This is a genomic window from Brevibacterium sp. Mu109 (genome assembly GCF_900169375.1).
GTDB lineage: Bacteria > Actinomycetota > Actinomycetes > Actinomycetales > Brevibacteriaceae > Brevibacterium > Brevibacterium yomogidense_A.
The window spans coordinates 115,344-214,699 of record NZ_FXZF01000003.1 but is presented as its reverse complement, the minus strand read 5'-3'; the positions used below and the strand labels follow the sequence as shown (position 1 = coordinate 214,699).

The 99,356-nt window shown below is 68.5% G+C and carries 86 protein-coding genes, 5 tRNA genes, 1 other RNA gene and 1 pseudogene (1 of these 93 only partly in view); 43 read left to right on the top strand and 50 right to left on the bottom strand.

All coding sequences use genetic code 11. The features are described 5' to 3' along the window. Positions 1-640: 640 nt before the first annotated feature. From BSP109_RS03280 to BSP109_RS03255, 6 genes are all read right to left on the bottom strand, one after another. Positions 641-1,042: a cytochrome c oxidase subunit 4 gene (locus BSP109_RS03280; protein ID WP_087006468.1), complete on the bottom strand. Its 402-nt coding sequence runs from the start codon at positions 1,040-1,042 to the stop codon at positions 641-643. Further along, a complete protein-coding gene (gene ctaD / locus BSP109_RS03275; RefSeq protein WP_180959597.1) occupies positions 1,039-2,745 on the bottom strand; it encodes a cytochrome c oxidase subunit I in 1,707 nt (568 codons plus the stop codon). Before ctaD ends, BSP109_RS03280 begins: the two co-directional genes overlap by 4 nt. After that, positions 2,745-3,638 carry a cytochrome c oxidase subunit II gene (coxB, locus tag BSP109_RS03270; protein WP_087006464.1) on the bottom strand — a complete coding sequence of 298 codons (894 nt, stop codon included), beginning with the start codon at positions 3,636-3,638 and terminating at the stop codon, positions 2,745-2,747. The genes ctaD and coxB overlap by 1 nt, the downstream gene beginning before the upstream one ends. A 177-nt stretch (positions 3,639-3,815) precedes the next feature. Next, positions 3,816-4,454 carry a leucyl/phenylalanyl-tRNA--protein transferase gene (gene aat / locus BSP109_RS03265; RefSeq protein ID WP_306298567.1) on the bottom strand — a complete coding sequence of 213 codons (639 nt, stop codon included), beginning with the start codon at positions 4,452-4,454 and terminating at the stop codon, positions 3,816-3,818. Positions 4,455-4,621: 167 nt separating this feature from the next. Continuing rightward, positions 4,622-4,975: an iron-sulfur cluster assembly accessory protein gene (locus tag BSP109_RS03260; RefSeq protein WP_087006461.1), complete on the bottom strand. Its 354-nt coding sequence runs from the start codon at positions 4,973-4,975 to the stop codon at positions 4,622-4,624. A gap of 161 nt (positions 4,976-5,136) precedes the next feature. Next, a complete protein-coding gene (locus BSP109_RS03255; protein WP_101599361.1) occupies positions 5,137-6,531 on the bottom strand; it encodes a dipeptidase in 1,395 nt (464 codons plus the stop codon). 20 nt (positions 6,532-6,551) lie between these two features. Here BSP109_RS03255 and BSP109_RS03250 point away from each other — a divergent pair, with 20 nt between their 5' ends. Beyond that, entirely contained in the window at positions 6,552-7,178 is a 627-nt protein-coding gene (locus BSP109_RS03250) for a DUF3043 domain-containing protein (protein ID WP_087006457.1), read from the top strand. Positions 7,179-7,250: 72 nt separating this feature from the next. Here BSP109_RS03250 and BSP109_RS03245 read toward each other — a convergent pair whose 3' ends face one another. Beyond that, complete coding sequence (locus BSP109_RS03245) at positions 7,251-8,363, bottom strand: quinone-dependent dihydroorotate dehydrogenase (protein ID WP_101599360.1); 1,113 nt, start codon at positions 8,361-8,363, stop codon at positions 7,251-7,253. 90 nt (positions 8,364-8,453) lie between these two features. Between BSP109_RS03245 and BSP109_RS03240 the strand changes: the two genes are divergently transcribed. The 3 genes from BSP109_RS03240 to sucB all read left to right on the top strand — a co-directional run bounded on the left by BSP109_RS03240 (position 8,454) and on the right by sucB (position 13,364). After that, the gene (locus BSP109_RS03240; RefSeq protein WP_101599359.1) at positions 8,454-9,965 is read left to right on the top strand and encodes a leucyl aminopeptidase; all 1,512 of its coding nucleotides are present in this window, start codon (positions 8,454-8,456) and stop codon (positions 9,963-9,965) included. Positions 9,966-10,115: 150 nt separating this feature from the next. Then, positions 10,116-11,507 (top strand): dihydrolipoyl dehydrogenase, encoded by a 1,392-nt coding sequence (gene lpdA / locus BSP109_RS03235; protein WP_087006451.1) that lies wholly within the window; start codon positions 10,116-10,118, stop codon positions 11,505-11,507. Between the two features lie 21 nt (positions 11,508-11,528). After that, positions 11,529-13,364, top strand: a complete 1,836-nt coding sequence (gene sucB, locus BSP109_RS03230; protein WP_101599358.1) for a 2-oxoglutarate dehydrogenase, E2 component, dihydrolipoamide succinyltransferase — start codon at positions 11,529-11,531, stop codon at positions 13,362-13,364. A 174-nt stretch (positions 13,365-13,538) separates the two neighbouring features. On the opposite strand, the gene BSP109_RS03225 is transcribed toward sucB, so the two are convergent. Then, positions 13,539-15,131 (bottom strand): hypothetical protein, encoded by a 1,593-nt coding sequence (locus tag BSP109_RS03225; protein ID WP_101599357.1) that lies wholly within the window; start codon positions 15,129-15,131, stop codon positions 13,539-13,541. Between the two features lie 179 nt (positions 15,132-15,310). On the opposite strand from BSP109_RS03225, the gene lipB reads away from it, so the two are divergent. Genes lipB through BSP109_RS03210 form a run of 3 tightly spaced genes read left to right on the top strand, consistent with a single transcriptional unit; the run spans position 15,311 to position 17,846 of the window. Further along, positions 15,311-15,949, top strand: a complete 639-nt coding sequence (gene lipB, locus BSP109_RS03220) for a lipoyl(octanoyl) transferase LipB (protein ID WP_101599356.1) — start codon at positions 15,311-15,313, stop codon at positions 15,947-15,949. A gap of 59 nt (positions 15,950-16,008) precedes the next feature. Further along, positions 16,009-17,049, top strand: coding sequence for a lipoyl synthase (gene lipA, locus BSP109_RS03215; RefSeq protein WP_087006444.1), 1,041 nt, complete (start codon positions 16,009-16,011; stop codon positions 17,047-17,049). Between the two features lie 38 nt (positions 17,050-17,087). Continuing rightward, complete coding sequence (locus tag BSP109_RS03210; protein ID WP_101599355.1) at positions 17,088-17,846, top strand: DUF4191 domain-containing protein; 759 nt, start codon at positions 17,088-17,090, stop codon at positions 17,844-17,846. A 127-nt stretch (positions 17,847-17,973) separates the two neighbouring features. Here the strand turns inward: BSP109_RS03210 and BSP109_RS03205 are convergent, their stop codons facing one another. Beyond that, positions 17,974-18,456, bottom strand: coding sequence for a hypothetical protein (locus BSP109_RS03205; protein ID WP_101599354.1), 483 nt, complete (start codon positions 18,454-18,456; stop codon positions 17,974-17,976). Between the two features lie 221 nt (positions 18,457-18,677). Between BSP109_RS03205 and glnA the strand changes: the two genes are divergently transcribed. Next, positions 18,678-20,102: a type I glutamate--ammonia ligase gene (gene glnA, locus BSP109_RS03200; protein ID WP_101599353.1), complete on the top strand. Its 1,425-nt coding sequence runs from the start codon at positions 18,678-18,680 to the stop codon at positions 20,100-20,102. Between the two features lie 63 nt (positions 20,103-20,165). After that, the gene (locus tag BSP109_RS03195; RefSeq protein WP_101599352.1) at positions 20,166-21,629 is read left to right on the top strand and encodes a mycothione reductase; all 1,464 of its coding nucleotides are present in this window, start codon (positions 20,166-20,168) and stop codon (positions 21,627-21,629) included. A gap of 65 nt (positions 21,630-21,694) precedes the next feature. On the opposite strand, the gene BSP109_RS03190 is transcribed toward BSP109_RS03195, so the two are convergent. The 3 genes from BSP109_RS03190 to BSP109_RS03180 all read right to left on the bottom strand — a co-directional run bounded on the left by BSP109_RS03190 (position 21,695) and on the right by BSP109_RS03180 (position 26,368). Continuing rightward, a complete protein-coding gene (locus tag BSP109_RS03190; RefSeq protein WP_257944533.1) occupies positions 21,695-24,757 on the bottom strand; it encodes a bifunctional [glutamine synthetase] adenylyltransferase/[glutamine synthetase]-adenylyl-L-tyrosine phosphorylase in 3,063 nt (1,020 codons plus the stop codon). A 65-nt stretch (positions 24,758-24,822) separates the two neighbouring features. Further along, positions 24,823-26,160: a glutamine synthetase family protein gene (locus BSP109_RS03185; protein WP_087005944.1), complete on the bottom strand. Its 1,338-nt coding sequence runs from the start codon at positions 26,158-26,160 to the stop codon at positions 24,823-24,825. 13 nt (positions 26,161-26,173) lie between these two features. After that, positions 26,174-26,368, bottom strand: coding sequence for a hypothetical protein (locus tag BSP109_RS03180; RefSeq protein WP_087005775.1), 195 nt, complete (start codon positions 26,366-26,368; stop codon positions 26,174-26,176). A 168-nt stretch (positions 26,369-26,536) separates the two neighbouring features. On the opposite strand from BSP109_RS03180, the gene ald reads away from it, so the two are divergent. Further along, positions 26,537-27,655, top strand: coding sequence for an alanine dehydrogenase (gene ald, locus BSP109_RS03175; protein WP_101599369.1), 1,119 nt, complete (start codon positions 26,537-26,539; stop codon positions 27,653-27,655). 94 nt (positions 27,656-27,749) lie between these two features. Here ald and BSP109_RS03170 read toward each other — a convergent pair whose 3' ends face one another. Then, positions 27,750-28,463: a FadR/GntR family transcriptional regulator gene (locus BSP109_RS03170; protein WP_101599350.1), complete on the bottom strand. Its 714-nt coding sequence runs from the start codon at positions 28,461-28,463 to the stop codon at positions 27,750-27,752. 153 nt (positions 28,464-28,616) lie between these two features. On the opposite strand from BSP109_RS03170, the gene map reads away from it, so the two are divergent. Further along, on the top strand, positions 28,617-29,531 hold the full coding sequence (gene map, locus BSP109_RS03165) for a type I methionyl aminopeptidase (RefSeq protein ID WP_101599349.1): 915 nt from the start codon (positions 28,617-28,619) through the stop codon (positions 29,529-29,531). 63 nt (positions 29,532-29,594) lie between these two features. Continuing rightward, positions 29,595-30,437 carry a polyphosphate--glucose phosphotransferase gene (gene ppgK, locus BSP109_RS03160; protein ID WP_101599348.1) on the top strand — a complete coding sequence of 281 codons (843 nt, stop codon included), beginning with the start codon at positions 29,595-29,597 and terminating at the stop codon, positions 30,435-30,437. 4 nt (positions 30,438-30,441) lie between these two features. Here ppgK and BSP109_RS03155 read toward each other — a convergent pair whose 3' ends face one another. After that, entirely contained in the window at positions 30,442-30,681 is a 240-nt protein-coding gene (locus BSP109_RS03155; protein WP_257944532.1) for an iron chaperone, read from the bottom strand. Between the two features lie 311 nt (positions 30,682-30,992). Here BSP109_RS03155 and BSP109_RS03150 point away from each other — a divergent pair, with 311 nt between their 5' ends. After that, positions 30,993-31,574, top strand: a complete 582-nt coding sequence (locus BSP109_RS03150) for an oxygenase MpaB family protein (protein ID WP_101599347.1) — start codon at positions 30,993-30,995, stop codon at positions 31,572-31,574. A 39-nt stretch (positions 31,575-31,613) separates the two neighbouring features. Beyond that, positions 31,614-31,919, top strand: coding sequence for a hypothetical protein (locus BSP109_RS03145; RefSeq protein WP_101599346.1), 306 nt, complete (start codon positions 31,614-31,616; stop codon positions 31,917-31,919). A 23-nt stretch (positions 31,920-31,942) separates the two neighbouring features. Here BSP109_RS03145 and rnpB read toward each other — a convergent pair. Further along, an RNA gene (gene rnpB / locus BSP109_RS03140) (RNase P RNA component class A) lies at positions 31,943-32,337 on the bottom strand. Positions 32,338-32,536: 199 nt separating this feature from the next. Between rnpB and BSP109_RS03135 the strand changes: the two genes are divergently transcribed. Together BSP109_RS03135 and BSP109_RS03130 are read left to right on the top strand one after the other, a co-directional pair. Then, complete coding sequence (locus tag BSP109_RS03135) at positions 32,537-33,592, top strand: SDR family oxidoreductase (protein ID WP_257944531.1); 1,056 nt, start codon at positions 32,537-32,539, stop codon at positions 33,590-33,592. After that, entirely contained in the window at positions 33,540-34,304 is a 765-nt protein-coding gene (locus tag BSP109_RS03130) for a YaaA family protein (RefSeq protein ID WP_101599344.1), read from the top strand. Before BSP109_RS03135 ends, BSP109_RS03130 begins: the two co-directional genes overlap by 53 nt. Before the next feature lie 55 nt (positions 34,305-34,359). Here the strand turns inward: BSP109_RS03130 and BSP109_RS03125 are convergent, their stop codons facing one another. Both BSP109_RS03125 and BSP109_RS03120 read right to left on the bottom strand, forming a co-directional pair. Beyond that, positions 34,360-35,091, bottom strand: a complete 732-nt coding sequence (locus tag BSP109_RS03125; RefSeq protein WP_101599343.1) for a zinc ribbon domain-containing protein — start codon at positions 35,089-35,091, stop codon at positions 34,360-34,362. A 1-nt stretch (position 35,092) separates the two neighbouring features. Then, positions 35,093-35,938, bottom strand: coding sequence for a Nif3-like dinuclear metal center hexameric protein (locus tag BSP109_RS03120; RefSeq protein WP_101599368.1), 846 nt, complete (start codon positions 35,936-35,938; stop codon positions 35,093-35,095). Between the two features lie 70 nt (positions 35,939-36,008). On the opposite strand from BSP109_RS03120, the gene BSP109_RS03115 reads away from it, so the two are divergent. From BSP109_RS03115 to BSP109_RS03105, 3 genes are all read left to right on the top strand, one after another. Further along, the gene (locus tag BSP109_RS03115) at positions 36,009-37,517 is read left to right on the top strand and encodes a fatty acyl-CoA synthetase (RefSeq protein ID WP_101599367.1); all 1,509 of its coding nucleotides are present in this window, start codon (positions 36,009-36,011) and stop codon (positions 37,515-37,517) included. A 58-nt stretch (positions 37,518-37,575) separates the two neighbouring features. Further along, complete coding sequence (locus BSP109_RS03110) at positions 37,576-38,031, top strand: Fur family transcriptional regulator (protein WP_101599342.1); 456 nt, start codon at positions 37,576-37,578, stop codon at positions 38,029-38,031. An 81-nt stretch (positions 38,032-38,112) separates the two neighbouring features. After that, the gene (locus BSP109_RS03105) at positions 38,113-39,588 is read left to right on the top strand and encodes a catalase (RefSeq protein ID WP_101599341.1); all 1,476 of its coding nucleotides are present in this window, start codon (positions 38,113-38,115) and stop codon (positions 39,586-39,588) included. 383 nt (positions 39,589-39,971) lie between these two features. Here BSP109_RS03105 and BSP109_RS17945 read toward each other — a convergent pair. Together BSP109_RS17945 and BSP109_RS03095 are read right to left on the bottom strand one after the other, a co-directional pair. Then, a pseudogene (locus tag BSP109_RS17945) lies at positions 39,972-41,811 on the bottom strand (heavy metal translocating P-type ATPase). A 126-nt stretch (positions 41,812-41,937) separates the two neighbouring features. After that, positions 41,938-42,014: transfer RNA gene (locus tag BSP109_RS03095), tRNA-Val, on the bottom strand. A gap of 334 nt (positions 42,015-42,348) precedes the next feature. Here BSP109_RS03095 and BSP109_RS03090 point away from each other — a divergent pair. Continuing rightward, entirely contained in the window at positions 42,349-43,995 is a 1,647-nt protein-coding gene (locus tag BSP109_RS03090) for a hypothetical protein (protein WP_101599340.1), read from the top strand. A 78-nt stretch (positions 43,996-44,073) separates the two neighbouring features. Here BSP109_RS03090 and BSP109_RS03085 read toward each other — a convergent pair. Further along, positions 44,074-44,158 (bottom strand) — tRNA-Ser (locus tag BSP109_RS03085). 128 nt (positions 44,159-44,286) lie between these two features. After that, positions 44,287-44,363: transfer RNA gene (locus tag BSP109_RS03080), tRNA-Pro, on the bottom strand. 175 nt (positions 44,364-44,538) lie between these two features. On the opposite strand from BSP109_RS03080, the gene BSP109_RS03075 reads away from it, so the two are divergent. Next, entirely contained in the window at positions 44,539-45,066 is a 528-nt protein-coding gene (locus BSP109_RS03075) for a TetR family transcriptional regulator (protein ID WP_087005824.1), read from the top strand. A 3-nt stretch (positions 45,067-45,069) separates the two neighbouring features. Here the strand turns inward: BSP109_RS03075 and BSP109_RS03070 are convergent, their stop codons facing one another. The 3 genes from BSP109_RS03070 to BSP109_RS03060 all read right to left on the bottom strand — a co-directional run bounded on the left by BSP109_RS03070 (position 45,070) and on the right by BSP109_RS03060 (position 46,406). Further along, positions 45,070-45,462 carry an HIT family protein gene (locus BSP109_RS03070; protein WP_087005827.1) on the bottom strand — a complete coding sequence of 131 codons (393 nt, stop codon included), beginning with the start codon at positions 45,460-45,462 and terminating at the stop codon, positions 45,070-45,072. 72 nt (positions 45,463-45,534) lie between these two features. Continuing rightward, entirely contained in the window at positions 45,535-45,981 is a 447-nt protein-coding gene (locus BSP109_RS03065; RefSeq protein ID WP_146001074.1) for a redoxin domain-containing protein, read from the bottom strand. After that, on the bottom strand, positions 45,978-46,406 hold the full coding sequence (locus BSP109_RS03060; RefSeq protein WP_087005833.1) for a DUF3052 domain-containing protein: 429 nt from the start codon (positions 46,404-46,406) through the stop codon (positions 45,978-45,980). The genes BSP109_RS03065 and BSP109_RS03060 overlap by 4 nt, the downstream gene beginning before the upstream one ends. Positions 46,407-46,632: 226 nt before the next feature. On the opposite strand from BSP109_RS03060, the gene aceE reads away from it, so the two are divergent. The 6 genes from aceE to BSP109_RS03030 all read left to right on the top strand — a co-directional run bounded on the left by aceE (position 46,633) and on the right by BSP109_RS03030 (position 54,442). Beyond that, positions 46,633-49,401, top strand: coding sequence for a pyruvate dehydrogenase (acetyl-transferring), homodimeric type (gene aceE, locus BSP109_RS03055; RefSeq protein WP_257944527.1), 2,769 nt, complete (start codon positions 46,633-46,635; stop codon positions 49,399-49,401). 143 nt (positions 49,402-49,544) lie between these two features. Then, complete coding sequence (locus BSP109_RS03050; RefSeq protein WP_257944526.1) at positions 49,545-50,762, top strand: CdaR family transcriptional regulator; 1,218 nt, start codon at positions 49,545-49,547, stop codon at positions 50,760-50,762. Between the two features lie 50 nt (positions 50,763-50,812). Beyond that, positions 50,813-51,733, top strand: a complete 921-nt coding sequence (locus BSP109_RS03045) for an ACP S-malonyltransferase (protein ID WP_101599336.1) — start codon at positions 50,813-50,815, stop codon at positions 51,731-51,733. Between the two features lie 26 nt (positions 51,734-51,759). Further along, the gene (locus tag BSP109_RS03040; protein ID WP_101599335.1) at positions 51,760-52,761 is read left to right on the top strand and encodes a beta-ketoacyl-ACP synthase III; all 1,002 of its coding nucleotides are present in this window, start codon (positions 51,760-51,762) and stop codon (positions 52,759-52,761) included. A gap of 111 nt (positions 52,762-52,872) precedes the next feature. Next, the gene (locus tag BSP109_RS03035; protein WP_019157302.1) at positions 52,873-53,124 is read left to right on the top strand and encodes an acyl carrier protein; all 252 of its coding nucleotides are present in this window, start codon (positions 52,873-52,875) and stop codon (positions 53,122-53,124) included. Between the two features lie 76 nt (positions 53,125-53,200). Next, the gene (locus tag BSP109_RS03030; protein WP_101599334.1) at positions 53,201-54,442 is read left to right on the top strand and encodes a beta-ketoacyl synthase; all 1,242 of its coding nucleotides are present in this window, start codon (positions 53,201-53,203) and stop codon (positions 54,440-54,442) included. 169 nt (positions 54,443-54,611) lie between these two features. On the opposite strand, the gene BSP109_RS03025 is transcribed toward BSP109_RS03030, so the two are convergent. Further along, positions 54,612-54,684: transfer RNA gene (locus BSP109_RS03025), tRNA-Asn, on the bottom strand. A gap of 160 nt (positions 54,685-54,844) precedes the next feature. Between BSP109_RS03025 and BSP109_RS03020 the strand changes: the two genes are divergently transcribed. Continuing rightward, on the top strand, positions 54,845-55,792 hold the full coding sequence (locus BSP109_RS03020) for a DMT family transporter (RefSeq protein WP_101599333.1): 948 nt from the start codon (positions 54,845-54,847) through the stop codon (positions 55,790-55,792). Then, positions 55,695-57,020, top strand: coding sequence for a glycosyltransferase (locus BSP109_RS03015; RefSeq protein ID WP_101599332.1), 1,326 nt, complete (start codon positions 55,695-55,697; stop codon positions 57,018-57,020). Before BSP109_RS03020 ends, BSP109_RS03015 begins: the two co-directional genes overlap by 98 nt. Here the strand turns inward: BSP109_RS03015 and gluQRS are convergent. Next, positions 56,980-57,915, bottom strand: a complete 936-nt coding sequence (gene gluQRS, locus BSP109_RS03010) for a tRNA glutamyl-Q(34) synthetase GluQRS (protein ID WP_101599331.1) — start codon at positions 57,913-57,915, stop codon at positions 56,980-56,982. The genes BSP109_RS03015 and gluQRS overlap by 41 nt on opposite strands. A 116-nt stretch (positions 57,916-58,031) precedes the next feature. On the opposite strand from gluQRS, the gene BSP109_RS03005 reads away from it, so the two are divergent. Together BSP109_RS03005 and BSP109_RS03000 are read left to right on the top strand one after the other, a co-directional pair. Then, entirely contained in the window at positions 58,032-59,561 is a 1,530-nt protein-coding gene (locus tag BSP109_RS03005) for an MFS transporter (RefSeq protein ID WP_101599330.1), read from the top strand. A 135-nt stretch (positions 59,562-59,696) separates the two neighbouring features. Continuing rightward, complete coding sequence (locus tag BSP109_RS03000) at positions 59,697-60,956, top strand: EAL domain-containing protein (protein WP_101599329.1); 1,260 nt, start codon at positions 59,697-59,699, stop codon at positions 60,954-60,956. Positions 60,957-61,022: 66 nt separating this feature from the next. Here BSP109_RS03000 and BSP109_RS02995 read toward each other — a convergent pair whose 3' ends face one another. Further along, on the bottom strand, positions 61,023-62,003 hold the full coding sequence (locus BSP109_RS02995) for an Fpg/Nei family DNA glycosylase (RefSeq protein WP_101599328.1): 981 nt from the start codon (positions 62,001-62,003) through the stop codon (positions 61,023-61,025). A 156-nt stretch (positions 62,004-62,159) separates the two neighbouring features. Here BSP109_RS02995 and BSP109_RS02990 point away from each other — a divergent pair, with 156 nt between their 5' ends. Next, positions 62,160-62,951, top strand: a complete 792-nt coding sequence (locus BSP109_RS02990; RefSeq protein WP_101599327.1) for a thioesterase family protein — start codon at positions 62,160-62,162, stop codon at positions 62,949-62,951. Positions 62,952-63,075: 124 nt separating this feature from the next. Here BSP109_RS02990 and BSP109_RS02985 read toward each other — a convergent pair whose 3' ends face one another. Continuing rightward, complete coding sequence (locus BSP109_RS02985) at positions 63,076-63,567, bottom strand: DUF3145 domain-containing protein (protein ID WP_101599366.1); 492 nt, start codon at positions 63,565-63,567, stop codon at positions 63,076-63,078. A 151-nt stretch (positions 63,568-63,718) separates the two neighbouring features. Between BSP109_RS02985 and BSP109_RS02980 the strand changes: the two genes are divergently transcribed. After that, positions 63,719-63,795 (top strand) — tRNA-Ile (locus BSP109_RS02980). Here the strand turns inward: BSP109_RS02980 and BSP109_RS16870 are convergent. From BSP109_RS16870 to BSP109_RS02945, 8 genes are all read right to left on the bottom strand, one after another. Beyond that, positions 63,774-64,031 (bottom strand): hypothetical protein, encoded by a 258-nt coding sequence (locus BSP109_RS16870; RefSeq protein WP_146001073.1) that lies wholly within the window; start codon positions 64,029-64,031, stop codon positions 63,774-63,776. The two genes, BSP109_RS02980 and BSP109_RS16870, sit on opposite strands and share 22 nt — an antisense overlap. A 167-nt stretch (positions 64,032-64,198) precedes the next feature. Then, positions 64,199-64,648, bottom strand: a complete 450-nt coding sequence (locus BSP109_RS02975; protein WP_101599326.1) for a prevent-host-death protein — start codon at positions 64,646-64,648, stop codon at positions 64,199-64,201. An 81-nt stretch (positions 64,649-64,729) separates the two neighbouring features. Continuing rightward, entirely contained in the window at positions 64,730-66,643 is a 1,914-nt protein-coding gene (locus tag BSP109_RS02970) for an N-acetylmuramoyl-L-alanine amidase (protein WP_101599325.1), read from the bottom strand. Between the two features lie 168 nt (positions 66,644-66,811). After that, the gene (locus tag BSP109_RS02965) at positions 66,812-69,007 is read right to left on the bottom strand and encodes an HtaA domain-containing protein (RefSeq protein WP_101599324.1); all 2,196 of its coding nucleotides are present in this window, start codon (positions 69,005-69,007) and stop codon (positions 66,812-66,814) included. Between the two features lie 154 nt (positions 69,008-69,161). Beyond that, positions 69,162-69,950 carry an isoprenyl transferase gene (locus tag BSP109_RS02960; RefSeq protein WP_101599323.1) on the bottom strand — a complete coding sequence of 263 codons (789 nt, stop codon included), beginning with the start codon at positions 69,948-69,950 and terminating at the stop codon, positions 69,162-69,164. Then, positions 69,947-70,675, bottom strand: coding sequence for a DNA repair protein RecO (gene recO, locus BSP109_RS02955; protein ID WP_101599322.1), 729 nt, complete (start codon positions 70,673-70,675; stop codon positions 69,947-69,949). Before recO ends, BSP109_RS02960 begins: the two co-directional genes overlap by 4 nt. A gap of 121 nt (positions 70,676-70,796) precedes the next feature. Next, entirely contained in the window at positions 70,797-72,557 is a 1,761-nt protein-coding gene (leuA, locus tag BSP109_RS02950; protein WP_101599321.1) for a 2-isopropylmalate synthase, read from the bottom strand. A 185-nt stretch (positions 72,558-72,742) separates the two neighbouring features. After that, positions 72,743-73,996 carry a hypothetical protein gene (locus BSP109_RS02945; protein ID WP_101599320.1) on the bottom strand — a complete coding sequence of 418 codons (1,254 nt, stop codon included), beginning with the start codon at positions 73,994-73,996 and terminating at the stop codon, positions 72,743-72,745. Positions 73,997-74,087: 91 nt separating this feature from the next. On the opposite strand from BSP109_RS02945, the gene BSP109_RS02940 reads away from it, so the two are divergent. Together BSP109_RS02940 and BSP109_RS02935 are read left to right on the top strand one after the other, a co-directional pair. Further along, a complete protein-coding gene (locus BSP109_RS02940) occupies positions 74,088-74,999 on the top strand; it encodes a L,D-transpeptidase family protein (RefSeq protein WP_101599319.1) in 912 nt (303 codons plus the stop codon). A gap of 8 nt (positions 75,000-75,007) precedes the next feature. Further along, a complete protein-coding gene (locus BSP109_RS02935; RefSeq protein WP_101599318.1) occupies positions 75,008-75,829 on the top strand; it encodes a dihydrofolate reductase family protein in 822 nt (273 codons plus the stop codon). A gap of 44 nt (positions 75,830-75,873) precedes the next feature. Here BSP109_RS02935 and BSP109_RS02930 read toward each other — a convergent pair whose 3' ends face one another. Next, positions 75,874-76,743, bottom strand: coding sequence for a hypothetical protein (locus tag BSP109_RS02930; protein WP_101599317.1), 870 nt, complete (start codon positions 76,741-76,743; stop codon positions 75,874-75,876). 68 nt (positions 76,744-76,811) lie between these two features. After that, complete coding sequence (locus tag BSP109_RS02925) at positions 76,812-78,026, bottom strand: S9 family peptidase (protein ID WP_101599316.1); 1,215 nt, start codon at positions 78,024-78,026, stop codon at positions 76,812-76,814. Between the two features lie 237 nt (positions 78,027-78,263). On the opposite strand from BSP109_RS02925, the gene msrB reads away from it, so the two are divergent. Beyond that, positions 78,264-78,689: a peptide-methionine (R)-S-oxide reductase MsrB gene (gene msrB, locus BSP109_RS02920; protein ID WP_087006843.1), complete on the top strand. Its 426-nt coding sequence runs from the start codon at positions 78,264-78,266 to the stop codon at positions 78,687-78,689. Next, positions 78,686-79,285, top strand: coding sequence for a GNAT family N-acetyltransferase (locus BSP109_RS02915; RefSeq protein ID WP_219618493.1), 600 nt, complete (start codon positions 78,686-78,688; stop codon positions 79,283-79,285). The genes msrB and BSP109_RS02915 overlap by 4 nt, the downstream gene beginning before the upstream one ends. A gap of 77 nt (positions 79,286-79,362) precedes the next feature. Here the strand turns inward: BSP109_RS02915 and hemQ are convergent, their stop codons facing one another. The 4 genes from hemQ to BSP109_RS02895 form a co-directional block, all read right to left on the bottom strand. Beyond that, on the bottom strand, positions 79,363-80,073 hold the full coding sequence (gene hemQ / locus BSP109_RS02910) for a hydrogen peroxide-dependent heme synthase (protein WP_087006845.1): 711 nt from the start codon (positions 80,071-80,073) through the stop codon (positions 79,363-79,365). Between the two features lie 58 nt (positions 80,074-80,131). Beyond that, positions 80,132-81,586: a protoporphyrinogen oxidase gene (hemG, locus tag BSP109_RS02905; RefSeq protein ID WP_101599315.1), complete on the bottom strand. Its 1,455-nt coding sequence runs from the start codon at positions 81,584-81,586 to the stop codon at positions 80,132-80,134. A gap of 5 nt (positions 81,587-81,591) precedes the next feature. After that, positions 81,592-82,641, bottom strand: a complete 1,050-nt coding sequence (hemE, locus tag BSP109_RS02900; RefSeq protein ID WP_087006849.1) for a uroporphyrinogen decarboxylase — start codon at positions 82,639-82,641, stop codon at positions 81,592-81,594. A gap of 64 nt (positions 82,642-82,705) precedes the next feature. Next, on the bottom strand, positions 82,706-83,293 hold the full coding sequence (locus BSP109_RS02895; RefSeq protein WP_087006851.1) for a flavin reductase family protein: 588 nt from the start codon (positions 83,291-83,293) through the stop codon (positions 82,706-82,708). Between the two features lie 92 nt (positions 83,294-83,385). On the opposite strand from BSP109_RS02895, the gene BSP109_RS02890 reads away from it, so the two are divergent. Both BSP109_RS02890 and BSP109_RS02885 read left to right on the top strand, forming a co-directional pair. Continuing rightward, on the top strand, positions 83,386-84,000 hold the full coding sequence (locus tag BSP109_RS02890; RefSeq protein ID WP_087007047.1) for a DUF3000 domain-containing protein: 615 nt from the start codon (positions 83,386-83,388) through the stop codon (positions 83,998-84,000). Then, positions 83,997-85,196, top strand: a complete 1,200-nt coding sequence (locus BSP109_RS02885) for an HRDC domain-containing protein (protein ID WP_257944525.1) — start codon at positions 83,997-83,999, stop codon at positions 85,194-85,196. Before BSP109_RS02890 ends, BSP109_RS02885 begins: the two co-directional genes overlap by 4 nt. Before the next feature lie 69 nt (positions 85,197-85,265). Here BSP109_RS02885 and dxs read toward each other — a convergent pair whose 3' ends face one another. After that, positions 85,266-87,170, bottom strand: coding sequence for a 1-deoxy-D-xylulose-5-phosphate synthase (gene dxs / locus BSP109_RS02880; RefSeq protein ID WP_101599313.1), 1,905 nt, complete (start codon positions 87,168-87,170; stop codon positions 85,266-85,268). 84 nt (positions 87,171-87,254) lie between these two features. Here dxs and BSP109_RS02875 point away from each other — a divergent pair, with 84 nt between their 5' ends. Then, positions 87,255-88,649, top strand: a complete 1,395-nt coding sequence (locus BSP109_RS02875) for a DUF5129 domain-containing protein (protein ID WP_180959595.1) — start codon at positions 87,255-87,257, stop codon at positions 88,647-88,649. A gap of 118 nt (positions 88,650-88,767) precedes the next feature. On the opposite strand, the gene acnA is transcribed toward BSP109_RS02875, so the two are convergent. From acnA to dut, 4 genes are all read right to left on the bottom strand, one after another. Next, positions 88,768-91,452: an aconitate hydratase AcnA gene (gene acnA, locus BSP109_RS02870; protein WP_101599311.1), complete on the bottom strand. Its 2,685-nt coding sequence runs from the start codon at positions 91,450-91,452 to the stop codon at positions 88,768-88,770. A 162-nt stretch (positions 91,453-91,614) separates the two neighbouring features. Then, entirely contained in the window at positions 91,615-92,994 is a 1,380-nt protein-coding gene (locus tag BSP109_RS02865) for a class I SAM-dependent RNA methyltransferase (protein WP_101599310.1), read from the bottom strand. A gap of 23 nt (positions 92,995-93,017) precedes the next feature. Further along, positions 93,018-93,845, bottom strand: a complete 828-nt coding sequence (locus tag BSP109_RS02860; RefSeq protein WP_087006863.1) for a DUF3710 domain-containing protein — start codon at positions 93,843-93,845, stop codon at positions 93,018-93,020. A gap of 88 nt (positions 93,846-93,933) precedes the next feature. Next, the gene (dut, locus tag BSP109_RS02855; RefSeq protein WP_087006865.1) at positions 93,934-94,374 is read right to left on the bottom strand and encodes a dUTP diphosphatase; all 441 of its coding nucleotides are present in this window, start codon (positions 94,372-94,374) and stop codon (positions 93,934-93,936) included. A 93-nt stretch (positions 94,375-94,467) separates the two neighbouring features. On the opposite strand from dut, the gene BSP109_RS02850 reads away from it, so the two are divergent. Beyond that, on the top strand, positions 94,468-94,929 hold the full coding sequence (locus BSP109_RS02850; RefSeq protein ID WP_087006866.1) for a DUF3093 domain-containing protein: 462 nt from the start codon (positions 94,468-94,470) through the stop codon (positions 94,927-94,929). Positions 94,930-95,094: 165 nt separating this feature from the next. On the opposite strand, the gene BSP109_RS02845 is transcribed toward BSP109_RS02850, so the two are convergent. Then, complete coding sequence (locus tag BSP109_RS02845) at positions 95,095-95,388, bottom strand: DUF4193 domain-containing protein (RefSeq protein ID WP_087006868.1); 294 nt, start codon at positions 95,386-95,388, stop codon at positions 95,095-95,097. 282 nt (positions 95,389-95,670) lie between these two features. Between BSP109_RS02845 and BSP109_RS02840 the strand changes: the two genes are divergently transcribed. Beyond that, complete coding sequence (locus BSP109_RS02840) at positions 95,671-95,904, top strand: hypothetical protein (protein WP_087006870.1); 234 nt, start codon at positions 95,671-95,673, stop codon at positions 95,902-95,904. 63 nt (positions 95,905-95,967) lie between these two features. On the opposite strand, the gene BSP109_RS02835 is transcribed toward BSP109_RS02840, so the two are convergent. Next, the gene (locus BSP109_RS02835) at positions 95,968-97,092 is read right to left on the bottom strand and encodes a ferrochelatase (RefSeq protein ID WP_101599309.1); all 1,125 of its coding nucleotides are present in this window, start codon (positions 97,090-97,092) and stop codon (positions 95,968-95,970) included. A gap of 159 nt (positions 97,093-97,251) precedes the next feature. Here BSP109_RS02835 and sepH point away from each other — a divergent pair, with 159 nt between their 5' ends. Continuing rightward, positions 97,252-98,667: a septation protein SepH gene (gene sepH / locus BSP109_RS02830; RefSeq protein WP_101599308.1), complete on the top strand. Its 1,416-nt coding sequence runs from the start codon at positions 97,252-97,254 to the stop codon at positions 98,665-98,667. Here the strand turns inward: sepH and cydC are convergent. Continuing rightward, positions 98,639-99,356, bottom strand: partial view of a thiol reductant ABC exporter subunit CydC gene (gene cydC, locus BSP109_RS02825; protein WP_101599307.1) — the 3' end only. Its footprint extends 2,786 nt past the window's final position; 718 of the gene's 3,504 nt are visible here — the last part of the coding sequence; its start codon lies off the right edge, out of view; its stop codon occupies positions 98,639-98,641. The two genes, sepH and cydC, sit on opposite strands and share 29 nt — an antisense overlap.

The following is a 99,356-nucleotide window of genomic DNA, read 5'->3' as shown; positions in this document are numbered from 1 at the left end:
TCTGGACCCCGCAGCTTCGGGGTGCAGCGGGGTGGCCGGATTCTTAGCGCTCTTTCGGTAGGAAACCTGCCACTGACATGGCGGGAAACCTCTGCTCCACCGGCCTACAGATAGTCGATCACACACACTCGCAGCCCATCGCTTGGCTCCTCCACCCATCGAGAGGCCGCAGAGCCGACGCGGAGATGAGCTTGGGCGATTCTGCTCACCCATCGATCGCTGTGGGGAAGTGTCCCCACCGGGACCGTGCACACCGTCACGGATGTCCTGATGCAGAAGTGCCACCGATGTCCCGGTGCAGAAGTGTCACCGATGTCCCGAGACACCGCCGGGTCGAGCGCATACCCGCGCGAGACACGCCCATTCATCAGACCGCACAACTTCCTTGCTATGCGGTCTGATGAAAGCTGGTGGCTCGGGTGGGCACTGGGTTGGGTAGGCACAGGCTCGGGTAGAAGGAAGACGCTCGAGTAGGAGCGCCTCCAACGACACGCGATGCGCCCGCTCTGCTCCACCAGTCCGACTACCCGCAGCACGCGCAGCAGAGACACAGGAGGGCGGGATGGAAGTCTCCTTCCATCCCGCCCTCCTGTGTGTCAGAGTGCGAGGCCCACGACGAGGTCAACCCGTCGCGCTCCGATCAGTGCGCGAACTTGCCGCGATCGTATTCGTAGATCAGACCGACCATTCCCACGATGGCGATGACGCCGCCGAACGGGAAGATCCACCAGCCGACTGCAACCGCTACAAAGCACAGCGCCGCGCCCGTGGCCACGGTGATCGGCCACCAGCTCCATGGGGAGTAGAAGCCGTACTCGTAGTACTCGTCCTCGATCTCACCATCGATGTCATCCATCGGCAGCTGTGGGTGCTTCTTCTCCCACGTCCACAGGTAGACGCCGATCATGAGGGCCATACCGCCCACCAGGATGAGTCCGGCGAGCCCGACCCACTCCGTGAAGTCGGTCAGGAAGCCGTAGACGATCGCGACGGGCGCGAAGAAGAAGATACCCAGACCGAAGATCCATGCGCCTGTCTTCACTTGGCGACCTCCTTGGCCTCAGCGGCACCGTGACCGGCGGCCGCGAGCTCCAGCAGTTCCGGATGGTTCGCTTCGAACGCAGGGCGCTCGGAGCGGATGCGCGGAAGCGATGTGAAGTTGTGACGCGGCGGCGGGCAGGACGTCGCCCACTCGAGCGATCCGCCGTAGCCCCACGGGTCGTTGACCGTGACCTTGGGGGCCTTGCGCGACGTGATCCACACGTTCCAGAAGAACGGAATCATCGACAGGCCGAGGATCAGGGATCCCACGGTGGACACCTGGTTGAGGAACGTCCAACCGTCCTGCGGCAGGTAGTCGGCGTAACGGCGCGGCATGCCGTCTGCGCCCAGCCAGTGCTGCACGAGGAACGTCATGTGGAAGCCGATGAACAGGACCCAGAAGTGGATCTTGCCCAGCGTCTCGTCCAGCATCTTGCCCGTCCACTTCGGCCACCAGAAGTAGAAGCCGGCGAACATCGCGAACACCACGGTGCCGAAGAGGACGTAGTGGAAGTGAGCGACGACGAAGTAGGAGTCGGACACCTGCTGATCAAGCGCCGGCGAACTGAGGATGACTCCCGTCAGACCGCCGAACACGAATGTCACGAGGAAGCCGAGCGACCACAGCATGGGCGTCTCGAACGTGAGCGAGCCCCTCCACAGTGTGCCGATCCAGTTGTAGATCTTCACACCGGTCGGAACCGCGATCAGCATCGTCATGAACGCGAAGAACGGCAGCATCACGGCACCGGTCACGTACATGTGGTGTGCCCACACCGTGACGGACAGCGCGGCGATCGCGATCGTGGCGTACACGAGACCGACGTAGCCGAAGATCGGCTTGCGGCTGAAGACCGGGAAGATCTCCGACACGATGCCGAAGAACGGCAGAGCGATGACGTAGACCTCCGGGTGCCCGAAGAACCAGAAGAGGTGCTGCCAGAGCAGCGGACCTCCGTTCTCCGGACTGAAGATGTGTCCACCGAGGATCCGGTCGGACGCGAGGCCCAGCAGCGCGGCGGCCAGCGGCGGGAACGCCATGAGCACGAGCACACCGGTGATGAGCGTGTTCCACGTGAAGATCGACATGCGGAACATCGTCATGCCCGGAGCGCGCAGCGTGAGGATCGTGGCGATGAAGTTCACCGAGCCGAGGATGGTGCCGAAGCCCTGGAAGGCGAGGCCCATCACCCAGAGGTGACCACCGATGCCCGGGGTGAACGTGGTGTTCGACAGCGGCGCGTACGCCGTCCAGCCGAACGAGGCCGCACCCTGAGGTGTGAGGAAGCCTGCCAGCGCGATGAGCGAGCCGAAGGAGAAGAGCCAGAACGCGAACGAGTTCAGTCGCGGGAAGGCGACGTCGGGTGCGCCGATCTGAAGAGGCATCAGCACATTCGCGAAGCCGGAGAACAGCGGTGTCGCGAACATCAGCAGCATCACCGTGCCGTGCATGGTGAACATCTGGTTGTACTGCTCTTTGGTCTCGAGGATCTGCATCCCCGGCTCCCACAGCTCCAGACGGATGAGCAGAGCCATCACGCCGCCGAGGCAGAAGAAGAGGAAGGAGCTGATCAGATACATGTATCCGATCGTCTTGTGGTCAGTGGAGGTGATCCAGCTGACGAAGATACGACCCTTGCTGGTCGGTACCGGATCGGCGGGCGCACCGACGATGCCGGCAGGACGCGAGTCAGTCGCAGTCATCAGTTCTCAGCCCCTTCCTGCTCGTAGGGGTTGTGGTACCACTCGGTGCGGTTGTATTCCTCACCCAGGACACCCTCATTGCCCTGATCGCGCAGGGACTGGATGTAGTCGTCGTATTCGGTCGGCGAGACGACCTTGACGTTGAAGATCATCTCCGCATGGAACTCGCCGCAGAGCTCTGCGCACTTGCCCATGTAGTCGCCCTCCTTGAGGGCCTGGAGATGGATGCTCGACGAGTGACCGGGGAACATGTCGCGCTTCTCGAGGAACGCGGGGATCCAGAAGGAGTGCACCACGTCGCGGGATTCGAGCTTGAGCTCGAGATCCGTGTTCGAGGGGAGGTAGAGCGTGGGCGCATCGATGCCCGGCTGCTCAGTGCCATCCAGGTTCGCCTGAACTCCGGCGTAGTGGACGTCCTCCGTCACGTAGTTGAAGTCCCAGGCCCACTGCTTGCCATAGACCTCGATGACCTGTTCCGGTTCCGTGTCGTCGTTGATGGTGTTGTCCAACGTCTTGACGTTCTCGAAGAAGAACGCGAGGACCAGGATGATCGGAACGACCGTGTAGAGGATCTCCACCGGCATGTTGTAGCGCATCTGGACGGGCAGGCCGCGATCGGACTTCTTGCGGCGATAGGCGACGATGCACCACAGCAGCAGGCCCCAGGTGATGGCACCCACGATGAGTGCGGCGATCCATCCGCCGTTCCACAGCGCGATGTAGTGATCGGTGTGGGAAGTGGCGCCCTTGGAGTCGGGATGGAGGAAGCCGACCTCCCACTGTTCCGTCGTGCATCCGGCGAGCAGTGTCGTTGCCGCCGCTGCGCCGATCACACCGAGCCGCTTGGCCCAGGACGCGCGCGCCCCCGGTGCTGGCTGATTCGGAGAATCCACGTGCAGCCTTTCGAACCTCTGTCGGTGCCCCAGGGTGGCCGACCCTGCCGGTTCCCACTCCGGATGCACCGTGAATGCGGAACGCGGACAAGGGTGTAGATGCCCTGGTCACCGAACTCTGACTTTGTCTCCCACACCTTACCGCTACACGGCGTAGAAATTCACGTTGGCGGGGCTTCAGCTGAAAAAGGCCTCAGAATCGGGAGCACCTTCCGCACGGTGGAGCCGATCGAGGTATTCGAGCCCCGTCAGCTCCGACACGCCGAGGCTCTCGAGGTGCTCAGTCGACCACTGCACGTCGACCATCCAGCGGTCCCCGCACCGCTCATCGAGGAGGTCCGAGAGGTGGACGAGCGCCGCCTTCGACGCGTCCGTAGCCGCATGGAACATCGATTCACCGACGAACACCGCTCCGAAGCTGATGCCGAAGAGTCCGCCGACCAGCGCGCCGTCCGCATCGCGCACCTCGACCGAATGCGCCCATCCGGCCGCGTGGAGGTCGTCGTACATCCGTGCGAAGCCCTCAGTGATCCACGAGCCCTCCCGTGAGGTGTCCGCGCACCCTGCGACGACGGCGGGGAACGACTGATCGACGGTGAAGGTGAAGTCGCGCATCGAGCGGCGCAGGCTCCTGCTCACCCGCAGTCCGCCGGGAAGCAGCACACCGCGGACGGTCGGGGCCCACCACCCCATCGGGGGGCCGCCGTCATCGCCCAGCCCCATCGGGAAGAGACCCGCTCGATAAGCGGACATGACCAGGTCCACCTCACCGGTGAAGCCGACCGACACCGCTTTGAGGTCCTCGTCGTGCATCATCGTTCCTCCGATCGAACACGTGACCACCGACTCGCGAGCCGCTGAGCCTCCAAGCCGCTGAGCCACCGAGCTGCTGAACCTCGCCGGCAGCGCACCTCCCCTGCAACGCACAGCGGGACCGGGCTTCCGTGAGGAACCCGATCCCGCCATCGCAGTGCGCCTGTGGGTCAGTGGAACGAATCACCGCACGCGCAGGAACCCGCGGCGTTGGGGTTGTCGATCGTGAAGCCCTGCTTCTCGATGGTGTCGGAGAAATCGATCTTCGACTCACCCAGGTATGGAACGCTCATCTTGTCGACGATCACTTCGACGCCGTCGAAGTCTCGCACCGCGTCTCCGTCGAGCGTGCGCTCGTCGAAGTACAGCTGGTAGATGAGACCGGAGCAGCCACCGGGCTGCACTGCGACGCGCAGTCGCAGGTCGTCACGGCCCTCCTGCTCGAGCAGGTTGCGCACCTTGTCGGCGGCTGTGTCTGTCAGTTCGACTCCGTGGGGCACGGTCGTCGTGTCGGTGACGGTCATCGGATCTCCTTCGCACGATTCGGGGAACGTCGCAGATCGCACTGTCGATCGTTGGTCCTCTCAGGCTACACCTCGGAACACCGCGACGGCCGCTCCTATTCCGCCGCGTAGGACGACCTGCATTCCGGCCCAGCCCCCTATCCCTCATCCCGGCCCAGCGGCTATCCCTCGGCGCGCCCCAGCGCCTCGAGGAGCAGCGCCTCAGACACGATCGCCGACCGGAAGTCCGGCACATGCAGCGACTCGTTGGCGCTGTGCGCCCGCGCATCGGGATCCTCCACTCCTGTCACCAGGATCGACGCGGAGGGGAACTCCTCGAGCAGGTCCGCGATGAAGGGGATCGACCCGCCCAGGCCCACCTGCACCGCTTCCGTTCCGAAGCCGTCGGACAGCGCGGCCATCGCGGTGTCGACGACCGGGTCCTCGGTGTCCGCCCGCCACGGGCTGCCGCCCTCATCCGCCCCGAACTCGACCTGCGCACCGAACGGAGCGTGGGAGCGCAGATGCTCCTTGACCGCTGCCAGTGCGTCGGCCGGGGTCCCGCCCGGGGCGACCCGGATGCTCAGCTTCGCGCGCACGGAGTGCTGCAGCGTGTTCGAGGAGACGTCGACATTCGGCAGGTCCAGGCCGATGACGGTGATCGATGGCTGGGACCACAGGCGGGAGGCCAGCGATCCGTCACCGATGAGCTCCACGCCGTCGAGCACTCCCGAATCCCGGCGGAGCTCCGCCTCGTCGTACTCCACATCGGCGCGCGTCTCGCCGCCGAGGCCGGACACCGCCACCGCCCCGCTCTCACCGTGGAGGGTCGCCAGCAGTCTCGTCATCGCGAGGGCGGCGTCGGGCACCACTCCCCCGTACATCCCGGAATGCACCGCGTGGTCCAGGGTGGACACGGTGAACTCGAGCGATGCCATGCCGCGCAGGCTGGTGGTCAGCGCCGGCGTGCCGACCTTCCAGTTGCCGGAGTCCGCGACCACGATGACGTCGCCCGCCAGCTTGTCCCGGTGCGTGCGGAGGAAGTTCTGGAAGCTCGGGGAGCCCGCCTCCTCCTCCCCCTCCACGAAGAGGACCACACCGACGCCGAGGTCGTCGCCCAGCAGGCGCAGAGCGGTGAGGTGGACGAGGATGCCGGCCTTGTCATCGGATGCGCCTCGTCCGTAGATCCGATCGCCGATCTCCGTCGCGACGAACGGCGGGGTGTTCCACAGGGTCTCGTCCCCCGTGGGCTGGACGTCGTGGTGTGCGTAGAGGACCACTGTCCGAGCGCCCGCCGGACCCTCTCGACGTGCCACGACAGCGGGTGCGCCGTCGACACCGGATGCCGTGGGCGCTGTGAGGACCTCCACCGACGGGAAGCCCGCCTCCCGGGCCAGGCCGGCGACGGCCTCGGCGGACGCGGCGACATGGGACTGGTCGAAGGACGGCCAGGCGATCGACGGGAGTGCGACGAGCGACGCGAGCGTCTCCTTCACCTGGTCGAAGACGGTGTCCAGTGCGGTGTGGAGCTCCGCTGCGCGAGCGGACGCGGGACGCGGATGCTGTGAGTCAGTCATGATCCGATACTATTCATTGCGTGTTCGGACGGAAGAGTAAGCCCCAGGAAGCTGACCCGGATCAGCGCGCGTCGTCGCACGACGACACAGCGGTCGGCGCTGACGCCGAGCCCGCCGCGCACTCCGCGGAGCAGAAGAAGAATCGCCCCACGCCCAAGCGCAGCGACCAGGAAGCGCGCAATCAGCGCCCTCTGGTCGGTGGCGACCGCAAGGCCGCTGACAAGCGTGCGCGCGAGGAGATGCGTCGTCGACGCGACGAATCCCGGATCGGTGTGATGAACGGGGACGAGAGGTTCCTCGGGCCCCGTGACGCCGGGCCGCAGCGCCGGTACATCCGCGACTACGTCGACGCACGGTTCTCGATCGGAGAGATGTTCATCCCGATCGCACTCGTCGTGCTGCTCGCCGGTATGTTCGGCGGACAGCAGTGGGCGATGATCGCGAACTTCATCGTCTACGGCCTGATCATCCTGATCCTGCTCGACAGCGTCCTGCTCTGCGTCCTGCTGCGCGGTCGCCTCAAGACGAAGTTCGGCGAGGATTCCATCCAGCGCGGCACCAACTTCTACGCGATCATGCGCTCCGTGCAGATCCGCCGCCTCCGCGTGCCCAAGGCTGTTGTGAAGCGCGGCCAGTACCCGTCCTGACCCGGACGGCACAGCGCGCATGAAATGAGGAGGGGCCGGGCGATCGCCCGGCCCCTCCTCATATCCACCCGCTCACCGCCGCCGTCCGCCACGGCTTCCGCGGACCACCTGACCGGGCCACGTCGGTCCGCCGTAGATGAGTCCGGAGTAGGCCTGCACGAGGTCTGCCCCCGCACCCAGGCGAGCTGCGACGTCCCGGGCATCGCCGACTCCCCCGGCGGATACCAGTGCCATCGGCGATCCCGGGTGGGCGCGGTCCAGGTGGGCGCGCACCAGGCGCAGCACCTCCATCGATCGTGCGGCGAGCGGCCGTCCGGAGATCCCCCCGGCCTCGCCCCGCGCGAAGTCCCGGTCTGCTCCCGTCAGAACCTCGCGATCGATCGTCGTGTTCGTGAGCACCAGGCCGTCGACCCGCTCCGCGATCGCAAGATCGACCAGTTCCCGCACGTCGCCGTCCGCCAGGTCCGGCGCGAGCTTCACGAGCAGCGGAACGTGGCCGAGTGTCGAGCGCGGGGCCGCGACGACCTTCGCGGCGGTGTCGCGCACCGCGGTGATGATGGGGCGCAGCGAGTCCGCCGCCTGCAGGTCGCGGAGGCCCGGAGTGTTCGGCGAGGACACGTTGATGACGAGGTAGTCGGCCAGCGGCGCCAGCTCCCGCGTCGACACGGCGTAGTCCGATGCCGCATCCGCCGCCTCGACGACCTTGGTCTTGCCGATGTTGACCCCGATGATCGGTCGCCGTGATGCCGGCAGCTCTTCGACGAGGTCCCGCTGCTGCTCGACCGCGGCTGCGGCGGCATGCGACCCTGCGTTGTTGAAGCCCATGCGGTTGAGGATCGCGTCGTGCGCGAGCAGGCGGAAGAGCCGCGGACGCTCGTTGCCCGGCTGCGCCTGTCCCGTCACCGTCCCGATCTCGATGTGTCCGAACCCCAGACGCGACAGGGCGCGGACCCCGCCGCCCTCCTTGTCGAACCCGGCGGCCAGCCCCACGCGGTTGCGGAAAGGCAGGCCCAGCACCTCGACCGGATCATCGGTCCCGGCCGACAGCACTGCGCCGAACGCGGCCCGCAGTCCCGGCAGCGAATCGAGTCCGCGCAGGGCCGTGAAGCTGAGGTGGTGAGCGCGCTCCGCATCCATCGGCGCGAACACGGCACGGAAGACGAGCGAATACAGGGAATTGTCCACGAGCCGGAGTCTATCCGCCCCGCCCTCACCTGCGACTCCCACCGGACTAGGGTAGGGACGGACACCATCCGACTCACGGAAGGACCCTCGATGGTCACCCCCAGCACTCCCCTCCCGACGCTCGCGCGCGCCACCGGCGATCCCGCCGCGCTCACCGTCGATGCACTCGTCGTCGCGTTCCAGCAGAACCAGACGGGAGGCGTCCCCGCAGCCCCGGGCCTGGCGAAGAAGCAGGCGCAGGCGCTCACGGCCGCAGCGGAGGCCGTCGGCCACACGGGGAAGGCCGGCTCGACCGTCCGGATACCGGCACCCACCGGCTTCAAGGCGACCTCGGTCGTGCTCGCAGGGATCGGCGACGAGGCCGAATCCGACAGCGCTCACCTCGAGACGCTGCGCCGTGCCGCGGGCACCGCCCTGCGCTCGCTGGAGAAGACGGACTCCGTCGGCCTCGCCTTCCCCGTCGCGGACTCGGCATCCGCCGAGGCCGTCGCCACCGGCGCACTGCTCGGCTCGTACCGCTACACCGCATACCTGACCGACGGCACGGACAAGAATCCGGTCTCGACCCTCACGCTCGTCGCCCCGACATCCGCGAAGGCCGGACTCGACCGCGCCGCGACGATCGCCGCCGCATCCGCGGGCGCCCGCGACCTCGTGAACCAGCCTCCGCTCGACCTGTTCCCCGCCTCGTTCGCGCAGGCCGTCGTCGACCAGGCGGGATCCGGCGACCTCAAGAAGGCCAAGGTCACCGTCGAGGTGCTCGACGAGGACACCCTGCGCTCCCGCGGGTTCGGCGGTCTGATCGGCGTGGGCGGCGGTTCGACCCGCGGCCCCCGCCTCGTGAAGATCTCGTACGCGCCCAAGAAGGCTGCGACGCACCTGTCGCTCGTGGGCAAGGGCATCACCTTCGACTCCGGCGGCATCTCGCTCAAGCCGCCGGCGAAGATGGAGGAGATGAAGTCGGACATGGCCGGGGCGGCCGCCGCAGCGCAGTCGATCTTCGCGATCGCACGCCTGGGGCTGCCCGTCCGGGTCACCGCGTGGCTCGCCCTCGCAGAGAACATGCCGTCCGGATCCGCGCAGCGGCCGGCCGACGTCCTGCGCATCTACGGCGGGAAGACCGTCGAGGTGACGAACACGGACGCCGAGGGACGCCTGGTGCTCGCCGATGCCCTGGTCGCCGCGCAGGAGGAGTCCCCGGACCTCATCGTCGACATCGCGACGCTCACGGGCGCGCAGGTCGTGGCGCTGGGGCTGCGCACCACGGGCGTCATGGGCACGGACGATGCCCGCAACAAGCTGGTCCTCGCGGCGGAGGCATCCGGCGAGCCGATGTGGCCGATGCCCATCCCAGAGGAGATGATCCGCTCCTTCGACTCGAACACCGCGGACCTCACGAACGCGGGCGGTCGCTCCGGCGGCATGCTCGCCGCCGCTGCGTTCCTCCAGGAGTTCGTGGAAGACGGCGTCGAATGGGCGCACCTGGACATCGCAGGACCCTCGTTCAACGGCGAAGGCCCCCACGGCTACACGGGCAAGGGCGGGACGGGAGTGCCGGTGCGCACCCTCGTCGAGCTCGCGGCCCGTCTGGCCGGAGCGTGAGCGGCGGGAATGCCGACGGTGGGGGCGCCGCGTGATCGCCCTCACCGTGAAACGACCGGGAATAGGGGTCCCAACCCCCTCGTTTAGTGGAATGATTGAGCTCGAGGCCCATGTGTGGCAAAGAGTCCGCCGGATATTGAGGAGTGCTCCGTGACCGAATCGTCAGAGAACTATGATCTTGTGATCCTGGGGGGCGGGACGGCCGGATACGCCGCCGCCTTCCGCGCCGCGACGCTCGGGATGAGCGTCGCACTCATCGAACGCGACAAGGTGGGCGGCACGTGCCTCCACCGCGGCTGCGTCCCGACCAAGGCCCTGCTCCACGCCGCAGAAGTCGCGGAGACGGCGAAGTCGGCCGAGCAGTTCGGCATCAAGGCCGAATTCCAGGGCATCGACATCGAGGGCGTGCTCGCCTACAAGGACGATGTCATCTCCAAGAACTACAAGGGCCTCCAGGGGCTCGTGAAGGTTCGCGGCATCGACTACATCTCCGGCGAGGGCAAGCTCACCGGCACGGACACGGTCCAGGTGTCCAACGATGAGGGCGGCGTGACCGTCACGGGCAAGAACATCATCCTCGCGACGGGCTCCGAGCCGAAGACGATCGGCATCGACATCTCCGGTCGCGTGCTCACCTCCACGGAGGCGCTCCACCTCAAGGACGTCCCGGAGTCGGCGATCGTCCTGGGCGGCGGCGTGATCGGCGTCGAGTTCGCCAGTGTGTGGACCTCCTTCGGTGCGAAGGTCACCATCGTCGAGGGACTCCCCCGACTCGTGGCGAACGAGGACGAGGCGATCTCCAAGAACCTCGAGCGGGCCTTCAAGAAGCGCAAGATCGGCGTGAAGACCGGCAAGATGTTCAAGGGCGTCACGCAGGACGACGACCAGGTGCACGTGGAGCTCGAGGACGGCACCGTCCTCGACGCGGACTACCTGCTCGTGGCCGTGGGCCGCGGCCCCGTCACCCAGGGCTTCGGCTACGAGGACCAGGGAATCACGACGGACCGCGGCTTCGTCATCGTCGATGAGCGCCAGCACACGGGCGTCGGGAACGTCTACGCGATCGGCGACATCACCCCCGGCCTGCAGCTCGCGCACCGCTCGTTCGCGCACGGCATCTTCGTCGCAGAGGAGATCGCGGGCCTGAACCCCGCGCCGCTCGTCGAGTCCGGCGTCCCCCGCGTCACCTACTCGGAGCCGGAGATCTTCTCCGTGGGCATCACGGAGAAGCAGGCCGCTGAGCAGTACGGCGAGGACAGCATCGAGACCCTCGACTACAACCTCGCGGGCAACGGCAAGACCGTCATCCTCAAGTCGACCGGCATCATCAAGGTCGTCCGTGAGAAGGACGGCCCGGTGCTCGGCATCCACGGGATCGGAGCCCGGTTGAGCGAGCAGGCCGGCGAGGCGCAGCTCATCATCAACTGGGAAGCGTTCCCGGAGGAGGTCGCGCAGCTCATCCACGCGCACCCCACCCAGAACGAAGCCATCGGAGAGGCGTTCCTCGCCCTCACCGGCAAGCCGCTCCACGCGCACAACTGAGTCCCGAAGGAGTCGAACACGATGTCCAACACAGTGAACATGCCCGCTCTGGGCGAATCGGTCACCGAGGGCACTGTCACCCGGTGGCTCAAGGAGGTCGGCGAGTCGATCGAGGTCGACGAGCCGTTGCTCGAGGTCTCCACCGACAAGGTCGACACTGAGATCCCCTCCCCGTACGCGGGAGTCGTCGAAGAGATCCTCGCGGAAGAGGACGACGACGTCGAGATCGGCGGTGCGCTCGCCGTGATCGGTGACGGATCCGGCGGCGGCTCGAGCGACGCCGAGGCATCCGCTGAGGAATCCGCACCCGCCGAGGACACGGCAGAGGAGTCAGCGGACGAGGCCGACGAGGCACCGTCCGAGGACGAGGCCGACGAGCCGGAGGACGCGCCCGCAGCAGAGCCCGAGGCGGCACCCGCACCGAAGGCGTCGTCGGGATCCGGCGACGCGACCGAGGTCACGATGCCCGCGCTCGGCGAGTCCGTGACGGAAGGCACCGTCACCCGGTGGCTCAAGGAGGTCGGCGAAACGATCGAGGTCGACGAGCCGCTGCTCGAGGTCTCCACCGACAAGGTCGACACCGAGGTCCCCTCCCCCGTCGCCGGCACGGTCCTCGAACTCTTCGCAGAAGAGGACGAGGAGGTCGAGGTCGGCGCGAAGCTCGCGCTGGTCGGGTCCGAGGATGCCGCCGGCGGTTCGGATGATTCCGGATCGGATGAGGCACCCGCTGCCGAGGCCGAAGAGGCCCCCGCGGAGGAGGCACCTGCAGAGGACGAGGCTCCGGCCGAGGAGTCCCAGCCCGAACCGGCTGAGGAGTCCGCACCGGAACCGTCCTCCGCGCCGGCCGAGGACACTCCTCAGGTCGTGAGCGGTGGAGACACCCCCGCATCAGGTGAGGACATCGCACGCAGCGTGTCGGGTGACAACGCCGCCTACGTGACACCGCTGGTCCGCAAGCTCGCCAAGAGCAAGGGCGTCGATCTCACGTCGATCAAGGGCACCGGCGTCGGTGGTCGCATCCGCAAGCAGGACGTGCTCAATGCGGCGGCCTCTCCCGCACCGGTCAGCGGAGCCACCGGCACGTCCGGCGGTTCCGGACCGCGCGTCGTGGAGCTGTCGGAGGAGGCGAAGAAGCTGCGCGGCACGACGCAGAAGTCTTCGCGGATCCGCCAGACGATCGCGAAGCGCATGCGCGAATCGCTGCAGAACACCTCGCAGCTCACGCAGGTGTCCGAGGTCGACGTCACCGGTGTCGCGAATCTGCGGAAGGCGACCAAGGACGCCTTCCAGGAGAAGCACGGAGTGAAACTGACGTACCTGCCGTTCTTCATCAAGGCGGTCGTCGAAGCGCTGCAGATCCATCCGGAGATGAACGCGCAGCTGGGTGCGGACGGCAAGGAGATCGAGTACTTCGGTCACGAGCACGTCGGCATCGCAGTCGACACGCCGCGCGGTCTGCTCGTCCCGGTCATCAAGGATGCGGGCGATCTGTCGATCGCCGGCATCTCGAAGGCCATCGACGATCTGGCCGACAGGACGCGCAACAACAAGATCAAGCCCGATGAGCTGTCCGGCGGCACGTTCTCCGTGACCAACATCGGCAGCTTCGGCGCGATCATGGACACACCGATCATCAACTACCCGCAGTCCGGCATCCTGGGCGTCGGGACGATCGTCCGTCGTCCCATGGTCGTCAAGACCGCCGACGGCGCGGAGTCGATCGCAGTCCGCGACATGGTGTACCTGCCGCTCACCTACAACCATGAGCTGGTGGATGGTGCGGATGCGGGTCGCTTCCTCAAGACGATCCGTGAGCGTCTGCAGGAGGCCGACTTCGAGGGCGACCTCGAGCTCTGATGAGCGGGAGCCCGCAGCGCTGACGCGCTGAGCGGCACCTGTCGACGTGTGGGGCGGGAGACCATCGGTCTCCCGCCCCACACGCATTCACCCACGGGTGCGATGTCCACGACGACCCAGACTCACGGCGACGGAGCGTCACGCCTGCACAGCCTCACGCCGGCACAGCCAGTCTTACGACGACCGCACGTCGTGGACGCGCCACTGGTCGTCGGACCACTCGAGGACGAGGACCACCGGGACCGGCGCCGTGCCCGTGGAGCGCATCGTCGCACGCACGTGCGCCCGCTGCCCGTCCGCGGGCGGCTGCCCCTCCTCAAAGTCCTGTTCCGCACCCAGGCCCCGGGACTCGTCACCGCGGGACTCGTGGTCGACTGCGAAGCCGACGTCGGACAGGGACAGCGCGTCTGCGCACTCGGCACACTCCCCCAGCGTGCGCTGTGCGTCCGCCTCAGCCGCAGGAGACCCGGGCACCGTCACCGCGGCCAGTGCGTCCGCGTCGCCGTTCGCGAAAGCCTCCGCGCGGGCACGCGTGAGTGCGACTGCGGCGTCGAGGGGGCCGGCTGCATGCGTGCCGATCTCCGAGGGCGCAGCGGAAGACGGGGACGGCATCGAAGGCTGCATGGGAGGCTGCGGCGGAGTGGGTGTCGGGTCAGCCGGGTTGGTCGGAGTGAGCGGAGTGGTCGGAGTGGGCTGCGACGACGCGTGCCTCGCCTCCGCGTCGCCAGCGTGCGATCCGGCACCTGTGCCCATGAGCACCGCGCCCACGGCGACCGCCGCCGCACACAGGACGAGGATGCCTGTCGCGAGGCGCCCATGCCTCCTGCCCCGCTCGGCCCGTCGCCGGTCGCGCCGTGGTCTGGCCTCGTCACCGTTCGCCGTCGGCACTCGGGACGACCGATGACCCTCAGACGACCGACGACGCCGGGACGACCGTCGCCCCTGAGGCGGCCGATCGGGCACGCGTGCACCGGGCAGTCGAGACCCGACCTGGTGCGACTCGCTCGTGCGCGCAGAGCGGGTCGGTGAGGTCCGCAGCGCCTCGACGAGTTCCGGGCTGAGAGTCCCTGTCGGTGCATCGTCCTCGAGCACCCCGGGCTCAGCGGGCAGGAAGCCGCGCTCACGCGACGGGCCCAGGCGCCCGATGCGCGCACGCAGATCCGCGATGTCCGCAGGCACTGTCGCCCCACCGGTGAGCACCGACCCCTCGAGCAGGTCGGTGACGAGTCCGGAGACGGCGGCCGAGGCCTCGGGCGCGGTCTCCGACACCGGCAGCCCCGTCTCCTCCCACGTCGCCCCGGTGAGAGCGAGGTGCAGCAGCTCTCCGAGCTCGGCCGCATCCGACCGCGTCGCGCCGTCCCGGAAACGGCCCGGCACCAGGACCACGCCTCCGCCCCGTTCCACCGCGAAGCTGCGGATCGCAGCGCGGGATCCGCCACAGGGCGCCGCCGGAGCCGTCTCGAGCACCTCGAGGACCTCATCGAGCACACCGAGCGCGAGCGCCGCCGACATGCCCCCGCGCAGTCGGAGGGCGTCCTCCAGGAGCCCGCCCTCGCAGCGCGGGACGAGGAGACCGGCACGACCGTCCACACTCGCACCGCGCACGGACGGCCACACCGTGGATTCGGCCTCCCCGACCTCGTCCGAATCCACCACGGCGAACCAGCGCGTCTCCTCGTCCCGGCGCACGCGGAGGAGTGCCGAATCGATCTGCTCGTCGATGGCCCAGTCCCCGCCGGTCGACCAGCGAGCTGCATCCGCATCCATGCTGTCTCCCACCCTCCGCGCGCTTCGTCGCGCACTCCTTCGGACGCCGTGAGATGCAGTATACGTCCATTTGATATTGTTTGACTATCCTGGATGCCTCCAGCGTGACCAGATGGACGTGATGAGGTTAACAGTGGGGCGTGCGCCGCAGCGCGACCCCGCCGGATACTGTGAGCCACATGGCTTTCACCATGGAGCGCCTCGGATACCACCCGCAGCTCGTCGACTACCGCGACGCATGGTCGCTGCAGACCCGCTATCACGACGACGTGGTGCGCGGGGAACGCCCCTCCACCCTCCTGCTCCTGGAGCACGACGCCGTCTATACGGCGGGGAAGAGGACGGAGGACCACGAGCGGCCGTCCGACGGCACACCGGTCATCGACGTCGACCGCGGCGGGAAGATCACCTGGCACGGACCGGGGCAGCTCGTCGCATACGCGATCTACCGGCTTCAGGACCCGAAGGACGTCCGCCTCTTCGTCGAGCAGATCGAGCAGGCGCTCATCGCGCTCATGGCGGAGCACGGCATCGCCGCACGCACCGTCGAGGGACGGGCAGGAGTATGGCTCGCCGCTGACGACCGCGGCCCCGAGCGCAAGATCGCAGCCATCGGCATCCGCATCCACGACGGCGTGACCATGCACGGCCTCGCGGTGAACTGCTCGAACGATTCGGCGGGATTCGACTCGATCATCCCCTGCGGCATCGCCGACGCCGGCGTCACCTCGATGTCACAGGAGCTGGGGCGCACCGTCACCCCCGAGCAGATCGCAGACCGGCTCGCAGAACTCCTCGACGACCACATCACCGCCTGACCACGACCACTCGCCCGGCGACACCGACACCACCGCCCACTCAGTGAAGGGACTCCACCGTGACACTCGCACCCGAGGGCCGCAGGCTGCTCCGCATCGAGGCGCGCAATGCGCAGACGCCCATCGAGCAGAAGCCGGCCTGGATCAAGGCGAAGGCCAACATCGGCCCGGAATTCACCCAGCTCAAGTCACTCGTGCGCGGCGCCGGACTGAACACCGTGTGCGAGGAGGCCGGCTGCCCCAACATCTTCGAGTGCTGGGAGGACCGCGAGGCCACGTTCCTCATCGGCGGTGAGCAGTGCACCCGACGCTGTGACTTCTGCCAGATCGACACCGGCAAGCCGGCGGACTTCGACGCGGATGAGCCCCGCCGCGTCGCGGACTCCGTCCGTCAGATGGGACTGCGCTACTCCACGATCACGGGCGTCGCCCGCGACGACCTCGACGATGGCGGCGCCTGGCTGTACGCGGAGACGGTCCGCCGGATCCACGCGCTGGAGTACGAGGACGGGGCGGGCACCGGCGTCGAACTCCTCATCCCCGATTTCGATTCCAAGGACGACCAGCTCGCAGAGGTCTTCTCCAGCCGCCCCGAGGTCCTCGCCCACAACGTGGAGACCGTTCCCCGCATCTTCAAGCGGATCCGCCCGGGATTCCGGTACGAGCGATCCCTCTCCGTCATCACCAAGGCCCGCGAGGCCGGCCTCGTGACGAAGTCGAACCTCATCCTGGGGATGGGAGAGACCGACGAGGAGGTCGTCGAGGCCATGCACGACCTCAAGGAGGCCGGCACGGACCTCCTCACGATCACGCAGTACATGCGGCCCTCTGAGCGTCACCACCCCATCACCCGCTGGGTCAAGCCGCAGACGTTCGTCGATCTGCGCGACGAGGGAGAGCGCATGGGCTTCCTGGGCGTCATGTCCGGTCCGCTGGTCCGCTCGTCCTACCGTGCAGGCAAGCTGTGGGCCCAGGCGATGCGCGCACGAGGCGAGGAGATCCCCGCCCACCTCGCCCACCTCGACCGCGACGTGGCGGCCCGCCAGGAGGCGCAGGCGGTCGTCGACGCCTTCGGTGAGGGCGACGAGGTACACTACTGAGTCGACCCCTCCCACCCCGTCCGCATCGAAGCGAGAGCATGTCAACGAACAGCGAAACCCCCCGCAAGGGCCTCTTCGGCCGCAAGAAGAAGGACCGGGCCCCCAAGAAGAACGGCCGGATCCAGCAGATGCGCGAGGTCTTCAACCTCGCCCGGAAGCACAACCCCGCTTCCGCCTGGCTCATGGCCGCCGCGCTCGTGGGTCTCACGCTGGTCGGCGTCGTCGTCGGCCTGCTCGTCAGCGGCGGTGTCTTCGGCACGATCCTCTGGGGCGTCTCCGGTCTCCTCGCCGGCGCCGTGCTCGCGATGTTCATGCTCGGTCGCTACGCGGAGACTGCAGCATTCGACCAGATGCGCGGCCAGCCCGGTGCGATCGGAGCGGTCCTCAACACCGCCCGGCGCGGCTGGCTGATGGATGAGCAGCCCATCGCTGTCGATCCTCGCACGCAGGAGATGATCTTCCGCACCACCGGGCGGGCCGGCGTGGTGCTCGTGGGTGAAGGACGGAGCAGGCACAAGGTGACGAAGCTGCTCGACAAGGAGAAGCGTCGCCACGAGAAGGTGGTGCGCGGCGTTCCGGTCCACACGTTCCAAGGCGGTGAGAACGACGGTCAGGTCCCCATGGAGAACCTCACGAAGACGCTATACAAGCTGCCGAAGCGCCTCAACAAGGCTGAGATCCTGGCAGTCCGCAACCGCCTGACGGGCATCGGCTCGATCGCGACCCGCCCACCGATCCCCAAGGGCGTCGACCCGAACAACATCCGTCCGGACCGTCGCTCACTGCGCGGTCGCTGACCCGCAGTCGCATTGCACGCGCGGGCTTCGTCTCCGCGCATGGCCGACACGGCTGAGGGCCGCACCGATCAGTTCGGTGCGGCCCTCAGCCGTTCTGCTCCGTGATGACCTGAGTGTGAGGACGCGATCAGCGCGTGCGCACGACGACGGTGCGCGTCGCCTGATCATGGAGTCCACGGCCGTCGGGATCGGTGATGACGACGGGGAGGACGATGCAGACGAGCAGGGTGCGCAGAAGACCGCGGAGCAGACCGACGGGGCCGGTCGAGGCGAGGGTCCCCCGCGACTGGATGTCGACCACTCCGATCCCCATCGCCAGGTGGCCCGGCGTGCGTCCCATGAGCCACACGCTCAGCAGGTACAGCACCGCGAAGATGGAGTGGATCGCGATGTTCATGACGAGGAGGTCCACGTCGAGCACCAGGTTCGCGATCATGATGGCGAGCACCCAGTCGATCACGATGCCGCCGACCCTGCGCAGCATCGACGCGACCGCGCCCGGGCCCTCTCGCGGGAGCCCCAGCCGCTGGCCCGGCCACGACCCCTCCGGCAGCGTCGGATACGTCAGCCAATGGGACCTGCCCGCGCCGTCCTCACCTTCAGAAACCATGCCTCCCAGGCTAGTCGATGCATCCTTGCCCTCTGCGCCGACCTCGAGCAGCCCCAGCGAGGGTCAAGAGCCTCCCCTTGAACACGCGCAGAACATTCGGGTGGCGATGGAGGTGCCTCAGGTCGATATAATGGGCGCGGAACGGACGTCGGGACCCCGTGGCGACACGGTGGTCCGTCGCCGGTCCTCACCGACACACAATCGAAAGCAGGAGAGTGCGCGTGTTCACGACAGCACAGGAGCTCATCGAATTCGTCAAGAAGGAGGAGGTCCAGTTCGTCGACATCCGCTTCTGCGATCTGCCGGGCGTCGTCCAGCACTTCAACCTTCCAGCGGAGTCGTACGGCGAGGACGAGATCACCGAGGGTCTGCTGTTCGACGGCTCGTCGATCCGCGGCTTCCAGGGGATCCACGAATCGGACATGAAGCTGCTCGCCGACGTGAGCTCGGCCTACCTCGATCCGTTCCGCGCGGCGAAGACCCTGGTCATCACCCACTCCATCGTCGACCCGTTCACGGACGAGCCGTACTCTCGGGACCCCCGCCAGGTCGCAGAGAAGGCGGAGGCGTACCTGCGGAGCACGGGCATCGCGGACACCGTCAACGTCGGCGCGGAGGCGGAGTTCTACCTCTTCGACGAGATCCGCTATCAGAACACCCCCGGCCACAGCTTCTACCAGATCGATTCGATCGAGGCCGCGTGGAACACGGGCGCGGACGAGCCGGGCGGGAACCTCGGGTACAAGACGCCTATGAAGGGCGGCTACTTCCCGGTGTCGCCCCAGGACCACTTCGCAGACATCCGCGATGAGATCTCCCTGACGCTCGGGAAGATCGGCTTCACCGTGGAGCGCGCGCACCACGAGGTCGGGACCGCCGGCCAGCAGGAGATCAACTACAGGTTCAACACGCTCAAGCACGCGGCGGACGAACTGCTGGACTTTAAGTACGTCGTGAAGAACGTCGCCGTGGAGAACGGCAAGTCCGCGACGTTCATGCCGAAGCCGCTGTTCGACGACAACGGCTCAGGCATGCACTGCCACCAGTCCCTCTGGAAGGACGGCAAGCCGCTGTTCTACGACGAGAACGGCTACGCCGGCCTGTCCGACCTCGCACGCTGGTACATCGGCGGGCTCATCGAGCACGCCGGAGCGGTCCTCGCGTTCACGAACCCGACGATCAACTCCTACCGCCGGCTCGTGAAGGGCTACGAGGCTCCGGTGAACCTCGTGTACTCGGCACGGAACCGCTCGGCTGCGATCAGGATCCCGGTCACAGGCTCCTCCCCCAAGGCCAAGCGCCTCGAGTTCCGGGTCCCCGACCCGTCGTCGAACCCGTATCTCGCGTTCTCGGCTCAGCTCATGGCTGGCCTCGACGGGATCAAGAACCGCATCGAGCCGCCGGAGCCGATCGACAAGGACCTCTACGAGCTGCCGCCGGAGGAGCTCGAGGGCATCGCCCTCGTCCCCCAGTCCCTCGAGGAGGCCCTGGTCGCGCTCGAGCAGGACACCGACTTCCTCACGGCCGGCGACGTCTTCACCGAGGACCTCATCGAGACCTGGATCCGCTACAAGCGCGAAGAGGAGATCGGGGTCGCCCGTCTCCGCCCGACCCCGACGGAGTTCGAGCTCTACTACTCGCTCTGACCCGATCCAGTCCACACTCTGAGGGGTCCCGCCGACGGCGGGGCCCCTCGTTAGACTTCCCGCATGACTCATTTCGACGTGCTCGTCATCGGCACCGGCTCAGGGAACTCCATCCTCGACGACCGCTTCGCGGATCTGCGGGTCGCGATCGCAGAGCCGTCCCTGTTCGGCGGCACCTGCCTCAACGCAGGGTGCATCCCCACGAAGATGTACGTCCATGTCGCCGACGTCGCACGCCAGGCGACTGACTCCCGGGACCTCGGGCTCCAGACGGACTTCGCATCGGCCGATTGGCCCGCCATCCGCGATCGCGTGTTCGCCCGCATCGACGAGATCGAGTCCGCGGGCCGCCGCTATCGCAGCGAAGAGCTCGACAACACCACCGTGCTGACGGAGCATCTGCGCTTCACGGGCACGCACTCGCTCGTGGGCGACGGCGGCTCCGAGGTGACGGCGGATCGCATCGTCATCGCAGCCGGTGCGCACCCCGTCGTGCCGGCCATCCCGGGGCTGGATCCCGCGCTGGTCGACGAACCGGGCCACCCGATCCACACCTCGCGCTCCATCATGCGGGTCGACGACCGTCCGGACTCCGTCCTCGTCCTGGGCTCCGGATACATCGCCGCGGAGTTCGCGCACATCTTCACCTCGATCGGCACGGACACCACGGTGGCCGTGCGCGGCGACAGCATGCTCGCCCACCAGGACGCAGAGGTGTCCGCCGCCTACACGGCGGCGTTCGCCGCGGAGAACGACGTCCGCTTCGGCATCGAGGCCTCGGAGGTCTCCCTCACCGACGACGGACGGGTGCGGGTCACCTTCGCGTCCACGGGCCGCGTCCCCGGCGCCGAGGTCCCCGAGCCGATCGTCGTGGAGCGCCTCCTGCTGGCCGTCGGCCGCGAGCCGAACTCCGCCGGTCTGGATCCCGTGGCCGCAGGGCTCGATGTGCACGCCGATGGCAGGCTGTCGGTCGACGCCCACCAGCGCGTGCTCAGCGGCGGCGATCCGCTGCCCGGCGTGTTCGCCCTGGGCGACGTCTGCTCGCCCTACCAGCTCAAGCACGTCGCGAACCACGAGGCCGACGTCGTCCAGCGCAACCTCCTCGTCGACCTCGCCTCCGGGACACCGGGCGGCGCGCAGGAGGCGGACCTCACGGCCACCCGGCACCATGCCGTGCCCGCCGCCGTCTTCACCCGTCCGCAGATCGCCACCGTCGGGATGACGGAGGAGGAGGCCCGGGCCTCGGGCGCCGCCGTCACCGTGGGACGCCGCGACTACGCGGGCGTCGCGTACGGGTGGGCCCTGGAGGATCGGACCGGATTCGCGAAGGTCATCGCGGACAAGGACACCCGGCGCATCCTCGGGGCCCACATCATGGGGCCGGAGGCGTCGATGATCATCCAGCCGCTCATCCAGGCGATGGCGTTCGGACAGCGGGCGGACGAGGTCGCCCGCGGCCAGTACTGGATCCACCCGGCCCTGCCCGAGGTCGTCGAGAACGCGCTGCTGGACCTCGACTTCGCGTAGCGGCCCGCGTGCCGCCCGCCTGCCGCTCGGTCAGGCCGCTCAGTCAGGCCGCTTCGTCTGGCCGCTCAGTCGTGCCGGTTCGCCCACGGGTCATCGGCGTCCGCGGTGCCGTCGAAGCCGAAGAAGAGCCGCTCGACCACGCGGCGGGCACGCCGCGTGGCGCTGCGGTAGTCCTCTGCGAGCTCCCTGCTCTGCCCGGCGGGGTATCCAAGTAGTCGGGCGCAGGCCTCGAGCTCGAAGAGATCCGCCGGGAGCGACGCGGCCGTGCGCCCGCGGAACAGCATCGCAGCGGATCGCAGGCCGGAGGCCAGCAGCCACGCCTCGCGCAGCACGTCCGCATCCGTCTCTGCGATCAGTGAAGCATCGACGGCCGCGCTCAGTGCCGGCAGGGTCGAGGTCGTCCGCAGTTCCTCCACCCTGCGGCCGTGGCTGAGCTGGAGCAGCTGCACCGTCCACTCCACGTCGCTCAGACTGCCCCTGCCCAGCTTGAGGTGCGTGCGACGGTCAGCGCCGCGCGGCAGCCTCTCCGCCTCCATCCGCGCCTTGAGCTTCCGCATCTGCCGCACGGAGCGCTCCGGGACGGATTCCGGGTAGCGCAGGTCGTCGATCAGGGCCACGAAGTCCTCGCAGAGCGCTGCGTCCCCCGCGATGGGGCGTGCTCGCAGCAGCGCCTGGGCCTCCCACGGCTCCGACCACTTCGCGTAGTACGAAGCGTACGATTCGAGGCTGCGCACCAGAGGCCCGGAGCGCCCTTCGGGCCGCAGATCGGAATCCACCAGGATGCCGGGCAGCGCATCAGGTCGGGACGCCTCCTTCGTCAGGGCCAGCGCCAGGCGCTTCACGTGCGCGGCGAGCGTCGATGCGTCCTCGGAGGTGGGGCCGGTGGACCCGGAAGCCTCCGGATCCCCGCTGGGCCGGTACGCGAACATCACGTCCGCGTCGGAGAAGTATCCGATCTCCGCCCCGCCCAGTCGGCCCATCGCGATGACCGCGAATTCGTAGGGCGGCACCCCCTCGCCGTCCATGGACAGGCGGAGCGCGGAGACCAGCGCGTCGAGGTAGACGTCCGCATTGCGCGACAGCGCCGCGGCGGTCTCGTCCACCCCCGGCTGCTCGAGCACGTCGGTGAGCGCGGTCCGCAGGACCTCCCTGCCGTGCAGCGCACGCAGCGGCTGCAGCGCCCGGGCGCCGTGGCGCGCCAGCAGCGTCCGTGCTTCACGGGCGATCGACTCCCGCGGACGGGGTGCCAGCGCGGAGTCGTCGTCGATCCACGCGACGGCGTTCGGCACATGCTGGAGGAGACTCGTGGCATAGGAGGATGCGGACAGCACGGCCGCCAGCGAATGCACCGCTGATCCCGAATCGCGCAGCAGCCTCAGGTACCAGCTCGAGTCCCTCAGACTCTCGCCCAGACGACGGAACGCCAGGAGTCCCGCGTCGGGGTTCACCCCCTCTGCGAGCCAGTCCAGCATCGCCGGCAGGACCTGCCGGTGGATCACGGCCGCACGGCTCACTCCCGACGTCGCCGCCTGGATGTGGGTGAGCGCTGCCTTCGGATCCCGGTAGCCGAATGCGGACAGCCGATCCCGCGCATCCGCGGCGGTGAGCGAGGTCAGCACGGTGTCGGAGCTCGCTGCGTCGAGGATGGGGCGGTAGAAGATCTGCTCGTGGTACGAGCGCACCCGGCGACGGACGTCCGCCAGCGCACGGTCCAGGCGCGCGGTGGTCCGATCCCCCGTGGAGTACACTGCGCGGGCGAGCCTCCTCCTGCGGTCCTCCAGCTGCGGGATCACCGCGGTGCGCAGCAGCCGCGGGATCTGAAGGCGGTGCTCCACCACCCGGAGGAACCGATAGCACTCGTCCAGGCCCCGCGCGTCGGACCGTGCGATGTAGCCGCGCTCACCCAGCCGCGACAGGGCCAGGAGGGTGGCGGGAGCGCGGATCGATTCGTCCACACCGCCGTGGACCAGCTGGAGGAGCTGTGCGGAGAACTCCACGTCGCGCAGGCCGCCGCGGCCCAGCTTGATCTGCGCGTCCGCCTGCTGGGTGGGCAGCAGGGAGACGACCCTGCGCCGCATCGCGCGGACGCCTTCGACGAACCCGTCGCGCTGGCTGGCCGACCAGACATGGGGCCGCATCCGATCCGCCCACTCCCTGCCCAGGAACACGTCGCCGGCCAGGTGACGGGACTTCAGCAGGGCCTGGAACTCCCACGACTCCGCGACGTCCGAGTAGTAGGCGTCGAACTCGTCGACGGTGCGCAGGAGTCGGCCCGACTTCCCCTCCGGGCGGAGTGCGGCATCGAGCTCCCAGAGCGCGGGCTCCTGACCCGCCGCACCGACGATCTCTGTGATCCGCGCGACCATGTCCTCTGCGGCCTTCACCCCGTCGTCGTCCGGAGCGGCCGCGTCAACGGGTGCGTCTTCGCCCGGCGCGTGGACGTAGACCACGTCCACGTCCGACACGTAGTTGAGTTCGCGTGCACCGCACTTGCCCATCGCGATGACCGCCATCCGCACCCGCACGTGGGGATCCAGCTCCGCGCGTGCGATCGCCAGCGCCGCTTCGACCGCCGCACCCGCCAGGTCGGACAGGATGCGGCACACCTCGTCGACGACGCGAGCGGGCTCGGCTGACCCCAGGTCGTCAGCGACCAGGTGCAGCACTTCGTCGCGGTACGCGCGGCGCAGCGCGTCCACTCCCTCCTGTCCCGTGCGCGTCGCGACGGGGGATGCGACGTCCCGATCGGAGTCTGCGCCCACGGCGTGGAGCAGCAGATCCCGCAGTGCTTCGGCACCCGCGCCGGGAGAATCGAGGAGCAGCGGCCCCTCTCCCCGCAGGCCGAGCGCCGACGCCGGGTGACGCACGAGGTGGTCCGTGAGCGCCTCGGACGCGCCGGCGACGGTCACGATCCGCTGCAGGAGGCCGGTCGACGGGGACGCGGATTCCTCGCGCAGTGCGTCGAGGAGCCCTGCGTCATCGCACGCATCCGCCGCTTCGACGATGCGCAGCAGCCCCAGCGCCGCCGCATCCGGATCGACGGCGGCCGCGAAAAGCGCTCGCACGGCGGAATCGTCTGCGAGCGTCGTCCCCAGCTGCTCATCGACCTCGCCGAGGAACCGCAGCACCCTGCTGGGCCGCCTGCGTGAGCTCGACCGGGACGGGTCGCTGCTCCTCCCCCGTCGAGTCATCGTCACAGCGAGCCGAAGAGCCGCTCGAGCTCGAAGGGCGTCACCTGGTCGCGGTAGCTCGCCCACTCCTGCCGCTTGTTGCGGAGGAAGAAGTCGAACACCTCCTCGCCCAGCGTCGTGGCGACCAGTTCGCTGTCCTCCATGAGGGAGATCGCGTGGTCGAGGCTCTGCGGCAGCGAGCGGATGCCCAGGGCGCGGCGCTCCGCGTCCGTGAGCCTCCAGACGTTGTCCTCCGCCTCCTCGGGGAGCGGGAGCTCGTCCTCGATCCCCTGGAGACCGGCGGCGAGCATGAGCGCGTACGCGAGGTACGGGTTCGCCGCGGAGTCGAGTCCGCGGTACTCGACCCGCGCCGACGATTCCTTCCCGGACTTGTACTGCGGCACCCGGATGAGCGCAGACCGGTTGCGGTGCCCCCAGCAGATGTAGCTGGGAGCCTCGTGCCCCGTCCACAGCCGCTTGTACGAGTTCACGTACTGGTTCGTCACCGCGGTGATCTCCGGTGCGTAGTGCAGCAGTCCGGCCACGAAATGCCGTCCGATCGAGGACAGCTGGTACTCCGCGCCCGGCGCGTAGAAGGCGTTCGTCTCCCCCTCGAAGAGGGAGACATGGGTGTGCATGCCGTTGCCGGGCTCACCGGCGAGCGGCTTCGGCATGAAGGAGGCGTACACGCCCTGCTCCACGGCGACCTCCTTGACCATCGCGCGGAAGGTCATGACGTTGTCCGCCATCGTGAGCGCGTCCGCGTAGCGCAGATCGATCTCATTCTGACCGGGCCCCGCCTCATGGTGGGAGAACTCGACGCTGATCCCCATCGTCTCGAGGGTCTGCACCGCCTCCCTGCGGAAGTCGTTCGCCGTTCCTCCGTTCACATGGTCGAAGTACCCCGCGGTGTCGACGGGGACGGGGGCGGAGCCGCCCAGCTCGCCGGACTGGAAGAGGTAGAACTCGATCTCCGGGTGGACGTAGAACGTGAAGCCCGCGTCCGCGGCGCGCGCCAGACTCCGCTTGAGCACGTTGCGCGGATCCGCCGGTGCGGGCCCGCCGTCGGGCGAATGGATGTCGCAGATCATCCGCGCCGTGGGCTCGGTCTCACCCCGCCACGGCAGCAGCGAGAACGTCGACGGATCCGGCCTCAGCACCATGTCCGCCTCGTAGACCCGCGAGAAGCCCTCGACCGACGAGCCGTCGAATCCGATCCCCTCGCCGAATGCCCCCTCGAGCTCCGCGGGCACGATCGCCACCGACTTCAGCCGGCCCAGCACGTCCGGGAACCAGAGTCGGATGAAGCGGACGTCGCGGTCCTCGACCGTCTTGAGGACGAAGTCCTGCTGCTTGCTCATCGTCGCCATCGGCTCAGCTGTCCTCCCACTTCGCGTCCTCGCGCTCCCACTGCGCAGACTTGGATGCCGCCGTGTCGAGCGCGCTGCGTGCCTCCGCCTCCGTGTCGTAGGGGCCCATCCGGTTCTCCCAGCTGCTCTGCGGGCCCTTCTCCACCTGCCCGGACTTCGTGTTGAACCAGTAGTGCTCGGGCGTCGGGGTGTCAGCCATGGGTGCCTCCTCGCGGGTGGTCATGCGAATCGTGCGTCCAGCCTACCGCCGCGATCGTCGCGGGTCGGGGCCAACGGAGCATGTCGTCCGAGCACAAAAGGTTTGGTGCGCACACCTTTGAGCGTCTACGCTCGGATCGTCACAGCCGACGATGGAGGACAGCACACCATGCGCATCAGCGTTCCCACGGAGATCAAGAGCGCCGAGCGCCGCGTCGCGCTCACGCCGGCCGGGGTCCACGACCTCACGGGTCGCGGCCACGAGGTCGCGGTGCAGTCCGGTGCCGGACTGGGCGCGCACTTCGACGACGAGGCGTATGCCGCCGCGGGCGCGCGCATCATCGAGGACGCCGCAGAGATCTGGGGCAGGGCCGACATGGTCGTGAAGGTGAAGGAGCCGCTCCCCGAAGAGCACGGCTTCCTCCGCGACGATCTGATCCTCTTCACGTACCTCCACCTCGCCGCGGACGAATCCCTCACCCAGGCGATCCTCTCCGCGGGCACGACCGCGATCGCGTATGAGACGGTGCAGCCCGACGGCGGAGGGCTGCCCCTGCTCGCCCCGATGAGCGAGATCGCCGGTCGTCTGTCCGTCCAGGAGGGTGCGCACCACCTGCTGAGCCCCGCCGGCGGTCGCGGCGTGCTGCTGCCGGGAGTCCCGGGAGTGGATCGCGCCCATGTGACCGTGATCGGCGCAGGCGCCGCAGGTGCCTCTGCCGCGCGCGCCGCGGTCGGCATGGGTGCGCACGTGGAGATCTTCGATGTGAATCTGCCCCGACTGCGCTACCTCGACGAGGTCTTCGACGGTCGGCTCCAGACGAAGATGTCGACGCCCCTGGACATCGCCGAATCCGTGAAGCGCTCGGACCTCGTCATCGGTTCCGTGCTCATCCCGGGCAGCCGTGCCCCCAAGCTGGTCACCGACGACATGGTCGCCGGCATGGGCCGCGGCAGCGTGCTCGTCGACATCGCGATCGACCAGGGCGGCTGCTTCGAGGGATCGCGGCCCACCACGCACGATGACCCGACCTTCGCGGTGCACGACACCCTCTACTACTGCGTCGCGAACATGCCCGGGGCCGCTCCGGTCACGGCGACGCGAGCACTGACGAACGCGACGCTGCCGTACATCGGGCGCATCGCGGACAAGGGCTGGAAGGAGGCCCTCGGAGCCGACGTCGCGCTGGGTCGCGGGCTCAATGCGGCCGCGTGCCGCCTCACGAACGCTCCCGTGGCCCAGGCCTTCGGCATGGACCACCAGGACGTCGCCGAGGCCCTGGCGGGCTGACGCGTCCGACTCCCGTTCCCGTCAGCGCGCGATCACCGTCGCGACGGCCGACGAGGAGGGCCGGCCCCTCCCCGGGGGCCGGCCCTCGTCGGCCTCAGGAGCCGGACATCGTCGTGCTGCGGAAGTGCGCCTCGCACAGCTGGCCGGCATCCTCCGCCCGGCCTGCGGCGATCGCATCGACGATCGCGGTGTGGTCCGCGCAGGCGCGGGCGAACAGCGAGTCCGAGAAGGGGTCGTGGCGGAAGCCCGCATTGATCTTCCGGTCCAGCTCCTGGGCGATCTCCACCAGGTGCGGATTGCCGGCGGCCAGGGCGATCGCGTGATGCAGTCGCGCGTCGGCCGTGCGGGCCTCGGCGGCCGTCGTGGCGTGTTCATAGTCGAGCGCACGGCTGCGCAGCTGTGCCACGGAGTCGTCCGGCCGCCGGTCTGCGGCGGCAGCGGCGACGCGGTTCTGGATGATCGCGCGGGCGTCGAGCAGATCACGGCGGGCCCGCCGGAACTCCGTGAGCCGATCCGCGTAGACATCGACCCGGCCGGCCTCGACACGGGAGATGAAGGTTCCGCCGCCGCGGCCTCGGCGACGGACGACGAAGCCCGCGCGCTCCAGCGTGGAGAGTGCGGCACGCACGCTCGAGCGGGAGACGGCGAGTGCGTCTGCGAGGTCGCGCTCGGCAGGCAGGCGCGTGCCCTCCGGAAGGGCGCCGGCGGCGATCGACGCCATGATGTGGTCCGCGATCTGGCCGGGGGTCGACGCGGCGGAGACGACGTCGGAGAGATCGGCGAAGGACGCGTCCGCCTGCAGTCCCATCCTCCACCTCCCGCTGCGCGCTCCGTGAGACGAGCCGCTCCGTGCATCCGATGCGCTCGCCGCGTCCAGGATATAGGTCTGCGCGTCGTCGCCGGCACACCCGCGCGGGCCCTCATCCGAAGTCTTCCGCGCGCTCGCTAGACTGGCCGCATCATGAATGGATCCACTGCGCCCCTGGGCACTCTCACCGCCGGCCGCCTGTCGCCGCACCGCGTCGTCCCCGCCTCCATCCCGCGACCTGAGTACGTCGGGCGAGACGTGCCGGACGAGGGCCGCGGCGGCGACCTCCACTCCCCCGAAGAAGTCGAGCGGATCCGGGCTGCGGGACGCATCGCCGCAGACGCGCTGGAGGCCATCGGCCGGATGATCCGTCCGGGAATCACCACGGACGACATCGACGCGGTGGCCCACGACTACCTCGTCGCCCACGATTCGTACCCGTCGACGCTGGGGTACCGGGCGTTCCCCAAGTCGACGTGCACGTCGGTCAACGAGTGCATCTGCCACGGCATCCCCGATTCCACGGTGCTGGCGGACGGAGACATCGTCAATGTCGACATCACGGCGTTCAAGGACGGCGTCCACGGCGACACGAACTTCACGTTCCTCGTGGGCGACGTCGACGAGGAGTCCCGGCTGCTCGTCCAGCGCACGTACGAGGCGACGATGCGCGGGATCCGCGCGGTGAAGCCGGGCCGTCAGATCAATGTGATCGGACGGGTCATCGAGAAGTACGCCCAGCGGTTCGGCTACGGAGTCGTGCGCGACTTCACCGGGCACGGCGTCGGACGCGAATTCCATTCCGGCCTCATCGTCCCGCACTACGATGCGGCGCCGAACCACAGTGAGGTCATCGAGCCCGGCATGGTCTTCACGATCGAGCCGATGCTCAATCTGGGGACGGAGAAGTGGGAGCAGTGGGACGATGACTGGACCATCGTGACTGCGGACCGCAAGCGCTCCGCGCAGTTCGAGCACACGCTCGTCGTCACGGACACGGGCGCCGACATCCTGACGCTCCCCTCCCCCGGCGCGGCGATCGCCGACGGGCCCGGATCCCCCGCCTGAACACCGCACATCCCGCTCGTCCCCGCGCGGCGCATGCCGCCCGGACTCGAAAGGCGTTCACCCATGTCACAGCGCGAGACCCTCACGACGTCACGACTGGCCATCGGCATCGACATCGGCGGCACCGGGACGAAGGCCGGACTGGTCGACGTGGCGACCGGGACGATGCTGGGGAGCCGTGTCCGCGAGGACACTCCGCAGCCGGCGACCCCGCAGGCGGTCATCGCGACGGTCGCGTCGGTCGTCAGCACACTGGGCGAGCAGTCGGAGGAAGCAGGGCTTCTCCCCACGGCCGGCCACGTCGAGAGGCTGCCGATCGGCTGCGCGTTCCCCGGAGTCATCAAGCAGGGCACTGTGCAGTTCACGGGCAACCTCGACGACGCGTTCGACGGGTTCCCGATCGTCGACGCGCTGAGTGACGCACTCGGGGCGAAGGTCCATATGGCGAATGACGCGGACGCCGCGGGGCTCGCGGAGATGACGTACGGAGCGGGCCGGGACCACCGCAAGGACACCGTCATGATGACGACGCTGGGAACCGGGATCGGCACAGCGCTCTTCGCGGGAGGCAGGCTGTTCCCGTACACGGAGCTCGGCCACCTCACGGTCGACGGGGTCGCGGCGGAGACGCGCACGTCGGTCGCGGCGATGCGCCGCGACGGGTACGACATGCAGGAGTGGTGCAGGCGACTGACCGTCTACTACCGCGAACTCGAGCGGCTGTTCTGGCCGGACCTCTTCATCGTGGGCGGCGGCATCTCGAAGCGCGCTGCGGACTTCCTGTCGGACATCGACGTGGAGACGCCGATTCGCGCAGCCGAGCTGCTGAACAATGCGGGCATCGTGGGCGCGGGCCTGCTGGGCCACAACAAGGGCAAGATGAAGGTGCGTCGGAAGGTCGGCTGACCTTTCAGGCCTCTGCATCCTTCCGCGACGCCAGCGCCAGCCGTTCGACGAGGTCGTCCGGGATCGGTCTGCGTGGCGAGAATGTGACTCCGGTCTTCGTCGCCTTGAGTCCGGCGACCGCGATGTCCTCGGCGTGTGCGCTGATTGCGCCCGCAGAGACGTACAGCCCGCACTGCTTGCTGAACGCCGCATAGCCCGCGACGATGGTGCCGCCGATCCTGAACCCCGGCATGTTGTAGGCCACGATCTACTCCGCGTCCGGCAGGGTGCGTCTCAGAACCGTGCGGAGCTGCCTGAGGGAAGGCTGGAAGGATTCGGGTGCCGCGGCTATATACGCGTCGTGGTCGTCGATCGTCGTCATGGAAGTCGCTCCCGATTCTTCGCGGTGGTCCGGCTCTTGGCTCGTTCCTTCCTCAGACTAGTCCCCACGGTCCGTGCGCTAGACTGGCGCCCACTGAACACGCGTATAACCTGGTTCCGAAGGAGTGACCATGGACAACCTGCAGTGGCCTCGCGGACGCAGCGACAGAGGCGCGTTCGCAGCACGTTTCGGCGATGCCCGCGCTGGTCGGCGTCGATTGGGAGCGGATGGACCGCAGTCGCAGGATCTACCTGGCCATCCCAGTGCTCGCCCATTCGGTCGCGCTCGGTCCGGGATCGCTGTCCAATACCTACGCGAGCCCGGCGATCTCCTCAGTGCTCGTCCGGACCGGTCGGCTGGTCGACGGTGCGCTGCGCAGACTCACTGACACCCGGAACTGGAGCTACCACCTGTACTTCCGCGATGCGCTCCAGCCCGGCCACGGCGGATTCGAGCACACCGGGATGGTGCGAGCGATGCACGCGTATTCCCGCGCACAGCACCTCAGCCACGGTGGCGGCACAGACGAGTACGGCACGCCGATCAATGCGATCGACATGCTCCGCACATGGTTCGACTTCACCTACGTCCCCTACCGCGGGCTCCAGAAGATGGGCTATGAGCTCAGTGTCGAAGAGGTCCGAGACGTCTACTACTTCTGGCAGACGATCGGCGGCCTGCTCGGGATCCCCGATGACGTGCGGTCCGGCCTCGACGACCATGAATCGTCCGAGCAGATGGGTGCAGGCCATCGCAGCAGTGGCCGGGAAGCCTGATGAGGGCTCGCGATCGCTGGTCAACGCCCTCACGTCGCGGTGGCACAGCAGCTGGCGGTCGTCCTGCAGCTGCCGGAGGAGCCGCTGCGCGAACGCACCGAGGCGCAGATCCGCATCATCCACGGCGATGAGATGGCCGACTGGCTCAACGTCCCGCGCCGATCCATCCAGGTGTCGGAGGCGCTGCAGGTGCCGCTCGTCGCACAGAGATTCGAGTTCCTGAAGCAGCTGCCGGTCGCCCTCGAGAAGGAGATCGCGACGAACGAGGCGATCCTCGGACAGCTGCTCGAAGCGACCGAGGACGGACGCCCCGCGTATGAGAGAGCCCCGTCACATGCCGCGTAGGCACGTCAGCCGAGGCTAGTGGGAAGGGCAGGCCGCCTGTACGCCGGGTTCTGTTCGTGCACCCGGTCACCCCGGTGCACGCGACGACCATCTATCTGGGACCGCTGTCACCAGCGGCCTCGAGCGATCCACCCGACGGCTTCGGGCGAGCAGCCCTCGAACGCCGTCTGTCCGATCTTGCTCCGGGTGGGGTTTGCATAGCTGCCGCAGTCACCTGCAGCACTGGTGGTCTCTTACACCACCGTTTCACCCTTACCCGTCCCAGGATCGCTCCCGGTCCGGGCGGTCTGCTCTCTGTTGCACTTTCCCGCGGGTCACCCCGGGTGGCTGTTGGCCACCACCCTGCTCTGCGGAGCCCGGACGTTCCTCAGCCCAGCGGCTTTCGCCACTGCTGAGCCGCGGCCGTCCAGCGACCTGCCCTCGACGGCACATCCTACCGCCTCGTCGCCGCCCTCCGTCGCGCTGGCCCGGGGCCGCCCCCGCGCTGCAATCCCGCGACCCCGCGCTGTCCCTTGTGGCTCACAGGAACGATGCACCACACTGCGAGGACAGAATCGTCGGCGCCGTGAGCGTGCGGTGAGTCGACGTCAGACGGGTCGGGCATGAGAGGAGTCGCCGTGACTGAGCTGGTCGTCGTGGCGGGGGCGACCGGGTTCGTCGGTCGGTACCTCGTGCGCGAACTGTCCGACCGCGGATACCGGGTCCGTGCGATCGTCAGATCGCGCACCCGCGCCGAACAGCCCGGAGCCTTCGGAGCTCCGTCGTTACAGGGGCGCGTCGCAGAATGGCGCGAAGGCGATGTCACGTCACCCCAGTTCGTCGCCGGCGTCTGCGAGGGAGCAGATCGAGTGTGCTCTGCCCTCGGCGTCACGCGCCAGCGAGCCAGCCCCTGGGACGTCGACTATGGTGCCAACCTGCGCCTCTTGGAAGAAGCAGAACGTGCGTCGGCCCGTTCCTTTCTCTTCGTCAACGTCATGCACGCAGAGGCCCGCCGATCCCTGATCATGCGATCGAAGGCGGCCTTCACCGAGGCACTGATCCGATCATCGATCGCACACCAGGTCGTGAACCCGTCCGCATACTTCTCCGACATGGGAGAGTTCCTGTCGATGGCTCGGTCCGGATTCGTGCTCCTGCCGCCCCGAAGGGAGACCCGAATCGCTCCCATCCACGGTGCGGACCTCGCAGCCTTCTGCGCCGACGAAATGGATGACACTAGCGGCAGCTGGGACGTGGGCGGTCCGGACGTCCTCACCTTCGACCAGGTCGGGAGGCTCGCGGCCGCTGCCGTCGGGAAGCCCTGCCGTATGATCCGGATCCCACAGGCCGCAGTCACAGCAGGAGTCTGGGCAGCCCGACGAATCGGCGGCCGCACCGCTGTCCTCGCCGAGTTCCTGTCGGAGGGGCTCTCCCATGATGCGATCGGCCAGCGGTGCGGTGAACACCACCTCGAGGAGTTCTTTCGAGGGCTGGCACAGGAGGAGCCTGCGTACGAGCACCCGCTTGGGCACCACATCGCACTCACCCGATTGCCCTTCTCGTCTCACCGACCGGTACAGTCCTCGTGGTCGGTCGCCCCGGCCACCATCCGCCCGCGGCGTCACCAGGAGGACATGCCCCGTGAAGATCCTGCTCCCCCCATCGGAGGGCAAGACGCCGCCCCGCTCGGGTGATCCCGTGGACGTCGCCGGGCTCGCGTTCCCGCAGCTCACGGACGCGCGCCGGCAGATGCTCGATGCACTGGTCGAGACCTCGACGCGGGAGGACGCGCCCACTCTGCTGGGCGTCGGGAAGTCGCTGCACGAGGAAATCGGTGCGAACACCCGTCTCGCGAGTGCTCCGACCGGACCGGCCCGCTCGGTCTACACCGGAGTCCTCTTCGCGGCGATGGGCGCGGAGGACCTCGCACAGGTCCCTGCGGCCAGGCGGTCCGCTGTCCACGTCATGTCGGGCCTGTTCGGCATCGTCGGCCTCGATGACCACATCCCCGCATACCGTCTGCCGATGGGGGCACAGCTGCCGGAGCTCGGTCGGGCGAAGACCTGGTGGAAGTCTCGGCTGGCGCCTGTGCTCGACGAGGCCTTCGCCGATGAGCTGCTGATCGACTGCCGTTCCGCTGACTATCGAGCAGCGTGGCCGGGACCGTCTGCCCAGACCGTCACGATCGATGTCGTGCAGGTGCGCGACGGGGCCCGGAAGGTCGTCTCGCATTTCGCGAAGCACACCCGCGGTGAGCTGGTCGGGCGCCTTCTGCGCTCGACTGCCGCCCTGCCGTCCACTGCGGAGGCCATCGCCGAGGCCGCAGCCGGCTGGTACGAGGTCGAGCTCACGCCCGCTGCGGGTCGGAAGCCCGCCTCCCTCACCGTGGTGCTGCCGGAGTCCTGATCACCGCACGGAGACGTTCCGACGCCTCACCGCACCAGTCGGAGAACGGAGGGCGTCACGCGATCTTGAGCAGGAGGGCTCCGCAGCCGTCGCAGTCGAGCATGCCTCCGGGACCGAGGTTCCGGTAGGTGTCTCCGAGCATGCCGGAGAGCTGCTCTCCGCAGGCCCCGCACGAGCCTGCGGTCACGACAGCGGCAGCCGGATACGAGCCCTCCGCCCGGAGACGACCGTGCAGATCAGCGGGAATCCGCTCGAGCAGTGACGCACGGATCTTCTCGACCTCCGCGATCTCACCGGTGAGGCGCTCGCCCTCGCTCGCGCGCTCTGCCTGCAGTTCGCGTCCGCGGGCCGCGACCTCCTCCGCTTTCGCAGTCGTGTCCGCCAGCTGCGAGGCTGTCTCCTCCGCCGCTTCGAGCGCTTCGACCTGCTCGCCCTCGATGAGGTCGATGCGTTCGCGCAGGCTCGCGATCTCATCCTGCAGTCCCATGAGGTCCCGCGAGGTGAGTCCTGTGCCGTCGTTGAGTCGCGTCTCCGTGCGCGTCACACGCTCACGCACGTCATCGGCGCTGTTCTCCGCGTCGCGGGCTGCCTTCTCCTGCTCGGCGTGCACCGCGGCGAGACGAGTGCGCTCGTTCTGCAGCTCACCGTGCTCACCGGCACGAGCGCGCAGCGCCTCGAGGCGTTCAGTCTGCTTCGCCTCGTGGTGCAGCGTGCGCAGGTGCGAGCCCTCCTCGATCCACTCGCGCAGCGCGGCTGTCTGCTCTTGGGTGAGGTGTCCGTCGGCCATGTCAGTCCTCCTGTCCGATCCGCAGCGTCCACGCGTCGGTGCGTCGGGTGGAGACCCTGACGCTCAGGTCCCAGCCGCGCTGGGCCGCCACCGTTCCCAGCAGTTCGGCCGCCCGGTCGAGCCACAGCGATTCCGCGGCCCAATGAGAGATGTCGATGAGGTGCGGGAGGCCTGCGCCGCGATGCGCGGTGTCCCGGGCCTCGGTCGCGGGGTGGTGACGGAGGTCGGAGGTGACGTAGACGTCCGCGCCCACCTCTCTGACGGAATCGAAGAGGCCGTCGCCCGCACCGCCGCAGACAGCGATGCGGCGGACCTCGGCGTCGGGGTCGCCTGCGATCCGCACACCGGTCACGGTGGCGGGCAGGACCTCGGCGAGCGTCTGAGCCAGTGCGCGCACCGTCGTGGGCGCACGATCGCCCCAGCGTCCGATGCCCACCCCGTCCGGTGCTCCGGCCGTCTGCACGAGCGGACCCTCAACGGGCACCTCGAGTGCGTCGATGAGCGCGTCGGAGACGCCTCCCAGCTGGGAGTCCGCATTCGTGTGAGCCGCGATGTGTGCGATCCCGGCACGGACGAGGCGTGTGAGCTGTCCGCCCTTGAGAGTGTCGGAGGCGACCGAGGTGATCCCCCTCAGCAGGAGGGGATGGTGGGTGAGGAGAACGTCTGCACCGGTCTCCTCGGCCTCCGCGATGACGTCGTCCACCGGGTCGACCGCCAGCAGGACGGACGTCACCCGCTCAGTCGGATCGCCTGCGGTCAGCCCGACGGAATCCCACGCCTCCGCGTACGCCTCCGGCCACAGTTCATCGATGAGTGCGCGCACCTGCGCGAGCGTGGGTTCGACCATGACTCCACCGTAGTCGACCACGACTCGGACGTGAGTGGCACGCGTCACCCGCGTCCGATACGTTCTGATCATGGGACAGACCACATCACCTCGTCAGAGCACCGTTGCCGACGTCGTGCGCCGCACGGCACAGCGCACCCCCGACGCGACCGCCGTCGCATTCGGCGATCGCACGTGGACCTACCGTCAGTGGGACGGCGCCGTGACCGCCCTGGCCCGCCACTTCGTGGGGCTGGGCCTCGAGCACGGGGACCGCGTCGCCGCATTCGGCGCGAACTCGGATCTCTACGTCCTCACGTACCTCGCCTGTGCGCGGGCGGGGCTCGTCCACGTCCCCATCAACTTCCAGATGCGCGGCGATGAGCTCGACTACTTCTTCACGGACTCCGGGGCCACCGTCGTCTTCGCAGATGCCGCGCTCGCGGAGCACGTGACGGCGACGGCCTCCGGCCCGACGCTGTCGGTCCGGACGTTCGAGGACCTCGTGCCGGTCGCCGCCGCTGACGGCGTGGAGCCCCAGCGTGATGACGAGTTCACCGTCGTCGACACCGACGTCGCCCAGCTGCTCTACACGTCCGGCACGACGTCATCGCCCAAGGGCGCGATCATGACCCACCGCGCGCTGATCCACCACTACCTCAGCTGCCTCGACGTCCTGGACTTCGAAGCATCCGACCGGATGGTCCACGCCCTGCCGCTGTACCATTCGGCGCAGATGCACGTGTTCATGCTCCCGTCGCTCATGAAGGGCGGATACAACCTCATCGTTCCGGGACCGGTTCCGGCCCAGCTGTTCGAGATCTTCGAGAAGGAGCGGATCACAGCCTTCTTCGCCGCGCCCACCGTGTGGGTCGCACTCGCCAATCACGACGAGTTCGGTGCACGTGACCTCTCCAGCCTCACGAAGGGCTACTACGGCGCGTCCATCATGCCCGGGCCCGTCCTGGCACGACTGTGCGAGGCGCTGCCGGGCATGGGCTTCTACAACGCGTTCGGCCAGTCGGAGATGGGCCCTCTCGCCACCGTGCTGCGACCCGAGGAGCACGATGCGCACCCCGGGTCCGCCGGCCGTCCCGTGCTCTTCGTCGAGACCCGCGTGGTCGACCCATCCGGCAACGACGTGGCACCCGGCGAGCAGGGGGAGATCCTCTACCGCTCGCCACAGCTCTGCGAAGGCTATTGGAACAAGCCCGAGGCCACGGAAGAGGCGTTCCGGGGCGGCTGGTTCCACTCCGGCGACCTCGTGATCCAGGACGAGGACGGCTTCATCGAGGTCGTCGACAGGGTGAAGGACGTCATCAACACGGGTGGCGTGCTCGTCGCATCCCGCCAGGTCGAGGACGCGATCTTCGAGCTCGAAGCCGTCGCAGAGGTCGCCGTCGTCGGCACTCCGGACGAGAAGTGGATCGAGGCGATCACCGCCTACGTCGTGAAGAAGGGCGAGATCGACGGCGATGCCGTCATCGCCCACGTCCGCGAACGCCTCGCACCGTTCAAGGTGCCGAAGGCGGTGCACTTCATCGATGAGCTGCCCAAGAACACCTCCGGGAAGATCCTCAAGCGCCAGCTGCGCTCCTGAGGGGCCGACACGCGGCGCCTTATTTGCCACCACACAAAAGAACGATTACGCTAAAACTATGCAGAAACTGCAGGAAGCCGACCTCACGGACCAGGTACGACGCGCTGGCATGCGCGCCACACCCGGCCGTGTCGCCGCGCTGGACTTCCTCACCGCAAACCCGCACTGCACTGCGGCGGAGGTCCATGCCGGCATTGCGGAACAGCTCCCGTCACTCTCGATGCAGTCCGTCCACAACGTCGTGAACGACCTGACGGAGAAGGGTCTTCTCCGTCGTGTCGACGCACCGGGCGCAGCTCGGTACGAGACGCGGACGGACGACAATCACCATCACATCCGGTGCGTGGTGTGCCACCGCATCGAGGACGTGGACTGCGTGACCGGAGAGGCTCCGTGCCTCTCCCCCGTCGGCACCACCGGGATGCCTGTGCTCCTGAGCGCAGACGTCACGTTCCAGGCGGTCTGCACAGAGTGCGTCGGCGCGTGGGAGGCCTCCCGCGCCTCGCCGGCATGACGTCGGCCCGCTCTGACCCGAATCGGCCTCAGATCCCCTCAACCTCTCCTGCAGAGACATGTTTCGATCGGAAGGAAGACAATGACACAGTTTGATCCGACCAAGCCTTCGACCACGGAGACGGGTGCGCCCCGCGAATCCGACTCCCATTCGCTGAGCGTCGGCGCCGATGGCCCCCTCATGCTCCACGACGTTGCGCTCGTCGAGAAGCTCGCACGCTTCGACCGCGAGCGCGTTCCGGAGCGCAGCCCCCACGCGAAGGGCTCCGGCGCCTTCGGTGAGTTCGAAGTGCTCGAGGACGTCAGCAAGTACACGAAGGCGGACTTCCTGCAGCCGGGCAAGAAGACCCGCATGCTCGCACGCTTCTCCACCGTCGCCGGTGAGCTGGGCTCCCCCGACTCGTGGCGCGACGTCCGCGGTTTCGCCCTGAAGTTCTACACCGAAGAGGGCAACTTCGACATGGTGGGCAACAACACGCCCATCTTCTTCGTCCGCGACCCCATGAAGTTCCCGGACTTCATCCACTCGCAGAAGCGCCTCCCGGACTCCGGACTCCGCTCCGCCAACATGCAGTGGGACTTCTGGACCCACTCCCCCGAGTCGGCCCACCAGGTCTCCTACCTCATGGGTGACCGCGGTCTGCCGAAGACGTGGCGACACATGAACGGATACTCCTCGCACACCTACATGTGGACGAACGCCGAGGGTGAGAAGTTCTGGGTCCAGTACCACTTCCACACGGAGCAGGGCGAGCAGAACATGACGAACGACGAGGCGGCGCAACTTGCCGCTGAGGACGCGGACGTCCACCGCCGGGATCTGTTCGACGCGATCAAGCGGGGGGATCACCCCAGCTGGACGCTGTCGGTGCAGATCATGCCCTACGAAGAGGCGAAGACGTACCGCTTCAACCCGTTCGACCTGACGAAGACCTGGTCGCACCAGGATTACCCGTTGCACAAGGTCGGCCGGTTCACGCTGAACGAGAACCCTGTCAACCACTACGCGCAGATCGAGCAGGCTGCATTCAGCCCCGCGAACACCGTGCCCGGCACGGGCGTCTCGCCGGACAAGATGCTGCTGGGCCGCGTGTTCTCCTACCCGGACGCACAGCGCCACCGCATCGGCACGAACTTCAACCAGCTGCCGGTGAACGCGCCGATCAACGCGACGAACTCCTATGACAAGGAGGGCGCGATGCAGTACCACCACTCGGGCGATGCCCCGGTGTACGCGCCCAACTCGTACGGTCGCTCGTACCAGGACACGCAGGGTCCGGTGGACAACGGATGGGAGGCCGACGGCACTCTCGTGCGTTCGGCGTACTCGCTGCACGCGGAGGACGACGACTTCGGCCAGGCACACACGCTGGTCCGGGACGTCTACACCGAAGAGCAGCGCGACCGCCTCGTCGAGACCGTCACCGGCAGCCTGATCCCCGACGTCCAGGAGCCGGTCCTGTCGAACGTCTTCCAGTACTGGAAGAACATCGACGCCGAGGTCGGCCAGCGCATCCAGGATCTCTACTTCGAGAAGACCGGGAAGGCACAGGCCTGAGCCTCGCCTGACGCGCGGTCGTCGGAGTCTCCGGACTTCTGACGCCGCATGACGGAAGCCCCGTCGCCACGGATATCCGTGGCGACGGGGCTTCCGTCGCATCGGCACCCGTCGATAGGCAGAGAAGGCCGCCGCCTCCGTGTCACTGTGTGGATCGCGAGCTTGCGATGAGTGGACGGACCTCCAGAGGTACTCCCCACAACGGATGCGTCCCAGATGGTGTCGAGGTATTCATACCAAGCGCTTCGACCCGTTCGATGGCCGCCGTGGGAACCCAGGAGCAGTTCCGTCGAGAACACACAGGGAGTGGTCCCACGATTGCCCGCCCCACGTCGCCGTCTCGACACCGATCAGCATCGTCCAGTGTTATCTGGCCGACTGATTCACCCAGCTGGCGGTTCATGTCCAGTGACGCGGTCTCGCCGCGCCCCCTTGTGCGCTCGGAGCGCTCGGAGTGCACACACGATGGCGACGAGATCGACGATCTCCTGCAGGAGGGCACCCACCACTGCGGGTAGGTACCCGAATGCGGCAACGAGCATCAAGCCCACTGAGATGACGATGCCCATCCAGATCGACTGCAACGCGATCTGCACGGTCCGCCGCGAGACATACGCGACATCTGCCACGCGCGCAATGTCATTCGAGGTGATCACCGCCGCTGCCGACTCACTCGCAGCAGTGGCCCCTCGGCCCGCCATTGCGATGCCTACGTCAGCGGCTGCCAGCACGGGGGCATCGTTGATCCCGTCACCGACCATGAGCACGGGCCGCGGCCGCATGGCTTGTACGATCTCGACTTTGGTTCGGGGCGTGGTCTCAGCGTGAGCCGTCTGGATGCCAACCGCGTGTGCGACGGACTCTGCAGTGGATGTGACGTCGCCGGTCACCATCGCGATCTCTGTCACGCCGGCTTCGCGAAGGCGGGTCACGGTGTCTGCTGCGTTCGGACGAATCGGGTCGGACAGGATGATGACGCCCGCCAGTTCGTCACCGACTGCCACGTACACGGCCGTCTCTCCAGCTTGGAGTGCGGGGCGGGCGATCGGCCCGGTCACCTCTTCGATGAACGCAGGTTTCCCGACTCGCACCACGGCCCCCCCCTACCAGGGAGGCGAGCACCCCATTCGTCGCCACTTCGTCAGCATGCGTCACTTCCGGCAATTCGAGCTGGTGGGTTCTTGCCGCTGCCACGATGGGGTCGGCGAACACATGCACGGAGTACTGCTCAGCGGCAGCCGCGAGCCGCAGCGTCTCGCTCGCCGTGCGGGAGGCCGGGTGAAGATCCACCACATCGGCTTTACCCTGCGTCAGGGTGCCGGTCTTATCGAACGCTGCCGAACGAACCCGGGCGAGCACCTCCAGGACGCCACCATCTTTGATGATGACGTTCAGCTTCGCGGCTGAACTCATACCCCCCATGAACGCGACAGGTGCAGCGATCAGCAACGGGCACGGTGTCGCAACCACGAGCACCTCAGCGAAACGCACCGGGTCACCGCTCAGGAACCAGGCGAGGCCTGCGATGAGCAGCGAAACAGCAGTGAACGGCAGCGCATACCTATCGGCGAGGCGCACCATGGGTGCGCGGGATTCCACGGCTTCTTCTACGAGCCGCACGATCGATGCGTAGTTAGAATCGGCCGCCACCTTCTGAGCGCGCATCGTGAAACTCGTGGTGCCGTTCACCGTCCCAGACAGCACAGGGTCGCCCGCGCGACAGCTCGCCGGGATCGGCTCACCGGTCACCGACGATTCATCGATCGTCGCGTGATCCGACAGCAGCAGTCCGTCAACCGGGAGAATCTCCGAGGATCGCACCAGCAGCGCATCGCCCACCGCGACCTCTTCGATCGCCACTCGTTCGACTTCCCCGGTCACCGGGTGGATCCGCCCTGCGAACGCTGGGGCTCGGGTCAGCAGCTGGTCGAGTTCCCGGCTTGCACGACGCGCGGCCAGATCCTCCAGCGCTTCGCCCCCTGTGAGCATCAACGCGATGATGAGCCCCGCGACATACTCATGCACAGCAAGAGTGGCGATCATGGCGATGACAGCAAGGACGTCGAGCCCCCAATGACCATGCATCAGATCCCGGACCATGCCTGAGGCAGTGATGACGATCACGACGCTGAGCACCAGGTAGGCGGTGACAGCGAGAGCTGTCGTCAGGCCGGTCAGCCAGAGCACCACCCCGGCCGTCAGCCCGAGCATCACGAAGATCATGAGCTTGCGGCTGCGGAGAAGCTCTACTGTCGGTGAGATCGCGCGCGGCGATTGTCCGGTGTCAGGTGTGACGGTCTGTGCTGGCACTGCCGCGTCCTCAGTCCTTCTTTTCGAACAAAGACCTTCTGGTGGGCCCAGAGGGACTCGAACCCCCGGCCCCCTCGGTGTAAACGAGGTGCTCTGACCAACTGAGCTATAGGCCCCACACCGCTCATGCGGCGGCTCAAGTATCGCACACGGGTGCCATCCGTTCATCATTCATCTGAAGCGCGTCACGTCGGAGCGCACCAGGCGAACTTGCGCCGAACTGCGCAAGAAGCGTCTTTCCTGCGACATACGGATTACGGAACGATCACGGTCGGTCACGTTTGATGACGAATCGGCAGAACGGTCCGAACACAATGATCAATAATTGTTCCGCATCCCCTGTGTTCCTACTGTGGGCCTCAAGAGATCGGTTCTCCCTCACCGTGGAGGGTCCGGTCGACGTCAGGATCCTCCGCCCGGACCGCGGAGAACCGGAATGGAGCATCGGTGATGAAGAAGCAGACCCTCGCCCCCGCCGTCCTCGCCTCACTCACAGCGGCGGGCCTCGTTCTCGCACCGGCCGCAGCGCACGCGCAGGATTCGGACGCGCAGAACGTCACTCTCTCCGATTCGGCCGCAGACCCGACGGCGACTCCCACACAGGAGCCCGAGGAGAAGCAGCAGACGCAGGCAGAGGCGCCCGCGGAGGAAGAACCGAGCCAGAACGAGGAGACTCCCGAGGAGCCCGAGGAGCCCTCATCGCCCCAGCCGTCAGACGACAGTACGTCTGACGAGCCGACGGACGGGGCCACAGAGACTGAAGCGCCCACGGAAGAACCGACCGAGGACCCGACTGAGGACGCCGACACAGCTGACGTGACGGTCACCCCGCAGGACGTCGGTCTCACCGACGTCGTCTATGTCTCCGGCGACGAGGCGCCCAGCGGCGCGACCATCACCGGAACCGAACTCGAGCCGGAGACGCAGTACACCGTCACCGTCACGGGCGGGCCCGAAACGTCAGGCGAACGCCAGGTGACCACCTCCGCGGACGGGTCGTTCACAGAGTCCTACACGATCGAGGTCGACTCCGACGCAGACCTGGAGTCCTTCGCCGGAGACCGCAGTGTGTCGGTCACCGATTCAGAAGGCGTGACGGTCGACGAAGGCTCGTTCGAGATCCTCAACGACATCGAAGACGACGAGACCGACGAGGACGAAGAGGTCCAGGCGGATCCCGCACTGGACCTGCCGAACTCGATCGAGGTCGATGACGTCATGGTCCCGCAGGGTGAGGAGCCCGGCGACCGCGGCCTGCAGATCGCCGCGACGGACCTGGCACCGGGCGAGTGGTACACGTTCCGCGTCATCGCACCGGACGACACCCCGGACCTGTCGACGGAGTTCGAGGTCGAAGCCGACGAGGACGGCAATGCGGTCGGCGCCTACTTCATCGAGTGGTATGGCGACTACAGCGCCGACGTCATCGCCGGCACCTTCACGATCGAGCTCGCAGGCGAAGACGTGGTGCTCGATTCCGCGGATGTCGAGTTCACCGTCGGGTCCGAGGACGACGACTCTGACGACGGAGACGACTCCGACGAGGGCGAGGACGGCGGCGACGGGTCGGACGACGGGGACGAGTCGGATGACAGCGACGATGGTCAGCCCGGCGAAGACGACGGGGACGACTCCGACGAGGCAGATCTGGACCCGGCGATCACGGTGTCGCCCGAGACACTGTCCGCGGCGAGCTTCATGGACTACGACACGGGCGTCCAAGTCACTGCTTCCAACTGCCTGCCGGGCGATATGGTCTCGCTCGAGGTCATGTGGCCGGGCACCGACGAGGTGGCGTACGCGGACGGGATCGAAGCGGACGATGACGGCGCGGCCTCGTTCTCCTTCTACGGGACGGGCTCGAATGCGGCGGACTACGTCGGAACCTGGAATGTCTCGATCAGCTGCGGCGGCGAGACGGCCACCGATTCCTTCACGGTCACGGGAGACGCGGGCGATGACGGCGACAGCGGATCCGAGCTGCCGCGCACCGGTTCCGATGCCGGCATCCTCGCGATCGCAGCGGCCGGTCTGCTGACAGTGGGCGCAGCGACGGTCATGCTCAGCTCGCGGCCGAAGCGCCGGGACACCTTCTGAGCGCGGTGAGCCGCTGACGCGCAAGAGGTGCGGGCCGGGAGGATGTCCTCCCGGCCCGCACCTCTTGCGTTCCACCTGCGGTGAGTGTGGGATTCGAACCCACGGACCCTTGCAGGTCAACGGTTTTCAAGACCGTCACATTCGGCCGCTCTGTCAACTCACCACTCGCCGACCGAAGCCGGCGCCCAGCTATTCTCGCACATGCCGTGGAGCACCTGGACATTAGCAGAACCGGCTCATCACCGGACATGAGAGCGCCGGGACATCGTGATGATGCCCCGGCGTTTCTGCTGGTCGGGATAGCGGGATTCGAACCCACGACCTCCTCGTCCCGAACGAGGCGCGCTACCAAGCTGCGCTATATCCCGATGCTGTGGACGGTTCCTGAGAACCTGACAGCGAGACACAGTTTAACCATAATGACCTGCGAACTCCTAATCGAGGAGCCGGTAAGGTGCGACACAGCAGAACAGCGGATCCGCTCGGTCTTCTCCCGTGCCGACGGACCTCATCGATCGCCCTGCACACCGCCTCAGGAGGGGTATGGCTCTCACTACGGAGAGTGTCGCCGACGCTGCGATGCGCATCCTCTCGGACTTCGGTCTGGGCGACCTCACGATGCGTCGACTCGCACGGGAGTTGAACGTCCAGCCGTCCGCCCTCTACTGGCATGTCGCAGACAAGCAGTCGCTGTTCGTCCTCCTGGCAGCACGGATGGGCGCAGAAGCCGACGACCTCGATCGGCCCGCACCGGGCCAGGGCCGGCTCGCCAGCACGGTCGACGCGATCACCACGTACCGGGGCGTGCTCCTGCGCTATCGCGAGAGCGCGGACATCGTGCTCCTGGCCTACTCGCACTCCGGTCCGACGGTGCTGCCCTCAGCCCTCTCAGATCTCGATGCGGACACCCGCGACTTCGTGATCCCGTACGTCCTGGGCTCGATCGCGATCCTGCAGAACCGACGTCTGTTCGCGGGCGAGCCACTCGCGCCGCGCACCACGGGAGGAGGCTCCGACGGTCACGCCGAAGCCTCCTTCCGCACCGGTCTCACCCGACTGCTGACCGGCTGAGGCTCAGAGTCGCCGCCTGATCTTCTCCGCCGCCTCCTCGAGCACTGCAGCGTCCGTGAAGTCCGCTCGACGGCTCGCGTCGAAGTCTGCGAGAGAGGTCGTGGGCCAGACGTGGATGTGCACGTGGGGCACCTCATAGCCTTGGACCATGAGTCCCACCTTCTCGCACTCGAACGCCTCGCTCTGCGCCTTGCCGATCGTCTTGGCGACCGCGAAGAGATGCGCAGAGAGGTCGTCGTCCAGGTCGACCCAGTGCACGATCTCCTCACGGGGGACGACGAGGACGTGTCCCTCGGTCATCGGCTGCACATCGAGGAACGCCACGCACAGCTCGTCCTCGTACACGAAGACGCCCGGGATCTCGTTCTCGATGATCTTGGTGAAGAGGGATGCCACGTGTTCTCCTCCGTGTTCCGGGGCCCGTGAGGCCCACACAGTCATGTCGGATTCAGCGTAGCCGCCAGCGGCTCACCGCACGAAGCGGCCGAGGTCCCGCGGAGTCCCGAAGTCCGCGGTCTCCTCGTCGACGACGGAACCGGACGAGTCGGCGAGGAGCGCTGTGCGGTGCGGCCCGCCTCGGCGATGGTCGAAGACGTCGCAGGCACGCGAGAGGGCCCCGTGGGGCCAGAAGTCCGACAGGAGCGGGACGCTGTCCCACGCATCGCCCAGTTCGGCGATCGCCCACGCGCGCAGGGTGTACTTCGTGTCGCACGAGACGACCAGCGGCGCGATCCCGCGCGCACGGAGCCGGCCGGCCAGCCCGACCAGTGTCACCAGCTCATCAGCGCAGACGGGTGTGAAGGCGTACGGGACGAAGACGAGCAGCACCCCTCCGGATTCCGCTCCCGTCAGGAGCGGAACGTCCTCTCCCATGTGTGCGGGGAGGGAGAGATCCGGAAGGGTGCGCCCACTCACCCGTAGTTCTTCTTGCCGACCAGCCGGTAGCCGGACCAGTCCGGCGCAGCACTCACCGTGGAGGTGACGTGCATGCCGGCTGTGGGCGCGGCGTCGGAGATGTCGGCCGGACGGATATGCCCGTCGCGGTTGGGCTTCGGTGTCAGCAGCCAGATGATGCCGCCGGTGGACAGGGTGGTCTGCGCGTCGACTATCGCATCCGTGAGATCCGGGTCATCTGCGCGCCACCACATGATGATCGCATCGAAGACGTCATCAACGTCGTCATCGGCCAGCTCCTCCTCAAGGACCTTCTCGATCGATTCGCGAAGATCGAAATCGACGTCCTCGTCGTAGCCGATCTCTTGTACGTACTGTCCCCGCTTGAAGTCGAGCGGAGTCGATGCGGAGTCCTGCGTGTCCCTCTCTGAGGCAGAAGTGCTCATGCGACCATTCTCCACATCCCTGACCGCCGGGCAAACGCCCGGGGTGCGATTCCCCTGGAATGAGAGGCGAGCAACACGTCTTCGCTCGTCCGCTGAGCCGTTCAACCCATATGCTGGAGGCAACCCCAGAGTGGGCAGTGCCACCGCAGACGGCTCCACCGGGCCACCGTGGCGCAGCCCGCAGGTGCTGTGCAGCAGCACCGCAACTTCAATGAGGAGGAATGTCGTGCCGACTAATCCTGGAGGACCGATCCTCAACGGTCTCCCCAGTCAGATCCCGGATATCGATCCGGAGGAGACCAGGGAATGGCTCGATTCGCTGGACGGTCTCATCGCTGAGGCGGGCCCTGTCCGCGCCCGGTACATCATGCTCAGCCTGCTCGACCGTGCACGCAAGAGCAATGTGGGCGTCCCCAGCCTCACGGCCACGGATTACATCAACTCGATCAGCCCCGAGGAAGAGCCGTGGTTCCCCGGCGACGAAGAGGTCGAGCGCACCTTCCGCCGCTGGAACCGCTGGAACGCCGCCATGCTGGTGCACCGCTCGCAGCGGCCCGGCATCGAGGTGGGCGGCCACATCTCGACCTACGCGTCCTCCGCGACGCTCTACGAAGTGGGGCTCAACCACTTCTTCCGCGGCAAGGACCACCCCGGCGGTGGCGACCACGTCTTCTACCAGGGCCACGCCTCCCCCGGCATGTACGCCCGGAGCTTCCTCGAGGGACGCATGAGCGCGGACCAGCTGGACGGATTCCGCCAGCAGGCCAGCCACATCGTCGACGGCAAGAACCTCGGCATGCCCTCCTACCCGCACCCGCGCCAGATGCAGGACTTCTGGGAGCACCCCACCGTCTCCATGGGCATCGGCCCCATGAACGCCATCACCCAGGCGCAGTTCGACAAGTACCTGCACAACCGCGGGATCAAGGACACCTCACAGCAGCAGACCTGGGCATTCCTGGGCGACGGCGAGCTGGACGAGCCGGAGAGCCGCGGCATGCTGCACGTCGCGGCCTACGAGGAGCTCGACAACCTCACCTTCGTCATCAACTGCAACCTGCAGCGCCTCGATGGCCCGGTCCGCGGCAACGGCAAGATCATGCAGGAGCTGGAGTCGTACTTCCGCGGCGCCGGCTGGAACGTCATCAAGGTCATCTGGGGCCGCGAATGGGACGCGCTCCTGGCGCAGGACCGCGACGGCGCACTGGTCAACCTCATGAACCAGACGCCGGACGGCGACTACCAGACCTACAAGGCGGAGGACGGCGGCTTCGTCCGCGACAACTTCTTCGGCCGCGACCCACGCACCAAGGCGATGGTCGAGAACCTGACCGACGAGCAGATCTGGAACCTCAAGCGCGGCGGCCACGACTACCGCAAGGTCTACGCCGCCTACCGTGCCGCGATGAACCACACCGGCCAGCCCACCGTCGTCCTCGTGAAGACGGTCAAGGGATACTCGCTCGGACCGTCGTTCGAGGCGCGCAACGCGACGCACCAGATGAAGAAGATGACGATCGACGACCTCAAGCTGGCCCGCGACCACTTCTCCGTCCCGATCACGGACGCGCAGCTGGAGGAGAACCCCAAGAAGCCTCCGTACTTCCACCCCGGCGAGGACTCCCCGGAGATCCAGTACCTCCAGGAGCGCCGCCGCAAGCTGGGCGGCTACGTGCCGGAGCGCCGGTCGAAGTACACGCAGATCGAGCTGCCCGGCGACAAGGCCTACGATGCCGCCCGCCGCGGGTCCACCAAGCAGCCCATCGCCACGACCATGAGCTTCGTGCGCGTGCTCAAGGACCTCATGCGGGACAAGTCGATCGGGCACCGCATCGTCCCGATCATTCCGGACGAGGCCCGCACCTTCGGCATGGACTCGTTCTTCCCCACCGCGAAGATCTACAACCCGCACGGGCAGAACTACATCTCCGTGGACCGCGACCTGTTCCTCGCGTACAAGGAGGCGACGGACGGGCAGCTGCTGCACGTGGGCATCAATGAGGCGGGCGCGACCTCCGCGCTCACCGCAGTGGGCACCTCGTACGCCACGCACGGCGAGCCGATGATCCCGTTCTACATCTTCTACTCGATGTTCGGGTTCCAGCGGACCGGCGACTTCTTCTGGGCCGCCGGCGACCAGATGGCGCGCGGCTTCGTGCTGGGCGCGACCGCGGGTCGGACGACGCTGACGGGCGAGGGACTGCAGCACGGCGACGGCCACTCGCACCTGCTGGCCTCGACTTACCCGTCGGTCATCTCCTACGACCCCGCATACGGCTACGAGGTGGGGCACATCGTGCGCGCAGGTCTCGAGCGGATGTACGGGCAGGATGAGGACGCTCCCCAGGTCGACCCGAACGTTCTGTACTACATCACGCTCTACAACGAGCCGATGCTGCAGCCCAAGGAGCCCAAGAAGCTCGACGTCGACGGTCTGCTCAAGGGCATGTACAAGCTGGCCGATGGGCCTGCGACGGACGGCCCCAAGGTGCAGCTCCTGGCATCCGGCGTCGCCGTCCCGTGGGCGTACGAGGCCCAGCAGCTGCTGGCCGATGACTGGGGCGTGAGTGCGGACATCTGGTCCGTCACCTCGTGGAGTGAGCTCCGCCGCGACGGTCTCGCCGCGGACGAGGAGCGACTCCTGAATCCGGAGGCCGAGCCGCGGGTCCCCCACGTGACCCAGGCTCTCACGGGCACGAAGGGCCCGGTCGTCGCAGCCAGCGACTACATGCGCGCGGTGCAGGACCAGATCCGCCAGTACGTGCCCAACCACTACACCTCCGTGGGTGCGGACGGCTATGCGATCTCGGACACCCGCCCGGCGGCGCGCCGCCACTTCCTCATCGACGGCCCGTCCATCGCCGTGCAGGCGCTCATCAGCCTCGCGGACACCGGTGAACTGGACATCGACGTGGCGGCGAAGGCCGCGAAGAAGTACAAGCTGGACGATCCGACCGCCGGCACATCCGGTTCGCTGGAGGGCGGCGCGGCCTGACGGTCGCTCCCTCACCGAACGGGGCCGGCGCGCTGCTGCAGCGCGCCGGCCCCGTTCGGCGCTTCCACCCCGCGACGGAAATCCTCGACTCTTGTGCGGTGTCTACAACGCGATAGGTCCTGACAGACGATAGTGTGACCCTCATGCTGGCTTCCACTTCATCCCGTCGCGGCACCTCCGGCCGCGCAGACACCGCCCACAGGCTGCAGGCGCGCGAGGCGCAGCTGGGGAAGGTCGTGACACAGCGGCTGGAAACGCAGCTCGCGTGGTTCCGCGGGATGGACCCCGCGGACAAGCAGTGGGTGTCCGTCGTCGCGAAGTCCGGCATCTCGTCCTTCATCACCTGGTACCAGGACCCCTCCACGCCCCTGCGCGGCGTGCTCGACGTGTTCCGCTCAGCGCCCCGCGAGCTGGTCCGGTCCGTCTCCCTCCAGCAGACACTCCAACTGCTGCGGGTCGTCGTCGAGGTGGTCGAGGAGCGCGTGCCGGAACTGGCGCAGCCCCAGGCACAGTCAGAGCTCAAGGAAGCGGTCCTCATCTACTCGCGCGAGATCGCGTTCGCCGCGGCGGACATCTACGCGCGGGCCGCGGAGGCGCGCGGCAGCTGGGACGCTCGTCTCGAGGCGATGGTCATCGACGCGCTGGTCCGCGGCGACTCCGTCGACGAACTCGCCAGCCGCTCCGCCGCCTTCGGCTGGCAGTCCCAGGGCAGCGTCGCCGTGCTGATCGGCCGCGCGCCCCGCCGCTCCGCGCACAAGAGCATCTCGGAGATCCGCCGTGCCGCACGACGGTGGGCGGAGGACGTGCTGGTGGGCGTCCATGACGACCGACTCCTCATCGTGCTGGGCGGTGCGGACGACCTCGAGGCCGCCGCTCTGGCGCTCTCCCACTACTACGGACCCTCAGATGTCGTCGTGGGTCCGGAGGTCTCGACGCTCGCCGAGGCCGGCACCTCGGCGGCCTCGGCGCTCTGGGCACTGCGCACGGCCTCCGCGTGGCAGTCGACCCCACGCCCCGTCCACGCGGACCAGCTGCTGCCGGAGCGTGCGATCGCCGGTGACGACAGTGCGGTCACCGCCCTCATCGAGGGCGTGCACGCACCGCTCGCGGCGGGCAGCGGCAGCCTGCTGGAGACCGTCACGGCCTATCTGGATCACGGCGGCTCACTCGAGGCCACCGGTCGGTCCCTGCACGTGCATCCCAACACGGTCCGCTACCGCCTCAAGAAGATCACGGGTCTCATCGGACACGATCCGACGGAGTCGCGCGCGGCCTTCGTCATTCGGATCGCGTTGGTGCTCGGTCGACTGTCCTCAGTGGGGCAGTTATCGCGTGCCCACAAACACACGCCAGGATCCTGACAGCTGTCGTAGTCTGCATCATTGAATCGAACGATGGGATATCACTGCTCGTGCTAGTCACCGCTTGCCCAGGACAGGGCGCCCAGAAGGCCGGATTCCTCAGCTCCTGGCTGGAGCTGCCCGGCTTCGCCCGCACATTCGACGGCCTCGCAGGGGCCTCGGGGATCGATCTCCGCACGCACGGGACGACCTCGGACGACGCGACGATCACGGACACCGCGGTCGCGCAGCCGCTGCTGGTCGCCTCGGCGATCGCCGCGCACGCGGAGATCTTCGGCGACTCGCTGACGACGGACATCGTCGCGGGACACAGCGTCGGCGAGATCGGCGCTGCCGCGGTCGCCGGCATCCTCACACACGAGGATGCGATGCAGCTGGTCAGCGCCCGCGGCACCGCGATGGCTGCCGCCGCCGCGGCGGCCCCGTCCGGCATGGCGGCCGTCGTGGGCGGCGATCCCGACGACGTCCTCTCCGCCATCTCCGCTGCAGGGCTGGAGCCCGCCAATGTGAACGGCGGCGGGCAGACCGTCGCCGCCGGTGCGCAGGATCGCATCGAGGCATTCGCGGCGAACCCGCCGGAACGCGCTCGCGTCATCCCGCTCAAGGTCGCAGGTGCCTTCCACACATCGTTCATGGCCCCGGCGTCGGACGCGGTGGAATCGGTCGCCTCCTCGCTGCAGCCCTCCGATCCGACGGTCACGATCCTCACGAATGCCGACGGCACCTCCGTGGCCTCCGGTGCCGACTACCTCCGGCTGCTCGTGTCGCAGGTGACGAACCCGGTCCGGTGGGACCTGTGCCAGCAGACCCTCGTCGCCGCCGGGGTCACCGGCGTCCTCGAACTGGTCCCCGGAGGCACGCTCACCGGACTGGCGAAGCGCGCCATGAAGGGCGTCGAGGTCTTCCCCGTCAAGTCCGCCGACGACGTCGACGGTGCCCGCGAATTCGTCCGCGCCCACTCCGGCGCCTGAGCCCTCACTCTGGGAAGGATTCCCCTGTGACCACACTGACCACCACCCCCGCCACCACGTACTCGCGGATCTCCGGGATCGGCGGCTACCGCTCCGAGCACGCCGTGCCCAACGAGGCTCTCGTGGGTCCTATCGACTCCTCCGATGAGTGGATCCGGCAGCGCACCGGCATCATCACCCGCCACCGCGCGGGCGCGGACGTGGGCGTTCTGGAGATGTCGGAGGAGGCGGCGTCCGAGGCGATCGCGAATGCCGGCATCAAGCCCTCGGACGTGGGCGGCATCATCATCGCGACCGTCACCTTCGGCACCCCCACCCCCTCCGCGGCATCCGCGCTGACGCAGCGCCTGGGCACCGGCCCCGTCCCCGCATGGGACATCTCGGCCGCCTGCGCCGGCTACTGCTACGCGATCGCGCAGGCCGATGGGCTGGTCCGCTCCGGAGTCATGGACAACGTCCTGGTCATCGGTGCGGAGAAGCTCTCCGATTTCGTCGACCCCACCGACCGCTCGATCTCGTTCCTCCTGGGCGACGGCGCGGGTGCCGTCATCGTGTCCTCCTCGGAGACGCCCGGGATCGGACAGAGCGTCTGGGGCTCGAAGGGCGAGAACTGGGAGACGATCCGCGTCACCAACTCGTTCCTGGACTTCAAGACCGACCCCGAGGCCACCTTCCCCACCCTGCGCCAGGACGGTCCCAGCGTGTTCCGCTGGGCCGTGTGGGAGATGGCCGACGTCGCGCAGCAGGCCCTCGACGCCGCGGGCGTCACCGCGGAGGACCTGAGCGCGTTCATCCCGCACCAGGCGAACATGCGGATCATCGACGAGCTGGCCAAGCAGCTGAAGCTGCCGGAGTCAGTCATCGTGGGTCGGGACATCGCGGACAACGGCAACACGTCCTCAGCATCCATCCCCCTGGCCACGGAGCGACTGCTCCGGGAGAACCCGGATCTGCACGGCAAGCTCGCCCTCCAGATCGGCTTCGGCGCCGGTCTGGTCTACGGCGCGCAGGTCGTCGTACTGCCCTGACCGTTCGAAGACCATGACGTAAGATCTCCTGGGATCGTCGTCGAATCACGTTTCCTGCAAGCCGCCGCGGTGCTCGCAGCACCCGGCGGGAAGAAGAGAGAAGGATAGAAAATGGCATACAGCGAAGCTGACGTCCTCGCCGGCCTGGCAGAGATCGTCAACGAGGAGACCGGCCTGGAGACCGACGCCGTCGAGGCGAACAAGTCGTTCACGGACGACCTGGACATCGATTCGATCTCCATGATGACCATCGTCGTGAACGCGGAGAAGAAGTTCGGCGTCAAGATCCCGGACGACGACGTCAAGGACCTCGTCACGGTCCAGGACGCGGTGGACTACATCGTCAAGGCCCAGCAGGCCTGATCTGCTTCCTCTCTGCGGGGCCGGCGAACCCGGCCCCGCAGAGACCCCACTCAACGATTCGACGAGGTTCCACACCATGACATCCACTGTCGTCGTCACCGGCATCGGTGCCGTCACCCCCCTGGGCAGCACTGCCCAGGAGACATGGCAGGCCGCCCTGGCTGGCACCAGCGGTGCGCACACACTCGACAACGACTGGGCGCAGAAGTACGAACTGCCCGTCGATTTCGCCGCCACCGTCGATCCAGGCGTCGTCGACGACCGTCTCAAGAAGGTCGAGGCCAAGCGCCTCGACCCGGCCAGCCGTCTGGCACTCATCTCCGCACGCGAAGCGTGGGAGGACGCGGGCACCCCTGAGGTGGAGTCCGAGCGCCTCGCGGTCTCGTGGGCCACCGGGATCGGCGGTGTCTGGACCCTCTTGGATGCGTGGAACACGCTGCAGGAGGAGGGCACCCGGCGGGTCATGCCGCTGACGGTCCCCATGCTCATGCCCAATGCGCCGGCCGCCGCGATCGGCATGGACTTCAAGGCGCGCGCCGTCGTCCAGACGGTCGTGTCCGCCTGTGCCTCCTCCACAGAGAGCGTCGGTCATGCACTCGAGATGATCCGCTCGGGCAAGGCGGACGTCGTCATCGCCGGCGGTGCGGAATCCGCGGTGCACCCGATCACGCTGTCGGCGTTCTCATCGATGCGAGCACTCTCGCGGCGCACGGACTCCCCGGAGACCGCCTCGCGCCCGTTCGACGTGGACCGCGACGGCTTCGTCATGGGCGAGGGCGGTGCGGCCCTCATCCTCGAGAGCGAGGAGCACGCACGTGCCCGCGGCGCGCGGGTCTACGCCCGTGTCGCTGGCTGGGGCACGTCGAATGACGCCTACCACATCACTGCGGGAGAGCCCGAGGGTGCGGGGTCCATCCGGGCGATGCGCGAGGCGCTCGAGTCCGCGGACATCAAGCCTGCGGACATCAAGCACATCAACGGCCATGCGACCTCGACGCCGGTGGGCGACATCCCCGAGTCGACCGCGGTCAACCGTCTCCTGGGCGATGCCGTGGACGAGGCGATGTTCTCCGCCACGAAGTCGATGACCGGTCACCTCCTGGGAGGTGCGGGTGCTCTCGAGGCGCTCTTCACCGTCAAGGCGCTCCAGGAGCGCCAGGCGCCTCCGACGATCAACATCCAGACGGTCGATCCGGAGGTCAACCTCAACATCGTGCGTGACACGCCGGGACAGCTGCCCAGCGGCGACATCGCGGCGATCACGAACTCGTTCGGGTTCGGCGGCCACAACGCCGTCGTCGCGTTCACGAGCAGCTGAGCGATCCACGGGCGACTGCGCCCGTGAGACAGTGACGGGGCCGGTGCATCGCACCGGCCCCGTCTCTGCAGCGCTGAACCTACTCGGCCGCGCGGAGCCTCACTGCCCGCCCACGGTCACCGGGAACGACGAAGGCCAGACGGGTGATCCCGTCTGGCCTTCGTGTCTGCTCCCCCGGCTGGGCTCGAACCAGCGACCCTTCGATTAACAGTCGAATGCTCTGCCAACTGAGCTACGGAGGAATGGTGTCCGCATGGGCGAACACGAGTAGAAACTCTATCAGCCCGTTCGCGCCGGCGCAAAAGCAGGAGGAGCGGTCCTGACGATGCGTGCGAGACCTCACACCCGGCACAGTGCCGGTCCATCAGCATCGTTTCAGGGGGACTCAGTATCGTAGAGCCGATGACTCTCCTCGCCATCGGCCTGGCACTGCTGTCGGCCGTCTCACTCGCCTACGGGGCGCTCCTCCAGCATCGGGGCGTCTCCGGGCTGGCGGTGGAGCCCGGCCCCCTGCGCCTGCGCACGATCGCGCGCCTGCTGGTCTCCCCGTACTGGGTCGCGGGCCTGCTGACGCTCGGAGCCGGCATGGTCGCGAACGTCATCGCCCTGGCCCTCGCTCCCGTCATGGTCGTGCAGCCCGTGGGCGCCTTCTCGCTCGTCATCTCGATCCTGCTGGGCGTCCTGCACCGCGGCCTCAGCATCGATCGGTCGATCATCGCGACCGTCGCCGTGTGCGTCGTGGGAGTGACCGGGTTCGTGACCGTCTCCGCGCTCGTCGCGACGTCCTCCCCCACCACCGGCCGTGAGGCGCACGTGCTCGCACTGCTGGCGATGGTCTGCACCGCGATCGCCCTCGTGGGGATCGTGCTGCTCAAGCATCCGCGCCAGCTGCTGCTCATCAGCGCCGCCGGGATCCTCTTCGCCTTCTGCGCGACGAACATGCACGTCGTGAGCTCCCACATCGTCGCGGCGGGCCTCAGTGGCGGGATCGGCACCCTGCCCTGGCTCAACGCGGTCGCCCTCGCGGCCTCGGGCCTGGTCGGCTCGTGGCTGGTGCAGTCCTCCTATTCTGCGGGCCCCCCGGAGATGGTCATCGCCGGGCTCACCGTCATCGACCCGATCGTCGCGGTGCTGCTGGGCGCGACGCTCCTGGGCGAGGCCTCGGACGCCGCACTCCTGCCGATCCTGGGCATGTCCGCCTTCGGGCTGGCCGCGGGCGCCTCCGTCGTCCTCCTCTCCAAGCACCACCCCGATGCGGTGGCCGCCGAGGTCCGCCGCTCCCACCGCAAGCACGGCCCCGCTCTGGGCGCCGGAGACCACGACGAGGTGCCCGATCCTGCTCGCCGATGACCCCACGCCCCCGTCCCCCGGCGCGCATCGGGAGGACCGTCCGCTGCGCATCGTCATCGCCGCGGAGACCTACCCGCCGGAGATCAACGGTGCCGGCGCCTTCGCCAACCGCCTCGCCACCGGACTGGCCGCGAACGGCCACGAGGTGCACGTCATCGCGCCGTCCGCCTCCGGGATCCCCAGCCACGACTGGGAGGAGGGCGTGCGCGTCCACCGCATCGTCTCCCACCACTGGCCGCTGCATCCCACGTGGATGATCTGCATGCCGTGGGAGACGGGACCGGCTGTCGCTCAGCTCCTGGATGACATTCGTCCCGATGTCCTCCACACGCAGGCCCATTTCGTCATCGGCCGCTTCGCGATCACGCACGCCCGGCGGCGCGGCATCCCCGTCGTCGCGACGAACCACTTCATGCCGGACAACGTTCGCCCCTATGTCCGCGCACCCCGGCGCGTGCTCGACACCGCTGCCCGCCTCGCCTGGTGGGATCTGCGCAGCCGTTTCCAGCGCGCTGACCACATCACGGTGCCCACCCAGCTGGCCAGCGACCTGCTGACGGAGAACGGCTTCGACCGCCCCATCGAGGCGGTCAGCTGCGGAATCGACCTGGCCCGGTTCGACGGTGCGGACCCCGCTCCCGAGGCCGCCTCCACCACCGCTCCCGCCGTCCTGTTCGTGGGGCGGCTGTCACAGGAGAAGCGCCCGCAGGACATCGTCGAGGCGCTCGCGGCAATGGACCCCGCCCTGGGCCTCGAGGCCCGCATCGTGGGTGCCGGTGATCAGGAGGAGGTGCTGCCGCAGCTGGCCCGCGATCTGGGTGTGGGCGACCGCGTGAAAGTGCTGGGGAAGATCAGCGACGCGCAGCTGGATGAGGAGTACCGGCGTGCGACGGTGTTCTGCATGCCCTCGACCGCGGAGCTCCAGTCGATCGCGACGCTCGAGGCACTCGCGTCGGGTCTGCCCGTCGTGCTGGCGGACGCGGTCGCACTCCCGCATCTGGTCCGTGACGGTGAGAACGGCGGGCTCTTCCGCCCGCGCGATGCCCAGGATCTGGCGCGCGTGCTCACGCGGGTGGTCTCGGCCTCGGATCAGGAGCGCCGTGCGATGGGCGCGGTGTCCCAGGAGATCGCTGCCCATCACGACATCCGGCGCACCCTAGCTCGCTATGAGGAGATCTACCGGAGCGTCAGCGCCGGTTCGCCGGAGGCTCCGTCTCTGCAGGGGTGAGCGGGGGCGGATCGAACACCGTCGCCTCCCGTCGGATCCCGGCGGGGTCGAAGGACGCCAGCGCGTCGTCCAGGTCCATCCAACGGCCGAAGCCCAGCGACTCGCCCATCCAGGCCCAGACGTCGAAGCGCTGCGCACGCAGCTGCTCCAGCGTGACGGCTCCGTCGCGCTTGGCCAGGCGGGCTCCTGCGGGGTTGAGGACGAGCGGCACGTGCGCGTAGGCGGGCACTGGCAGCCCCAGCAGGTCGCACAGGAGCGCCTGGCGGGGAGCCGAGGACGCCAGGTCGTCACCCCGGACCACCTGATCGATCCCCATGGCCGCGTCATCCACGACGACGGCCAGGTTGTACGCCCACACACCGTCACCGCGCCGCAGCACGACATCGTCGATATGGGCGGTCAGCGTGCCCAGCACCTCATCGACGACGGGACGCTGGGCGGTGGTCGTCCGCAGGCGCAGCGCGGGAGCCCGGCCCGCACGCTCGAGCCGCGCACGTGCCGCGATCCGCTCGTCCTCGGCGAGATCGCGACACGTGCCCGGGTAGGCACCCGGGGGCGCGTGCGGCGCGCTGGGGGCGGACTGGATGTCCTTCCGGGAGCAGTAGCACTCGTAGACCAGCCCCTGCTCGTCCAGGCGCGCGCACGCGGCGGCGTAGTGCTCGATCCGCTGGGTCTGCCGCACGATCGGGCCGTCGATCTCGAGCCCCAGCGCCCGGAACTCCTCCAGCTGCCGTTCGGCCGCTCCGGGGCTCACCCGGTCCAGGTCCTCGATGCGCCAGCGGAAGCCCCGGCCCGTGCCTCGCGCCCACAGGTACGCGAGGATGCCGGTCCGCACGTTCCCGATATGGAGGTCACCGCTGGGCGACGGGGCGAAGCGACCGGCCGAATCGAGCATGCGTCCCAGCCTAGTTGTTGCGGGTCATGACGTTGCAGTGGCCAACGGCGGGTGACGTCGCTCTCCTCGGGGCCTCATCGGTTGCCCCTGCGACCGCCCGGGCATATAAGGGAGGGGTGAGAGATTCCGCCGCGATCCCGTCAGCCACGGGACCGGACCGCTTCACCTCTGAGCAGAGGCGCATCCTGGGCGTCGCCCTCATCGTCGCATTCCTGTCGCTGCTGAGCGTGTCGATCGTCAACGTCGTCCTCCCCTCGATCGAGTCGTCACTCGCTGCGAGTTCCGCCGCCCTCCAGTGGGTGCTGACCGGGTATGCGCTGGCCTTCGGCGTCGTACTGGTGGCCGCGGGACGCGCCGGGGACATCTACGGCCGCGGCCGGATCTTCGTCGCCGGGCTCGTGCTGTTCGGGGCGGGCTCGCTGGTCGCGGGCCTGGCGGGCGATGCTCTCACCCTCAACCTGGCGCGCGTCGTCATGGGATTGGGGTCCGGCTTCATCAACCCCCAGGTGACGGGCCTCATCCAGCAGTACTTCGCCGGGGCCCAGCGCGGGCGCGCGTTCGGACTCTTCGGCGGCATCATCGGTGTGTCCGTCGCGATCGGGCCCGTCCTGGGTGGCGCCCTCGTGGCCCTCTTCGGCGCGGAATGGGGCTGGCGCTCCTCCTTCCTCGTGAACGTACCCTTCGTCGTCCTGGCGATCGTCGGCGCGTTCCTGTGGCTGCCGCCCTCCGCGTGGCAGGCTGCGACCGGACAGGCGGGTCCCGACCAGCCGCGCACAGATGCTGCACCGGAACCACCGCGACCGTCACGGTTCGGTGCCGGCCTGCACCGCCTCATCGATCTGGACCCGGTGGGCGTGGTGCTCCTGGGTGCCGGCACCCTCCTCGTGATGCTCCCGTTCGTCGAGCGCGCCCTCGGAGCCGCGGTCTGGCTGTGCCTGCCCGCTGGCCTCGGGCACATCGCCCTGTGGGTCGGCTGGGAGAGGCGCATGAAGACCGCCGGGCGCGCACCGATGGTCGACCTCGATCTGTTCCGCACGCGCTCCTACACGAACGGGACCGTGCTCGTGTCCGTCTACTTCCTGGGCATGACGAGCGTCTGGGTGGTCCTCGCGCTCTGGATGCAGTCCGGGCTGGGCCACACGGCGCTGGCCGCCGGACTCATCGGACTCCCCTCCGCGCTGGCGAATGCGGTCGTCGCCCCGATCGCGGGCCGTCACATCACCCGGATCGGCCGCCCCCTGGTGCTGTGGGGATTCGGTTTCGCCCTCACCGGCCTCAGCCTCTCGATCCTCGTCGTCGCACTCCACTACTCCGCGGGCCTCAGTGAATGGTGGCTGCTGGGCAGCCTGGCCCTCCAGGGAGTCGGACAGGCGCTCATCATCAGCCCCAATCAGACCCTCACCCTGGCCGAGGTGCCGCTGCGGTACGCGGGCTCCGCCGGCGGCGTCATGCAGACGGGCCAGCGCGTGGCGACCTCGATCGGCATCGCCATGATCACGGGCATCACCTTCACCGTGCTGCCGGCCCACGGGTGGATGCTCGCGTTCATCGTGAGCTTCGCGGTCATCCTCCTCATCGTCGTGCTCGCCGGTGCGGTGGGCCTCGTCGATCTGGCGCAGGGCCGCCGCGGCCGCAGAACCCACTGAGCCCGCGCAGCCCACGGACGCCGCTGAGCCGAGCGTCGCTCGCGCGTGCGGCAGTCTGTGACCCCACCCACACCCGCCCGGTACCGGCCATGAGATACTGGACGGCGACCGCGGACATGTGAAGGGAACGATTCTGTGCGAACGACCGATGCCGCCGTGCGCCTCGCTCCGGACCTCGACCTGGAGAGGCTCGTCCGCTCGGGCCTCATCACCACCAGCTTCGCTCCGGTCGTCGATCTGGACACGGATGCCGTCGTCGCGCATCGTGTGTTCCACACGAGCGCGGAGATCGACTCCTTCGAGATGGACGACTTCGTCGCGGTGCGCCGCGCGGTCCGGGAGTCCCCGCTGGCCGGTGACTTCGACTCCTCGCTGCGTGCCATCGCGCTGCGCGAGGCGCAGCGCCTGGAGCTGCCGGCGAACAACCGCCTCCTGCTCACGACGGAGCCGCAGTCGCTCGTGACGGTCGAGGACCGCACCGGCGAGCCGGATCGGTCCGCCATCCTCCACCTGCATCCGGAGCGGATCGCGATGGCGCCGGCGATGACGCTGCGCTCGGTCCGTCAGGCCCGCTCGCTGGGGTGGGGCATCGGGATGTCCTCGATCGGCATGGACCTCACGACGACGGCCTTCCTGCCGCTGGTCAACCCGTCCGTCGTCATGCTGCACCGCGAGGTGCTCCGCATCGAGGACGCCGCACACATCGCGGAACTCATCCGCCTGCTCCACGCCCACGTCGAGCGCACGGACGCGATCATCGTCGCGGACGGCATCACGACGGATGCGGACGTGCGTCTGGCGCGCGCGATGGGTGCCCGGTTCGGCACGGGCACCCACTTCGGAGCTCCCTCCCGCACCCCCACTCCCGTCGACGCGACCCGCGAGGACCCGATCGCGGCCCACTTCACCCGGAACCTCCCCGCGCAGGGCACCCCGTTCACGATCGCCCAGTCGCTGCGCCGGGATCCCATGGTCATGGACGCGGACATGCTCGACGCCCAGCTGCGCTCGCTCGAGGAGCGCACCCTCACCGCGGGCCGATCGGCGGTCGTCATCGGCGTCTTCGCCGGACTTGATGAGCTCCCTGCGACCACCCTCGACCGCTACACCCGGATCGCGGACACCGCCGGCTACACGGTCATGCTGTCGAACGGCTTCGACTCCCCACCCGTCCCCGCGGCGTGGGGCGGTGCCGTCGACACCTCGGATCCGCTGGGCGAGGAGTACGCCAGCATCATGGTGGGTCCGGACTGGTCGGGCATGACGGTCGCCAAGCGCCGGCCCGCACCGGGACCGGACGGCCGCACGGAGTTCGACGTCCACGTGACGACGGAACGGTACGCCTGCGTGGACGCGGCCCGCTCGGTCATGAGCAGGATCCGCGCTCTGCGCTGAGTGCCGGCCCCGGCCTCGGCCGCCTGTCGAGGACGCCGCAGCGTCACTCCGGGGACCGGCGTCCGCTCACCGCTGGCAGCCGGCGCACCAGTAGAGCTTGCGCCCCTGCATCTCCGCCAGGCTGATCGCGGTGCCGCAGACGCGGCAGTCCTCGCCCGCGCGGCCGTAGACGTGGTGCCGGTCCACGACGGACTCGAGCATCGCCTGCTTCGCCTTCCCGCGCAGCTGCGTCCGGGTCACGATGACCCCGGTCTCGATCCCGATCGGCAGCAGACGGCACCAGTCGTCCCACAGCTCCCTCAGCTGCTCCTCCCGCAGGTCGACGGTGGGCGTGTACGGGTCGATCCCGGCGCGGAAGAGCATCTCCGCCCGGTAGATATTGCCGATTCCGGCGATCATCGCCTGGTCCATGAGCAGCGTGCCGATGGGGGTGCGGCGGTGCGCGGCCTTCGCGTGGAACCGGGCCCAGCCGCGCCGCTTCCCGTCCACGACCGGGTCGGGGCCCAGCCGCTCGAGGTGGGCTGCGGCCTCGTGCGGGGTGATCGCCTCGCAGACGGTGGGCCCGCGCAGGTCCGCGCACACGCGGTCGGTGAGCAGGCGCACGCGGACGGCGCCCACCGGCTCTGGGGGCCACTGCTCCCCCGCGCCCGAGGCCGTCCCCGCCGTCTCCTGCTCGCCCGCCCGCACATGGGAGACACGGGCGGCGCGCGGTGCACCCATCGACCCGGCCGCAGCAGCGGCGTAGGTCCCGGTCTGGCCTTCCCGTGCCGGGCGGACGTCTCCATCCGAGGACGAACCTTCCTCCGCGTGGAGGGTCGAGAAGTCCCACGCTCCATAGATGCCCAGGTGCACGCGCAGGTGCAGGTCACCGGCGAACCGGACGAACATCTGCTTACCGACGGCGAAGCAGTCCTCCATGACGCGGCCGTCCAGCAATGCGCCGCCCTGAGCGAAGCGTCCCTGCGGGGACGTCACCGCGACCGGGTGCCCCACCAGATCCGAACGGAAGCGCGCGGCGATGCGGTGGACGGAATGGCCTTCGGGCACGACGGACGACCTCCTGCGCGGTGGGGAACGGGCGGCTCCATCCTACGGTGGCGTGGCAGCTCGGCAGCCGGGCGGCGGCCCGGGCGCTCGTCACCGGCCTGTGGCAGACTGCTGGTGATCGAACACACGTTCTGACCGCCTGGGAGGAATCGCCGCATGGAACCCTTCTACCGTCGCATCGACGAGGACCGCTTCGAGTCGACACCCGCCACTGCAGGACCGTGGCGTCCGGACGCGCAGCACGCCGGTCCCCCGTCCGCGCTGCTGGCGCGAGCGATGGAACTGCACGAGCCGCGCGATGGGATGCGCCTGGCGGATGTGCGCACCGACATCCTGGGACCGGTTCCCGTCGCTCCCCTCACCATCTCCGTGCAGACGCTGCGCGGAGGACGCTCGATGGAACTGCTGGAGGCCACTGCGGTCGCCGATGACGGGCGGCCCGCGCTCATCGCCCGCGCGTGGCGGATCCAGCGCGCCCCGGAGGACTTCCCGCCCCTGGCAGAGACGATCGACGAGGCGGTCGACGGACCGCCGGAGGCTTCCACGCGCATCGAGTCCCTCATCCCTGGAGCCTCGCGCGCCGGCTACTCGCAGTCCGTCGAGTGGCGCTTCGTCGAGGGAGGGGTGGGAACCGGCGGTGCGTCCCGCGTGTGGGGTCGGCAGCTGATCGGACTGGTCGACGAGGAGGAACCCTCGCCGTGGCAGCGCGTCCTGGTTCTGGCCGATTCAGGCGGCGGTGTCACGTTCTCGCTCGATCCCACCCAGCATCGGTTCATCAACTGCGATCTGCACGTGGCGCTCAATCGCGACCTCGAGGGCGAGTGGCTGCAGATGGATGCGGCGTCGCGTGCATCGGGCGGGCACGGCGGCATCGTGCACGATGTGCTGTCGGATCAGCGCGGGCGCATCGGTGTAGCACTCCAGGCCATGGTCGCGCAGGACGTCTGAGGCCAGCACGACCTCGAGCCGCCCGCGCCCGGCTCATGCAACGGCAACAGGCGGTGGCACCACAGTCGTGGTGCCACCGCCTGCATGAGGAGGGGGCGTCCCCGCGGGGACGGAGAGAGACGGTTCAGCCGACCTTGGTGAGCCAGCGGACGGGAGCGCCGTCGCCGGCGTAGCGGAACGACTCGAGCTCGTCGTCCCACGCCTGACCCAGGACGCGCTCCATCTCCGTCGACATCTCGATCGGATCCCCGGCGGTGCGGGCCAGGACACTGCGGATGACGTCTTCAGGCACAACGATGTTGCCGTGCGCGTCCGTCACAGCGTGGTAGATGCCCAGTGCCGGCGTGTGGCTCCAGCGGCCGCCGTCGACGCCCTCGCTGGGCTCTTCGGTGACCTCGTAGCGCACGCCGTCCCAGCCGCGCAGCGCGGACGCGATGCGCGCGCCAGATCCCGCGGGGGCCTTCCAGCAGATCTCCGCGCGGAACTGACCCGGCGCGGCAGGCTGCTCAGTCCAGTCGAACTTCGCCTGCGCACCGATAGCCCCGCCCGCGGCCCATTCGATGTGAGGGCACAGCGCACGAGGTGCTGAGTGGACGAAGAGAACGCCCTGTGTCATATCCATCTGTTGCCTCCTCTACCCGGATACGTCTTCCCCTACGATCCGTGCCGAGGTCGGCATGCGGCCATTGTACTATAGGCACTGGCGATGCGGGGTTCTCCCGACACGGGATCCTCGCTGGTGACGCGGTCCGCCGCTCATCCTCCTCGCCCCTGTAGCTCAGCTGGTTAGAGCAGAGGACTCATAATCCTTTTGTCGCGGGTTCAAGTCCCGCCGGGGGCACCAACCTGAAACCGTCGCCATCCCGCATGAACACCGGGATCGCGGGATTTCTGCATGCCTTCAGAAGATTCGACTTGACAGGCGTGCAGTGATTCGTAGTTGCCAACATTTGTGATGGCCGGGTTGCGGCCAATACCCATAAAACGATGGGCGGTCTGACGGTCGATCCCGATCCACGCCAGCATCGGCAGCCACTCACCATGAGCAACATCAGCCTTCGCCGCAATCAACTCGAACACGTGACCTATCCGTGCAGCAGTCCCAAGTCACAGGCATCTGCGAGGGGCGACAGCATGGTCGCCTTCAAGTCGCGCCACCCCTTTTCCGCTGCCCGCGACCCGAAGACCAGTTGGTACTCGGCTTTCCTGGTCGGGCGGGGCACCGAACTCTGTTTCGCCACGCCGAATCAGGGGCGCACAACCGGAACGTCGTCCACAAGCCACTCGACAGGCTCGTCTCCGAGGCCCGCAGCGATGGCGGTTGCGGTCTCGCGCCATGAGGTGAGCGTCGAGACGGCAAGGTGGGGCTGCTCGGATGAGAAGCTGGCCCGCGCGGAGTCCAGGACATCACGCGCGCACTCTTCCTGGTCTGCCGGGGACAGCGCGAGCATCCACGGGTAGTGGTTGGTCATGTAGCTGGTGAGGCTGTCGTCGTTCGATGTCGCCACGCCGATCAGCTGTGCCGCAAGCGACAGGAGCTCGCTTCGCGCGCTGGCTTCGCGCTCGGACATGAGGACGAGGGGCTCCCCGTCACGGCGCGTCACCGTCACGGGATGGTCAGAGGCAGCCGCGAAGACCTCGGCAGATCCACGGCTGAGCTCAGACGATTTGAAGGTGGTGCGGGTGTCAGCGGCCATGGACCCATGGTCCTTCAGAACATGTTCTGAACTGAATGCCCCGTCCCGCTCATGCGGGCACCGCTTCCTTTCTCGGCACCCTCAGGAGTAGCGGATCGTCGCGCCATCCGTGCTCGACCAGGTGATGTAACCGCCCTCGAAGTTCTGGCGGATCGTACTGCCGGATTTGAACTCGTCCGTCGTGGGGTAGCCCAAGCGCCCGTTCTCCCACTTCTGGGTGCCCCACGCGCGCTGAATCGCGCCCCGCGTCTCGTGCGCGCCGGTCTTCGCCGTCCAATGGATCGAACCGCCCTGGAACTGCTGATAGCAGCCGCCTCGGGTCAGCGTGCACTTCTCATCGGTCCGTGGCAGCCGCAACTGGCTCCGCTCCCAGCCCAGCGCCTTCCACTTCCGCCCGACAGCTCCGACCAGAGGACGCCCGGCGGTCGCGGATGACCAGACAACGGTGCCGCCCTGGAAGTGCTGCGCGACTGCACCGGCGGCGTCCTTGAGCGCGAACTCCTCACCCGTCGGATATCCCAGCCGGCCGCGCTCGTACGAGTACCGCTTCCAGGCGTTCTGCACCCCGCTGTTCGCCTTCGTGAAGTGAGCTCCCGAGGCCTTCGACCAGTGGACGGACCCCTTCTCGAACCGCTGGAAGCATCCGTCGTCGGTCATGCCGCAGCGCTGCGCGATGATCGGCTTGCCCGTCTTCGACGTGTTCTTCTCATAGAACTTCCCGATCTCGCCCGGCACGGGGAAGCCCGTTCCCGTGCGACCGGCCTTCGCCTTCGAGCGGACCTGGCTCAGCTGACCGTAGAGCCCGGCACCCGGGCACTCCGTCGCGGAGGTATCGCGGTGCCCGAACACGCGGGGCAGCGAGACCTTCTTCCCCTCCGTATGCTTCGACGTCCCCCCGCCGCTCGTCAACGTCACGTTCGCGGTGGGGTCGTAGTTCCACAGGTCGGCCTGCCACGAGCCCACACGTCCCAGAGCATCGACCGCGGCCGCCGGAGCGGCAGCGCTGTACGTTCCCATGACGGACACGCCGAAGGTCCCCGTGTTGAAGCCGGACGCATGCGCTCCCACGATCGCCTTCGTGGGCCCGCCGGCACGACCCTCGTACACAGTGCCGTAGCGGTCCACGAGCATGTTGTACCCCACATCGCACCAGCCCAGCGACTGGGTGTGGTAGCTGAGGATCCCTCGGAGGATGCCCGGAACCTGAGCCTTCGTGTAGCTCGTGGCACCCGCCGTGTGGTGCACGACCATCGCACGGTTGGCACTCGTCGTATCCGGTTCGCACTTCTTGAGGCTCTCGTCCGCTCCCCACTGCGCGCGCGTCGTGTAGGAGAGCGGTGCATTCGCGGCGTTCGCGCGGGACGCAGCGGTCGTGGGGGCGCTGGGAGTCGGCGCGGCAGCACCGGCGCCGGAGTCCGCCTGTGCGGCCAGATCCTCATCCGCGGCCGTCACGGAAGTGGTCGTCGTCTGGACATCCGCGTCTCCCCGATCGATGCGGACCTCGATGTCCGCAGATTCCGCGACGATGACCGGCTCCGTGCCGGTGCGCGCACCGCCAGCCTCCGCTGTTCCTGGGTCCGGTCCCTCACCGGCGAGTGCCTCGATCTCCACCCACGCGCCCGCAGAGCCATCCTCATCGAGCACCCGGTACTCGACCGTCGTCGGAACGGTGCCGGAGCTGTCCCAGGTCACGCCCAGCACGGTGACCGCGTCGGCGGCGGCGTCGATACTCACCTCAGCGGTCTGCGCCGCCGCGACCGGGACCGACCCGTCAGAGGCGTCCGTCGGAGCCTGCGCGGGTGCATCCGACTCCTGCGGCGCGGCCGTGCTCGCAGGATCCGTGAGGTTCGTCCCCTCCCCCAGGCCCGAGTCACCCGAGTGCTGTCCCGTCTCTTCCTGACTGCCAGCACTTCCCAGTCCGGGAGCCGCATGAGCGGTGACGGGAGCCGTGACGAGTGCGATCGCGGCGATCGGTGCAAGGACTTGTCGGAACACGGGTCTTCCTCCAGCGTGGGCGAGGCGCCGCCCGACGAATCAGAGTCTGACAGCACGCATCGATATCGCTGTGAAGTCTCTCACATCTGAGATCGGATCGCAGGAACGCGCAGGCGGGAATCGTGCCCCACGATTCCCGCCTGCGCGTCCGTCAGCTGCCCGCGTCCGTCAGCAGCGCACAGTCATCGCCGCACGTTCCCGTCGTCCACGCGACACGAGCAGGGCCAGCCCGCCCATGACGAGGAGCACTGCAGCCGATCCGACCAGCGGCGCGGCCTGCACACCCGTGCGCGGCAGAGGTCCTGCGCCGGAATCGTCTCCGGCCTCGGACTCGTCGGAACCACCAGAGGCCTCGTCGTCCGTCGAATCGCCGTCGTCCGTGGACCCCTCACCTCCGGTGTCGTCACTCGGGGTGGGCGCACCCGGATCCGTGGGCTCGTCGGTCGGGTCCGAGGTGGACGTCGGGTCCTGCGTGGGTGTCGGCTCCGGGGTCGAGGTCGGATCGTCCGTGGGAGTCGGCGCATCCGTCGGCGTGGGCTCCGCGCTGCGGTCGAGAGTGAAGCCGACCGTGAACGGATGCGGCACCTTCTTCGCGTCCATGCTCGCCCCGGAGGAGAACCACCAGGCGCGCATCGCCGGGTCGAGGTAGTCGATGAACTCTGCCGGGTAGGAGTCCGGTGCCACACGGTCGCCGGTGTCGTAGGAGCGTCCCTCGAAGTCGGGCTGGACCGTGATCGCGACGGTCTCGCCCTCCACCGCGATCTGCGCATCCGCGAAGGTCGCCACGACGACACGCTCGTAGCCCTCGCTCGCAGTGTTCGCATCGACCGACCACGCGACGTCGAAGCTCAGCTCACCCGTGCCGTCCTGACCGATGTCGAGGCGGGGGTTGCCCAGCGCCGTGATGACGTCCGGGGCGAGCCCCTCGTAGTGGCGGATGCGGAACCCGTCCGCCCACGCGACGGAGGCCCGCTGCGTGTCCTCGTCGAACCAGCCGGTGCCGTTCGCGAACTCGAACTCGTGCTCGTCCTTCGTCACAACGCCCAGCGGCTCCGTGGTCCAGGCCCGCATGTACTCGTTGAGTGACCAGCGCAGAGCCGGATCCTGGGCTGCGACGGCACCGGCCGGAGCCACTGCCGGCTGGGCGGCCTCGGGTCCATCCCACGCGTCGGCGGCGTCCTCGGCGTCCTCGTCCGAGCCGTCCTGACCCGGCGCCTCCGGAAGCTCAGTGACGATGGGCGTCGCACCGCTGCGCTCGACCACGCTGGCTCGTCCCGAGTAGGGGTGCGTGACGAAGACGGAGCCCCCTGCCTCCGTGACGGCAAGCGCCCAGAGATCCGCATTCGCCGTGCCGGTCCCGTCCGTCACGCCCTGCTGGGTGAAGTCGAGCGACTGCGACACGTCCCACGTCTCCGGACTGATGACGACCAGGGAGTTGTCGAAGCCTGCAGAGGAGATCACCTCATGCGTCGCAGGATTCACCGCCATGTCGTACACCCTCTCCCCCGTGCTGATGGGCGAGCCCAGGTGCTTCCCTGTAGCCGGATCAATGACGACGACCCGGTCGTCCACCCAGTCGTCGGCCAGACGGGGAGAGACGGACACATAGAGATGCCCCAGGTCCTGATCCATCGCGAGCTCGGAGGGGCGCCCGCCCAGCTGCTCGTCGCCCACCGTGAAGTTCGTGATCGGGATGGCCAGCGAGTCGACCCAGCGGTCCGCCAGGGTGGAGTAGCCGGTGATGACGCCCTTGCGGCCCTCGGCGATCCACAGCATGTGCTGAGCCTCGTCGTAGACGACGTCCCTGAGGAGCGGATACGCCTCCTGGGACACCGCGATCGGGTCCGACACCGTGCCCTCGACCGGGTCCACGGCGGTGAGCGTCGCTCCGTCATTCACATAGAGGAGGCCGCTCGAGGTGTCCTCGACCATGCCGGAGGCATGGTCCGCCACCCCGCTGATGACCTTCGTCGTCTCACCGGATCGCGGATCGACGACCGCAAGGCTGCCCGTGCCGTAGTCCAGCACGTAGAGGGACGAGCCGTCCGCGCTCGTGAGGACGTACTCCGGCTCCGCCTGCCCGAGCGCGAAGGATGAGTCACTCACGCTGTTGTCGCCGGTGTCGATCCACTCGAGGCTGCCGGGCTCTCCCACACCCGGGGTCACGGGCACATAGGCGCGCTCGCGCATCTCATCGAGTGCGATGTCGCGCGAGACGTCACCGACATCGAGGGTGTCGGACACGGAGTAGGGCGCGGATGCGTCTGCGTGCGCCGGCACGACGATCAGCCCGGTTCCGACGACGAGCGCAGCCGCGCTCAGCCCAGTGACAGCCCGTCTGAGGGCAGGAAGGGATAAGGACATGTGAGAGCTCTCCTTGGGGCTCGTCCAGCCCGGTCGACACCGGACGACGAGCGAGAAGTGAATGAGGTGTGCCTTAGTGAGGCAACCCTATGATAAAGCAGGGGACTCTCAGGAAGCAACTCTCCGGTGCACGTGACCTCGTCGTGCAGAGCGCTCACCCCGCCGTGGGCTCCTCCACCGCATCGACCGCACCGCCGAACCGACGGTCACGCCGCGCATATTCGAGGATCGCGTCCCACAGCGTGCGCCGGTCGACATCCGGCCACAGCACGTCCTGGAACACCATCTCCGCATACGCCGACTGCCACAGCAGGAAGTTCGACGTCCGCTGCTCCCCCGAGGACCGCAGGAACAGGTCGACGTCCGGGACTTGCGGGTTGTAGAGCCTGGCCGCGATCGACTTCTCCGAGAGCCTCTGCGGCGAGAGCCGCCCGTCGACCGCGTCCTGCGCGATCTCCCGCATCGCGTCCACCAGCTCCGACCGCCCGCCGTAGTTGACGCAGAACTGCAGGGTGAGACCCGTGTTGTCCTTCGTCATCTCCTGCGCGTCCTCGAGCTCCCGGATGACCGACTTCCACAGCCGCCCGGCCCGCCCGGACCACACGATCCGCACACCCAGCCGGTGGAGCTCGTCGCGCCGCCTGCGGATGACGTCCCGGTTGAAGCCCATGAGGAACGACACCTCCGCCGGGGACCGCTTCCAGTTCTCCGTCGAGAACGCATACGCGCTCAGGTACTCCACGCCCACCTCGATGGCCCCGTGGATGACGTCCAGAAGCGACGCCTCGCCCGCCTTGTGCCCCTCCGTGCGCGGCAGTCCCCGCTCGTTCGCCCAGCGCCCGTTGCCGTCCATGACGACCGCAACGTGCCGCGGCACGAACCGCGCATCGATCTGCGGCGGGCGCGCACCGGACGGGTGCGGCGGTGGGGCGGGGTGGCTCATGAGCGCTCCAGGACGGTGAGGGAGCGCACGCGGCGCTCCAGGTGCCAGTGGACATAGGACGTGACGAGACGGGAGGCATCTGCCGCAGCGTGGTCCGGGATGAGGCTCGCAGCTCTCCAGTCGCCCGCCAGCAGCGCGGCCAGGTGCTCGACTGCTGCGGTCGAGGTGAGCGAGGTCCCCTGCGGTCGGCAGTCCGTGCAGACCGTTCCGCCCATCGAGGCGGAGAACCCGCGGTGGGGGCCCGGCATCCCGCACTGCGCGCAGTCGACGAGACTGGGCGCCCAGCCCGCCAGGCTCATCGCCCGCAGCAGGTAGGCGTCCAGGCTCTGCCGCGGGGGGTGCTCCCGGTTGCACAGCGAGCGGATCGCGGACAGCAGCAGGAGGAAGTGGCCCCGGGTCCGCGGCTCGTCCTCCGTCAGCTTCTGCGCGATCTCCGCCATGACGGATGCCGCCGCGTACGCGTCGTAGTCGGCCATGATGCCGCGGGCGAAGGGCTCCTTGAGCTCCACCTGCGTGATGATGTCCAGCGACCGTCCCACGTGCGCCTGCACGTCGACGAACATGAAGGGCTCCAGACGCGAGCCGATGCGCGACTTCGTCCGCCGGATCCCCTTCGCGACCGCCCGGACCAGGCCGTGCTCGCGGGTCAGCAGCACGACGATGCGGTCCGCCTCCCCCAGCCGGTGTCCGCCCAGCACGAGCGCCTCGTCACGGTAGTTCCTCACCGGCCGATTGTCTCACCTGCGCCGCCGGGAATCGCGGAGGCGCACCCCGCAGACCGCCGAGGCCGGGGTCACCGTCCGTGCGGAGGGTGACCCCGGCCTCGGCGGGGGTGGCCCGCGGGGATCAGCGGGCGGCGCGGTTGACCGCGGAGATGATCGCCTTGAGCGTCGCCTTCGTGATGTTGGGGTGCAGACCGGCGCCCCAGAGCACACGGTCGCCCACGGCCAGCTCGACGTAGGCGGCGGCCTTCGTGTCCGCACCCGTGCCCACGGCGTGCTCGCTGTAGTCCTGCAGCCGGATGTCGACCTCGAAGTTGTCGTTCAGGATCGTCACGAGCGCATCGACAGGCCCGTTGCCGCGGCCCTCGTAGACGCGCTCCTGGCCGTCGACGCGCAGGAACGCCTCGATCCGCTCCGCCAGGCGGCCCGAGCCCTCGTCCGCCTCCTCGACGGACTCCGTGCGGAGGCTCACCAGCTCGAACCGGCCCCAGCCGTCCTCCTCCGCGGACGACGGCAGGTACTCGTCCTCGAAGATGCCCCAGATCTCGCGGGCGCTGACCTCACCGCCGGCCTCCGTGCGGGACTGGACCACCTTCGAGAACTCGACCTGCATGCGACGCGGCAGGTCCAGGCCGTACTCGCTCTTGATGAGGTAGCTGACGCCGCCCTTGCCGGACTGCGAGTTCACGCGGATGACCGCCTCGTACGTGCGTCCCAGGTCCTTGGGGTCGACCGGGAGGTAGGGCATGTCCCACTCCATCTGGTCGACGGGGACGCCCGCCTCGAACGCCTTCGCCTCGCGCTGGGCGAACGCCTTGTTGATCGCGTCCTGGTGCGAGCCGGAGAACGACGTGAAGACGAGGTCGCCGCCGTACGGGTGGCGTTCGTGCACGCCGATCTGGTTGCAGTGCTCGACGGTGTGGATGACCTCGTCGATGTCGGAGAAGTCCAGCTCCGGGTCGATGCCCTGGCTGTAGAGGTTCATCGCGACCGTCACGAGATCCAGGTTGCCGGTGCGCTCGCCATTGCCGAACAGGCAGCCCTCGACGCGATCGGCCCCGGCCATGAGACCCAGTTCCGCCGCCGCGACTCCAGTGCCGCGGTCGTTGTGCGGGTGCAGGCTCACCGCGACGTCCTCGCGGTACGGCATCTGCCGGATGAACCACTCGATCTGGTCCGCATACGTGTTGGGGGTGCCGCGCTCCACGGTGGCGGGCAGGTTCACGACGGTCTCACGACCGGCGACCGGCTGCCAGAGGTCCAGGACGGAGCCGACGATGTCGACGGCGAAGTCCGGCTCCGTGTCGACGAAGATCTCCGGCGAGTACTGGTAGCCGAAGTCCGCGTCACCCAGCATCGACTCCGCGTGCTTCATGACGGCCTGTGTGCCGCGCAGAGCGATGTCGCGGGTCTGGTCGAAGCCCTCGCCGTCGAAGCCGAAGACGACCTTGCGGAACACGGGGGCGGTCGCGTTGTAGAGGTGGACGGTCGACATCGCCGCGCCCTGCAGGCTCTCAACCGTGCGCTCGATGAGGTCCTCGCGCGCCTGCGTCAGGACGCTGATGCGGACGCCGTCGGGGATCGCGTCCTCCTCGATGATCTGGCGGACGAAGTCGAAGTCCGGCTGGCTGGCCGCCGGGAACCCGACCTCGATCTCCTTGAAGCCGAGCTTCACCAGAAGATCGAACATCCGTCGCTTGCGCTCCGGGGTCATCGGATCGATGAGGGCCTGATTGCCGTCGCGCAGATCGGTGCTCAGCCAGCGGGGCGCCTTCGTCAGCCGCTGATCGGGCCATGTGCGGTCCCGCATGTCGAGCTGGATCCGGTCGTAGAACGACTTGTACTTGCTGAACGGCATCGGGCTGGGCTTCGGCAGATTCGCCATTGCTGCTCTCCTTGTCATGCTGGTGCAGAGGAAGGGGCCGACGTGCGCGTCGGACACCGCGGCGAGGATACGGCCCTGTGAGTCAGGCCTCGCCGCGGCGGATAAGGAGGAGCAGTCCCCAGTTCATGCAGTCACCCTATGCGCCTTCGCGTGCCGCGTGCATGTCGGCGTCCGCATGATGGACGTCACTCCGCCTGGTCGAATGTCGCGTCCGCCCGTGCCACGGAGAACGCTGCGCCGGTCTCGTCCGATCTGCACGAGACACCGGTCTCCTCCGACGAGCAGGTCATCCCGTGTGCCGTGATCGTCTGTCCGTACTCCAAGGGCTCAGCGTCCGCGGGGAACTCCGCGGGTGTGCAGGAGAACCCTGCACCGTCGCGGTTCGCCACGACGATCGAGCCCCATTCCGCCATCTCGCAGCTGTCCGGCGCGGCGGGGGGTGAGTAGTCGAAGCTCTTCACCACGCAGCGAGCGCGCTCCGCATCGATGGTGCACCCGATGTTGCCCGACGGGGTGGCGAACGATTCGGTGTCTGCCCCCGGCGCCGCGGTCCCGTCGTCCGATTCGTCGACGAGGCCGCCTTCTCCCGTGGAGTCGTCCGTCGCCGGAGGCGGCGGTGCGGCCTGCTGCGACTGTCCGCCGTCCCGCGTCACGGCATCGACGAGGATCCAGCCCCCGATCCCCACGACGATAAGCGCGGACAGCACGACGAACGCGATCGCGAGCACCGGCATGCGGCGCTTGCGCCGCACCGGCTCGGCTTGCCCTGCTGCCGCGTAGCCGCCGCCCGCGGCAGGCGGGGGCGCAGTGGGCTTGGCGGGCGGTGCGGGGTGCCCGCTCTGCACCGCGTACCCCGCAGCCGCGGGGTATCCCGCAGGGGCGGTGGACGGAGCGGCGTGGGGCGGAGCCGTCTGCGGCGCTGCGGGAGCAGCGTGGGGCTGCGCAGCGTGCGGCGCTGTCGGAGGGGCGTCGGGTGCTGACGGCGCCGGATGCGACGGGACGTGCGCGGCGAACACCCCCGGCGGAGCCTGTTCCTGTGCCCGCGCATCGTCCGCCGCACCCGCAGGCGGTGCCTGGACCGCGTCGCCGCTGCCCTCGCGCGGGCCGTCCAGCGCTTCGATCCGCGAGGAGGCCGCCAACTGGCGCAGGTCCTCCATCGACATCATCTGGGTGGACTCGCCGTCATCCTCCGCGGCACGACGCCGAGCCTCCGCCACATCGCCGGGGCTCAGAGCCTGCGTGTCCGCATCCTCTGCGGGAGGAACCTGTTGGCCGCGGTCAGCACTGCGGTGGCCGCCGGCATTCGCCTGACCGGCATCTGCTCGCCCTGCAGCGGCGCGCGACTGATCGATGAAGATCTGCGTCGTGAGCGACGGATCCTCAGGCGCGTGGGGCTGACGGCGCGGCGGTGGGTGCTGCGGCGGAGGTGGAACAGACATAGTGACGACATCCTACGACGGCGAACCTCCATGAACGCTCAGACGGAGCGTCAGCCGTGACTCACGCCTCACCGGGTGGAAGACTGGGCATATGCACGGATTCCGCACTGCCGGCACGCTCCGCAGGTCACCCCGCCCTGCGCCGGTGGTGACCCTCGCCCTCGTCAGTGCATGCGCCGCAGCGATCCTCGCCGTGCCCACCACCGCTCCGGCGGTGCACGCGGCACCCGCAGGAGTCGGCGCCGACTCCCGCACGTTCCCCGCTCCCGCGCAGCGTGCGGCGGTCCACTTCGACGCACCGCTCCAGCGAGCTCCGGACCTCCTCGACGCGTCCGCGGACGACGTGTCCCACGGGTCGTCTCCTGCACCGACCGACGACGCATCCGCGGATGCCGTGTCCACGGTCGACGCGCTCACAGACCCAGCGACCGGACTGGGGCCGGAGACGGCCGCGCAGGTACCGGACGACTCGACGCAGGTCCTCATCGCCTCGGGCGCGGACGACGATTCCACCGAGACCCGGCTGTCGCTCTGGGAACGGGCTGACGACGTCTGGACCCGGACCGCGACGATGGCCGGGCACAACGGCGGCAGCGGATGGCGGGAGGACCGCCGCGAGGGCGACAGGACCTCCCCCGCCGGCGTCTTCAGCCTCAGTGACGCGGGCGGCTACCTGGCCGACCCCGGATCGCTCCTGCCGTATCACCGCGACGAGGGCCTGCGCAGCGGCGCGGAGGCCGTGTACGGCGACGGTTACGCGACCGTCTTCGACTACGTGATCGCGATCGACTACAACCGGAAGACCGGGGTCGCACCCACGGAGAACACCCGGCCCATGGGCTGGGACGCGGGTGGGAAGATCTGGCTCCACGTCGAGCACGGGAACCCCACGCGCGGCTGCATCGCACTCCCGGAGGAGGATATGGAGTTCCTCCTCACCACCCTCGACCCCGACAGATCGCCCCACATCACGATGGGGAGTGAGGAGTACCTCGCACAGTGAATCAGCCCATGAATCACCCCATCGAGCTCTCACAGCTGCACCCCGACCACCGGCCGCTGCCCGCGACCGCTGACGAGGCCGACCTCGTCCGGCTCTACCTCGACCGGAGCGATGCGCCGCGGGGCGCCCTCCACGACGCGGACTCCGCGCGCCCCTGGGTCCGCGCCAACATGGTCTCCACGGTCGACGGCGCCGTCACCGGAGCGGATGACCGGTCGGGCTCCATCTCCTCGCCGGCGGACAAGCGGGTCTTCTCCGTCCTGCGCTCGCTCGCCGACGCCGTCATCGTGGGTGCGGGCACCGCCCGCGCCGAACGGTACACACGACTGCACGCGAAGACGCGGCACGCCGACCAGCGCGGCGACCGGGGGCAGGACGCCGCGCCGCTGCTCGTCCTCGTGTCCCGGTCCGGGCAGGTGGATCTGGACAGGCTCGACGAAGCGGGCAGCGGCGGAGTCGTCCTGCATGCGTCGCGTGAGCAGTGCGGCCCTGCTCGCCGTGCCGAGCTCGTCGAACAGCTGGGCGAGGACTCGGTGGTCCTCCACGACGCTGCGGTGGAACCCCGTGCCGTGATCGACGATCTGCGCCGGCGGGGCTGTCGCGAGGTCGTGCACGAAGGCGGTCCGGCGCTGCTGGGGACGTGGATAGAGAAGGGCGCCGTGGACGAGCTCTGCCTCACGACGTCTCCCCTGCTCGCCGGAGTCCCCGACCCCCAGTCACCCCGTGGTCTGCTCGACGGCCGGTCCGGGGACGTCCCCGTCCCGCTGTCGCTGCTGAGCCTGGTCACGGACGGCTCCGCACTCATCCAGCGCTGGGGACTGCCGACGTAGACGTCGGCGCCTGCTCTGCCCCCACGGGAGACTCTCCAGCCGCCTCAGTCGGCAGTGCGCACGAGCTGCTCCAGGGGCAGTGCGGCGGCATCATCGGCCGGGCGCGACAGGAACAGGTCGCAGTGGTACCAGCCGTCCTCCTCCAGACCCCGGGTGTCCAGACCCAGGGCGCGCACCGTGCGCACGGCGGTGTCCTGCTCCTCCTGCGAGTCGAACCGGCGCTGCCGGAACGTGGTGCCGGACAGCTTCTCGGTCACCATTCCGTGGCCTGCCAGCGTTTCGGCGATCGAGTCGTAGGGATACATGCGCAGCACGAAAGCGGCGATCCACGGCTTGCGTCCGTCCGGCAGGGCACTCACCAGGCGGTCGAAGGTGCGCTCCGTGACATAGCCGACCCCGCCGGTGATGGTGAACAGGCTGACATCACGCAGGCCGGCGACGAGTTCTGCCGAGGGCTCGTCCTCCTCCAGGTTCTCCACCCAGCCGTCCGTGTGCAGACCGACCTGGGTCGTGTAGGCGACGGCTTCGGCTGACACGTCCAGACCGAGCACCTCGGGGGCCTCGGGCAAGCGGTGCTCGGAGTAGAACGCATGATCGGCATCGGCCATGGCCTCCGCATCGAGGCCTGACAGAGAGTCATCGGAGTACCGCTCGTAGAGGGCCAGGCGGGTCAGATCCGTGGTGAGCAGTGCGGCGTTGATCCCGTAGGAGCAGCAGATGTCGAGGATCGGACCCTGGTCTGCCGGCGCTGCGGCGAGCTGGGCCCGGCGGACGGCGTTGAACACCGGTCGTGCGTGTTCCGGGACCTGGTATTCCAGAGCGCCGAGCACTCTGTAGTACTCGCGCGGGTCCGGCCGATTGTAGAGGTGAGTGAAATCCGCCTTCGCGTACTCCACCGAACAGTCTGTCGTCATGCATGTCCTCCTTCTCCTGTGTCCTACGCTATAGAAGAAAGTTCAACAAGCAGAACCCAGCGTCGCCGTCACAGATCCAGTTTTGACTCGAGGAAGTTCGCCACGTCGTCCTCCCACCGCTCCGGCTCCACGTTCCACTCCTTCGTGTGGGCGGCGGTGTCATAGGCCGGCATCGTCACCAGGTCGAAGCGGACGCGGGCCAGAGCGTGCGAGGGGCCGGATGGGACGAACTGATCATCGTCGGAGTGGATGAGGAGCACGGGCTTGTCGAGCTCTGCTGCACGCGTCACCCAATCCAGCCGCTCCAGATCGATGGGAGTCTCCAGGCCCGTGATCGACCGCGCCCACGGGCGGGTGATCATGTCGAGCGTGAGGCGCGCGATGGGGGTCGGCAGGTAGTTCAGGCGCGCCTGGTTGTCGAGCACGTCGTGCCAATCGACGACGGGACCGTCCAGCACCAGCCCCACGATGAAGCCGCGATTGCGTCCCCGGGAAGCCGCTTGGAACGCGATCGCACCGCCCATCGACCACCCGAAGACGACGACCTGCCGTGCGCCATGGGCACGCGCATAGTCGATCGCGACATCGACATCGAACCATTCCGTGTCGCCCAGCCCGTAGCGGGAGTGCCCGCCATCGCGCACCTCCGCGTCATTGCGGTAGGACATCGCGATGGAGGGCATCCCGATCGAGTCCAGGACGCGGCCGGCCCTCAGGACTTCAGCCCGGGTCGCGCCGCGGCCGTGGACCAGGATCGCCCAGGTGTCGAGCGGTGCCGGGTCCGCCGTCGGCAGCAGCCACGCCGGCAGCTCACCGACGTCGGACTGCAGGACGATGTCCTCGTAGGGGATGTCCAGCTGCGCCGGATGGGTGAAGACCGTCCCGGTCCACCGGCCCCGGCGAGCCGCTGTGAGGTCACCGGAGATCACCGAGGCGACACGACGAGCGACGGTCCGCGAGACCGGATCGTATTCGAGGATCTCCCCCACCTGAGCGAGACCGCGGCCGCCGTCGAACGTGATCCCGTAGGTGCCGGGGAGGATCGTGTCCTTCGTCGCCGGGAGATGGATGACCAGTTCGTCGTCGAACCCCGACACGTGGAGGATGTCGAGGTCCTCCGGCTGGTTCTCCGGAACGACGATCCGCCGCGCGAAGTAGACCGCGAGACCCGACGAGGCGACGGACACCAGTGCTGCGGCACCGGCGGCCACCCCCGCAGTCGTCACAGCGGCGCGCAGCGCCTTCTCACGCAGTCCGAGATCCCTCGAGGTGTCCTGGCCCATGACCCACGATCCTACCGGCGAAGGCTGAGCGACGGGAGTCCGGCCCACGATCCTTCCGCCCCCGCGAACACAGTGCGAGCGACCGCGCATGCGGAGGTCCCACCAGCGCGGAGGTCCCGCCAGCGCGGAGATCCCACCAGCAGGGAACACCTGGCGACCGCGGGCCGTTACGCTGGTGTGCACCCACGCGGGTGAGCACACCATCCGACAGCACCGACGAAGGACGAGGGACCGGAAGTGGACGACGACACGACGACACCGACCGCTGCGCGCACAGAGGCCGACTGGCGGGAGATCCTCACTCCGGAGGAGTACCACGTGCTGCGCGAGGCCGGGACGGAGAGGCCCTTCTCCGGGGAGTACGAGAACGACCCCACGATCGGCGTCTACGCCTGCCGCGCGTGCGGCGCTGAGCTGTTCCGCTCGGAGACGAAGTTCGACGCTGCCTGTGGCTGGCCCTCGTTCTACGCGCCGCTGGCAGAGGACCGCGTCCGCTACATCAAGGACACGACCATGGGGATGGAGCGGGTGGAGGTCCGCTGCGCGACCTGCGAGTCCCACATGGGCCATGTGTTCGGCGGCGAGGGCTTCGCCACCCCCACTGACCTGCGCTACTGCATGAACTCACTCAGCCTCCGCCTCGTCGCGGACACCGCCGAGTGACGGACCGGCAGTCCGTCAGGCATCCGGTCGTGTCGACCGCTGAAGCCGGTTCCGGCACGCGCACCGTCTCCGCGGACGGCTGGGTCCTCACATCCACGAGCGGGCTCACGCTGCCGGAGCTCTACGGGATCCTCCAGCTGCGCAGCCGGGTGTTCATCATCGAGCAGGAATGCGTGTACCTCGACCTGGACGGCGTCGACCTCCTGCCCGACACCCTGCACCTCTTCCTCCCCGCGGAGGGACCTGTCCTGCGCCCTGCTGAGGACTCCCACGGCGGGGACACCGGTCTGAGCGCGGAGCCCCAGGCCTATGCGCGGATCCTCCCGGACGGATACGAGGACGGCCCCGCCGCGCGTCCCGGGGCGCGCAGCGTGGGCCGAGTCGTCACCTCTCCTGATGCCCGCGGCCGAGGCCTCGGTCGCCTGCTCCTGCAGGAGACAGTTCGCCTGTTCGGCCAGCAGGACCTGACGCTCAACGCGCAGTCTCATCTGGTCGGCTACTACGGTGGCTGCGGCTTCTCCGTGTCCGGACCGGGATTCCTGGAGGACGGCATCCCCCATGTGCCGATGCACCGTCCCGGCTCCCCGGGAGCCTGACGCCTCACCTGCAGGCAGGAGGAGGGCGGGCGGATCACGGATCCGCCCGCCCTCCTCCTGCTCCAGGATCTCCCGGATCAGCGCCAGTCGGAGATGATGTCGACCAGTTCGCGGCGAGGACCCGTGAAGAACGGGATCTCCTCGCGCACGTGCAGTCGGGCCTTCGTGTCGCGGAGGTCCCTCATGAGATCGACGATGCGGTCCAACCGATCCGCTTCGAACGCGAGCACCCATTCGTAGTCGCCCAGTGCGAACGCTGACAGGGTGTTGGCCTTCACATCCTTGTAGCCGGCGGCGGCCATGCCGTGGTCACGCAGCATCTGCGACCGCTCCTCCGGCGGCAGCATGTACCACTCGTACGACCGGACGAACGGATACACGCAGATGTAGTCGCCCGCCACGTCGTCTGTGAGGAGCGCCGGCAGGTGCGCCTTGTTGAACTCCGACGGGCGGTGCACCGCCATGGCCGACCACACCGATTCGAGTGCCGCACCCAGGCGCGACCGGCGCACAGCGGAGTACGCCTTCTGGATGAGCTCCGGAGTGGGCGCGTGCCACCAGAACATGATGTCCGCGTCCGCGCGGAATGCGGACACGTCGTAGATGCCTCGCACGACGAGGCCCTGCTGCTCGAGCGGTGCGAGGGACTCCTTCACCTCGTCCGCGACGGCCGCACGATCCTCATCGCCCAGGTCGTCGGCGATGGCGAAGACCGAGTACGCGATGTAGCGGATCTCCTCGTTCAGCTTCTCGATCTGGTCTGACGTGGGCTGTGTGTATTCGCTCAAGGAATCCTCCGTGTGGTGGGTGGCTGGCTCGTAGTGGGTGGCTGACTCGCTGCGGTCATCAGGACAGGAGGCGGTCGACGGTGCTGCGGGCGCGCCCGATGCAGGCGGGGATGCCGACGCCCTCCAGGTAGCTGCCGGTCACCGCGATGCCCGGCAGGTCAGCGGCTGCGGCATCGATCGATCCGACGAGCTGTGCGTGGCCGGGGCGGTACTGGGGCAGCGCGCGCTCCCATCGCTTGACCTCCGCGTGGACGAGGTCGCCCTCGTAGCCCGTGTGCTCCCGCCACTCCGCGAAGGCGGTGTCGAGGAGTGTCTCGTCGTCCTGCAGGGTCCATGCTTCGTCCCCTCTGCGTCCGATGCTCACCCGGACGACGTGATGGTGCTCCGGAAGCGCGTCCGCCATCCAGGGCCACTTGTTCGAGGAGAAGGTCGAGGCCTTCACGAGTCCGCCTGCGCTGGGCGGGACCAGGAACCCGGAGCCCTCGAGGCCCGCTCCGCTGTCACGCATGACACCGGTGAGGACCGCGGATGTCGCGTAGTCGATCTGCTGGAGCAGCGCGGTGAGCCCGCCTGCTGCGCTGTCACCGGAATCCGGGGATCCGGCCGACAGGACATCGTGTGCGGCCCATGCCGGGAGCGCGACGATGACGGCGTCGAACGCCTCAGCACCGGCGTCAGTGGAGACAACGGGCGCACGGCCCCCTGGGGTCACCGCACGGACGCGCGTGCCCAGCCGCAGGACTGCGCCGCGTGCGCTCAGTGCGTCGGTGAGAGCTGTGACGAGGCCGTTGATCCCGCCTGGCAGCGACAGGAAGACCGGCGGCGGCTCCTGTTCACCGCCGGCTGCCGTGGGTGCCGGCGCACGCCAGCCGGCTCCGGGGATGTCCGCGCCCGAGGTCCGGGTGCGGGCCGCCAGCACCTCCGCCACCGCCTCGCGCACGGACGTGCCTGCGCGAGCCGCCGGGAGGAGAGCCGGCAGCGTCGCCTCGAGGGACAGTTCCCGGCATCGGCCCGCATAGACGCCTCCGATGAGCGGATCGAGCACGCGGTCGACGAGCTCATCGCCCAGTCGCGCCGCGAGGAAGTCGCCGCACGACACGTCGCCCTCGATCGCGGGTGTCAGCACTTCTGCGTGCGCACGGGCGATCCCTTCCTCACTGAGGACGCCCCTGAGTGACTCAGGATCCGCGGGAACACCCATGAGGGTCCCCGCCGGGATGGGCGCAGGACCCCGGGGGGTGATGAGCCGCGAGCCATGGGCGCGGGACGGAAAGACCGGGCTGAGTCCGAGCTCCTCGACCAGTCCGCGGGCCTCCGGACGGCGGTGGAGGGAGGCCTCCGCGCCGTCGTCCGCACCGACCGGCAGGTGCCCACCGAGGTCGGTGCGCGACAGGCAGCCTCCCGCGATCTCCGCCGATTCGAAGACTGTCACGTCCGCGCCCCTCTGCAGAGCGGCGTATGCCGCCGTCAGGCCGGAGACTCCAGCGCCGACGACGGCGATCGACTGCGGCATGCGGATCAGGAGCCCAGGATCTCGGAGGAGATCCTGTGGACCTCCTCGACGATGAGCCCGGGGACGGCGGGGTCGGTGTCGGGCAGAACGCCGTGGCCCAGGTTGAAGACGTGTCCGCCGTCGTGGGCGAGGCCTGCTCGCACGATCTCCTCGACGCGCGGACGGAGCACGTCCCACGGCGCGAACAGCATCGCGGGGTCGAGGTTCCCCTGCAGGGCCAGTCCCTGCGGGACCCGCCGAGACGCGTCCGCGAGGTCGACACGGAAATCGACACCGATGACATCAGTGCCGACCGTTGCCATATCGGGCAGCAGCTCACCCGTCTGCACGCCGAAGTGGAAGGACGGGACGTCATGGTGGGACAGCGAGGAGAAGACGGCTGCGGAGTGCGGGAGGACGAACCGCCGGTAGTCCGCGGCGGACAGGTAGCCGGCCCACGAGTCGAACAGCTGGAACGCCTGTGCGCCGGCAGTCAGCTGGACATCGATGAAGGTGGCGGACATGCGACCGAGCTTCTCGAGGATCGCGGAGAACAGCTCCGGATCCCCCAGCATCATCGCCTTCGTCTTCTCGTGGTTGCGGCTGGGACCGCCCTCGATCAGGTAGCTCGCCACGGTGAAGGGTGCGCCGGCGAATCCGATGAGTGCCGTGTCCGGATGCTTCGCATCGAGCTCTGCACGGACCCGGCCGATCGATTCGGCGATGTCCGAGATGGCGTCCGGCGTCAGGTCCTCGAGTCGTTCGAGGTCTGCACGCGTGCGCACCGGGTGCTCGATGACCGGGCCGGTCCCCGGAACGATCTCCACTGCGACTCCGGCCGCTTCCAGCGGCACGACGATATCGGAGAAGAAGATCGCCGCATCGACGCCGTGCCGGCGGACGGGCTGCAGGGTGATCTCCGAGACGAGATCCGGGGTGCGGCAGGACTCCAGCATGCTCGTGCCGGCGCGCAGCTCACGGTATTCGGGGAGGGACCTCCCCGCCTGCCTCATGAACCACACCGGAGTGCGGCTGACGGACTCTGAGCGAGCGGCGGAGACCAGGGTGTTCTGCATGGGGCCCAGTCTCGCAGACCGCCGCGCCCGACGAGAACACCGCTGTGCCGCGGTACGGCAAATCTCAGCTGGTGGGCGCCCCGTCGTCCGGCAGCCGGTGGAACGCGCGATTGCGGTAGACGAGCGCGTCACCGGGATCACCGCTCCTCACCTCCGTGATCTCCGCCACGACCACGACGGCCTCGCCGAGCTCGACCGTGTGGGTCACGTGGCCGACGAGTGACGCGGATGCGTCTGCCAGCACCGGCGTGCCGTCCGGCAGGTACTCCCACCCCTCAGCAGGGGTGAAGCGCTGGGTGCCGTGCATCGCGAACGTCTGTGCGAGGCCGGCGTGCCGGGCGTTCACGAGGTTCACACTGAGCGCATCCGCGTCCAGCAGCCCCACGGCGGAGCGGCTGGACCGCATCAGTGAGAAGAGGACAGTCGTCGGTGTGACGGACACACTCGCGACGCTCGAGGCGGTCATGCCGACGGGTCCCGCCTCGCCGGATGCCGCGATGATCGCGATCCCACCGGGGTGGTGCCTGAAAGCCGTTCTGAATGCGGCGCTCAGATCCTGGTCGCTCGTCGCGGGTGTCGTCGTGTCCACAGCCGTCATCGCCCTCCGTTCCACCGCTGCGGCGGCCCGCTCACCGGGCCGCATGCGGCTCATGCTCCTCAATGCCCGAATGCATCCGATCTATTCCGGGATGACCACGGCGTGGATCCTCTGTGTCGCACCCCTCAGCCCCTATCGTGGACGACGTGGCATCACCGTCCTCGCTCCATCCCGTCCCCCAGTCGTTCTCACGAGTGAAGAATGTGCTCGAGGGAGTCGCCGACGTGCCCCATGTCTCCGTCTCCGCGATCCGGGCACCGTCGAAGCTCGCCCCGTTCGCCACCGCGATCGGCGCTGAGGTCCACGCCGATGCCTCGTTCCAGCGAGTGTCCGGCGAGGAGATCGACGAGCTCGCCACCGGGCGCGTGGTGGTGCTCCACGATCCGGCCGCCCCCGACGAATGGCAGGGGGACTTCCGCATCGTCTCCTACATCCGAGCGGAGCTGGAGCACGACATGGGCAACGAGGCCCTGCTGGGCGCCGTCGCCTGGTCCTGGCTGACGGATGCCCTCGAATCGCACGACTGCGACGTGCGTGCCGCCGGCGGCACGACGACGCGGGTGCTCTCCGAGAGCTTCGGCACCCTCGCCGCGCGGCCGTCCACGATCGACCTCGAGCTGCGCGCTTCGTGGACTCCCGTCCTCGATGAGCCCGAGGACATCACAGACCACTTCGACGCATGGGTGGACCTGCTCACGACGATCGCCGGACTGCCCCCGCTGCCCGCCGGCGTCACTGCTCTCCCCGGGCGGCGCCGGTGAGCTCAGGAAGCACGGATGAGACGCTGCCCCTGCTCAGTGCGCCGGTCGACGGGGTCCCCGACGTCATCGACACGGCAGCCGGTCTCGACGAGGCCGCGCGCTCGCTCGCCGCGGGGACCGGATCAGTCGCCGTCGACGCGGAGAGGGCCTCGGGGTACCGGTACGGTCAGCGGGCGTTCCTCGTCCAGCTCCGACGCGAGGGTGCGGGCACGATCCTCATCGACCCCGAACCGTTCCCAGACCTCCGTGCACTCGACGACGTGCTCCGCGGCACCGAGTGGGTCCTGCACGCCTCGACCCAAGACCTCCCCTGCCTCGCTGATCTCGATATGAAGCCGGACGCTCTGTTCGACACAGAGGTCGCGGCCCGCTTCCTGGGGTTCGAGCGCTTCGGGCTCGCCGCTGTCGTCGGCGAGACGGTCGGCGTGCGGCTCGCGAAGGAGCACTCCGCCGTCGACTGGTCCACCCGACCGCTGCCGGAGTCATGGCTGGCGTACGCCGCGCTCGACGTCGAGGTGCTCCTCGACGTCGCCAACGATCTGGACGCCCGTCTGCACGCGACGGGACTGGCCGAATACGCACAGCAGGAGTTCGAGCACCTCCTCGACTTCACGCCGACCGTCCACGACGAGCCGTGGCGCCGCCTCAACGGCCTCGGATCCCTCAAGGTGCCCCGTCAGCTCGGCCGTGCCCGTGAGCTGTGGACATCCCGCGAGGCGATCGCCCGTGACGGCGACACGGCCCCCAGCCGCATCCTGCGCGACCGCGAGATCGTCGCACTCTCATCCGCCCGGGTCCGCACCGCCGACGATGTGTTCCGCACACTGGGCACCGGTCGCCTCACACGACGGCACGCACAGCGGTGGGCCGACGCGCTGATGCGGGCGGATTCACTGCCCGAGCAGGATCTCCCCCGCCGGCACAGGGCCACTGCGCCGGGTCGGAGGATGGACCGCGCACTCGTCAAGGAGCGCACGGATGCGCTGAAGACCGGGATGAGGGACCTGTCTGAGACCACGGGCATCCCCCACGACCTGCTGCTGCAGCCGGCGCTCGTGCGCAGCGCCGCAGCACTGCCCGATCCGGGCGACCCGGACGCTCTCGAGGAGTTCCTCGTCGACGCCGGAGCCCGGCAGTGGCAGCGGGAGCTGTCTCTGCCGGTGCTGGTCGACGCGGCTCGCTCTGTGAGGGGCTGAACGGACCCGCCTCACCGGGCCCGGGCCGGCGTCACTGGCACTTCGAACTTCACGTGCCGCGGGCCGGGCTCACTGGCCCCGTGGCAGCCTCGCGAGGATCTGCTCGGTCATCGCGTCGACCGTGAGCCCCGCGTATTCGAGGATCTCGTCGCGCGTGCCCTGGGGAAGGAACCCGTCGGGCACGCCCAGCTCGACGACGCCTACCGTCGAGTCGTCCGCGCGCAGCTCCTGCCGCAGACGCGAGCCGACTCCTCCCGTGCGGATCCCGTCCTCGATGACCGCGGCCAAGCGGTGCGACTGTGCCATGCCCTGCACGGATTCCGGGACGGGCAGCGCCCACCGCGGATCGACGACCGTCGCTCCGATGCCCGCGTCGGCGAGTCGCCGGCGCACGGCCAGCGCACGGTCCGCCAGCGCGCCCACGGACACGATGAGCACGTCCGGGGACAGGCCCTCCGGGACCTCCGCGAGCACATCCGCCCCATCGTCGGTGCGGCGCAGATGCGAGATCTCCGTGCCGACCTTGCCGCGTGAGAAGCGGACCACGGTCGGAGCGTCGTCGACCGCGACCGCCTCTCCGAGCTCCTCGACGAGGCGCTCCGCATCACGCGGCGCTGCGAGGCGGAGGCCCGGCACGGCCTGCAGCAGGGCCATGTCCCAGATGCCGTGGTGGCTCGCCCCGTCCGGCCCCGTCACTCCGGCCCGGTCGAGGACGAACGTCACGCCCTGACGATGCAGGGCGACGTCCATGAGGAGCTGGTCGTATGCCCGGTTCATGAACGTCGCGTAGAGGCAGACGACCGGGTGCAGTCCTCCGTAGGACAATCCGGCGGCAGAGGCGACCGCGTGCTGCTCCGCGATGCCCACGTCGAACACGCGCTCGGGGAACTCGTCGCGGAAGCGGGTGAGCCCCACCGGATCGAGCATGGCCGCGGTGATCGCGACGATGTCCTCGCGATCCCTGGCGAGCTCCGTGATCGCGTCGCCGAATGCGCTGGTCCAGGACCGTCCGGTGCTCGGCTTCGACTTCCCGGTGATCGGGTCGATCACGCCCACCGCGTGGAACTGGTCGACCTCGTCCTCGATCGCGGGGCCGTAGCCGTATCCCTTCCGTGTGACGGTGTGCACGACGACCGGACCGCTCTCGAAGTCCTTCGCGAGCTGCAGTGCCCGTTCGACGGCCTCCTGGTCGTGGCCGTCGACCGGCCCGATGTACTTGAGCCCCAGCTCGTCGAAGATCCCCGTGTGGTCGTCGGCCGTCATATCGCGCAGTCCGCGCTTCATCCCCCGCATGGCGGTGTACGCCGCTCGGCCGGGGGGCCCGGACTGCTGCAGCCGCTCCTTGCCCCACGAGAGCAGCTTCTCGTAGCTGTTCGACGCGCGCAGCTCATCGAGGTGCGCCGCCATGCCGCCGACGGTGGGCGCGTAGGAGCGTCCGTTGTCGTTGATGACGATGACGAGCTTGCGCGGTGGACGGGAATCATCCGCCGCGATGGTGTTGAGCGCCTCCCACGCGACTCCGCCGGTCAGGGCCCCGTCGCCGATCACGGCGACCACCCAGCGGTCGTCCTCGCCGCGCAGCTGATGCGCCTTGGCGATCCCGTCCGCCCAGGACAGCGAGGTCGAGGCGTGCGAGTTCTCGACGACGTCGTGCTCGCTCTCGTCCCGCGAGGGGTATCCCGACAGCCCGCCGCGCTGGCGCAGCGTCGCGAAGCGATCGCGACGACCCGTCACGTACTTGTGGACGTAGGACTGGTGTCCCACGTCCAGGAGGATCGTGTCCGCCGGGCTCTCGAACACGCGATGGAGTGCGAAGGTGAGCTCGACGACTCCCAGATTGGGGCCCAGGTGGCCGCCGGTGCGCGAGACCGTCGCGACGAGGTCCTCACGGACCTCCTTGGCGTACACCTCGCATTCGGCGAGGGACAGGGCCCGCAGGTCTGCGGGTGAGGAGACGGACTCCAGGAAAGTCATCGGGGGGCGACTCCTAACGGGAGGGCGAACGACGTTCCATCCTAACGCCTGCAGAGGATGCCGGGGCCCATCCCCTCCCCGCGGGTGGCAGGATGGTCGGACGAGCAGGTGACCGCCGTCGAGGTCCACGATGAGGCCGAGGTCCTGGACCCCGTCCGCGTCGAGGAGGACATCGCGGCCCTGCGCACATACGCACCGGTCCGGGTCGTCGTCTGGACGCGGGACGGCGGACCGAGCGACAACATCAACGCGGAGACGCTCGCGTGGGCGAGGGACCTGCCCGACGAGGAGCTGCTCTCCCCGGACGGCCGGTACTGGGCCGACGGAACCCTCGTCATCACCCTGTCCGTCGAGAACACGAGCGGAACGGGCAGCGGCCAGGTGGGAACGTACTTCGGAGAGGACATCGCCGTGGAGTCCACGAGCGCTCAGGAGGATCTGCAGAGTCGGGGATACGAGCACTTCCGGGCACTCGACTGGGGGTCCGGAGTCACCGCGATCGCGGATGCCGCCGCCGGTGAGATGGCCCGTCCCGCCTGGACACGGTTCAGCATCACGTACGGAGTCCCCCTCGCACTCGCGATGCTCGCCGCGGCGAACATCGCCGGTGTCAGGTCGATGGGGGCGCGGTTCCGCACCGCGAACGACCGCTTCTCGATCACCACGCAGGACGTCCACACGACCGTGTCGGACACGGAGTACGTGCTCGATCACGGATTCGGCGCTCGCGTCCGGTCCACGGCCGGATCGGTCCTGCGTCAGTACGACCGCACGCTCGAGGAGCGCGACGCGATCGCGGAGTCCCCGGTGTGGAAGGTGAACGCGGTGAACATCCGACTCTGGCGGGACATCCGCGACATCCGCAGATCCGCGGAGAGCATCGAGGACGCCTCGGCACTGCTCCGTCGTGCGACAGTCCTCTACCTGGGCGACGGTGACTGGAAGCAGGTATGGGACGAGGAGATCGAGGAGACGGCTGATCACCTGCGCACTGCCCGGGACGACGGCGGACTGCGACGTCGCGCCGGGGCCGCCGTCGCAGCAGAGCTCCATGACTTCTGCACCACCGCACTCGTGCGGCTGGAAGAGGTCCGCGACCGCGGCGCAGCAGGTGGAGGCGAGAACATCTCCGCGTGCCTCGAGGAGATCGCGGAGATCCGGGGAGACCTCACACGCCGGATGTACGAGGTCGAACGGGCCGCCGCACCGACGAACAGCGCCAAGGCGAGGTATGTGGACAGGGCCATCGCGGATGACCGGTGGACCCGCAACGACCGGTCCCGATCCATCACAGGGTTCTACGACCGCCGTTCCTTCTATTCTCCCCAGTCGTTCATCATCGGGTTCGCTGTCGGCGCACGCAGCCACCGCAGGGCCGTGGAGCGTGAGAAGCGCGTGCAGAGCTCCGGCGGGTCGCGCACCGGCTATGGATCATCCGGGGGTGGCTTCCGCGGATCGGGCAGCTCCTCCCGCTTCTGATCCCGGCAGCCCGATGCAGGCGCGGAGAAGCCCCCCACCGAATCGGTGAGGGGCTTCTCCATGATCGGCCGCAGCCGGTGGCCACCCGCGACGATCGCTCATCGCAGCGGGCCTCCGATCACGCGGTCGCGAGCTGACGCAGGACGTACTGGAGGATGCCGCCGTTGCGGTAGTAGTCCGCCTCGCCGGGCGTGTCGATGCGGAGCACCGCGTCGAACTCGACCTTCGTACCGTCCTCCTTCGTCGCCGTCACGTGGAGCGTCGACGGGGTCTTGCCCTCGTTCAGCTCCGTGACACCGGCGATGTCGAACGTCTCCGTGCCGTCGAGGCCCAGGGACTCCGCGTTCTCACCGGCGGGGAACTGCATCGGCAGCACGCCCATGCCGATGAGGTTCGAGCGGTGGATGCGCTCGAAGCTCTCCGAGATGACGGCGGCGACGCCCAGGAGCTTGGTGCCCTTGGCGGCCCAGTCGCGCGACGAACCGGAGCCGTACTCCTTGCCGCCCAGGACCACCAGCGGGATGCCGGCGGCCTGGTAGTTCTGCGACGCATCGTAGATGGTCGTCTGCGGCGCGCCCTCCTGCGTGAAGTCGCGGGTGAAGCCGCCCTGCACGCCGTCCAGGAGCTGGTTCTGGAGACGGATGTTCGCGAACGTGCCGCGGATCATCACTTCGTGGTTGCCGCGGCGCGAGCCGTAGGAGTTGAAGTCCTTGCGCTCGACGCCGTTCTCCACGAGGTACCTGCCGGCGGGGGTGTCCGCCTTGAAGGAGCCCGCCGGGGAGATGTGGTCCGTCGTGACGGAGTCGCCCAGCTTCGCCAGGACACGAGCACCGGTGACGTCCTCGACGGGGGACGTCTCGAGGGTCATGCCGTCGAAGTATGGGGGCTTCCGCACGTAGGTGGAGCTGTCCTCCCACTCGAAGACGTTGCCCGCCGGTGTGTCGAGCGCCTTCCAGCGGTCGTCGCCGTCGAAGATCGTCCCGTACTCGGTCGTGAACATGTCCGTGCTGATCGAGGACTGGATGAGCTCCTCGATCTCCTCCGGTGCGGGCCAGATGTCCTTGAGGTAGACATCATTGCCGTCCGTGTCCTGCCCCAGCGGCTGTCCCTCGAAGTCGAAGTCCATCGTGCCGGCCAGCGCGTAGGCGATGACCAGCGGAGGCGACGCGAGGTAGTTCATCTTCACGTCGGGGCTGATGCGGCCCTCGAAGTTGCGGTTGCCGGACAGCACGGCGGAGACGGAGAGGTCGTTGTCCTGGATGGACTGCGAGATCTCCTCCTCGAGCGGACCCGAGTTGCCGATGCACGTCGTGCAGCCGTAGCCGACGATGTAGAAGTTGAGCGCTTCGAGGTCCGGGATGAGACCGGCCTTCTCGTAGTACTCCGTGACGACCTTGGAGCCCGGAGCGATCGAGGTCTTCACCCACGGCTTCGAGTTGAGGCCCTTCTCGCGAGCCTTCCGCGCGAGCAGACCGGCCGCCATCATGACGGACGGGTTCGACGTGTTCGTGCAGGACGTGATCGAGGCGATCGCGACCGCACCGTTCGCGAGCTCGAACTCGCGACCGTCGGCAGTGGCGACGGGAGCGGACTTCTGCTCGTCGCCGGGCTGCGCGTAGTTGTGGATGTCCTTCGCGAACTGCGACTTCGCGTCGGACAGCTCGATGCGGTCCTGCGGACGCTTCGGACCGGAGATCGACGGCACGACCGTCGACAGATCCAGTTCGAGGTACTCGGAGAACTCGATCTCGGCCTCCGGGTCGTGCCAGAGTCCCTGTTCCTTCGCGTACGTCTCGACCAGCGCCATCTGCTCCTCGTCGCGACCGGTGAGACGGAGGTAGTCCATCGTCACCTGGTCGATCGGGAACATCGCGGCGGTGGATCCGAACTCGGGGCTCATGTTGCCGATCGTCGCGCGGTTCGCCAGCGGGACGGCGGAGACGCCCTTGCCGTAGAACTCGACGAACTTTCCGACGACGCCGTGCTGGCGGAGCATGTCCGTGATCGTGAGGACGACGTCCGTCGCGGTGACGCCCGACGGGATCTCACCGGTGAGCTTGAAGCCCACGACCGGCGGGATCAGCATCGACACCGGCTGGCCGAGCATCGCGGCCTCAGCCTCGATGCCGCCCACGCCCCAGCCCAGGACGCCCAGGCCGTTCACCATGGTGGTGTGGGAGTCGGTGCCCACGAGGGTGTCCGGGTATGCGCGCAGCACACCGTCGACCTCGCGGGGCATGATGACGCGAGCCAGGTACTCGATGTTCACCTGGTGGACGATGCCCATGCCCGGGGGGACGACCTTGAAGTCGTCGAATGCCGTCTGGCCCCACCGCAGGAACTGGTAGCGCTCGCCGTTGCGCTGGTACTCGATGTCCATGTTGCGCTCGATGGCGTTCGCGTTGCCGAACGAGTCGATCTGCACAGAGTGGTCGATGACGAGCTCAGCGGGCGCGAGCGGGTTCACCTTGTTCGGATCGCCGCCCAGCTCCTTGACCGCTTCGCGCATCGTGGCGAGGTCGACGATGCACGGCACGCCGGTGAAGTCCTGCATGACCACGCGCGCAGGGGTGAACTGGATCTCGTGGCTGGGAGCGGCCTTCGGATCCCAGGCCGCCAGAGTGCGGATGTGATCGGCGGTGATGTTCGCGCCGTCCTCCGTCCGCAGGAGGTTTTCGAGCAGCACCTTGAGGCTGAACGGAAGCTTCTGAGAGCCCTCCACCGCATCGAGGCGGAAGATCTCGTAGTTCTTGCCGTTGACCTCAAGCATGCTCTTGGACGTGAAACTGTCGACGTTGCTCAACGTGTTTCTCCTCTTCTGCAGCTCTCGACACTCGCGGATGCCCGCGCCTGCCGAATTAGGCAATGCGGATGTTCCGTAAAGTATCTTGATGTCAAGATACATTCTATCGTGTCCGGATGCCCCCGGCCATTTGCCCCTCGGACTTCTCCCGGAATCGCCGAGTCAGCGGTCGAGGACTGCGACGAACTCCAGGTGCCCCGTGACGGGGAAGAGATCGTGCGCGACCACCGATGAGACCCGGAAGCCGCCGGCGACGAGCCTCTTCAGGTCGCGCGCGAGGGTGGCACCGTCGCACGATACGTGGACGATCCGCTGGACGGATGACGCGAGGAGCGCATCCACGACTGCGGGTCCCGCCCCCGTTCGAGGCGGGTCGAGCACGGCTGTGCGCGCAGCGGCGAAGTCCGGTGCCCCTTCGACCCTTCCCACGTCGAATCGCGCATCGAGACCGCGCGCGTTCGCGACCGCGTCGGCCACCGCCTGCGCGGAGCCCTCGATCCCCGCGATGGAATGCCCCTGCTCCGCGAGGCCGATCCCCAGCAGGCCCGCACCGCAATAGAGGTCCAGCACGGTCCCGCCGTCGGGGTCGCCCACTGCGGAGCGCACCGACGATACGAGAACGGCGGCCGCATCGCGGTGCACCTGCCAGAACCCATCGCCCCGCACGCGCAGGTCACGATCGACTCCCGGCACTCGTTCGCGCACCCATCCGTCTCCCTGCACGGTGTGGAGGGGGCGGGCGAACCGACCGCCGCGATTGCGCGCGCCTCTGCCGCGTGCGCGGGTCCCCGCTTCCGCGAGGATGCTCCATTCGCCGGGCCAGTCACGGGTCTGGCTGACCACCGCTTCGGCCTGCTCACGGGCACCGGCTCCGCGCAGGACCACCGCACCGGAATCATGTCCGGCTGCCACTTCGACCCGGGTGACCCCGGGAAGGCGGAGGTCAGTGAGACCCAGCGCATTCACCTCGTCGACGGCCAGAGGGATGATCCCCGCGTCATAGGGGATGACCGTGTGGCTGCCGGGGGCCAGCATGCCGAGCCGTCCATCTGCATCGACCGCGCTCTGCACCCGCGTGCGCCATGCCGTCCCGTCCAGGACGCCTTCCCTGTCCGGGGCGCCTTCCGTGTCCGGGGCGCCTTCGCGGCTCGCGGACTCAGCTGCGGCCTCCAGCGGTGCCGGCAGGACGCGGAAGCCCACCTGCGACGCATCGAGACCGCCGATCCGCTCGAGCTGGTCGGCTGCCGCCTGCTCCTTGAGCGCACGGGAGTGCACCAGTGCGACGTGGGCGAACTCGAGGCCGCCCGCACCCGGGACCCCCAGCGCGATGCGGCGGTCGGTGACGCGGTGGGGCGATGCCTCACGCACCTCGACCGTCCTCGCACGGAGCACGCGGCGGGACTCCCCCGTGATCTCCGCGTCGACCGTCTCCCCCGGGATGGCCCCGGCGACGAACACCGTGCGTCCGTCGTGGTGCGCCAGGGATTCGCCGCCCGCGGCGGGGCGGAGGATCTCAAGCGTCACACGGTCCTGTCCGCTCATCTGCGCTCCCTGAGGTGCCCGGGTCAGCGGACTTCCGCGATCTCCGGACCGCGCTCGAACGGGTTCAGGTCATCTGAATCGGCGGGCTCGGCGTCCGTCTGCACACCTGCGGCCTGCTCACCATCAGCCGTCTTTGCCGGAGTGATGTTCGGCGCGGTGAGGGGAATCAGCTCGCGCGGAGGCATCGCGTCGCCGCCCCGATCGACGACGACGCCGCGGAGCAGATCCACGAGCTCCGCGCGCGGCTCCTTCTCCGTGACAGCGGTGCCGGAGAAGACTGCGCGGAGGAACCAGCGCGGGCCGTCGATGCCCGCGAAGCGCGTGACGCGCACACCCGTGCGTCCGTCCTTCGCCCGGACGGGCACCTGGCAGACGAGCTCGTTCCCGAGGTCCGTGTAGAGCTCGTCGGCCTTGCCCCGACGACGTCGCACGCCGTCCGCGATCTCGTCGCGGATCGACTTCCAGAGGCCCTCGCCGCGCGGAGCCGCGAAGACCTGCAGCTGCATCGCGGCCTTGCCGTGCACCATGGTGACGCCGAGCACCCTGTCCGACTTTTCCTCCGTCTCGAGCCTGATCTGCATGCCGTCCAGCACCGGCACTGCGAGCGCGCCCATCTTCAGACGGTGGCGATCGGGCACGGAGTCGTCGACGTCGAAGGGACCCTTCTCCGTACGATCGCGGGGAGCCTCCTTCGGGTCGACGACGAACTCATCGTCCTCGACGGGCGCTTCCGCACTCGGATCGGCGGCGTCCTGCGGAACGTCGACGTCCTCCGCGACGTCCGTCGCGTCGTCAGCGACCACGGACGACGCGTCCGGGCGCTTCTTCTTGAATCGGTCGAAAAGTCCCATGGATCCTTCCTTCGGCAGTGCACTGACGAGTCTAGTGCTGTCGCGACCGACGTCACGGTCGGCTGTGTCGACGTGCGGACGTCGCGGGTCAGTCGGACGCGGAGAAGCCTCCGGTCGAACCGAAGCCGCCGACACCTCGTTCCGTGTCGTCGAGCTGGTCGACGATGGTGAAGCGCGCATGCGCGACCGCCTGGACCACGAGCTGGGCGATGCGGTCGCCCCGCTGAACCGTGTATGTGGTGTCCGGATCGAGGTTGACGAGCGGCACCTTGATCTCACCGCGGTATCCGGCATCGATCGTGCCGGGAGCATTCACGACGGTGACTCCGTGCTTCGAGGAGAGCCCGGAGCGGGGGTGTATGAAGCCTGCATGCCCGGCCGGCAGCGCGATCGCCACCCCGGTCGCGACGACCGCCCGCGCGAAGGGCGCCAGCTCGACGTCCTCATCCGCGTACAGGTCGGCTCCCGCATCGTCGGCATGTGCGTACGCGGGCACGACCGCGTCCTCACTCAGCACCTTCACTCGCACGGCGGGTCGCGCACCCTGAGCGTCTCTCTGATCAGTCACGGCGCCACTCTACACAGCGGGTGAGCGCCAGTGGCCGTATGGGAAGATGAGGCCATGACCACCACCTCCTCGACCGTGTACAGCGAACGCCTCTCCCCCAGCGCCGGATGGTGGATCACGCTGATGCTCCTGTCTGCGATGACGTCCCTCCTGGTACTTCCGCTCACGCAGGTGGGTGCGGTCGTCCTGCCGCTCCTCGTGGCGGCCGCGGTGATCATCTGGATGCGCTCGCTGTCCGCACGCGTCGTCGTGACCGAGGAGTCGTTCATCGCCGGCCGCGCCCGGATCGACAGGAGCTTCATCAGCGGCGTCACCGGCTTCGATGCGCAGGAGTCCTTCGCTCAGCGCGGCCATCTGCTCGACGTTCGCGCCTTCCTCCTGCTGCGCCCGTGGGTCAAGACCGTCGTGCGCATCGAGATCGCAGACCCGTCCGACCCCACCCCGTACTGGCTGGTCTCCACGCGGAAGCCGCAGTCCCTGGCCGCGCTCCTGTCTCCGTCACCCGCCACCGCCTGAGCTTCCGCCGCGCGCGCCCGCGCACACGTGACCCGTGCTCGCGCCCGCCCGCACGTGAAGAGGGGAGGGACCGCGATCGCGGTCCCTCCCCTCTTCGCACAGCAGTCCCGGGAGTCGCCTCCCCCTGAGAGCACGCCGGATCGATCGCCCGATCCGGTCAGGGCTTCACCCCATGCAGTCGGTGCAGATCATCGCGTCTGCGTCGGCGAGCTGCGAACGGTGCCTGACCAGGAAGCACTCCATGCAGGTGAACTCGTCGTTCTGCTTCGGCAGCACGCGCACGGACAGCTCTTCATTCGAGAGATCCGCGCCCGGCAGCTCGAATCCCTCAGCAACGGCGGCCTCATCCTCGTCGACCTGGCTCGCCATCTGCTGGTTTCGCTGCGCCTTCAGCTCTTCGATCGAGTCGTTGCTGAGTTCCTCGTCCTGCTTCTTCGGCGCATCGTAGTCGGTTGCCATCTGGCGTGATCACTCTCCGGGAAATCGGTGCTGTTCGGAGGTGATTGAAACCTACCTCCGGCTGTGTCCCCTGCATTCTGCACGGACACCCCCGACCGCGCAAGAGGAAAAGCGATGAATCCAGTGTGATTCACGTCCGATTCACGACGTGACGTGTTCACCACCAGGATCCGTCAAGGGTCGCGTGGGAGGATCACGGTGAGAAGCTCCTGCGATTCCCTGTTCGCAGGAGCTGACCGCGCGAGCCCCGGGTCGTGCGGTCGCCGCATGGAAGGAGTAGTCATGAGCAGGTTCCGACGTGGGCTCGACGAACGCATCGCTGAACTGCGGCATCGGCTCGCCGCAGCACGCGAGGACGACGACCAGCATGAGGAGGATGTTCTCCTCGGCGATTTGGAGACCCTGGTCGACATCGCGGGCCGAAGCGATGTGGACACCACCGAACTGGAGGCCGTCCTCGCGGTGGAGACGGGTGCGATCCCGATCATCCCGTCCCCCGACGACAGCACTGCCTGAAGACGACAGCACTGCCTGAGCGAGTCGCCGGAACGACTCAGCAGTGCGCGGCGCGGCGGCCCCTCAGACGGCCCAGGTCGGGTGCGTCGGCCGTTCGACCGCTCCCAGGCAGCAGTCGATCGCGCACGCGCCGCTGCCGGGGACCAGGGGCCCCTCGGCCGTGACGGCAGGTGCGTCCACATCGTCGCCCCGCACCTGTGCGGCCCTCTCCTCCAGGAGATCCACGAGTCCCGCGACGAACTGGGGCCGCACGCCGACGGTGCCCGCGCGGACGAAGTCCATCCCCAGCCTCTGGGCCGTCTCCCGCGCTTCAGTGTCGAGGTCGAACTTGACCTCCATGTGATCGGACACGAAGCCCATGGGCACCAGCACGACACCGGTGACACCCTGCTCCGAGAGCTCCTCCATCCGGTCATTCACATCCGGCTCCGACCACGGGACGTGCGGCGCGCCGGATCGTGAGCAGAAGACGAGCTCCGATTCCAGCACGGCGCGCTCGCCCAGTTCGCCCGTCACCCAGTCGATGAGCTGGCGGTGCTGCGCTTCGTAGCCCGCAGTCCGCTTCTGCGATGCGGTCTCCATGGCTTCGGGGATCGAGTGCGTCACGTAGAGGATCCGCTGGCGCTGCGCATCGAGGCCGCCCGTCAGCTGCTCGAGCTGGTCGAGCCCCTCTCGCACGCAGGCGAGCTCCGCCTGCGCGAAGCCGGGGTGGTTGTAGTACTGCCGGATCTTGTCGAACTCGACGCTCAGACCCTCATCTGCCAGCGCCCTTACGGTCCCGGCGAAGTCCTCGCGATACTGCCGGCAGGACGAGTAGCTCGAGTACGCGGACGTGTCGATCGCGAGCAGGCGTGCACTGCCGCTGTCCTGTGCGAGCGCACGCGCCGCGTCGGTGAGATACGGCTCCCAGTTGCGGTTGCCCCACACGATCGGCGTGCGCAGGCCGCGCTCCGCCATCTCCTGCTCGAGCGCCGCGAGCAGCGCCCGGTTCTGGTCGTTGATCGGCGAGCGTCCGCCGAAGCCGTAGTAGTGCTCGCCGACCTCGACGAGCCGCTCGTCCGGTATGCCGCGGCCCGCCGTGACGTTCTGCAGGAACGGAAGCACGTCCGCGTCCTTCTCCGGTCCGCCGAACGACATGAGGACGACTGCGTCGAATGGTTCAAGGTGTCTGTCAGTCACAGGGAACATGGTATCCGCTCGCGCCGGGACGACGGGACGGGCCCTCGGCGCAAGAGGTTCGGTCTCACACCGTGGTCCGATCTGCGACTCGCGGACGCAGGTCCGCGTCGTGGGCACGAGTCCGTGACACGATCGGAACCAGCCGTGACGTGCGAGGAGGAACCCACGATGACCCAGTTGACCCTGCGCGGGCTGACGGATGACGAGGATGCACTGGTCCTCGTCGACCCGACGGGCACGGAGCATCGACTGCCCGTGGACGACGCTGTCATCGGCGCCGTCCGGCGCGCTCGCCGCGCCCATGCATCCGAGGCCCCCCGCGGAGACGCCCTGCGCCCCCGCGCGATCCAGGCGATGGTCCGCTCCGGTCTGACGGCGGAGGACATCGCCGCAGAGACAGGCGAGGACGTCGAGCACATCCGACGGTACGAGCGCCCCGTGCTCGATGAGCGCCGCCACATCGCGCAGCAGGCCGGACGCGTGCTCGTCTATCCGGACACGGACACCGGCTCGCCCACGCCCCTCGCAGAGCTCGCCCTCGAACGGCTCGAACTCCGCGAGGTCGACCCCGAGTCGATGGAGTGGGACGCGTGGAAGCGCCAGGACGGCACGTGGTACGTCGAGCTCTCCTTCGTCGCAGGGTCGCGACGACGAGCCGCCGGCTGGACCTATGCGCGCGGCTCCGTCGTCGCCCAGGACGATGAGGCCCGCTGGCTCTCCGACTCCGGCCCCACCGATTCCGGCCCGATCCCCGACTTCGGCTCCGGGTCGGAGAGGCGCTTGAGCGCCGGCGACCCGCTCCCACCGGCCTCACCGCGCAGCGCGCCGACCCGCGACCATCAGACGGAGACGGGTCGGATCCTCGAGAGCCTGCGCCGTCGACGCGGCGTCACCCCGGCCCCGACGGACGAACCGACCCGCCCCACCGGCCCTCCAGCCGCCGGACCTGCCGCAGGCGCATCCGCGGACGATGCCGCCCCGCCTGCGCCGCCCGTCGGATCGGACGCTCCGCCGGCGGCCTCCAGCGGTCTCCGCCTGGTCGGCGACGCGGACGACCGGACCATCGACGGAGCGCACAGCGCGCCCAGCAGCCCGGACGAGGCACAGGACGCGAGCGTCGTCGCGCTGCCGTCCACCGATGGCGACGGTGCGGGATCGTCGCACGACCAGCACCCGGACCAGCACACCGAGCCTATCGGCACGCCTCGACTCGATTCGCCCGCGCCGGATGCCCCGCAGGCTCCCAGCGGATCGGACGGCACTGCGCACTCCGGACCGTCGACCGCCGAGGCCGCCCCCCAGGAGCCCGCCGGCGGGCCGGGCGCGGACCATCCCTCCCTGCTCGACGATCCGGCCCTGTCCGGATGGGACAGCACGGCGGGAACCGCGGTTGAGGAGTCTCCCTCCGCCTCCGCGAAGGTCTTCCCCGGAACCGTTCCGAGCACGGGGGACTCCGCGGAGACCTCGGCAGAGGACACCGCCGCGCAGGACTCCGCGCCGCCGGACGCCGCCAAGCGTCGTCGCGGACGCTCGTCCGTCCCCAGCTGGGACGAGATCATGTTCGGTGGTCGCGGGAAGGACTGACCAGGCGTATCCGCGTGCCCCGATCTCCCACGGCGGACTCGTCGTGGGAGACGAGGATCATCCCCACGTCGGCGAGCACCTCATCGAGGTCCGTCAGCAGAGCCTGCGCCGTCGGCGGATCCAGGTGCGCAGTGGGTTCGTCGAGCACCACGACGTCGGCACCCACCAGCAGCGTCCGTGCGACGGCCAGCCGCTGACGCTGTCCACCTGACAGGCGCGATCCGCCGGCACCGACCCGCGCATCCAGCCCCCGCTCCGACAGCAGAGTGCCCAGCCCGGCCCGGGTGAGGGCATCGGCGAGCTCGTCGTCATCGGGGGCCTCGTCCCGCGGCCGGGCGATGAGCAGGTTCCCCCGCAGGGTCGAGTCGAACACGTGCGCCTCCTGCGGACACCATGCGATGAGACCCGCCACGTCCGCGAGCCCCAGCCCCTCTGCGCTCACCCCGTTCACCAGCACGCGGCCTGACGTGGGTTCGAGGAACCGCAGCAGGGCACTCACGAGGGTCGTCTTCCCTGAACCGGATGGTCCCGTCACGACCGTGGCACCCGGGATCGGGAAATCGGCGCTGAGTCCGCTGATGACCGGTTCGTCCGTGTCCGGCCACTGCAGAGCGAGGTCCTCGACCGCGAGCGTGGTGACCGTCTCCGGTGCACCCGCCGAGGCAGCACTGTCGGCACCCCCCGGACGA

Coding starts and splice junctions, on each gene's coding strand:
- ctaD (WP_180959597.1), bottom strand. CDS start 2,745: ATGACTGCGACTGACTCGCGTCCTGCCGGCATCGTCGGTGCGCCCGCC.
- aat (WP_306298567.1), bottom strand. CDS start 4,454: ATGATGCACGACGAGGACCTCAAAGCGGTGTCGGTCGGCTTCACCGGT.
- BSP109_RS03260 (WP_087006461.1), bottom strand. CDS start 4,975: ATGACCGTCACCGACACGACGACCGTGCCCCACGGAGTCGAACTGACA.
- BSP109_RS03255 (WP_101599361.1), bottom strand. CDS start 6,531: ATGACTGACTCACAGCATCCGCGTCCCGCGTCCGCTCGCGCAGCGGAG.
- BSP109_RS03240 (WP_101599359.1), top strand. CDS start 8,454: ATGGTCACCCCCAGCACTCCCCTCCCGACGCTCGCGCGCGCCACCGGC.
- sucB (WP_101599358.1), top strand. CDS start 11,529: ATGTCCAACACAGTGAACATGCCCGCTCTGGGCGAATCGGTCACCGAG.
- BSP109_RS03225 (WP_101599357.1), bottom strand. CDS start 15,131: ATGGATGCGGATGCAGCTCGCTGGTCGACCGGCGGGGACTGGGCCATC.
- lipB (WP_101599356.1), top strand. CDS start 15,311: ATGGCTTTCACCATGGAGCGCCTCGGATACCACCCGCAGCTCGTCGAC.
- BSP109_RS03210 (WP_101599355.1), top strand. CDS start 17,088: ATGTCAACGAACAGCGAAACCCCCCGCAAGGGCCTCTTCGGCCGCAAG.
- BSP109_RS03205 (WP_101599354.1), bottom strand. CDS start 18,456: ATGGTTTCTGAAGGTGAGGACGGCGCGGGCAGGTCCCATTGGCTGACG.
- BSP109_RS03195 (WP_101599352.1), top strand. CDS start 20,166: ATGACTCATTTCGACGTGCTCGTCATCGGCACCGGCTCAGGGAACTCC.
- BSP109_RS03185 (WP_087005944.1), bottom strand. CDS start 26,160: ATGAGCAAGCAGCAGGACTTCGTCCTCAAGACGGTCGAGGACCGCGAC.
- BSP109_RS03180 (WP_087005775.1), bottom strand. CDS start 26,368: ATGGCTGACACCCCGACGCCCGAGCACTACTGGTTCAACACGAAGTCC.
- ald (WP_101599369.1), top strand. CDS start 26,537: ATGCGCATCAGCGTTCCCACGGAGATCAAGAGCGCCGAGCGCCGCGTC.
- BSP109_RS03170 (WP_101599350.1), bottom strand. CDS start 28,463: ATGGGACTGCAGGCGGACGCGTCCTTCGCCGATCTCTCCGACGTCGTC.
- map (WP_101599349.1), top strand. CDS start 28,617: ATGAATGGATCCACTGCGCCCCTGGGCACTCTCACCGCCGGCCGCCTG.
- ppgK (WP_101599348.1), top strand. CDS start 29,595: ATGTCACAGCGCGAGACCCTCACGACGTCACGACTGGCCATCGGCATC.
- BSP109_RS03150 (WP_101599347.1), top strand. CDS start 30,993: ATGCCCGCGCTGGTCGGCGTCGATTGGGAGCGGATGGACCGCAGTCGC.
- BSP109_RS03125 (WP_101599343.1), bottom strand. CDS start 35,091: ATGGCCGACGGACACCTCACCCAAGAGCAGACAGCCGCGCTGCGCGAG.
- BSP109_RS03120 (WP_101599368.1), bottom strand. CDS start 35,938: ATGGTCGAACCCACGCTCGCGCAGGTGCGCGCACTCATCGATGAACTG.
- BSP109_RS03115 (WP_101599367.1), top strand. CDS start 36,009: ATGGGACAGACCACATCACCTCGTCAGAGCACCGTTGCCGACGTCGTG.
- BSP109_RS03110 (WP_101599342.1), top strand. CDS start 37,576: ATGCAGAAACTGCAGGAAGCCGACCTCACGGACCAGGTACGACGCGCT.
- BSP109_RS03105 (WP_101599341.1), top strand. CDS start 38,113: ATGACACAGTTTGATCCGACCAAGCCTTCGACCACGGAGACGGGTGCG.
- BSP109_RS03090 (WP_101599340.1), top strand. CDS start 42,349: ATGAAGAAGCAGACCCTCGCCCCCGCCGTCCTCGCCTCACTCACAGCG.
- BSP109_RS03075 (WP_087005824.1), top strand. CDS start 44,539: ATGGCTCTCACTACGGAGAGTGTCGCCGACGCTGCGATGCGCATCCTC.
- BSP109_RS03060 (WP_087005833.1), bottom strand. CDS start 46,406: ATGAGCACTTCTGCCTCAGAGAGGGACACGCAGGACTCCGCATCGACT.
- BSP109_RS03050 (WP_257944526.1), top strand. CDS start 49,545: ATGCTGGCTTCCACTTCATCCCGTCGCGGCACCTCCGGCCGCGCAGAC.
- BSP109_RS03035 (WP_019157302.1), top strand. CDS start 52,873: ATGGCATACAGCGAAGCTGACGTCCTCGCCGGCCTGGCAGAGATCGTC.
- BSP109_RS03030 (WP_101599334.1), top strand. CDS start 53,201: ATGACATCCACTGTCGTCGTCACCGGCATCGGTGCCGTCACCCCCCTG.
- BSP109_RS03020 (WP_101599333.1), top strand. CDS start 54,845: ATGACTCTCCTCGCCATCGGCCTGGCACTGCTGTCGGCCGTCTCACTC.
- BSP109_RS03015 (WP_101599332.1), top strand. CDS start 55,695: ATGCGGTGGCCGCCGAGGTCCGCCGCTCCCACCGCAAGCACGGCCCCG.
- gluQRS (WP_101599331.1), bottom strand. CDS start 57,915: ATGCTCGATTCGGCCGGTCGCTTCGCCCCGTCGCCCAGCGGTGACCTC.
- BSP109_RS02990 (WP_101599327.1), top strand. CDS start 62,160: ATGGAACCCTTCTACCGTCGCATCGACGAGGACCGCTTCGAGTCGACA.
- BSP109_RS02985 (WP_101599366.1), bottom strand. CDS start 63,567: ATGACACAGGGCGTTCTCTTCGTCCACTCAGCACCTCGTGCGCTGTGC.
- BSP109_RS02975 (WP_101599326.1), bottom strand. CDS start 64,648: ATGGCCGCTGACACCCGCACCACCTTCAAATCGTCTGAGCTCAGCCGT.
- BSP109_RS02965 (WP_101599324.1), bottom strand. CDS start 69,007: ATGTCCTTATCCCTTCCTGCCCTCAGACGGGCTGTCACTGGGCTGAGC.
- BSP109_RS02960 (WP_101599323.1), bottom strand. CDS start 69,950: ATGAGCCACCCCGCCCCACCGCCGCACCCGTCCGGTGCGCGCCCGCCG.
- leuA (WP_101599321.1), bottom strand. CDS start 72,557: ATGGCGAATCTGCCGAAGCCCAGCCCGATGCCGTTCAGCAAGTACAAG.
- BSP109_RS02945 (WP_101599320.1), bottom strand. CDS start 73,996: ATGTCTGTTCCACCTCCGCCGCAGCACCCACCGCCGCGCCGTCAGCCC.
- BSP109_RS02940 (WP_101599319.1), top strand. CDS start 74,088: ATGCACGGATTCCGCACTGCCGGCACGCTCCGCAGGTCACCCCGCCCT.
- BSP109_RS02935 (WP_101599318.1), top strand. CDS start 75,008: ATGAATCACCCCATCGAGCTCTCACAGCTGCACCCCGACCACCGGCCG.
- BSP109_RS02930 (WP_101599317.1), bottom strand. CDS start 76,743: ATGACGACAGACTGTTCGGTGGAGTACGCGAAGGCGGATTTCACTCAC.
- BSP109_RS02925 (WP_101599316.1), bottom strand. CDS start 78,026: ATGGGCCAGGACACCTCGAGGGATCTCGGACTGCGTGAGAAGGCGCTG.
- hemG (WP_101599315.1), bottom strand. CDS start 81,586: ATGCCGCAGTCGATCGCCGTCGTCGGCGCTGGAGTCTCCGGCCTGACG.
- hemE (WP_087006849.1), bottom strand. CDS start 82,641: ATGCAGAACACCCTGGTCTCCGCCGCTCGCTCAGAGTCCGTCAGCCGC.
- BSP109_RS02895 (WP_087006851.1), bottom strand. CDS start 83,293: ATGAGCCGCATGCGGCCCGGTGAGCGGGCCGCCGCAGCGGTGGAACGG.
- dxs (WP_101599313.1), bottom strand. CDS start 87,170: ATGACTTTCCTGGAGTCCGTCTCCTCACCCGCAGACCTGCGGGCCCTG.
- BSP109_RS02865 (WP_101599310.1), bottom strand. CDS start 92,994: ATGAGCGGACAGGACCGTGTGACGCTTGAGATCCTCCGCCCCGCCGCG.
- BSP109_RS02860 (WP_087006863.1), bottom strand. CDS start 93,845: ATGGGACTTTTCGACCGATTCAAGAAGAAGCGCCCGGACGCGTCGTCC.
- BSP109_RS02850 (WP_087006866.1), top strand. CDS start 94,468: ATGACCACCACCTCCTCGACCGTGTACAGCGAACGCCTCTCCCCCAGC.
- BSP109_RS02845 (WP_087006868.1), bottom strand. CDS start 95,388: ATGGCAACCGACTACGATGCGCCGAAGAAGCAGGACGAGGAACTCAGC.
- BSP109_RS02840 (WP_087006870.1), top strand. CDS start 95,671: ATGAGCAGGTTCCGACGTGGGCTCGACGAACGCATCGCTGAACTGCGG.
- BSP109_RS02835 (WP_101599309.1), bottom strand. CDS start 97,092: ATGTTCCCTGTGACTGACAGACACCTTGAACCATTCGACGCAGTCGTC.
- sepH (WP_101599308.1), top strand. CDS start 97,252: ATGACCCAGTTGACCCTGCGCGGGCTGACGGATGACGAGGATGCACTG.